Genomic DNA, 85,386 nt, shown 5'->3' with positions numbered 1-85,386 from the left:
GGGGGAGATGTCCGGCAGGACAGAGGGGGGTGTGAAGGATCACGGCGGAGCAGATTCTTTATTCACCCAACGCTCCCTCCAGCGCCGCCACGCCGCTCACAATCGCTGTCCGCTCCTCTGTGCTCAGCCTCTCCAGCAACTCCCGTTCAAACGCCTTCGCCAGCGGCACCATTTCGCCATAGGCCGCCAGCCCCGCCTTTGTCAGCGCCAGATGCTCCACGCGCCGATCATTCTCGTCAGTTGTGCGTACCAGCCAGCGCCTTCGCTCCAGTTCCCCCACCGCGCGCGACACCTTTGTCTTGTGCATGGCCGACTGCTCGCCAAGCGCTGTCGCCGTCATGGTGCCGCGCTGTCCGAGCCCTGACAGCGTGCGCCATTCCGGCCGCGTCAGGCCGTGGCGGTCGCGGTAGATTTTTGAAAATTCGCGGCTGACGGCGTCGGCCAGCCGGTAGAGCCGATAGGGCAGGAAATTTTCGAGTTCGAGGGTTTCCATATGCGCACCGTGGATGCGGCATCAGCCGTTGATAGTTACATTTTCGATGGTTACAAATGAAACCAGTTTGGTCAACATCGCCGGCAGGCCGCGCTTCGCGGCGGTCGGGATCAGGGAGGATCGGATGGAATTTTCCTACATGCCGGGCTTCGGCAATGATTTTGAGACCGAAACGCTGCCCGGCTCGCTGCCGCAAGGGCGCAATTCCCCGCAGCGGCCGGCTTACGGACTTTATGCCGAGCAGCTCTCGGGCTCGCCCTTCACCGCCCCGCGCGGCACCAATGAGCGCTCCTGGCTCTACCGCATCCGGCCGAGCGTCAAACACACCGGCCGCTTCAAGGCGGCGAGCTATCCCCTGTGGAAGACCGCTCCCAATGTCGGCGACCACGAGCTGGCGCTCGGCCAGTACCGCTGGAACCCGGTGCCGATGCCGAAGGAGCCGACCGATTTCATTCAAGGGATGCGCACCATCACCACCGCCGGCGACGTGCTGGGCCAAAGCGGCATGGCGGCGCATGTCTATGTCGCCAACCGCTCGATGGTCGACGACCATTTCTTCAACGCCGACGGCGAGTTACTGATTGTCCCCCAGGTCGGTGCCTTGCGCTTTGTCACCGAGATGGGCGTCATCGAGCTTCGGCCCGGCGAGATCGCCGTGCTGCCGCGCGGTCTGGTGTTCAAGGTCGAGCTCGCCGACAAGGAAGTGCGCGGCTATGTCTGCGAGAATTACGGCGCCAAGCTGACGCTGCCCGACCGCGGCCCGATTGGCGCCAACTGCCTGGCCAACCCACGCGACTTCAAGACGCCCAGCGCCTGGTTCGAGGAGAAGGAGACGCCGTGCCGGCTGACGGTGAAATGGTGCGGCAATTTCAACGTCACCGAGATCGGCCATTCGCCGCTCGACGTCGTCGCCTGGCACGGCAACTATGCGCCCTACAAATATGATCTGGCGACGTTTTCGCCGGTCGGCGCCATCCTGTTCGACCATCCCGATCCGTCGATCTTCACCGTGCTGACGGCGCCGAGCGGCGAGGAAGGCACCGCCAACATCGACTTCGTCATCTTCCCGCCGCGCTGGCTGGTGGCGGAAGATACGTTCCGGCCGCCCTGGTACCACCGCAACATCATGAGCGAGTTCATGGGCCTGATCCAAGGCCAGTACGACGCCAAGGAGGAAGGTTTTGTCCCGGGCGGCATCAGCCTGCACAATCTGATGCTGGCCCACGGCCCCGACGCGCCTGGCTTCGAAAAGGCCTCGCGCTCCGAGCTGAAACCGGTCAAGCTCGACAATACGATGGCGTTCATGTTCGAGACCCGATTCCCGCAAATGCTGACCCGCTACGGCGCCGAGCTTGAAACAAGGCAGGACAATTACATCGACTGCTGGTCCGATCTGAAGAAGCGCTTCAACGGCACTGTGGAGGGCGACTGGTCTTGAGATCAGCCCGATGAGCGACCGGCTGCTGCTTCTCGGCTCGAAAGGCGGCCCGGCATTGCGGCCGGGCGGGCCGTGGCCGAGTTCGTCGCTGCTGGAACTGGGCGGGCGAACCATTGTCGTCGATTGCGGGCTCGGCGTCACGCGCGGTCTGGTCGATTCCGCCGTCAGCCTGAAGGCGCTCGACCTGGTCTTCATCACCCATCTGCATTCCGACCATGTGCTGGAACTGGGCCCGTTGCTCCACACCGCCTGGACCGCCGGGCTCGCCAGCCCGGTGACGCTGTTCGGACCGCCCGGCACCGACCAATACTGGCGCCGTTTCTGCCAGGCGATGGAGTTCGACATCGAAATTCGCATCGTCGATGAGGGCAGGCCGGACATTCGCGATCTGGTTTCGATCGTCGAATTCGGCGAGGGCGAGATTCTCTCGAAGGGCGGCCTGAAGGTCTCGGCACTGCGCGTCGACCATCCGCCGGTGACCGACTGTTTCGCGCTGCGCTTCGAGCATGGTGCGAATAGCGTCGTGTTCTCGGCCGACACAGCCTTCTTTCCGCCGCTCGCAGGCTTTGCCCGAAATGCCGACATTCTCGTCCATGAGGCCATGCTACAAGAAGGCATCGAGGGGCTGGTCGCCAGGACCGGCAATGGCGCGCGGCTGAAAGAGCATCTGCTTGCCAGCCACTCATTTGCCGAGCAGGCAGGTCGCATCGCCAGCGATGCCGGGGTGAAGAGGCTGGTGCTCAACCACCTCATTCCGGCCGACGATGCCGAGATCGGCGAGGCCGACTGGGAGGCCGCCGTCAGGAAATCGTGGGCGGGTGACTTGACGATTGCCCGCGACGGCCTTGTTGTGAACTTAGACGGCGCCAAAGCCGCATCAGGAGAGGAAACCGCATGAAGCTTGCCACATTGAGGGACGGGACGCGCGACGGAAAGCTTGTCGTCGTCTCGCGCGACCTGACGCGCTTCACCGACGCCTCGTTCCTGGCGCGAACGCTGCAGGCCGCGCTCGACGACTGGCAGCGGGTTTCGCCGCATCTGGCAACCATCGCGGAATCGCTGGAAAACAATGCGGTGCCGTCGGCGCGCTTCCATGAGCATGACGCCCATTCGCCGCTGCCGCGCGCCTATCAATGGGCCGACGGTTCGGCCTATGTGAACCATGTCGAACTGGTGCGCAAAGCGCGCGGGGCCGATATGCCGGCAAGTTTCTGGACCGATCCGCTGATCTATCAGGGCGGCTCGGATTCCTTCATCGCGCCGCGTGAGCCGATCCGCATGGCCGGGGAAGCCTATGGCATCGACATGGAGGCAGAGGTCGCCGTCATTGTCGACGACGTGCCGATGGGCGCCAGTATCGACCAGGCGCGCGCCGCCATCCGGCTGGTCATGCTGGTCAATGATGTGACGCTGCGCGCGCTCACCGGACCCGAGCTCGCCAAGGGGTTTGGCTTCTTCCAGTCGAAGCCGTCCTCGGCTTTTTCGCCGGTGGCGGTGACGCCGGACGAACTCGGCGACGCCTGGGATGGCGGCAAGGTCAACCTGCCTCTGCTCGCCGACGTCAACGGCAAGCCGTTCGGCCGTGCCAATGCCGGCGTCGACATGACCTTCGACTTCCCGGCGCTGATTGCCCATGCCGCAAAGACACGGCCGCTGGTTGCCGGCACCATCATCGGTTCCGGCACCGTCTCCAACAAGCTGGATGGCGGGCCGGGCAAACCGGTGGCGGCCGGCGGCGCCGGCTATTCCTGCATCGCTGAACTGCGCATGATCGAGACCATTGAGTCTGGCGAGCCCAAGACGCCGTTCCTGCGCTTTGGCGATACGGTGCGTATCGAGATGAAGAATAAAAGCGGAAACTCGATCTTCGGCGCCATCGAGCAGAAGGTCGAGAAGTCCCAGGCATAAGAGGGGGCAATAGTGACGGGAGAGGCGTTCTACCTGCTGGCCGGCGTCTGGGCGCTGGCCATTCTGGTGGTCTTCATCCAGGCGATCCGGCTGAGCTACCGCATCGAGGCGCGCTCGCCCGATCTGACCAACCGCAGTGGCTACCCGCGCAAGGCGATGATGTTCCACACCATCACCAACACCAATGTGGCGCGGGACGAGGAGACGCAGGCGATGCGGCGGCGCATGAACCGCCTGTTGCTGATCGTTGTCGCGGGCTTCGCGGTGATGGCGGCAGGCTTGTATCTGATGCGATCGACGGGAGCGTGAATGGCAGATGGCCTATACCGCTTCTTATCTTTGGTTTCTTGGGCTTTGCAGCGTCGCAACCGGCTGGCTTTTGATTTCCGCAATTCGGCTCTGCCGGCAGGTCGAGGATCGGTCTGAAAGGCTGCGTAATTTCAGCAGCGAGGCGCGCCTGCCGAGGCTTGTGTACGTCGCTTTGAACCGGGAAGTCGCAAGCGATGCAGGAACGCAAGAACTGCGCCGCGGTATGAACGCTCGTCTTCTGGGGATAGCTGCCATACTCGTCATTCTGAAGTTGGTGGACTTGGTCGGTTGGCCAAGCGCATAACATGGATATTCTCACCCACTTCAGCCGCATGGCCGGCAACAATCTCTGGTCGAATGACCGGCTCTACCGCGCTGTGCTTGCGCTGAAGCCCGGCGAATTCGAAGCCGAACGCACCAGCTTCTTCCCGTCGATCAAGGCAACGCTCAACCACATCCTTGCGGTCGATCATCTCTATCTCGATTTTCTCGAAGAAGGCGGCGTCGGTGCGGCCGCCTATGACGACTACGTGCCGTTCGATGTGCCGCAGGCGCTGTTTGCCGCCCAGGTCGCAGCAGATCGACGCCTGATCGCCTTTTGCGAGAAGCTGTCGGAGGCGGATCTCGACCGTCAGGTCATCACCGACCGGCGCGAGGATGGCATGATCCGCGAAAAAATCGGCGACATTCTCGCCCATGTCTTCCTGCACGACATCCACCATCGCGGCCAGGTTCACGCGATGCTCTCGGGCAGCTCGGTCGCGCCGCCGCAACTGGACGAGTTCTTGCTCGATTATGATTTGAAGGTGAGGAGGGAAGAGGTCGTGCGGCTGGGCCTCTGACCTTTATCTGGTGTACTCGTTCCATTCAGGGCCGAGTTTGTCGAAATCGTCAGAAATCCAAATCTTGCCCTTCAGGGCACCTATGCGCGACAACAAGTCTTCTCGAACTGGTGGCACGAGCCGCGCCGCGATCTTGCCGTGATGAGTGATGACTATCTCCTCGCCGGCCTCCGCGCGGCCGACGAGTTCCGTTAGTTTGGCCTTTGCTTCGGTTATGGAGACGTTCACGGTTCACGCCGCCTTGCCATCGACCTTGATCACGCCGCGCTTGATCTGGTCCTGCTCGATCGACTCGAACAGCGCGCGGAAATTGCCTTCGCCAAAACCTTCGTCGCCCTTCCTCTGGATGAATTCGAAGAAGATCGGGCCGATCACGGTTTTGGAGAATATCTGCAGCAGGATCTTGGTCATGCCGCCGTCGACCACGCCTTCGCCGTCGATCAGGATGCCGTGCTTCTTCATCCGCTCGATCGGCTCGTCATGCCCGTTCACCCTGTTGTACGACATGTCGTAGTAGGTCTCCGGCGGACCGGGCATGAACTTCAGCCCGTTGTCGGCAAGCTTGTCGGTGGCGGCGTAGATGTCGTCGGTGCCGACGGCGATATGCTGGATGCCTTCGCCATTGTACTTCTTCAGGTATTCGGCGATCTGGCTGGTGTCGTCCTTGGATTCATTTAGCGGAATGCGGATCTTGCCGCAGGGCGAGGTGATGGCGCGGCTGACCAGGCCGGTGATCTTGCCGTCGATGTCGAAGAAATGGATCTGCTTGAAGCCGAACAGCTCGCGATAAAAGTCCCACCATTTGTCCATCTGGCCGCGATAGACATTGTGGGTGAGGTGGTCGAGGAAATAGAAGCCGACGCCTTGCGGCCGCGGGTCGCGTTCGCCCAGCCACTCGAACTCGGCATCATAGGCCGAGCCCTTCTTGCCATAGGCTTCGATGAAATAGAGCAGCGAGCCGCCAATGCCGACAATGGCCGGCACGTCGAGCGCCTTGTCGTTGCCGTCGTAGGGCGTGGCGCCTTTCGATACCGCATGCTCGAATGCGTGCTTGGCATCGACAACACGCCAGGCCATCGAGGCGGCGCAAGGGCCGTGTTTGTCGACGAACTTCATCGCATGCGAGCCCGGTTCGGCATTGACGACATAGTTGATATCGCCCTGGCGCCAGACGGTGATGTCCTTCGTGCGGTGCTTGGCCACCGCGACATAGCCCATGCGGGTGAACAGTTCTGCTAGCTTCTGCGGCTCCGCATGCGCGAACTCGACGAACTCGAAACCGTCGGTGCCGGCGGGGTTTTCCTTGCTGATCTTTGCGGGCGGGGCGTCGTGCGGGAAGGGACCCATGGCATTCCTCCAAACGGATGGTGGCCGCATCGGACCACGAGATGACGCATGATAGTGCGAAGTGACCGCACGGTGCTTGCATTCAAACGCTTGAAATGATCATCTCGTGCGTAATTCATGCATGATTGGAGATGAATCGATGAATGAAGCGCGCATCGATCAATTTGACCGCAAGATAATGGCTCTCTTGCAGGGCGACGCGCGGCTCACCAACAACGATCTCTCGGAGCGCGTGAACCTGTCGGCATCGCAATGCTCACGCCGCCGCCAGCGGCTGGAGGAAGACGGCTACATCAAGGGCTATCGCGCCGTGCTCGACCGCGACAAGCTCGGCTTCTCGCTGGTCAACGTCATCTCGGTGACGCTCGCCACCCATAACCGCGACAATGCCAGGCGCTTCGGCGAGCTGCTGGCGCGGCTGCCGGAGGTGCAGGAGGCGCACGCGCTGACCGGCGAGATGGATTATATCTTGAAGGTGGTGACGCCCGATCTGAAATCATTGTCGGAATTCGTCAACGGTGTGCTCCTGCCGCACGAATCCGTGCAGCATGTGAAGACGGCGATCGTGTTGGAGACGCTGAAGGAGACCGGCGCGCTGCCGATCTAGTTTGAGAGAGTTTCAGTTGATACGTCTGCGGGACAGCACCCCTCTCTGGCCTGCCGGCCATCTCCCCCGCAAGGAGGAGATCAGCAGCTTTGTCGATAGCGCTCATCCTGCAACGTCGGCGATTGGCGAAGAGCGAAGGCGACATCCGATCTCCCCCCGGGGGAGATGTCCGGCAGGACAGAGGGGGGTGTGAGGGATCGCCAGCGCCTCAGGATGCTCACCCCTTGGACTGCTGAATCAGCCCGTAGAGATTGGTGCAGCGCGCGCCGGAGCGGCAATAAGCAAATACCGGGCCTTCGAGCGCGTCGAGCGCTTCGGCCTGATCTTCGACGTTCTCGGCTGTGATCTGGCCGCTGATTACCGGGATGTAGCGGAAGGCCAGCCCCGCGGCTTCGACCGCCGCCTTGACGCTGTCGGCCGAAGGCTGGTCGGGCTGCTCGTCATCCGGCCGGTTGCAGATCACGCTCTTGAAACCGGCTTCCTTGATGGCGGCGGCATCTTCGGGCTGGATCTGGCCCGAGACCGAATAGTCCTCGCTGATTTCGCGATATTCCATGGCTCTCATCCTCGCAATCTGGTTTGGCGCGAAGTCTTGCCACTCTCACACGAGGTCGGCAATCCGCGCCGGAAAGAAATCCCTCGGCGCAGATAGACATTTGCGGCCCAAGATCCAACCCAGGCTCAAGAGGTTTCGCGCTGTTGACCTTGCCCGGAGGCGGCAGCGACTCTAAACAGGCGCACCGACAAACGAAGGAACCATCCAATGAGCATTCGTCGCATCGATGTTGGCCCGCGCATGAGCCAGATCGTCATCCACGGCAACACCGTCTATCTCGCCGGCCAGGTCGGAACGCCCGGCGCCAGCGTTGGCGAACAGACCAGGTCGATCCTCGCATCTATCGACGAACTGCTGGCCAAGGCCGGCACCGACAAGACCAAGATCCTGCAGGCGATCATCTGGCTGGCCGATATGGGCACCTTCGCCGAGATGAACAAGGAATGGGACAAGTGGGTCCCGCAAGGCAACACGCCCGCCCGCGCCACGGGTGAGGCCAAGCTTGCAGGGCCGGAATACACCGTCGAGATTATCGTTACGGCGGCGATTTAAAGTGCAGCCTTCTACCTCCCCCTTGTGGGGAGGTCGGACCGAAGGTCCGGGCGGGGGGCTGGCGCCGACCCCCACCCCGCTGCTTCGCAGCGACCCTCCCCACAAGGGGGAGGGTAAAGGAGCTACCCCTGCGAAGGCTTGAACCTCGCCACCAACGTGTGGCTCTCCGCGGCGTAGGTGAACCTCACCTGCGTCACCGGGTGCTCGGCGCTCCAGGTTCGGCGCTCGACCACCAGGCAGGGCGCGCCGGTTGCGATGTCGAGCGCTTCGGCAATATGTCTGTCGGCCGCGACCGCGCGGATACGGTGCTCTGCCTCGCTCCATGGCACGCGGCCGATCAGCCAAGGGCCGGGGGCGATGTCGAGAAACTCCTCCTCGGCGGCTTCCGCGACGGCGGCGAGATTGATCAGCCGCTGTTCGTGCGCGAATGGCCGCTTGCCGGCGAAATGCCGGCATTCAAGCGCCAGCACCTGTCCGGCTGCGTCCAGTTCCAGCAAGGCGCGATCCTCGGCGCTGCTGCGCCTTTTCTGCCGCGCCAAGCGCTCGTAACGATAAGCTAGGCCAAGCGACTCAACCTCGATCCTGATGTCGTGGATTTCCAGCACCGCGGCCTGCGACTGCGGCTGGCGGACAAAGCTGCCCGAACGGCGGCGGCGCTCTATCAGCCCGGCCTTGGCCAGTTGCGACAGCGCCTTGTTCACTGTCATGCGCGAGCAATTGTATTCGGCCGTCAACTCGTGCTCGAACGGGATGCGGTGACCCGGCGCCCAGGCGCCGGACATTATTTTCTCGCTGATGTCGGACAGGATGCGCTGGTGCAGCGAACCGCCGCCTTCCACCGCCGCTGTCTCTGATATGCTCATGCCGAAAGCGCCGTCATCACATGGCGAAAGCGCTCGGCGATCGTCTCACGCGCTGCATGCCGGCCGCCGCTGACTTGTTTTTTTCCGTGCACCCAGACGCAATCGACCTTGCCGCCATTGGCAAAGATCCAGGCGTCGAGGATCGCATCGCCACTTTTTCCGGCCAGCGAAGGATGGTTTTCGTCGAGTGAGACGAAATCGGCTGCGGCACCGGCGGCGATCCGCGACGGGCCGGCGCCGAGTGCAGTGCTGCCGCCATCGCGGGCCGCGTCGAACAGAGCCCGCCCGGTCGAGCCGCCGGCCACCGCCAGCACATTGCGGGCGCGGTGTGCGAGGCGCTGCGAATATTCGAGCTGGCGCAATTCATCCGGCAGGCCGATCAGCACGTTGGAATCCGAGCCGACGCCGAAGCGGCCGCCATGTTCGATGAACAGAGGTGCTGAAAAGGTGCCGTCGCCGAGATTGGCCTCGGTGATCGGGCAAAGCCCGGCAATGGCGCCGCTTCTGGCCATGCCGGTTGTCTCATCCTCGGTCATGTGGGTGGCGTGGATCAGGCACCAACGCTTGTCGATCCCGGCATTGGCGAGCAGCCATTCGACCGGTCGCGCACCCGACCACGCCAGGCAATCCTCGACCTCCTTCACCTGCTCGGCGACGTGGATGTGGATCGGTCCGTCCGGCGCAATGGCGGCAACAGCGCTGAGTTCCTCCGGCGTCGCGGCGCGCAGGCTGTGCGGGGCGACGCCAACGACAGCCTGATTCAACGCACGAACCGATTCGCGGCTTTTCTCAAGCAAGCGTTCGAACCGATTCACATTATTGATGAATCGCCGCTGGCCTTCGTTGGGCGCAGCGCCGCTGAAGGACGAATGGGCATAAAACACCGGCAGCAGCGTCAGGCCGATCCCGGTTTCGCCGGCGGCCGCGGCAATACGTTCGGCCATCTCGGCAAGGTTGGCATAGGGTTTTCCGTCGCGATCGTGGTGGAGATAATGAAATTCGCCGACGCGCGAGAATCCCGCCTCCAGCATTTCGACATAAAGCTGGGCGGCGACCGCCTCGACCTGGTCCGGCGTCATCGACAGCGCGAAGCGGTACATCACCTCGCGCCAGCTCCAGAAGCTGTCGGCGGAGGGACCGCGCAGTTCGGCAAGCCCGGCCATGCCGCGCTGGAAGGCGTGGCTGTGCAGGTTCGGCATGCCGGGCACCAGAATGGCGTGGCGTTCGTCACCGCTCCGCGGTGAAGAACCTGGCTCCACCTTCGCGATCTGACCGCCGCTCAGCGAGATCCGCACCTTGTCATGCCAGCCATCGGCCAGCAGCACCTGTTCCGCAAAGATCGCCGTCACGTTTTTCTCCGCATTCCATCAACAATGCACTTGCAGCGCGTTTCAATATGTATATACATAATCGCCATCCAAGCAACGGAAAAAGATGATGGCGGCACAAGACAAAAGCCGGGCAGGGGGCCTTCAGCTTTGGCGTAATGCGCGCCTGGCGACCATGGCCGAAGGCGTTGCCGGACTGGGCATTGTCGACAAGGGCGCGATCATCGCCCGTGACGGCGTCATCGTCTATGCCGGTCCGGAAGCCGAGATGCCGTCAGCGTTGGCTCAGGGCGGCGAGACTACCGATTGCGAAGGCCGCTGGATTACGCCCGGCCTGATCGACTGCCACACCCATCTCATCCATGCCGGCAACCGTGCCAACGAGTTCGAGATGCGGCTGGCCGGCGCCAGCTATGAGGAAGTCGCCCGTGCCGGCGGCGGCATCGTCTCCTCGGTCAAATCCCTGCGTGCCGCGAGCGAAGACGAACTGGTTGCGCAGACTCTCCCGCGCCTTGACGCGCTGATGGCCGAGGGCGTCACCACGGTAGAGGTAAAGTCGGGTTACGGGCTCGATCTCGGAAATGAACGGAAGTCGCTTCGCGCCGCGCGGCAACTGGACAAGCAACGCCGGGTCACGGTCCGCACCACCTTCCTCGGCGCGCATGCGCTGCCGCCGGAAGCAAAAGGCGACAAGGACGCTTTTGTCGATCTCGTCGCCAACACCATCCTCCCCGCAATCGCCGCCGAGGGCCTGGCTGACGCCGTAGACGGCTTTTGCGAGGGCATTGCCTTTTCGCCGGAACAGATTGCCCGCGTCTTCGACAAGGCCAAGGCGCTTGGCCTGCCGGTCAAACTCCATGCCGACCAGCTGTCCAATTTGCATGGCGCCGAACTCGCCGCCCGTTATGGTGCGCTGTCGGCAGACCATCTCGAATACACCGATGAAGCAGGTGCCGCAGCCATGGCCAAGGCCGGCACCGTGGCGACGATCCTACCCGGCGCCTACTATTTCATCCGCGAAACCAGGAAGCCGCCGATCGGCCTGTTTCGCCAGCACGGCGTCAAGATGGCGGTCGCCACCGACAACAATCCCGGGACGTCGCCGCTGACCTCGCTGCTTCTGACCATGAACATGGCCGCGACGCTTTTCGACCTGACCGTCGAGGAGTGCCTGGCCGGCACCACTCGCGAGGCTGCCCGTGCGCTGGGATTGCTCGGCCAGACCGGCACGCTTGAAGCAGGGAAATCCGCCGACCTGGCGATCTGGGACATCGAGCGTCCGGCCGAACTCGTCTACCGCATGGGCTTCAACCCGCTCCATGCCCGCATCTGGAGAGGACAATGACCGAACTTAACCTGAAGCCCGGCAATGCATCGCTGGCCGACTGGCGCACCATCTATCGTGGCGCCGTGCCGAAGCTCGACGCTGCCTGCCGTCCGAAGATCAAGGCCAGCGCCGAGGCTGTCGCCCGTATTGTCGCCAAGGGTGAGCCGGTCTATGGCATCAACACCGGCTTCGGCAAACTGGCCAGCGTCCGCATTCCGGCCGCCGATTTGGAAACCCTGCAACGCAACATCGTTTTGTCGCATGCCGCCGGCGTCGGCGAGCCGATGCCGGTCGCTGTGGTTCGGTTGATGATGGCGCTGAAGCTGGCCAGCCTGGCGCAGGGCGCGTCGGGCGTGCGGCCGCAAACCATCGAATTGCTGGAAGCGATGCTGGTCAACGACGTCATCCCCGTCGTGCCGGCGCAGGGCTCGGTCGGCGCCTCCGGAGATCTCGCGCCGCTGTCGCACATGACGGCGGTGATGATCGGCGTCGGCGAATGCTTTACACCGCATGGCCGCTTCCCGGCCAAGGTCGCTTTCGTCTCGCACGGCCTGGAGCCGGTGACGCTTGGCGCCAAGGAAGGCCTGGCGCTGCTCAACGGCACGCAGTTCTCCACCGCCTATGCGTTGGCCGCTCTCTTCGAGGCCGAAGTGCTTTACCAGTCGGCGCTGGTCGCCGGGGCGCTGTCGACCGACGCCGCCAAGGGCTCGGATGCACCCTTCGATCCGCGCATCCATCTCCTCAGAAAACACCCGGGCCAGATCGAGACGGCGGCAGCGCTGCGCAATCTGATGTCCGGCAGCGCCATCCGTGAATCGCACCGCGTCGGCGATGAGCGCGTGCAGGATCCGTACTGCCTGCGCTGCCAGCCGCAGGTGATGGGTGCTGCACTCAGCGTGCTGCGCCAGGCTGCCGATACGCTCGGCACCGAGGCCAATGGCGTCACCGACAATCCGCTGATCTTCGCCGAGGACGATACTGCGCTTTCAGGCGGCAATTTCCACGCCGAGCCGGTGGCTTTCGCCGCCGACATGATCGCGCTCGCCGTCTGCGAGATCGGCTCGCTGTCGGAACGCCGCATCGCCATGCTGGTGGACCCGGCGCTGTCCGGCATGCCGGCATTCCTGACGCCGAAGCCCGGCCTGAACTCCGGCTTCATGATCCCGCAGGTGACGGCGGCGGCACTCGTTTCCGAAAACAAGCAGAAGGCCTATCCCGCGAGCGTCGATTCCATCCCGACCTCGGCCAACCAGGAAGACCACGTCTCGATGGCCGCACATGGCGCGCGCCGGCTGATCGGCATGGTCGAGAATGCGACAGCCGTCATCGGCATCGAACTCTTGGCCGCCGCGCAGGGCTGCGATTTCCATGCACCGCTGGCGTCGAGCGCGGCCCTTGAAGCCGTGCGCAAACTGGTCCGCGCAGAAGTGCCGCATCTCGACAACGACCGACATTTCCATCCCGATATGGAAAAGGCCATCGCCATGGTGCGCAGCGGCGCTGCCATCAAGGCTGCCGGCGCGGTGACACTGCCTTCGATTTCGGGAGTCTGACATGGCCGACTGGCTGACAGTGACGGAAGGCACGGCACCCCTGTTGGTGTCCATCCCGCACACGGGTATCGATCTCGCCGGCATCGACAATCGGCTGGTCTCGCCCTGGCTCGGCCGCCGCGATTGCGACTGGTGGATCGACAATCTCTACGATTTTGCCGCCGGCCTTGGCGCGACTGTCGTGCACACGTCGATCTCGCGCACCGTCATCGACGTCAACCGCGATCCTTCCGGCGCCTCGCTCTATCCCGGGCAGACGACAACGACGCTATGCCCGACCGAGACCTTCGACGGCGATCCGCTGTATTTGCCCGGCGCGGAACCGACGCCGTCGGAGATCGATCAACGCCGCATAGCGTATTTCGTGCCCTACCATGAAATGCTGGCGGCTCAGTCCGTCAGGCTGCGCGGCCTGCATGAGAAGGTCGTCATTTACGATTGCCACTCGATCCGGTCGGTGCTGCCGCGCCTGTTCTACGGCACGCTGCCGGTGTTCAATCTCGGCACCAATGACGGCCAGACCGCGGATCCTACGCTGCAGGCGCTGGTTGGCCAGATCATGGCCGAGAGCGGTGAAAGCAATGTCATCAACGGCCGTTTCAAGGGTGGCTGGATCACCCGCTATTTCGGCAATCCGCAAGGCGGCTACCATGCGCTGCAGATGGAACTTGCCGATCGCGGCTATTTGCGCGAGCCCGAGGGCAAGGGCGAACCGGACAATTGGCCGGTGCCTTATGATGCCGAGTTCGCCGCGCCGATGCGCGCCACACTGACGAAAATCCTCCAATCCGCCATTGACTGGGCCGGGCGCTGAGACGCCGCCTTACTCCAAAGGGACAATGATGAACAATCCTCGCCACAACATCCGCGAAGTGCGCGCGCCCCGCGGCGACAAGCTCAACGCCAAATACTGGACGACCGAAGCGCCGCTGCGCATGCTGATGAACAACCTCGATCCCGATGTCGCCGAAAACCCCAATGAGCTCGTTGTCTATGGCGGCATCGGCCGGGCCGCGCGCACCTGGAACGATTTCGACAGCATCGTCGCCTCGTTGAAGACCCTCAATGAAGACGAGACGCTGCTGGTCCAGTCCGGCAAGCCGGTCGGCGTCTTCCGGACGCACACCGATGCGCCGCGCGTGCTGATCGCCAACTCCAACATCGTGCCGCATTGGGCGACCTGGGATAAATTCAACGAGCTCGATAAAAAAGGCCTGATGATGTACGGCCAGATGACGGCCGGCTCCTGGATCTATATCGGCACGCAAGGCATCGTGCAGGGCACTTACGAGACCTTCGTCGAAGCCGGCCGCCAGCACTACAATGGCAACCTTACGGGCAAATGGATCCTGACCGGCGGCCTCGGCGGCATGGGCGGCGCCCAGCCGCTTGCCGCCGTCATGGCCGGCGCCTGCTGCCTCGCCATCGAATGCAATCCGGACTCGATCGATTTCCGGCTGCGCACCCGCTATGTCGACGAGAAGGCCGAGACGCTCGATGAAGCGATGGAAATGATCGGGCGCTGGACCAAGGCCGGCGAGGCGAAGTCGGTCGGCCTGCTCGGCAATGCGGCCGACATCGTGCCGGAAATGTTCAAGCGGGGCATCCGCCCCGACATGGTCACCGACCAGACCTCGGCGCATGACCCGATTAACGGCTATCTGCCCAAGGGCTGGACGATGGCTGAGTGGCGCGAGAAGCGCGTCTCCGATCCCAAGGCTGTCGAGAAGGCCGCCCGCGCCTCAATGCGCGAGCATGTCGAGGCGATGGTCGCGTTCTGGAATGCCGGCGTGCCGACGCTCGACTATGGCAACAACATCCGCCAGGTCGCCAAGGACGAAGGCTTCGAGAACGCCTTTGCTTTCCCGGGTTTCGTGCCGGCCTATATAAGGCCGCTGTTCTGCCGTGGCATCGGCCCGTTCCGCTGGGCTGCTCTTTCGGGCGATCCCGAGGATATCTACAAGACGGACGCCAAGGTGCGCGAACTCACCCCCGGCAACACCCATCTGCACAACTGGCTGGACATGGCACGTGAGCGCATCGCCTTCCAGGGCCTGCCGGCGCGCATCTGCTGGGTCGGCCTCGGCGACCGCCACAGGCTGGGCCTCGCCTTCAACGAGATGGTGGCCAGGGGCGAACTCAAGGCGCCCGTCGTCATCGGCCGCGACCACCTCGATTCCGGCTCGGTGGCTTCGCCCAACCGCGAGACGGAAGCGATGAAGGACGGCTCCGACGCCGTCTCCGACTGGCCGCTGCTCAATGCGTTGCTCAACACCGCGTCGGGCGCAACCTGGGTGTCGCTGCATCATGGCGGTGGCGTCGGCATGGGCTTCTCGCAGCATGCCGGCATGGTCATCGTCGCCGACGGCACGCCGGACGCCGCAAGGCGCCTGCAGCGCGTGTTGTGGAACGATCCGGCGACCGGCGTCATGCGCCACGCCGATGCTGGCTACGACATCGCCATCGAGTGCGCGAAGGAGCACCAGCTCAATCTGCCCGGTATTTTAGGCTGATTGGCTTAAATGATGCGCATCCTACGGGCCGCCGACTACCGCGTCATGCCGTGGAAGAATGGCGGCGGCACGACCACCGAGATCGCCGTCTCGCCGGACGGCGTCGGGCTGGACGATTTCGACTGGCGCGTTTCGATGGCGCGAGTCGAGGGCAGCGGCCCGTTCTCGGGCTTTGCCGGCGTCGACCGCACGCTTGCCGTGCTGGAAGGCGAGGGTATCGTGCTTGATATTGCCGGCCGTCCGCCGGCCGAAGTGACGGCGGCTTCCGCCCCGCTGTCCTTCCCGGCCGATGTGCCGACCACGGCCGCGCTGATCTCCGGTGCGATCACCGACCTCAACGTCATGACCCGCCGCGGGCGGGCAACGCACTCGGTCCAGCGTCTGATGGTTTCGGTTCCGACCGATATCCGGCCGACCAGCGCTATGACCCTGATCCTGCCGTTCGACGGTGAGGTCGGCGTGACCGGCGCGACATCGTCGCGCCTTGGACCTCGCGACACGCTGTTGCTCGGACCGCAGGCCGCGAAACTGCGGCTTGAACCGGTGCGGCCGACGACCGTGTTCGTCATCCGGATAGCCAGCCTGGGCTAGCCGCACCGCCAGCACAACGATTAACGCCTGTTGCCAAACATGATCGCACGCCGGAGAAATCTGGCGTAAGCTGTTGTCTGGATCACGAAAAAGCCCGAATCCTTCCGTCGTTCCAAGGCGGACGGAGGGCAGGGGTGCTCGTCCTTGAGTTGTCGAAAGCCCCGCTTAAAATGTCGAAGGGATAACGCCTCTGGCGTGGTGCGAAGCAAAACTTTCGGCCAGTGTAATCATGCAACCAATTGCATTTGAATCGGTTTTAGGGACATTGCCGTGGCGGTGGCGCCGCATCGCGTCCCCCATGCGGAATTTTCAATGAATATCCAGACAAATCCTGCCCAAATCGAAAAGTCCAGCGCCGGCTTCCCGGTCATCACCGAAGAGCCGATACGCTCCAATTTCCTGCCCGAAGAGCGGCTGCGCGCGCTGGGCGAAAGCCTCGCCAACGGCGACATCAAGGACCTGTTCGGCCTGACGCCGTTCGATTTCCAGGCCCGCATCCGCGACAGCGCCAAGAAAATCCTCGAAGTCTACCGCTCGACCAATGCCGCCCAGGCCAAGGGCGAAACCATCACGCCTGCCGCGCAATGGCTGCTCGACAACAATTATCTCGTCGAGGAGACCATTTTTCAGGTGAAGCGCGACCTGCCGCGCCGTTTCTACCGGCAGTTGCCGACCCTGGAAGTGGCCAACCGCGCCGCGGTGCCGCGCGCGCTGGCCCTGGCCTGGAGCTATGTCGCCCATTCCGACAGTTCGGTTTCGGCGACCATGTTCAAATCCATCGTCGAGGGTTTTCAGTCGGTCGAGCCGCTCAAGATCGGCGAATTGTGGGCGCTGCCGTCGCTGCTGCGCTTCGTTTTGATCGAGAATCTGCGCCGCATCGCCGTGCGCGTCGACCGCACCAGGCAGATGCGCCATATCGCCAACGAGGTCGCCGACCGCGTGCTGGCGACCGACGACAATGCAGACCGCCGGAAGATCCTGTCGGGCTACGGCGCGCATGCGCAGGACACCACCTTCGCCACCCAGTTGCTCTACCGCCTGCGCGACGGCTCGCAGAATGCCGGCAGGGCGCTGGAATGGCTGGAGGTCGAGCTCGAGAAAACCGGCTCCGACGCCGAGGAAATCATCATTTCCGAGCATCGCACGCTGTCCAGCGGCAATGTCACCACCGGCAACATCATCCGCGGCCTGCGCCTCATCAACGACGTCGACTGGACGGTGTGGTTCGAGGGCGTCAGCCGCATCGACACGCTGTTGCGCGAGCGCACCGATTTCGCCGCGCTCGATTTCTTTTCGCGCGACCAGTACCGCACGTCGATCGAGCAACTGGCGCGCCGCTCCGACCTGTCCGAATTCCGTGTCGCCGAAAAGGCCATCGATCTGGCCAGCCATGTTCCCGGGGTCACCGATGCCTCCGGCGTGCCGGATGCATCAGCCGATCCGGCCATGCATACCGATGTCGGCTTCTTCCTGGTCGGCCCGCGCCGGCCGGATCTGGAAAAGGCGATCGGCTATCGGCCGCCCTTCCATGTGACCTTCAAGCGCGCCTTCACCGCCACGGGCTGGCTCGGCATCGTTGTGCCGGTCTTCCTGCTGACGGTGCTACTGCTGGTTGTCTCCGGCAATGCGCTTGCCCATCTCGGCCTGTCGGTGGAATCCATCACGCTGATGCTGGCGCTGTTTGCGGTGCCTGCCAGCGAAGGCGCGCTCGCCTTCTTCAACACCGTTGTTTCACTGTTCCTGAAGCCGACGCGGCTCGTCGGCTATGACTACAAGCACGGCATTCCGGCGGCATCACGCACCTTGGTCGTGGTGCCGTCGCTGATCGGCTCGCGCGATGATGTCGAGGAAAACATCCGCAACATCGAGGTGCATCACCTCGCCAACACGGCCGAAGAAATCCATTTCGCGCTGCTGTCCGACTGGCCGGATTCCAAGACCGAGATCGACGCCGCCGACATCGAGATCCTGCAATATGCGCGCGACGAGATCGCCAGGCTCAATGCCCGTTATCCCTCGGAAGGCGCGCCGCGTTTCTATATCCTGCATCGCCGCCGGCTCTACAACCAGGCGCAGGGCGCCTGGATGGGCTGGGAGCGCAAGCGCGGCAAGCTGCATGAGCTGAACCTTCTCTTGCGCGGCGACAGCGACACCACCTTCCTGCCGCTCGACGTGCCGCTGCCGGAAAAGGTCGTCTATGTCATGACGCTCGACGCCGACACGCGCACCACGCGCGACGCCGTGTCGTCACTGGTCGGCAAGCTCGCCCATCCGCTCAACCGCCCGCATTTCGACGCGACAAAGCGCGTCGTTACCGCCGGCTACACCATTCTGCAGCCGCGCATCACAGCCTCGCTCACCAGCGGCGACGACGCTTCTTTCTTCCAGCGCGTCTTCTCGTCCAACAGCGGTCTCGATCCTTACGTCTTTGCCGTCTCAGATCTCTACCAGGACGTCTTCAGCGACGGCTCCTTCACCGGCAAGGGCCTTTATCACGTCGACGCTTTCGAGGCGGCGCTGCAGGGCCGCATCGAGGAAAACACCGTCCTCAGCCACGATCTGCTCGAAGGTGCGTTGGCGCGCGCAGCACTTGTCACCGACGTCGAACTGGTCGAGGACTATCCTACCCGCTACTCGGTCGACGCCTCGCGCCACCACCGCTGGGCGCGCGGCGACTGGCAGCTGCTGCGCTTCATCTTCTCGCCGCGTTCCGGCGTGCCGGCGCTGTCGCGCTGGAAGATGGTCGACAATCTGCGCCGCTCGCTGACCCCGATCTTCTGGGTGATGGCGGCGATCGCCGGCTGGACGCTGCTGCCCTTCACACAGGCCGCGCAGTGGCAGGCGCTGCTGATCCTGTCGCTGTTCATGGCGCCGACCTTCGATGTCGTCAACGCGATCCTGCCCAAGAGCGGCGACCAGACGCCGCGCGGCCATTTCTCCGCACTGGCGCACGACACCGTCTTCGGCACGGCGCTTGTGGCGCTGAAAGTGCTGTTGATGGCGCACAATGCCTGGATGATGGGCGACGCCATCGTGCGCACGCTCTACCGCCTGTTCGTCAGCCGCCAGAACCTGCTGGAATGGCGCACCGCGTCGCAGGCGCACAAGGGCGGCGACAACGATATCGGCTCCTATTACAGCATGATGTATGGCGCCGTGATCATCGGCGCCGTCGGTCTCGCTATCCCTGTGCTGGCCGATTCCACCGGTGCCTTCGTCGCCTTCTTCTTCGCTCTGTTCTGGATCGGTTCGCCGGCGGTTGCCTGCTGGATCAGCCGCTCGGCCGAGACCGAGGACCGCCTGCGCATATCGCAGGCCGACATCCACGCGCTGCGCACCGTGGCGCGCCGCACCTGGCATTATTTCGAAACCTTCGTCACGGCCGAGCACCACAATCTGCCGCCCGACAATTTCCAGGAAAGCCCGGCGCCGGTTGTGGCGCCGCGGACGTCGCCGACCAATATCGGCGTCTACCTGCTGTCGGTGGTGTCGGCACGCGATTTCGGCTGGATTGCGCTCTCCGACGCCATCACCCGGATCGACGCCACGATGACGACCATCGAGAGCATGCCGCGCAACCGCGGCCACCTCTTCAACTGGTACGACACCACGACGCTCAAACCGCTCTATCCGCTCTACATCTCCGCCGTCGACAGCGGCAATCTCGCCGGACATCTGGTCGCGGTGGCGGCTGCCTGCGCCGAATGGGCGGAAGCCCCGTCCGTTCACCTGCAGGGCGATTTCGAAGGCGTCCTCGACACGGTGAGCATCCTCGACGAGAGCCTCGAGGAATTGCCTGACGACCGCCGGCAACTGCGGCCGTTGCGCCAGCGTCTGGCCGATCGCCTCGATGGCATGCGGCGCGCCGTCATGACCATCAAGGCGCAGCCGGAGATGGCCTCGATCCGCACCATTAACCTGGCCGTGCTTGCCGGTGAGATCCGCAAGCTCGCCACCGCCATCCACACCGAGGCCGGATCGCAGCGCAGCGACATTATCGCCGACTGGGCGGCACGGCTGGAAGCGACCTGCGAGGCGCATGTGCATGACTCGCACAGCGACGAAAACGCCGTCGAAGCCTTGCGCGCCAAGCTGCTGGCGCTGCGCGAACGCTGCCGCCGCTATGCCTTCGAGATGGATTTCTCTTTCCTGATGCGTCAGGAGCGCAAACTGCTCTCGATCGGCTACCGGGTCGAGGAGCACCAGCTCGATGAGAGCTGCTACGATCTGCTCGCCTCCGAGGCGCGGCTGACCAGCCTGTTCGCCATCGCCAAGGGTGACCTGCCGACGGAGCATTGGTTCCGGCTTGGAAGGCCGATCGTCGAGATCGGCTTCCAGGGTGCGCTGATGTCCTGGTCGGGCTCGATGTTCGAGTATCTGATGCCGCCTTTGGTGATGAAGGAGCCGCAGGGCTCGATCCTCAACCAGACCAGCAAGCTGATCATCAAGCGCCAGATCCAGTACGCGCGTTCGAAGAACGTGCCCTGGGGCATTTCGGAAGCGGCCTACAACGCCCGCGACCGCGAACTGACCTACCAGTATACCAATTTCGGCGTGCCCGGACTTGGTCTCAAGCGCGGCCTTGGCCAGAACACGGTGATCGCGCCTTACGCCACGATCCTCGCGGCGCAGTTCACACCGCGCGAATCCGTCCAGAATCTGGCCAGGCTGCGCTCCATCGGCGCTCTCGGCCGGCATGGCTTTTATGACGCCGTCGACTTCACGCCGCAGCGCGTGCCGGAAGGCACCGACCATGCCGTTGTCCTGAACTACATGGCGCATCACTCCGGCATGTCGATCGCCGCCGTTGCCGACGCCATCTTCGAGGGCAGGCTGCGCGACCGCTTCCACAGCGATCCGGTGATCGAGTCTGCCGAACTCCTGCTGCAGGAGAGGGCGCCGCGCGACATCCCGACCGCCACGGTCAGGACCGAAGCCGACGAGCGCTCGAAGGACGAGACCGAGGTCGAGAGCCCGGATTCGCGCATCGTCCTCGACCCGCTGAGGGCGTTGCGCGCCACCAGCGTCATGTCCAATGGCCGCTACTCCGTCATGGTCTCGGCCACCGGTTCCGGTTACAGCCGCTGGGGCGAACTCGCCGTCACCCGTTGGCAGCCCGATCCGACCGAAGACCGGCTCGGCTCCTACATCTTCCTGCGCGACGCCGGCAGCGGCGACTGGTGGTCGGCCACCGCAGAGCCGAAGCAGGCGACCGGCGAGAGAGTGCAGACGCTGTTTTCCGACGACAAGGCGAGCTTCGTCAAAACAGTGGGCTCGCTGCGTTCGGAGGTCGAATGCATCGTCATCTCGGAAGGCAATGGCGAGGGACGGCGCGTCACGCTCTACAACGACGGCGCCACTGACCGGCATATCGAGGTGACCTCCTTTGCCGAGCTGGTGCTGGGTAACGAAGCCTCCGACAATGCCCATCCTGCGTTCTCGAAAATGTTTATCGAGACCGAGATCGCTGCCAACAACGGTGCCATCTTTGCCACCAGGCACAAGCGCGACAAGCACGAGCCTGACGTCACCATGGTGCATTTCGTCACCGATCCGTCCGGGTCGGCGCGCGATGCCGAGGCCGAAACCGACCGCCGTGCCTTCATCGGCCGTGGCCGTACCATCGCGGAAGCGGCGGCCTTCGATCCCGGCGCCAAGCTTGGCGGTCACCACGGCTTCACCCTCGATCCGGTAGCGGCCCTGCGCCGCCAGGTGCGGGTGCCGGCCAACAAGAAGATATCGCTGACCTTCTGGACCGCCGTCGGCGCCAACCGCGCCGAACTTGACGAGGCCATCGCCAGGCTCGACCATCCCGAAAGTTTTGCCCGCCAGGCGATGCTTGCCTGGACGCGTTCGCAGGTGCAGACCCGCCATCTTGGTCTCAGCCTGACCGACGCCGCCAATGTGCAGAAGCTGGCGCGTTTCCTGATCTATCCCGATCCGTTCCTGCGCCTGCCCGGCGAATCCATCGCTTCGGGGCTGGGCAAGCAGTCCAGCCTGTGGCCGACCAGCATTTCGGGCGATTTCCCGATCTTCCTGGTCCGCATCGGCGACGTGGCCGACCTCGAAATTGTCGCCCAGGCGCTGCGCTTCCAGGAGTATATGCGCGCCCGCGGCATGATGATCGACTTCGTGGTCGTCAACGAGCAGGCATCGTCCTATGTCCAGGACCTGCAGCGCGCGGTCGAGACGCTGTGCGAAAACAGCCGCCTGCGCGGCAAGGAACTCGGGCCGCGCCAGCACATCTTCGCCGTGCGCCGCGACCTGATGGACGAGGCGACGTACAAGACGCTGCTGGCGGTTGCCCGCGTGGTTCTGCACACCCGCAACGGCACCATCTTCGACCAGATCGAACGCGCCGAGGCGGCAGCCTTGCAAGCACGCGATGCCCTGCAGCCGGTGGCCCCCGCGTCGCTGCGCGAGCCGTCTCTGCCGGTGCCGGCGGCGCCTGCATACCATGCCGCGTCCGACAGCAGCGCCGACGGCAGCGGCCTCAGCCAATGGAACGGCTTTGGCGGTTTCGAGGGCGACGGCCGCCACTATGTCACCCGCCTTGCCGGGCGGCGCTCGACGCCGCAGCCCTGGATCAACGTCGTCTCGAACGCCTCGTTCGGATTCCATGTCTCGGCCGAAGGCGCTGCCTTCACCTGGAGCCGCAACAGCCGCGATTACCAGCTGACGCCATGGTCGAATGATCCGGTCACCAACCGGCCGGGCGAGGGCATCTACATCTACGATCAGGCCAGCGGCAAGGCATTCTCGCCGCTGGCTGCCGTGGTCCGCGATCCCTCGATGACCTATGAGACATGGCACGGCCAGGGCTTCTCCACCTTCCGGTCCAAACGCGGCCCGCTGTCGATGGATCTGACGCACGTCGTCGATCCCGTCGATCCAGTGAAGATCACGCGGCTGCGCATCCAGAACTCAGGCTCGGGGCCGGCGCGGCTGCGCGTCTATGCCTATGCCGAATGGGTTCTCGGCAGCCATCGCTCGAGCACTGCTGCGACCATCATCCCGTCCAGGGATCCAGCGACCGGCGCGCTTCTGGCGCAAAACCCCTACGGTCTCGATTTCGGCGACCGGGTGGCCTTCCTGGCCGCCACCGGTCCGGTGCATTCGGTGACAGCCGATCGTGGCGAGTTCATCGGCAGGCACGGCACCAGCGCCTTCCCGCACACTGTCGTCAGCGGCGCCGGCCTGTCGGGCCGCGTCGAGGCCGGCGACGATCCGTGCGCAGCTGTCGCCAGCGACATCGACATCCCTGCCGGCGGCGACGTCACGCTGGTCTGGCTGCTTGGCGACGCCGCTACATCAGCCGAAGCGAGCGCGTTGGTGCAGACCCATTCGGGCAAGGATTTCGACCAGCGGCTGGCCGATAATGAACGCGTCTGGCGCGGCTTCCTCGACACCATCCAGGTCGAGACGCCCGACAAGGCGCTCGACGCCATGGTCAATCACTGGCTGCCCTATCAGAGCCTGGCCTGCCGCATCCGCGCCCGCTCGGCCTTTTATCAGGCAAGCGGCGCCTTCGGCTTCCGCGACCAGCTGCAGGACACGCTGGCCCTGCTTGCGCATGATCCGAAACTGGCGCGCGACCAGATCCTCAATGCGGCGCGCCGGCAGTTCCCCGAAGGCGACGTCCAGCATTGGTGGTTGCCGCGCACCGACGCCGGCGTGCGCACCATGATCTCCGACGATGTGGTCTGGCTGGCGCATGCCACCAATCGCTACATCGAGGTGACCGGCGATACAGGGATCCTGAAGGAGCAGCTGCCTTTCATCGACGGGCAGGTGTTGGGCGAGGGCGAGCACGACGCCTTCTTCACGCCGGAAATCTCCAAGACGAACGCTTCGCTTTACGACCATTGCGCGCGCGCGCTCGACCTTGCGATCAAGCGCAGCAGCCCGGCCGGGCTGCCGCTGATCCTCGGCGGCGACTGGAACGACGGCATGAACCGCGTCGGCGAAGCCGGCAAGGGGGAGAGTGTCTGGCTCGGCTGGTTCCTTTTGAAGACGCTGGGCGACTTTACCACCGTGGCCAAGGGGCAGGGCGACACCAAGCGGGCGCAGGCCTGGACAAAACACGCCGATGTGCTGAAGCGGGCGCTGGAAAGCACCGCCTGGGACGGCCAGTGGTATCGCCGCGGCAGCTACGATGACGGCACGCCGCTTGGCTCGCACAATTCGGACGAGTGCAAGATCGACTCCATCGCGCAGTCGTGGAGCGTGCTCTCCGGCGAGGGCGACCCCGCGCGCTCGACCACGGCGATGCAGCAGGCGACGAACCTGCTGGTCGACGACAAGCTCAAGATCGTCAAACTGTTTACCCCGGCCTTCCAGAACACGAGAAAGGACCCTGGTTACATCAAGAGTTATCCGCCGGGCGTGCGCGAGAACGGCGGCCAGTACACCCATGCGGCGACCTGGTTCGTGATCGCGCTCGCCGAAATGGGCCGCTCCGACGATGCCTATCGCTGCTTCTCGATGCTGAACCCGGTCAACCATGCGCTCGACGATGCATCGGCCGAGCATTATCGCGTCGAGCCGTACGTCGTCGCCGCCGACATCTATTCCGGTGAGGACAAGGGCGGTCGCGGCGGCTGGACCTGGTATACGGGCTCAGCGGGATGGCTCTACCGTGCTGCGGTCGAAGGAATTCTGGGCATTGAGCGGCGGGGCAAGCAGATCACGTTCCGGCCGAAACTGCCCAGCCATTGGGACGGCTATTCTGCCACGCTGAAGATGCTGGGGTCGGAGATCAAGGTTCGCGTCATCCGCGACAAAAAGGCCAAATCCATCTCGCTCGAAGTCAATGGAACCAAGACAAAGTCTTCCGGTTTTCAGCCGAAAGCCGGCGACAAGACCGAGGTGGTCGTCAAGATACCCGCGTAAAATCAAAGGCTTCAGGTTATTGACGCGCGCCTTTCGAGGCGCGCGTTTTCTACTTCGGCATGCTCCTGGCGAAGAACGGCGTGCCTTCCCGGATACCGGCGGTCCAAGCGTGCAGTGACTAAAAATGTGGCAGCGCCAGATGCTGCCATGATTTTGCCGCAAGACTGACATTTCACCTTTTATCTCAAACCGTTAGGTGATCACGGCAGATTTCGCAACGTCGTCATCTTTTGTTCGCAGAATGGGAACGGAAGAGGTAGACGGGCATTGTTTTGCGACCCGTTAACCGGTACGTGTCAAGAAATGGTGCGGTGCACAATAATGTTTTGGGCGGAGTAGCTGAAGTGTCACTTCTGCAAATCTACTGGAGAGCGCTGGGTTATCTCGCAGCCGACAGGAAGCGCGTTGCGTTTATCTGCGGTGCGAATGTCGCGCTCGCCATTATCGCCATCCTCGAGCCGATCATGTTCGGCCGGGTAATCGACGCCATCTCCGATAAGGGTTCGGTGTTTTCGACGCTGGCGCTGTGGGCCGGTCTCGGCGCCTTTAACATCGTCGCCTTCGTGCTGGTGGCGCGCGGCGCCGACCGTTTTGCCCACAAGCGGCGCAGCGAGGTGCTGTGCCAGTCGTTCGAGCGCGTGATCACCATGCCGCTCGCCTGGCACCACCAGCGCGGCACCTCCAACGCGCTGCACACGCTGCTGCGCGCCGTCGAGACGCTGTTCAGCCTGTGGCTTGAATTCATGCGCCAGCATCTGTCGACGGCGGTTGCGCTGGCTCTGCTGATTCCGACCGCGATAAGCATGGATCTTCGCATGTCGCTGGTGCTAATGGCGCTGGGCGTTCTCTATGTCGGCATCGGCCGGCTTGTGATGAAGCGCACCAAGGCGGGCCAGGCCGCGGTCGAGCGCCACTACCATCAGGTCTTCGCGCATGTGACCGACTCGGTCAGCAATGTCGCCGTGCTGCAGAGCTACAACCGTCTCGGCCACGAGGCCGATACGCTGCGCCGCTATGTCAAGAACCTGCTCGACGCGCAGAACCCGGTGCTCGACTGGTGGGCGATGGCCAATGCGTTGCACCGCCTGTCGTCGACCATATCGATGATGGTTGTGCTTTTGATCGGCGCCTATCTGGTCACCCATGGCCAGCTCAAGATCGGCGACGTCATCGCCTTCACCGGCTTTGCCACGCTGCTGATTGCCCGCCTCGACCAGATGTCGGCTTTCGCCAACCAGATTTCGGAAGCCCGCGCCAAGCTCGAGGACTTCTATCACCTCGAGGATTCGGCCGCCGACTCCGCCGAGCCGGACGGCTTGCGCGACCTCACCAACGTCACCGGCCACGTCCGCTTCGAGAATGTCGGCTTCGAGTTTGCCAATTCGAGGCAGGGCGTCGACGACGTCTCCTTCGAAGTCCAGGCCGGGCAGACGGTTGCCATCGTCGGCCCGACCGGCGCCGGCAAGACGACGCTGATCAACCTCTTGCAGCGCGTCTTCTCGCCGTCTCATGGCCGTATCCTGATCGACGGCATCGACACCCGCACGGTGACCCGCAAGTCGCTGCGTCATTCGATCGCCACCGTCTTCCAGGATGCCGGCCTGCTCAACCGCTCGATCGAGGACAACATCCGCGTCGGTCGTGCCGAGGCGACTTATGACGAGGTTCACGCCGCCGCCAATGCGGCTGCCGCGCAGGATTTCATCCTTGCCAAGAGCGCCGGCTATGACACCGTCGTTGGCGAGCGCGGCGGCCAGCTTTCAGGCGGCGAGCGTCAGCGCATCGCCATTGCCCGCGCCGTGCTCAAGGACGCACCGATCCTGGTGCTCGACGAGGCAACGAGCGCGCTCGATGTCGAGACCGAGGACCGCGTCAAGGAAGCCATCGACGAACTGAGGCGCAACCGCACCACCTTCATCATCGCCCACCGCCTGACCACCGTCCGCGACGCCGACCTGGTCGTGTTCATGGACAAGGGCAAGGTGGTCGAGATGGGCGGCTTCGCCGAACTGTCGCTGCGCAATGGCCGTTTCGCCAGCCTGCTGCGCGCCGGCGGCCTGCTCAACGACGAGGAAGTCCGCCGCCTCAGCCGCACCGTGAATATCGAAGCGGCGTAGCTTTTTTACCTCCCCCTTGTGGGGAGGTCGGACCCGTAGGGTCCGGGTGGGGGTAGTGCCCCCNCCCCCCCCCACCCCGCTGCTTCGCAGCGACCCTCCCCACGAGGGGGAGGGTAAATAAGACTGCGACACTCCCTCGATTGCCCCGAACGCGCCGCCGGTCTATCTAGACCTTATGAGCGATACCTCCTCACGCCTCGCCGGCTGGACCGACCTCGCCAACCCCACGCGCTTTGTCGGGCTGGCCGATAGGCTGGTGCCGTGGCTGGCGTCGATCGCCGCGATCCTGCTCGCCATCGGTCTCTATATGAGCTTTGCCGCGCCTGAGGATTTCCAGCAGGGCATCACGGTGCGCATCATGTATATCCACGTGCCTTTCGCCTGGCTCGCCATGATGTGCTACACGGTGATGGCCGTCGCCGCGCTCGGCACGCTGGTCTGGCGCCATCCCTTGGCCGATGTCGCGCTGAAGTCGGCAGCCCCGATCGGCGCCACCTTCACCGCGCTTGCGCTGGTCACCGGCTCGATCTGGGGCAAGCCGATGTGGGGCACCTGGTGGGTCTGGGACGCCCGCCTGACCTCGGTCTTCATCCTGTTCCTGATGTATCTCGGCATCATCGCGCTGACGCGTGCGCTGGATGACGCCAGCCGCGCCGCCTGGGCCGCCGCCATCATCACGCTCGTCGGCTTCATCAACATCCCGATCATCAAATTCTCGGTCGACTGGTGGAACACGCTGCACCAGCCGGCCTCGGTGTTCCGGCTCGGCGGACCGACGATCGATCCCAGCCTGCTATGGCCACTGCTGGTGATGGCGCTCGGCTTCACCGTGCTGTTCTTCGCGCTGCATTTGACGGCGATGCGCACCGAAATCCGCCGCCGGCGGGTGATCGCCATGCGCAGGGTGGCGGCACGGCAGGCCGACTAGCGCGATTTTCAAAACCGAAGCCATACGCCTGCCGCCAAACATTAGCCTGTGCTGTTATGTTGCGGTGCAGCAACAAGAATTCTCAAAAGATTGTTCCCGACTTCGCTTGGCTCCTTGATCTCGTTTGCTTTCTTGACAGCTCAGCCGCGAAGCAAGAGTGATACCAGTCACTAGTTGTAGCGAGGGAATCGGCGATGAAACTGCGCTTGTTGGCTGGCGTCTCGACATTTGCATTGGCGCTTGGTTGGAGTTCGGCCTACGCCGCCGACGCGATTGTCGACGTTCCGAGGGCGGAGGATCTCTGGTACGTCACGCTCTTCGGCGGCGCCAGTTTCCCGAACCATGTGAAAACGGACTACAATGGTACTGGCTATTCAGTCGATCTTGATACCGGGTTCGTAATCGGCGGCGCTGTCGGTCGGCACATCAACGATGTGTTTCGTGTCGAAGGCGAACTGTCCTACGCGCGCTACAAGGCAAGCGAATACAGCTACACGGGCGTCGGCAACTATCCGGCTTCCGGCAATCTGTCGGCCACCTATCTTCTCGCCAACGTCTGGGCCGATGTTGCGCATTTTGGTGATGCCAAACTCTATGTCGGCGGCGGTCTCGGCGCGGCCTATGTTACCGCCGATACTCACTTTGATGGCCACGCCTTTGGATACGGGCCTGGCGGCTGGGGTTTCGCCGGCCAAGTGGGCGCCGGTGTTACCTACGCGGTAACGCAGAATGTCGACCTCGATTTCGGTTACCGCTTTAAGGCCGTGACAAGCGTGGATCTAGACGACAATGATGGCGGCGGCACATACGAGAACGCCAAATTGTACTCCCACAATCTCCAGCTTGGCGTAACCCTGAAGTTCTGATTGGTTCGTCGCAGGCCGCGACCGGGATTTGACGGATGCCGCTCTTGCCACGCCGGCAACCCCTGGGTCCGCCGGCAATGATCCCAGCTTCGCTGCCGACCGCCGGTGAGTCGGCGGAAAAGACATTGCAGCGCGGCATCGACCTGCAACGGCGCAAGCGTTTTCGCGAGGCCGAGTTCTGCTACCAGACGGTGCTTCGCACGCAGCCCAAAAATGCCATGGCGCTGAACCTGATGGGCACGCTGGCCATCGAGGCCGAGCATCATGCCGCCGCCATTGCCTATATGGAAAGGGCGGTCAAGCTCGAACCGGACAACGCCATCTTCCGCAACAATCTCGGCAATGCCTACAATGTCACCGGCAACGTCGACAAGGCGCGCAGACATCTGAGAAAGGCGATCGAGCTCGACGGAGGGCTCATCGAAGCGCTGTGCAATCTCGGCCGCTCCTACCGCAGCCAGCTCGAGGGCGACATTGCCGAAGGGTTCTATCGCCAGGCGCTGGCTATCGACGGCCAGTCGGTGATGGCACTTGCCGGTATGGGCGATTTGCTCACCGACATTGGCCGGCCGGCCGAGGCGGTCGAATGCTTCAGCAAGGCCCTTGCCATCGACCCGGGCCATGTCGAGGCGCTGGCTGGAATGGCGCTTGCGCGCCAGGCGGTCAAGGACGATCCGACGTTGCCTTTGGTGCTGAAACGCCTGGAATTGCCGACAACCACCGATCGCGAGCGGGTAGTGCTGCACCACGCCGCCGGCAAGATGCTCAACGATCAGCGCGAGTATAGCCCGGCCATCCGCCATTTCGCGAGGGCCAAGGCGATTTCCGGCAATGATTTCGACATCGACCGGCACACCCAGCTTTACGACAGCTTCATCGAGACCTTCGACGCTGGCTTCTTCAAGACGCGAGCCAGTTTGGGAAATCCATCCAGGCGCCCGGTCTTCATCGTCGGCATGCCCCGGTCGGGAACGACGCTGACCGAGCAGATATGCGCCAGCCATCGCGATATCCATGGCGCCGGCGAGTTGTCGACCATTCGGTCACTTGCCGGCGAACTTGGGTTCGACAAGCTCGACCCAGCCATTTTCACCAAGGGCATGGCGGCGCTCACTGCGGCCAAGGCCAAGGAGCTTGGATCGAAGTATCTCGACGATCTCAACAGACGCAACAGCAAGGCGCGGCTTGTCGTCGACAAGATGCCGCATAATTTCGAGCTGCTGGCCTTCATCAGCCTGATCTTGCCGAATGCCCGCATCATCCATTGCCGGCGTGACCCGATGGACAATTGCGCGTCCTGTTTCATGCATAACTTTTCCGAGGCGCACGGCTATAATGCCGATCTGACCAAGCTTGGGCAGTATTACCGGCAGTATGACCGCCTAATGCGCCATTGGGCCAAGGTCATCCCGCTGGATATCCACGACATACCCTACGAAGAAACGGTCGCCGATTTCGAAAATCGCGCCCGTGTATTGATCGGATTCCTCGGCGTCGAGTGGGACGATGCCTGCCTGCGTTTCAACGAAACCGAGCGCACGGTGCGGACGCCGAGCCGCTGGCAGGTGCGCCAGCCGATCTATTCATCCTCGGTCGAGCGCTGGAAGCTGTATGGCGACGCGCTGGATCCGCTGAAGGCGGCGCTGGGTCCGGTTTATCAGTCCTGATTTCAGTTGGCCCGAACAACCTCGCGCTCGACGCGCGCTGGCGTAGATTAGACATGAGTTGCATCGTGCTTTGGGGCCAAATGAAAGCCGAATGCTTTCATGACCGCCAGTGTGGTTTCCAGCGTAGGATTGCCGTTTTCGCTGAGCGAGGTATAAAGATGCTCGCGAGCCAAGCCGGTCTTTCTGGCAATGTTGCTCATCCCCTTGGCGCGGGCAACGACACCGAGGGCGGACGCGACGAATTTGGCGTCTCCGGTTTCCATTGCCTCTGCCAGAAACGCCTCGATTGCCGTATCGGAATCGAGCATTTCGGCGGGATCGAAATCATAGATTTTTTCAACCATTGTCGTCACTCCATTCTACGGCCAGGCGCTTTGCTGTCCGTATGTCGGTTTCTTGTGAACTTTTATCCCCGCCGCACAGGAGCAGGATGACCGTTTCACCGCGCTTGTGAAATAAACGCGATAGCCGGGCCCATAGTGAATGCGCAATTCACTGATGCCTTCACCCACTGGGGCCACGTCGCCGGGATTTCCTACAATCAAACGTTGCAGCCGAACGGCAATTGCCGCCTTGGCTCTTCCGTCTTTCAGCTTTTGGTGCCACCTCCGAAAGGTGGCTGTCTGCTTCAGGATTGCCATGGTGATTAGTAAGTTATAAATTACAATTCGTCAATGTCGAAAGAGGGCGAGCCTCCAAAACGAAAAGCCTCACTCCATCCGCCCACGCGCTTCCACCTTCAGCGTTTCCAACACCTTGTCACCGTCGATCAGATGCACCTGGTCGAACAGGTTGGTCACGACGCAGCAATGATCAGGCACCACGCGAACGCGTTCGCCGATGCGCAGGCTCGCGCCATTCGCAAGCGTGACCGTGCCATGTTCCTCGCTCAAGCTGGTGACGCGGGCGCCGGGCATGCCGAGCAGCTCGCCAAAATCGGCGAGCCCCAGCGTGTCGCTGGACAGCGCCTTGCTGCCGCTGTCGAGGATGGCGCGGGCCGGCGTCGGATGGCTGACCACGGTGGCGAGCACCGTCAGCGCACAATCGTCGAGCGTGCCGACGCCTTTGGCGACCTGATACCGGTCGAGGTAGATGTAGGTGCCGGGGCGGTATTCGGTCACCACGCTGTCCTCGCCCGAGCGCCACATGTCAGGCGTGCCGCCGCTGGAGATGCGATCGCAGGCGAGACCCGAGGCCGCGAGCGTTTGTTTGGCGCCGGCCAGCCAGGATTCAGCCTCGGCGGCGCGGCCGGCCGCGGGGTAGGTCATCAGCCCGCCGAAGGTGAGCCCCTTGGCTTGGTCGATCAACTTCGCCAGTGCCAGCGCCTCGGCGGCGCTTTGCACACCACAACGGCCCATGCCGGTGTCGCATTCGACCAGGACGGGCAGGGGGTGCTCTGCATCGGTGAAGGTGGCGGCGAGCCCTTCCAGCGTTTCGCGGCTGTCGGCCGTCACTGACAGTGTCACACGGCCATGCAGCGCCTTGAGGCGCTCCAGCTTGGCGCGGCCAAGGATGTTGTAGGGCAGAAAAATATCGGTCAGCCCGGCATCGGCCATCACCTCGGCTTCGCCGATCTTCTGGCAGGTGATGCCGACCGCACCTGCCGCCACCTGCTTCTTCGCCCAATAGGTCAGCTTGTGCGTCTTGATGTGCGGCCTGAGTTCTAGCCCGCGGCGGTCGGCATGCGCCTGCGCTCGTGCGATGTTGGCTTCGGCGCGGGCCGCGTCGATGAGGATCGCCGGCGTGTCGAGGTCGTCTATGCCTTGCATGAATGTCACCCTTGGAAATCTGGCTGGACTTATGGCCCCGATCCGCACGGATGTCATGGGGCCAGCATGCAGTTTGCGTCGACACCGCAGCGCTGTTCGGCTATGCGCTTCAGATAACTCCAGGGAACGCGACGCGAAGGGATCACGATCATGAAACGCTCCACCGTCAACGACATCATCCGCGATGCAGACGCCTTCATCCGCTCGTTCGGCTACATCATGCCGCCCTTCGCCTACTGGAGCCCGGAAGAGATGAAGGCGCGCAGGGCCGACTCCGCCGCCATTTTCACCTCGCGGCTCGGTTGGGACATCACCGATTACGGCCAGGAAAAATTCGACGAACTCGGCCTGTTCCTGTTCACCGTTCGCAACGGCGTCTATGCCGACATGAAGAAGGGCATGGGCATGCTTTATGCCGAGAAGATCATGATCTCGCGCAAGGATCAGTTGTCGCCGATGCACCGCCACAACATCAAGGCCGAGGACATCATCAACCGCGGCGGCGGTAAGCTCGTGCTTGAACTGTTCATGCACGATCGCGACGGCGGCATCGATCCGAAGGCCGAAGTGACGGTGCCGGTCGACGGCACCATCCACAGGCTGCCGGCAGGCGGGCTGTTGAAGCTCGACCCGGGCCAGAGCGTGACCCTGCTGCCCGGCGTCTGGCACGCCTTCTGGGCCGAGGGCAAGGACGTGCTGATCGGCGAGGTTTCCACCGTCAATGACGATCTCACCGACAACGTCTTCCGCGAACCGATCGGCCGCTTCTCCAACATCCACGAGGACGTTGCGCCGGTGCACCTGCTGGTGTCCGACTATGAAAAGTGGGTGGGGTAGGCGGCCTCGCCGCTTTTACTTCGTTTGATTGAGAAGTGCGCCCAGCCTGCGCACTTCGGCGATCAGGCGAGGCATGTCCTGCCGCGCCGCAGCCATGAAATCCTGGTCTTCGGCCGTGGCGCTGGCCATTTCGATATCGTCGCCGCGATCCGCGCCTTCGTCGGTTTGAATGAAATTCGATCCGCTCAGACCCTCGACCCATGAACTCCATGGGCCGGGCTGAGCTGCGGCAGCACGCGCGCCTCCATTTCCTGGAGTTCGAGCTCGGATGGAGAGGTGTTCATGGTGACCGATTACTCGACGCTGTTAACGACAAAGCGAAATGCACTCTCGAACAGCACGCCCGAGATCCTCTGGCGTATCTGTTGAAGACAAGATCGTGTCCAGCGGCACGGCACTCTCTCTGTTGACTTTGGCATAGGGGGTAAGTGTGAATTTGTCGTCCCTTCCCTGGTCGACCGACATCTGACGGGATTTCCGAAGGAGGGAGTTGTACGACTTGAAGCCGAACCGCGAAGCCGAGCTGTCAAGAAGAACCGTGTGTACGATGTCGTCGGGCACATCGCTGGCATAAGCACCAAGCGCGTTGAGTGTTGCTAGACCGATCTCTTTGTCGGAGACCGAAGGTAGCTCGCCAATCAAAATGACGGGACCTGCGAACTTCTCCCAGCCGTCGCGGGTGGTAGCCATCGGAATTGCAAACACACTTTTATCAACTATGTTCAGGAAGCAATGTCTCATGTATCGACTCCCATCTGAGGCACAGCTCACCGCTGATACTTATCCGCCTTGCGGTTGCCCAACAGCAGCTTGCGTTCGAGCTGTGCCCGCAGCTCTCCGTAATAGGCGGTGAGGAAGGCCCCGGAATCGACGGCATCGACCATCATGCCGATCTTGCGCCCGATCGTCTCGGCCACCGCTTTCAGCGCGAAATAGTCGTCGCGGCGCAGCACCTCTTCCAGCTTGTGCAGTTCGGCAATGCCATAGGCGTCAAGCTGCGCCTGGGTGAAGCGGAAGGCGCGAGCGTTCTGGCGTTGCGACAGGTCCTCGACCAGCGCCAGTTTCGGCGCCTCGACCACCCAGGTTCCGGCCAGCAGGTCGCCGATCCGCATACGGTCGCGGTTGAACAGCGGGAAGAGCGCAAACAGCAGCGTCCAGACCAGCCCGAAGATCGTCGACAACGTGTCGGCGAGCCCCATCTCGCTGCGGCCGAGGATGATCGACAGCGGCAGGAAGATCTCGATCTCGCGCATCAGATTGCGGGCGATGACCTGATCGACCGATAGGCCGGCGCCGCTGCGCGATGCCACCCGGATGCCGAGCATCCGCTTGCCGGGCGTGGCGGCGCGGCGGCCGGCCTCGAAGACGATGAAATAGGCGTTGCGCAGGAAGAAGATCAGGATGATCCAGACGACAAACAGCGGCTGCGCTTCCTCGCCGCCGAGGCCGCCCACGCCCAGCAGCGCGACGATCGTGATCACGATTGCGGCGACGACGATGATGACAAAGTCGAGCAGGAAGGCGGCGGCGCGGGTGCCGGCATCGGCGAGCTTTATCCGGAGATCGACGCCTTCGGGCGTGATCAGCGGCCGTATCGTCGAGACGGCGGCGCGCCTAACGGTCGCCATGCCGCACCACCCTGAACAAATAGAAATAACAGAGCCACAGCGTCAGCATGCCGCCGCCAATGGCATAGCGTGTGACGTCGCTGGTGATCACCTGCCTGCCGATGCCTTCGAGCAGGCCGGCGAACAAAAGCATGATCGTCACCCCGACCATGGTGGTTGCCGCCACGCGCCCGGCATGGGCTGCGGCCGTCATCCGCGTCAGTTCACCGGGGAAGGCAATACGCGTGCCGATACGCATGCCAGCGGCGCCCGCCAAGGCGATCGCGAACATCTCGGTGGTGCCGTGGATGGACAGCCATCCGCCCAGTTCGATGCCAAGCCCCTTGGCGACATAGATTTGGAACATCGCGCCGAGCAGGCAGCCATTCATCAGGATCAGGAGCACGCTCGGCACCGCGAAGGCAAAGCCGAGCGCGAAGGCCAGGATCGCCACCTGGACATTGTGCGTGAACAGATAGGCGGCGAAGCCCGACAGGAAATTGCTGTCGGCGCCGTCATAAAGCACCTGCCGCAGCACTTCCGCCGATGCATCCGGGTTGCGCCCGCCGGCCAGGCTCGGCGGAATGATGGCGTCGAACCAGCCCTTGTCCTTCGCCACCAGCCAGTAGCCGGCGCCGAGACCGACAAACGTCAGGACGACCGACAGCAAGGTCTCGCGCCACAAATCGCGAATGGCATGCGGCCAGTCATGCAGGAAGAAATCGCCGATGCGCTGCCGCAACCCTCGGCGTGCGCCATAGAGGTAGAAATAGCCGCGCAGGCACAGCGCCTCGAGATAGCCGACCAAGGCATTGTCGAGCGAGGTCGCCCGCGCCACCGAGAGCGAGGACAGCGCCGAGCGGTAGAGCAGCGGCAGCGACAGCAACTCGTCTTCCGAGAGCGTGCGCGGCGCGCGTTTCTCGACCCGGGCGAGCAGCGCCTCGAACGCCTTCCAGTCGGCCTCTCGCTCCGAACGGAAGCTCGCCAGCGACTGGCGCACGGCATCCTTGCCGACCAGCGCGTTCACAACAGATCCTCCCGCTTGAACTCGAGATAGCGCTCGACCAGCGCCGGTCCGAGCCTCTGGTGGTCGGCTTCGATGACGTGCGCGCCGAGCAGCCTGAGCCTGCCGATGACGACCTGCCTTTCGCGCAGCAGCCCGCCGGCGACGACGGAGCGCGCCACATCCTCCGGCGTGTCCGGCGGCATGTCGGCCAGTGTCTCCAGCTCGACATCCTTCATCATCATGAACAGCACCAGATGCCGTTCGGTGAGCCGGCCTACGGTGCGCAGCATCAGTTCGGCGCTGATCGGATCGACAAAATCGGTGAAGATGATCACCAGCGAGCGCCGGTCGAGCCGCGCCGCCAGCGTCGTCAGCGCCAGGGTGAAATTGGTCTCTTCGGTAGAATAGTCGATCTCCGCCGCCCGCTTCTGGATCATGGCGAAGCTGGCCGAGCCGCGCACGGCGCCGCTGGAAACGCGCGGTCGCGCGTCGAAGCCGAACAGGCTGACCATGTCGCCGCCCTTCAGCGCAATGAACGCCGACAGCAAAGCGGCGGTGACGGCGCGGTCGACCTTCGGCACGCCGTCGACGGGCTCGCACATCAAGCGGCCGCTATCGATGGCCAGCACGATGTTGTTGTTCTCCTCGATGCGGAATTCGCGCGCCAGAAGCCTGCCGTGGCGGGCGCTGCGCTTCCAGTCGATCATGCGCCGGCCCATGCCGGGCTGGTAATCCTTGAGCGCCTCGAATTCGCGGCCCTGGCCGGCTCGGCGCTGCGCATGGCCGTCGGGCAGCGCCTGTCGCTGCAAAAGCGTGATCGCCTCGTCGCGGGCGCTGCTGACGTCGGGCAGCACCGCCACCTTGCTGTCCATCGGCAGCACGACCTGGTTCCAGACCAGCCCGAACGGCCCGCGCCAGCGCACCCACAGGCGGTCGAACCTGGCCATGCCGCGCCGCAGCGCCTGGAATTTGAGGTCGAGCGATGCGCTGCCGGCCTCAGCAGTCAATGCCCCGCCGGTGCCGCCCAGCGGCTCTAGCCGCGCATCATGGCCGAGACGCGCCTGCACCGCGCGCGGACGCCCGCCAAGCCTGGCCGTGACGTGGACGGTGAACTGGCTGCCGACGCTGACCTGCGGCGGTGCATGGATGCTGGCGTTCAGAGAAGCCCGACCGCGCCCGGCGGCCGCGTCCACGGCCAGGAAAGCAAGCAGCACGCAAATCCACAAAAGACCGAGATACCACAGAGACGGCAGCGCGAGCGCGATCAGGAAGGCCGGTATTGCACCGGCCGCACCTGCCCAGACTGCCCGGCCGCTCGGATAGATCAACGTGGCGCTTCCGTCTGGTCGACGAGGTCGGTGACGATCTGCTCGACCAGGCGGCCGTCGATCTGCGCCGCAGGCGACAGGATCACCCGGTGGCGCAGCGCCGGCACCGCAAGCGCCTTGACGTCGTCGGGGATGACATAGGCGCGTCCGTCGAGCGCCGCCCGGGCGCGCGCGGCTCTCGCCAGCATGGCGCCCGCGCGCGGGCTGGCGCCGACTTCCAGATCGGGGCTTTCGCGCGTAGCCCGCACCAGCCTTGCGATATAGTCGACGACATCGTCGACCAGCGTGACCTCGCCGACGGTCGCCAGCGCCTTTTCCAGCGTCTTGCGGTCGGCCTGGGCGGTGATGCCGTACTGCTTGATGTCGTGCGAGGCGGTGCCGCCGCCATGGTGGATGATGATCGCCTTTTCCTCTTCCGCGCCGGGGTAGCTCACCCGGTGCTTGAACAGGAAACGGTCGAGCTGCGCCTCGGGCAGAGGATAGACACCCTGATGTTCGATAGGGTTCTGCGTCGCCACCACCATGAAGTTCGGGCCGAGCGCATGAGTGGTGCCGTCGAAGGTGACGGCATGCTCCTGCATCGCCTCCAAAAGGGCAGCCTGGGTCTTGGGCGGCGTGCGGTTGATCTCGTCGGCGAGCAAAAGGTCGCAGAAGATCGGGCCGCGCGTCAGCGTGAATTGCCCGGTCTGGAAATTGTAGATGTTGGAACCGACGATATCGCCGGGCATCAGGTCGGGTGTGAACTGGATGCGGCCATAGGCGACGCCCAGCGCCTGGGCAAAGCAGCGCGCCGTCATCGTCTTGGCCGTGCCCGGCGGTCCTTCGAGCAATATATGCCCGCCGGCGAACAATGCCGTGAGCATCAGATCGACCGTATCGTGTTGCCCGGTGATGGCCTTGGCCACCTCTTCCCTGATCTGTGTCGCCAGGGCCTTCACATCATCGACGTTCACCGAGCCTCCTTGCCGTCCAGTCGTGCAGCTTTTCGGCTGCATCATGCATTTGTGTCAGGGTCTTTGCCGCGTTCGCAGCTTGCAGGCGGGTCGTGAAACCGCCGGCTTCGTCCTTGTCGCGGGAATCGAGCCAGCGGTCGAGCGCTTCGCCCTGCAAACCGTGCGGCGCGCCGAGCAGCGCGCCGGCGCGCACGCGTGCCAGTGCTCCATAGCGGTCGCCCAGTTCCTCCAGCCGGCCGGCGCGGCGCAACAGCATCGCCGTGGTGTCGACCAGCGCGCGTTTGCCGAAGGCGATGGCGCGCTGATCGGCCCGTGGCGGCCCGAACCGGCCAAGACCATGCAGGAAGGCAAGTGCCGCGGCCGCCAGGATGGTCAGCGTCAGCGCCAGGAAAGGCGGTTCGACCAGAAGCTTGGCGAGGTCGTATTTTCGCCCCGCGCCATGCAGCGTCAGGTCGAACATGACGGCACGCTCTTCGGGCTGCAGGAGCTCGATCAGCTTGAGCGCCGCCGCCGCCTTGTCGGGATCTTTCAAGCCAGCGTTATTGATGAGATCGGGGTCCGTCAGAATGTAGAACCGCTCGTCTTCGATCTCGGTCAGCANTTTCAAGCCAGCGTTATTGATGAGATCGGGGTCCGTCAGAATGTAGAACCGCTCGTCTTCGATCTCGGTCAGCACGGCCTTGCCGTTGCCGGCGGCAATCAGCGGGTGTTCGTCGGCCACCCATTGCAACTGGCCGGGAACGCTGACCATTTGCCCTGAGACGTCGAGTTGCTTGACCGTGGTCTCACCTTCGCCGAGCTTGGCCTTGGCGATGCGGCCGAGCCAGTCGTTGACCACCACATCCGGCAGCCGCTGGATCTTCATCTCCCAGCCTTCGTGCAAGGCCAGCGGCAAGGTCGCCCATTTGGGCAGCACGAACAGCGTATCCAGGCCCTTGCGAAGCTTGATGATGTTGGCAAGCGCATCCGGGTCGCTGTCGGGCGAAATGGTGACGATCAGGAGGTTCGTGTCGATCTGAAGATCGCTGTCGGACCGCGCCATGTCGGGCGCTTCGCCGGTCAGCTCCAGCCATTCCGCCAAGCCGGCATAGCCGATGCCGCTCTTCGACAGCGGGGTTGCGCCACCGACGCTCGGCTGGCGAAAGTCGGGCGCATAGGTGGACAACAGGAAGAAGCCTGCGGCCGCGAGCAGGCTGGCGAAAATGCCCCAGAACAGCGTCCTGCGGCTGAACGGCTCCTGCTGGGCGATGTCGGCTGTCGCGTCACTCACGTCCAGGCATCCCTGAAGACGAATCGCTCATAGGCGCTGCGCGCCTCCTGCCAGCCCTCGGGCCCGACCGGCCGGCGCGCGAACAACGCCGCCTCGACGATGCGCGCGATCTGGGTAAAGGCGCCACGCGCCCGCGTTGGCAGCGACGCCGCTCCCGCGATATCGCGCGCGGTCAGCGACGGGCGCAGGAAGTCGGGCAGGCGGCCGGCAATGTCGGCAACGCTGCGGCGCAGCAGGAGATGCACCGCCTCGTCATACTCGCCCCGGGCGGCGAGCGCATCGGCTTCCGACAGCAGGACCTGCGCGGCGCCAACGTCGGGGTGCCATGTCGCTTCCGCCTCGGTCACGCTCTTTTTGCGCCACCAGGGCAGGCGCCAGGCGACGCCTTTCACCTCAAGGAAAATCAGCATGAGGATGATGGCGGCACCTGTGATCACCGCTCCCCAGAACAGGTAGATCATATAGGGGCCGAGCCACTTGAGGAACTCGCCCAGCGGCTTCAGCCACTCCGGCGTCTCCGGCGGCCTGAAGGCCGGCAGGTCGAACTGGATCGAATCGTCCGACAGCAACTGCTTGTGCAGTTTGGCCAGCCATTCGGCTTGCGCAGCGTCCGGCTGTGCAGCAGTCACCTTCTCGCCCCCATGAACCTGCGGTTCCCGAGCCGACACTGGCAATGCAGCGTAACTTTTGCAAGTGGGCTAGACGCCAGTCGTTAATCTTGGCAAATTTACTACTGCGACTGCCGGACAATATTCGGCGGTGGAACAGGGGGCGCATCATGACTTCGGCAACATTTGCACGGCCTGAGAAATTTCAGATCGGCAGGGTCTTCAACAACAGCTTCTCCGTCATCGGCCGCAACGTCGTACTTTTCGTGGGGCTTTCGGTGCTGTTTGCGGGGGTGCCGGCAGTTATTCTTCGGCTATGGACCGAATCGCGCATGCAGGCGCTCCTGACGGCCAATCCCGGCGCTGCGGCCGACCCCGCCCTGGTGTTTAGCAACATTTGGGTGACGCTCCCGGCCAGTTTCATTGCCTCCCTTTTCGTACTGGTGCTGCAGTCGGCGCTCGTGCGAGCCACAATCGAGGATTTGAACGGCAAGCGGCCGACCTTGGGCGATTGCCTGCAGATAGCCATCCGATATTTTCTGCCGACATTGGCGATCGGCCTGCTCGTCGGCCTGGGCGCAGGCCTAGCCGCGCTTGCGTTGCTGGTGCCCGGCATCATCTTGTGGCTGGGCTGGTCGGTTGCGATACCGGTTCAGATCCAGGAGCGGCTCGGCGTGTTCGGCTCGATGTCGCGCAGCCGCGCCCTGACCAAGGGCAGCCGCTGGTCGCTCTTCGGCTTGTTCCTTGTCCTGATCATCATCGGCATGGTCATCCAGGGCGCGGTGGGCGTGTTTGTCTACCTGTTTCACGACATTGTCGCTACTGTCGTGGCGGCACTGGTGCAGAGCGTGATGTCGATGTTGCTGTCGGTCGCCGCCGCGGTCAGCTATGTCGAGCTGCGCCAGGTCAAGGAAGGCACCAGCGTCGACGAACTGGCCGAGATCTTCTCGTAAGCCGACGGGTTTGCACCGCCTTGACCCGGTCAGGTCAAGGCGGGTGCCAGGGCAGGAGGCATCGTGACGTCACTGGCGCAGGACCGACCGGAAAAATTCCGCATCGGCAGGGTTTTCAGCAACAGCTTCGCGGTCATCGGCCGCAATCTGGGTTTCCTTGCTGTGGTCGTCGGACTTTTCTCAACCCTGCCCGCACTGCTGTACAACCTCTGGAACCTGTCCCGGGTCGCTACATTGGTGAACGTCGACAGCGCCGGGAACGCCGCCGCTTTCGAAACGTCGGCCATGGGAGACTACTCGGGCTTATCGATAGTCGCTTCCTTGATCATTTTCGTTCTGGCCTTGCTGGTGCAAGCGGCGCTTGTCAGGGCGGCAATCGAGGATTTGAACGGCAAGCGGCCGGTCATCGGCGACTGCATCCAGATAGCATTGCGCAGCTTCTTGCCCACGCTGGGCATAGGCATTCTGATCATTGTCACTCTGGTGGTGGCTGTTTTTGTGATGGTTTTCATCGCCTGGGTCATTCCCCCTATCGGGTGGCTGATCGGGCTTGCCCTGGCGTTTATTCCCGCTTTCATGTGGCTGATTTCCGTATCGGTTTCCGTGCCCATTGCGGTTCAGGAGCGGCTTGGCGTGTTCGGCTCGATATCGCGCAGCCGTGCCCTGACCAAAGGCAGCCGCTGGTCGATATTCTGGCTGCTGCTGATCATTGGCGTGGCGGCGATGCTCATCCAGGCGGTGTTCTCGTTGTTTTTCGGACTGGCGCTCGCCACCGCCGGCGGCGTCACCGGTGTCGGTGTCCTGGTCGGAGCGATTGGCAGCACTCTGGTGTCGACGATCTTTTCGACGATGCTGTCGGTGACCATTGCCGTCACCTATGTCGAACTGCGCCAGGTCAAGGAAGGCACCAGCGTCGACGAACTGGCGCAGATTTTTTCGTAACGGCACATCGACCGGGGTAGGGCAATCGTGACGTCGATGACGCCGGAGCAGCCAGGCAAATTTCGCATCGGCAGGGTTCTCCGCGATACGTTCGCGATTATCCGGCGCAATCCGGTGCTGTGCTTGGGAGTGGCGTTGTTCGTATACGCCTTGCCGGAGTTTGGATTTTCCTACTGGTTCTGGGTATCCGTTGGGTCGGTAGAGCCCGAATACTCGATGCGACGGTTGACGATCACGGCAATCTTCATGTTGGGCTTTTTTGTGCTGGGGGCTTTCATGCAGGCGGCATTGACGCGAGCGGCCCTGATGGATCTGCGCGGCGAACGGCCGTCGGCACGCGATTGCATCAGAACAGCCTGTGCGCTTCTGCTACCGGCAAGCGCCGCCTCGATCCTGATCACATTCGCCTTCTGGCTGGGCCTGGTACTCATCATCGTTCCCGGACTGTTGCTGCTGGCGCGCTGGTCGGTCACGACGCCGGTAATTGTCGGTGAAGGGCGTGGCGTGTTCGCCAGCATGCAACGCAGCCGCGACCTGACCAAAGGCAGCCGCTGGCCGTTGCTGTGCATCTGGCTTGTCGTGCTCGTGCCTTCAATCACCGTGGATATTTGGGCGAACGCCTTCTTTTTCTCATTTGGTCTGACACTGGGCTTTTTGCTCAACGCCCTGGTCGATACAGCCCAAGGCTTGGTGGTATCGATCGCCATCGTCGTCATGTATGTGGAGTTGCGACAGCTCAAGGAAGGCACCAGCATCGACGATCTGGCTGAGATTTTCTCGTGAGCGAACGTCGCCGATTTCGGTCGGTTGGCTGCCCTCTCAACGACAGCAGCTACGGTCCGCCTGCGGTCTCGTCCGGCACAGGCATGACGACGTGATCGCCACATTAGCCTTGGCCAGTGCTACGTCGAGCTTCTCCTGCACCCCCGGCAGTTCCACGCTCTCGCCGCGCCGCTTCAGACATTCCACCAACCCGTGCAGCGACCAGACATTGTCGGGGTGCTGGGCGCAGCGCTGGACCTTGCCGCTCAGGCCGAGGTCGTCGCGATAGACCTGCTCGGCCTCGTCAGTGTGGCCCTGGTCGAGGACCAGTGCCGCCAGCGCATGGCGCGGCGGTGCATCCAGGCCCAGGGCTCGGTGTAGGACAGATTGTCGTCGAGTTCGACGGATTGGCGCAGATGGGCGTAAGAGTCGTCATGCTGCCCCTGGTGGTAGGCCAACTCGCCATCGAGCAAGGCGGCGCCGACGGCTAGCGAGGCCCGTGCCGGGTTGCTGAGGAAGCGCCGCTCGGGCGCAATGCTCTCGACATGCCTGCGGAAATTTTCGCGCTCACGCTCGGCTGCCGCGAATTGCTTGAGCGTCGCATGGGCGACGCCCTTGGCGTAGTGCTGCATGGCGGCGGCCAGCACATAAAGTGCCGGCTCGTCCACCATCGGCTCATCGATGATCTCCTGCCAGCGGCCGAAGCGCACCTGCACATGCGATTTTATCGCATGATAGCCCTCCACTGTTTGCGTCAGCTTTGGCCGGTCCTGGATGGCGACCACGTCGCGCGTGACCAGGCTGCGCACCTTGTCAGCCGCCCACAGTGCCGGCTGGTACTGGCCAAGGAACATGCAGGTGAACATCATCAGATGCAAATCGTGGCAGCAGCCGAGCAGATAGTAGGTCGTCTCACCGGCATAGGCGAGGTAGAGGTCGTTGGCGCGCACCGCCTTTTCGCTGGCCAGCTTTGCCTTCTCGTACTCGCCGCACAGCACATGGATATGGCCCGGCATATGGTTCATGTGGCCGGCATCGGGGCACATGGTGCCGAGCCGGTCCGCCGAGCGCATGCCGCGTTCCGGCTGCGTCGACATCTCGAGCAGATGGATATGCAGGTGCAGGATCGCCGGATGCGGCGCAGTGCCGGCTTCGTCCGACAGCCGGATCGATCGCTCGCAGACCTCCAGCGCCTCCAGCACATCTAGTTCGGCGCCGGCTTGCCGGTTTTCAAATCCCACAGCCGCCGCACGGTGCGCATCATCAGCGCCTCGACGGTGAGAGCCATCACGTCATGGTCGTCGGGAAAGTCACAATAGACCTACCGCATCGCGGCGGCAGCGTAAGCATTGTCCCATTGTTCGAATTCCGCCGGCGTCACGCCATGCGGCTGCTGGAAGCGTGCGGCCAGCGCCTCGATCAGCCGCTGCTCGACGGGGCTTGCGCCCGCAGAACCAGCCCGCGCAAGCTGGACATGATCAAAGCAGCGTCGCGCGGCGCGGTTAGCCTCGTCCTTGCCGTGCTCCTTCCAGGTGAGGTTGTAAAAAGGCTCGGCGGCATAGGCGATGCCCCAATACACGAAGGCGCAATCAGGATCGGTCTCCAGCGCCTTTTCGAAGCACTTTATGCCTTCCTCATGGTTGAAGCCGTAGCACCAGTTCAGCCCGATATCGAACCAGCGCTGTGTTTCAGCCGAAGAGGTGGAGATGGGGCGGCGGTAGGTGCCGAGGTCGAAATGATCCATGCGTACATTTCTCACACATTGAAGTGCCATGGGACTAGCTGATGCTGGATATCACCGACGAGTCGCCGATAGGTGCAACACGTCGAAGTGTGTATAACCTCAGGCGGAATGCCGAGCCGCCAACGACAGCGCTGCAGAATCGTGCTAGAAACCTTGCTTAATGTTCTCTATATGTTCTCATTCGTTCTGACCTTGGGGCATCTAAGCGAATGATCACTTTTCTTGAAAGCAGCGTATTTGAATCTCCCGCGCAGACGCTGGTGAACACCGTCAACACGGTGGGTGTCATGGGTAAGGGAATCGCCAGGGAGTTCAAAAGCAGGTACCCGCGAATGTTTCGGGAGTATCGCGATCTTTGCGAGGCGCGCGCCCTTCGGATTGGCAATCTCCATCTGTGGCGATCCGACACGCGGTGGGTGTTGAATTTTCCAACTAAAACCACTTGGAAACTGCCATCGAAGATAGAGTACATCGAGCACGGTCTGCAGAAGTTCGTCGCGGCTTATAAGGACTTAGGGATCACCTCGGTTTCTTTTCCGCCTCTGGGATGCGGCAACGGCAACTTGAATTGGGAAGACGTTCGTCCTTTGATGGAACGCTATCTGGCTCGAGTAAGTATCCCCGTTTACATCCACGACATACAGGTTCCTTCGGATTTTGTAGCAGAGCACAAAGAGCGAGTAAGAATCCCGGAAGATTTTGCGGAGTTCTCTGAGGATCTAAGGAAGCTTGCCAAAGGTCACGTGTTCGCAACTTCCAAAGAGTCTCAATTCACGGTGCAGATGCAAACAGACAACTCTCTTGTTGTGGAGCATCAGTCGGGGAAGAAAGAGCGAATTGATGGGGAGTTGCTCCAAGCCTCATGGGTCAGGCTGCGAGAGAGGATACTCTCAATAGATAGTTTCTCAGACGCAAAATCACAGCGCCTAAAGAGTTACCTTTTTCCGATCCTGTCCGAGCTTCCTTATATCTGTTCGGTGAAGTCTCGAACAGGTGCTTCAACCGCATCTCGGGCAGAAGCGCTTTTCTTAGATCGCGATCAATACACTCCCTACACTGTGGCGAAACCGACGCAAGGATGGCTATTTCAATAGCGAGGGCCGATCAGCATATCGCGACCTTGGGACCTCGCCTTGATCGTTTTGCATCAAGGACGGGTTGGGGTCGGTCTCTCTATCACGCATGCCAAATCGAAGTTGCCGCAGAAATCTTGCGGGGTGGCGAGATTATATGCCGCAATGGAGTGCCCGCTTTGCTATGTGACGTCGCCAATCAGGGTGCTTTGAACAACAATCCAGCCGCTCATAACTATGTACGGTTATATTTCAGGCCCAAGAACAGATTCCATTTAAAGACCGAAGGTATAAAGGCTCGGAGTGACCCCAATAGGGCGGATCCTCATATGTGCATTCCTGTGATGTTAGTGTTTGACCTAATATCGGTGCTCACCCTAGCGTCTAGCCGTTTTGTTGCCGGAAACTTTGCTAATTCTAATCAGATACCGAGAGACGGAGACAATCAATTTGACCAACTCAAATTTGAACATATATATCATGACTCAGCAGTCTCTCAGGACGAAATGCAACACATTCACAATATGAGAATGTCTGAGGTTGTCGTCCCCCAAAGACTGAGTCTCGCAACCCTGAATTACGTTGTGTGCAGGACGATCCATGAAGAGCGCTATCTGAAGCGGCTGCTTGGACCGGGAGCATGGAATTACAATTTCGCGGTAGAGAAAGGCGGATCAGTCTTTTTTCGTCGTGGTATGTTTATCAGTGAATTGTATACCGAAAACGGGGAATTGCATTTCGAGTTCAGATCACCTGTTTCTGCATCGAAACCCCAGTATGAGGTCAAGGTGACCTGCGGCGATCAGCATTTCCGATATGAGATAGCTCCAAGCAGATGGCGCATTCCGGCCATCGTAAATCCGAACCCCAATGCCATCTGGAAGATCGAGATAGAAGGGTGCACAGCATACGAAGGAGTAGTTCCAGCTGCTGGGCCAGTCGTCGCCTAGCTCTAATTCTGTCTTATCTACCCCGACCGGGCGACACCAATTGAATCAGCCCTCCAGCCACACCTTCTCGAAGTGCTGCTCCAGCGACTGGTGCTGTTCGCAGCCTTGCACGCCCTTGCGATAGGTGCGGTAGACCGAGCGCCAGTAGGGCTGGATGATGATGCCGGCATCGCGCAGATTCTGTTCGATCTTGGCCATGATCTCCTTGCGCTGGGCGGCGTCCGGCGTTGCCAGCGCCTTGTCGAGAAGCGTGTCGAATTCCTTGTCGGCATAGGCGCTTTCGTTCCAGGCGGCGCCCGATTTGTACGCGAGCGCCAGCACCTGGACGCCGAGCGGGCGGCCCAGCCATTCGGTTGTGGAGAAGGGGTATTTGCTCCAGTCGTTCCAGAAGGTCGCCGCCGGCAACACGGTGCGTTTGATCTTCAGGCCAGCCTCGCGCATCTGCGCGGCGATCGCGTCGCCGGTGCTCTTTTGCCATTCGATGTCGACCGAGATCAGCTCGAATTCGTGGTCGGCCTTGCCGGCTTCAGTGAGCAGTTTCTTGGCCTGATCCATGTCGCGCTTGGCCGGGCCGATATCGGCAAATTCCGGATGCATCGGGCCGACATGGTGGTTGTCGGCCGGCTTGCCGCGGCCGCCGAGGCCGAGCGCCAGCACGGCGGAATTGTCGACGGCAAGCTGGGCGGCGCGGCGCACCTTGACGTCGTCATAGGGTGCGTTGCCGACATTGAAACGGGCAACGATGGTCGATCCGGTGGCGATCTCGGAATTCAGCAAGCCCATCTGCTCGGTCTGCGACACGGCGTCGGACGCGGTTTCGTGGTCGGTGTCGATCTCACCGGATTCGAACGCCGACAGCATGGCGTTGGGGTCGGAGCCGTAATCGACCCATTTGATGCCATCGAGATGGAAGTCGCCTTTCCACCAGGGCTTGTCCTTGCGCTTCACCTCAGCACTTGTCTCGGCATTCCAGCTGACCAGTTCGCAGGGTCCGGTGGTGATCGCCAGCGCCTTCATCGGATCGTCGCCGCCCTCATAGGAGCGGTGCATGATCAAAGCCGGATAGTCGGCCATACCGGCGATCAGGGAAATGTCGGGCTTCGGCAGATTGAGTTTGACGGTGAAGTCGTCGACCTTCTCGATGCCGCCGTCGACCGGTTTCCTGGTGTCGGCATTAATCAGCGCACCCATGCGCGCGGCGACCGAGTTGCCGGCGACGGAAGCATCGCACCAGCGGGTGAGATTGTGGATGACGTCGTCGGCGTTGAAGGTGTCGCCATTCGACCAGGCGATGCCCTTGCGCACATGCAGCGTCAGCGTCCTGGCGTCGTCGCTGGTTTCCCAGCTTTCGAGCAGCCACGGCTCGAAGGTGAAGTCGCGGTTCCAGCGCACCAGATATTCGTTGCAATGGCGCGCCACATTGGACATCTCGACACCGTCGAAGGTGCGCGGATCCTTGAAACCCTTGACGTTCATGGCGACGCGCAAGGTGCCGCCGCGCTTCGGCTCTTCGGCCCGGGCAGGTGACGCGCTGAGGCCGCCCAGCGCCAGCGCGCCGGCAGCACTGACGCCAAAGCCGGCCATGATGGCGAGATATTCGCGCCGGTTGACGCCGCCTTTCCTGAAATCATCGGCAACGGGCTTCGCCTGCGGGTGCAAATTACGGTCGGTCAGCATGAATTTCATCGTCGTTCCCTTTTTTGTTGGGCGCCCCGACGGTCCGCTTCCGCTGGGGGCGGATGCGATCGCCGAGGCGCCGTTGCCTGAGCAGGTGATGATAAAGCGGGCCGACACCGGGAAATGTTCGCTTTTCCGCAATTCTTGTGCACTGCTCCGCAGTGGTAGATGGCCAATCTCCCCCCTTGTGGGGGAGATGTCCGGCAGGACAGAGGGGGGCGCTGTCCCGCCATCCCGTCTGCCGACTGGAGTATCTTCACAGATAATCGTTGCGTTGATTTAGGATACTGAAGGGCCGCGATCCTTCGCGCCCCCCTCTGGCCTGCCGGCTTTCGTCGTTCGGAAAGCCAAGCAATTGGCTTTCCATCCGCTACGCGGACCACTCCTCAACCCCCATGAGGGGGAGATCAGCGCTTCGCCGCCTCAATATGGCCAGTCGTTCTTGCCGAGCACGGCGACGGCGGCGATGGCTGCAAGCGTGCACACGAACGCCTCGCCGGCGCGCTGAAAACTTTTGCGGGCGCGCAGAAAACTGTGCACCAGCCGCGGCTCCTCATACCACCAGGCGCGGCCGCCGGCGGCAACGATGCGGTCGCGATAGGTCTCGCCGTCCGACGACAGCGGATCGCACTGGGCAGTGATGATGACAGTCGGCGGCAGGCCGGAGAAGTCGTTGTCTTTCAGCGGAGAAAAAGTCGGGTCGTCGGGCGACTGTGCCGGGGCAGCGCGAATGGTGCGGTAGAACGCGATGTCGCGCAGCGTCAGCAACGGTGCCTCGGCATGTTCGACATAGGAGCCGGCACTCTCGTCGCCGCCGAGGCCGGGATAGATCAGCACCTGGCCGGCCGCCCGGCGCAGGTGGCGGCGAGACGCGTGCGCGACCGCGGCGGCAAGGTTGCCGCCGGCGCTTTCGCCGACGAGCACGATCGGCAAGTCCGTTGTCACCGCCGCCCATTCGAACACGGTCAGCGCGTCGTCGAAGGCGGCCGGGTGGGGATGTTCCGGCGCCAACCGGTAGTCGGCCGAGACAACGTCGAAACCGGTGCCGGCGCAGATCTCGGCGCAGATGTCGTCATGGCTGTCGAGCCCGCCAAGCACAAAGCCGCCGCCATGATAGTAGACGATGACGGCGCGCACGGGCTTGCCCGCCATCCGATAGTAGCGGATCGGGATGGCGTGCCCTGCATCGGCGGCGATGATGCCGCCGCTGGCCGAAACCCCTTTGGGATAACCCTGATGGAAGGCGCGGCACATCGCATCATAGACCGACCTTTGCTCGGCGATCGGAAGTTCGGCGATTTCTGGCGGGAACCAGTCATTGACCAGGTCGATATACTCCCACAGCGCCGGATCGAGCAGGGTGGCGTATTTCCCCCGCCTGGCGGTCTTGAGCTTGTGGACCGTGCCCATCTCTCAGAGCTCGCCGTAGAGCCGTTCGGCGTTTTCAAACGTGAAGCGCAGCGGTACCGAGCCTTCGACCTGCCATGCATCGATGGTGTCGCCCGCCATCAGCCGGCACGCGTCTATCGTGTTGGTGACGGCGCCGCCATAGAGCCGGTTGGCAAGGTTGAGGATGGCGGTCTGGTGCATGGCGGCACTGCCGCTGCCGCAGGCATCCTTGACCAGAAGCACGCGAAAGCCGGATGCCACCGCGTCCTTCACGGTGGCGTCGATGCAGGCCTCGGTCCAGACGCCGGCGACGATCAGCCATTCGATGCCGCGCGCCTTGAGTTCGGTTGCGCCAGGTCCGGCGCCGAAGGCGCTGGCCTGCGTCTTGACCAGCATCGTCTCGCCGGCCGCGGGCGCCACCTCATGGCAAATCTCCGTCAGCGGATCGGTCTTGTCGGAAAAGGCGGACTTGCCGTCGGCGTCGAGCGGATGGAACGGACGCGCCTTGGCGGTATCGACGATATAGGCCCAGTGATACAGCGGCACGAAGTTGCGCCGCGCCGCCGCCTGCAGGCGCTGGACGTTGGCAAGCACCTCGCCAAAACCTTCGACCAGATAGCGCTTGTCCTGCCGATGCTCTTCCTGGAGGTCGATGAACGCCGCGGCGACCGTGCCGCGTTTGATCGAGATGGGGCTTTTCATGTGGACGGGCCTGGGTTCGCGACCGCCGCCGCCGTTCTTCTCGCAAGGGCAGCGCAAGCGATGAAGATTGGTCGGCGTCCTCCGAACTTCGTCATCCCAGGGCGAAGCAGCCGCGCAGCGGCGTCGCGGAGACCCGAGGATCCATGCCGTGACGCTGGTCGGAGAGTGCGGCGGAGCAGAACTTGCACCGTTGGGGCGCGGATGAGTCCCGGCATGGATCCTAGGGTCTGCGCCGCGTCGCTGCGCTCCTTGCTTCGCCCTAGGATGACGAAGGCATAGCTGCCGCGACTATTCCCGAAGGTTTGCGATACCGCGCTGACGTTAGTGAGGGACGCTGCGATCAAACCTGCTTCTCCAGAAATTCATCCTCGTAGGGAAAGCGCGACAGAAGCTCGGTGCCGGTGTCGGTTATCAGGATTTCGTCCTCTAGCTTGACGCCCTCGCGGCCGCCTTTCTCGCCGATATAGCTTTCCACGCTCACCACCATGCCGGGCACGACAACACCGTCGCGGCCATAGGTCTCATAGTCCATGGCATGCGCGATGAACGGCGTCTCGCCATGCATGCCCACGCCATGCATCACCGAGGTATAGCGCTGGTCGACGAAACGGTCCGGGATTTTCCACGCTCTTTCGGCGATCTCGCGAAACGCCATGCCAGGTTTGACAATCGAAATGTTGTGCTGAACCTGGTCGTGCGCCATGCGGTAGAGCGATTTCTGATAGTCGGTCGGCTTGCCAGGCCCGCAGCGGAAGGTGCGCGAAAAATCGGAATAATAGCCATAGCAGCCGATCGTGTCGGTATCGAGCGCCAGAAGCTCGCCCGGCCGGATCTTGCGGCCGCTGGCCTCGTTGAACCACGGATTGGTGCGCTGTCCCGAGGTGAGCAACCGCGTCTCGATAAACTCGCCGCCCTGGCGGATCACCTCGCCATACATGATGGCGAACAGCTCGTTTTCGGAGACGCCGGGCTTGATCGCCTCGCGCACGGCATAAACAGCGGCTTCCGCGCCAGCCATCGATACCTGCAGGCATTTGACTTCCTCGGGTGTTTTCACCGCGCGCACCGCCAGGATTTCGCCCTGACAATCCCTGACGTCGCAGCCGCGCTTTTCCAGCGCCAGCGCCTGCAAATGGCTGCAGCGGTCGAGCCCGAGCTTCATCGAGCCGCCGCCATGTTTCTTCAAAAGCTCGGCGATCTCGTCGGCGAAGGGGCCCGCGGTTTCGTCGTCGCGGCCCGACACCGAAGACCATACCAGCTTGGACGGGCGCGCCTCGTCGATCGTGTCGAGCACCATCGAGACATGGTAGCTCTGCGGGTATTCGAACAGAACGATCGGCCCGTCGGTCGGGATGAAGAAATACCGCGTCGAGTTGCGCAGGAAATAGCCGAACATGTTGCGCGAGCCGGTGGCATAGCGCTGGTTGTAGGGGTCGAACAAAACGACGCCCCCATAGCCCGCCTCGCGCATCCAGCCGCGCAGTTTCGCCAGCCGCCCTTTGCGCAAGGCGTCGGCATCGATGAAGGACGGCTCGGTGTCCGACAGCCACATGCCGCCGGCGGAGTCAGCCGCGACCGGGTGGCGCATGCGGTCCTTGAAATCCACATCCTCGGTGCTGTCGGGGTCGAAAACGACGATGCTCATGGTGCGCCTCCTGAAGGGCTAGACCATAGCCATGCGCCGAAAAATGTCTGTGCGAGAATCCGCAGATGTCGTGCGAAATGCCGCAAGAAGGGCATGGATACAAAGGGCAATGTTGCGATCCTTCGCGCCCCCTCTGTCCTGCCGGACATCTCCCCCACAAGGAGGGAGATTAGCAGCTTTCGCGTCCCGCTCGCCCTGCAACGTTGGTGATTGGCGAAAGCCGAGGCGACATCTGATCTCCCCCCGTGTGGGGGAGATGTCCGGCAGGACAGAGGGGGGCGCTGTCCCGCCAGCATCTCACCGCGTTAGCGCGCAGCGCCCTCTAATGCCGCCGCATCGCCTTCGGCGCGTGGCCATGCTCTTCGCGAAAAGCCCTGGCAAAACTCGACATCGACGCGAAGCCGCAGGCCAGCGCCACGTCTCGCACCATCAGCGTCGAATGGGCCAACAGGTCGGCGGCGCGCCGCAGCCGGAGCCGCCGGTAATATGCATTGGGCGAAATGCTGAGCTGGGCGCGGAAATTGCGCTCCAACTTGTCGGAGGAGACACCGAGCCTTGCCGCCAGCTCCGTCATGCCGAGCCNGCCGAGCCGCTCTTCCACCGCATCCTCCATGATGGCGATGGCCGACAGCACCAGTTCGTTCTGGACGCCGGTGCGCAGCCTGAGCGGCATCAGCTTGCGGTCGACGCTCGAACGCAAGGGGCTGTGCACGAACCATTCGGCAACGCCCGCCGCGAGCTCGCCGCCATAATCGTTGGTGATGATCTCCAGCATCATGTCGAGGCTGCCGACGCCACCGGCCGAGGTGAAGCGCTTGCGGTCGATGACGTAGAGATCTCGCCGGAGCTCGATATCCGGGAAGGCCTCGGTGAATGCCGCCTGGCTGGTCCAGTGCAAGGTGCAGGCATGGCCGTCGAGCAGGCCGGCCCTGGCGAGGAAGAAGGCGGCGTCGGCCACTGCGCCTATGTGAGCGCCGGCGCGCAGGCTCTTGCGCATCCAGGCAACCGCATCGTCGGCGACGACAAGGTCGGCATTGCCGCCCGAGCAGACGACGATCCGGTCGACCTTCGGTGCGCTGGAGGCTGCGAATCCCGGTTGTATGACAACCCCATTGGATGCCTCGACCGTGCCCTGGTCGGCGCCGACGATCACCCAGCGGTAACAATCGCGTTTGGCCAGCACGTTGGCGGCGCGCAATGGCTCGATCACCGAACTGAACGCCATCATCGGAAAGCCGGGAAAGACCAGCACGGCGAAGGTGAGGGGACCTTCGCTCGCTGCGGGTTGCGCCCGGTCGTGTGTTTGGCTGGCACGGTCGGTATTCACAATTGTGTATTTCCCGGGAGCGTCATTGGTGGCAGACAGGAAATGTAGCGGGCTTTTTGGCCCGCCGGCAATGGAGACGACGCCATGTTTGCGGCCCAGAGCATCGACAGCACCAACAAGCCAGCCTTCTACCGCGAACTGGCCACCCAGTTGAAGGCGCTGCTGGAAGGCGAGAGCGACTCCGTCGCCAACGCCGCCAACACATCGGCGCTGATCTTCCAGATGGTGCCCGATCTCAACTGGGCCGGCTTCTATTTCCTGGCGTCCGACGAGGAGCTGGTGCTTGGACCGTTCCAGGGCAAGCCGGCCTGCGTGCGCATCGCCGTCGGCAAGGGCGTGTGCGGCACCGCGATCGATCTCGAAATGTCGATGCTGGTCAAGGATGTGCACGAGTTTGCCGGCCACATCGCCTGCGACGCCGACTCGCGCTCGGAACTCGTCGTGCTGCTGAGGGACAGTGACGGCGTCTTCGGCCTGATCGACCTCGACAGCCCGACGCCCAGCCGCTTCGACAAGGACGACCAGGCCGGCATCGAGGCGCTTGCCGCGATCTATGTCGCGGCGAGTTCGTTCGAGGACTAAGCGAACTTCACCAGCATCAGACTGAAGCCGCCGATGAACAGGAAGGCGCAGAAGGCGAGCGCCAGCGGGCGAAGGCCGCGCGAGCGCAGTTGCGAAATGTTGGCCTGCAGACCCATGGCGGCGAGCCCCATGGTCAGCATGATGGTGGTGGCGAACGCCATGGCCGACTTCACTTCGGCCGGCACGGCAACCAGGCTGTTCAGCGCCACGACGGCGATGAAAGCGGCGACGAACCACGGCATCGGCGGCCGCGCACCGGATTGGTCGCTTGGGCGATCGCCATTGCTCTTGCGGCGCGCCATCAGGCCGAGCGCGACGACCATCGGCGCCAGCATGGCGACGCGGGTCAGCTTGGCGACGGTGGCAATCTCGCCGGACTGGGCGCCGTTCTGGAAGCCGGCGCCGATGACCTGCGCCACCTCATGGATCGAGGCGCCGGCCCACAGGCCGAATGCGTGCTGGTCGAGGCCGAGCACCGGCGCCAGCAGCGGAAAGCCGAGCATGGCGACGGTGACGAACAGCGTTATCGAGGCGACGGCATAAGTGACGTCCTCGTCGCGCGCATCGGTGACGATGTTGGTGGCAACGATCGCCGAAGCGCCGCAGATCGAGGTGCCTGCGGCAATCAGCTGCGCCAGCTTGGCGTCGACGCCGAGCAGCCGGCCAAGCGTGATGGTGAAGACGAAGGTGGCGCCAAGGGTGGCTGCCACGATGCCGACGCCGCCCGCGCCGATGGAGGCGACCTGGCCAAGCGTCAGCTGGAAGCCGAGCAGCACGACGGCAAAGCGCAGCAGGCGCTTCTGCGAGAAGGCAATGCCGGCCTTGGCGTGGGCGGGGGTGCCGAGCACGTTGGAATAGATCATGCCGGCGACGACGGCGAGGATCATCGGGCTGAACAGCGCGAAGCCGGAGACATTATGGGCCGAGACCCCGTGATCATCGCCACCAGCACGGTCCCGGGGATGACGCCATTCCACATGGAATCGAGCCGCTTCCGGCCCACGGCCAGGTCGGCGGAAATCATGCTGATCGGAATATCGTTCGCTAGCTGGGCGGCGGAAGACAATGCAATTCTCCAAGCAAGTACCTCAGGAGAATGTCATTCCAGAATCGATCTTTCCAACGAATTGTTCTTGTTGGAATGATCGATTTTTGCGAACAGTCGGCAATGCCTTCAATCTTGCCTGTGCCATGCAAACGTAATGACTGGCTCGGTTATGCAGCTTGACGCTCTGCGTCTTGCACTCCAGCGTGGCGTCATGTCCATTTTCTCGCTCGCCATCGCCCAGCGACGTCGCCTCTGCACAGTGCGGAGCGGCAAGGCGCGACGACAAAGACCGGCACACTAAATCGGTTCGTTCGTTCCAGCCCCGCCCGCGACGTCTGCCGGCGGGGTTTTCATGTCTGGAGCCTTTGCCATGTCCAATTCTTCCATCCTGTTTCGGCCGGCCCAACCGGCGGACGGTGCCGCCATCAGGGACATTGTGCGTGCCGCCTATGCCAAATGGGTGCCTCTGATCGGCCGCGAGCCGCTGCCGATGCGCGCCGACTATGACAAGGCGGTCGCCGAACATCCGTTCGATCTCGCCATCGAAAATGGCCGCATCGTCGGCATGATCGAGACCATCCTGGCCGACGATCATCTCTGGATCGAGAATGTCTGCGTCGCGCCACAGGCGCAGGGCAGGGGCATCGGCCGGCTGTTGCTGGAACGGGCGGAGCAGAAGGCGCTGGAGGCCAGCTGCTTCGAGCTGCGCCTGCTGACCAACGGCGCCTTCATGGCCAATGTGTTGTTGTACAAACGGCATGGCTATACGATCGACCGGGAGGAGCCGTTCATGAACGGCATGACGGTCTATATGAGCAAGAAACTGGGTGATGGCCGATAACAGGGAGGATCGGATGGCAGTCAGGGTCCGGTTGAAGCCGCTCACGGGGCGGTATGCGGTTTCGCGCCTCGAAGCAAAAGACAGCATTCCCGGCTGGGCGGACGGGCCGGGCTTCGTCAGCATCACCAGGACAGAGGACGAGCTTTCGGTCGTCTGCCTGCAGGATCGGGTGCCGGACGGGGTGAAGCATGACAGGGACTGGGTCGCCCTGAAACTCCAAGGTCCCTTTGCCTTCGACGAAACCGGCATCGTCCTGTCGGTGATAAAGCCATTGTCGGAAAGCGAACTCGGCATTTTTCTGGTATCCACCTTCGATGGTGACCATCTGCTCGTCAAAGCCAAGGATGAAGCCGCGGCAAGGGGGCTTCTGGTCGCGGCGGGGCACACGCTTCTGTAGCCGTAGGCTCAATCGCCCGCCCTTGCGTTTGACATCGCTCTTGCCCCATCGTTATCCCTGAACCGATACGACGATCTGGCGATCGCCCCCATCAATTCAGAATCCCCCGAGGAGAAGCCCGTGTCACACAATCTGCAGTTCTATATCGACGGCGTGTGGGTCGATCCTGTCGTGCCCAGCACACTCGACGTCATCGACCCGTCAAACGAAGATGCTTTCGCGCAGATTTCGCTCGGCTCAAAGGCCGATGTCGACAAGGCGGTTGCGGCCGCCAAGCGCGCCTTCGAGACATTCGGCTTCACTTCGGTCGAGGAGCGCCTCGATATCCTCAACCGCATAATCGAGGTCTACAAGAAGCGCAGCGCCGATCTGGCGCTGGCCGTATCGCGCGAGATGGGCGCGCCGCGCCAGATGGCACTCGACAGCCAGGTCGGCATTGGCCTGGCACATCTGCAGAAGATGGCCGAGGTGCTGAAGTCGTTCGAATTCCGCCACGTCAAGGGCTCGTCGCTCATCGTCAAGGAGCCGATCGGGGTCGTCGGCCTGATCACGCCGTGGAACTGGCCGCTGAACCAGATCACCTGCAAGGTCGGTCCTGCGCTCGCCGCCGGCTGCACCATGGTGCTGAAGCCCTCGGAAATCGCGCCGCTCGACGCCATCATCTTTGCCGAAATCATCGACGAGGCCGGCGTTCCCAAGGGCGTCTTCAACCTCGTCAATGGCGACGGCCCGGGCGTCGGCCAGGCGCTATCCAGCCATCCCGATGTCGACATGATGTCGTTCACCGGTTCGACCCGCGCCGGCATCCTGGTCGCCAAGGCGGCCGCCGACACGGTCAAGCGCGTGCATCAGGAGCTTGGCGGCAAGTCGGCCAACATCCTGTTTCCCGATGTCGATCTCGAAAAGGCCGTCAGCAAGGGCGTCGCCGGCTGCTTCAGCAACTCGGGCCAGTCCTGCAATGCGCCGACTCGTATGTTCGTGCCGCGCGACCGCCATGACGAGGCGACCGGCTACGCCAAGACGGCGGCCGAAAAATTGACCGTCGGCCCGGCCGATGCGGCCGGCACCAAGCTCGGCCCGGTGGTCAGCCAGATCCAGTTCGACAAGATCCAGGACCTGATCCAGGCCGGCATAGATGAAGGCGCCACGCTGGTCGCGGGTGGACCGGGCCGCCCGGCAGAACTCAACCGCGGCTACTATGTCCGCCCGACCGTGTTCGCCGACGTCACATCAGACATGCGCATCGCGCGCGAGGAAATCTTCGGGCCGGTGCTGGCGATCATGCCTTACGACACAGTGGAAGAGGCGATCGGCACCGCCAACGACACTGTCTATGGGCTGGCGTCCTACATCCAGGCCAAGGACATTCAGAAGGCCCGCGAAGTCGCCGCCCGCATGCGCACCGGCACTGTCTACATCAACTATCCGCAATGGGACGCCGGCCTGCCATTCGGCGGCTACAAGCAATCCGGCAACGGCCGCGAATACGCCGAATACGGGCTGGAGGATTTCCTCGAGATCAAGGGCATCGCGGGGTATAAGGCAGCGGAGTAGGGGCTACCCCTTGGGGACCGGCAACCAGCCGGTCCCGAGGCTTCAGCTCTCAAAGGTGCGGCTTCACTCCTCCCGGAAAGCTTTCTGGATCTGATCCGACAGCGGCTTCACCAGATAGGAAAGCATCGTCCGGTCGCCCGTCGGGAAGAACACTTCGGCCGGCATGCCTGGCGCCAGCGCCAGCCCGCGCAGCTTGGCGACCTCGGTTTTGGGCAGCGTCACCCGCGCCACATAGAAGGCTGCTCCGGTGCGCTCTTCGATGGTGAGATCCGCCGAGATCCGCGACAGCGTCCCGGTCAGCTCCGGCGTGGTTTGCCGATTGAAGGCCGACAGGCGCAAAATCGCATTCTGGCCCATCGTCACCTGGTCGATATCCTGCGGTGCGATATGCGCTTCAACGGTCAGGTCGTCCGTCACCGGTACGATCTGCATCACCTGTTCGCCGGGGGTGATGACCCCGCCGATCGTATGCACCGCCAACTGCAGCACCACGCCATCCTGCGGGCTGCGCAGATCGATGCGCTTCAACTGGTCCTCGGCCGCCACCTTGCGTTCGACGAACTCGGAGATCTTTCCCTGGGTATCGCGTAAGTCGGTCGCGACCTCGCTGCGAAGATCCTGGTCGATCTGGATGATCTGCAGTTCGATCTCGGACGCCTTGCCTTTCACCTGGGCAATTCCCGCGGTCAACTGGCCATGCTCGCCTTCGAGCCGCACCGCGTCCCGTTCCAGCGACGTCATGCGGTCGATTCCTATCAGCTTGCGATGCCAGAGCGACCGCACACCTTCCAGCTCGATCTGGATCAGCTCGATCTCGCGGCGTTTCGCCTGCAGCTGCTCGGTCAGGCCGGCACTCTCCTGCTTCAACTGCGCGATCCGTTCGCGCAATTGCGATCGCTGGCCAGACCGCGCCTGGTGCCGGAAATCGAACAGCGATTGTTCTCCGGCCATCGATGCGGCGACACCGGCTTCGTCGCGCCGCGATGTCAAAACGTCCGGAAAGCTGATCGTGTCCTTGCCGTCACGCTCCGCCTCCAGGCGCGCCAACCGTGCATAAAACTCATCCAGACCTTTTGAGACGATCGCCAGATTGGCGCGTGTTGTCGTTTCATCCAGCCGCACCAGAATATCGCCCGCCTTGACCCGGTCGCCTTCACGCACCCTGATCTCGCCGACCACGCCGCCCGTCGGATGCTGAACTTTCTTTACATTGGAATCGACCACCAGCCGGCCAGCTGCGATCACCGCACCCGACATCTTGGTCACTGCCGCCAGGCCGCCAACACCTCCGACAAGCAGCAGACAGGTAGCAACGCCAGCCACGAGATAGCGGCGGACCTGCCGATGATGCAAAGCGGATCTGTCCTCGCTCATGCAGGAACGCCTCTCTCCGTGGCGGCAACGACCTTGAGCGGTGCCGCCGATCGGAAGACCTTGTTCAGCACCTCATCCTTCGGACCGAAGGCCTGCACATGGCCATTGGCCATCACCAGCACGGTGTCGACATTGGCCAGCACACTGGATCGGTGCGCGACGACGATAACGATGCCGCCGCGGTCCCTGATGCCCTGGATGGCGGCGGACAAGGCCACTTCACCCTCTGAGTCGAGATTGGAATTCGGCTCGTCCAGGATGACTAGGAAGGGATCGCCATAAAGAGAGCGGGCAAGGGCGACACGCTGGCGTTGCCCCGCCGACAGCGAGGCGCCGGCTTCGCCAACCTTTGTGTCGTAACCGTCGGCCAGATGCACGACGAGATCATGCACGCCGGCGGCCTTGGCTGCCGCAAGCACCATATCGGACGACGCATCCGGGTCGAAGCGGGCGATGTTCTGCGCAATCGTGCCGTCGAACAACTGCACATCCTGCGGCAGATAGCCGATATGTTTACCCAGCTCGTCGGCCGGCCACTGGTCAAGCGTCGCGCCGTCCAGCCGCACGGCGCCGCGCGCCGGAAGCCAGACACCTGCAAGCGTACGCACCAGCGATGATTTGCCGGAAGCACTCGGGCCGATGACCCCCAGGCCTGCTCCCCTGGCCAGTGAAAAACTTGCATCCCACACCACCGGCGTGCGTTCGCCCGGCGGGGCGACACTGACATTCTCGACCGCCAGCGCGCTGACAGGCGCGGGCAGGGTCACGCCGGTTGCGCCTTCCGGCAGCGCGGACAGAAGCTGCTTCAGGCGTGCCCAGCTTTGCCGCGCTGAAATGAAGCCCTTCCAATGCGCTATCGCCAGTTCGATCGGAGCCAGCGCCCTGCCCATCATGATCGAGCTTGCGATCATGATGCCGCCGGTCGCCTCTTGCTGGATGACCAGATAAGCGCCGATCGCCAGCATTGCCGATTGCAGCATCAACCGCAGGATCTTGGAAATCGTGCCAAGCGTTCCCGCGACATCGCTGGCCGCCGCATGGGCGTTCAGGTACTCGGCATTGACGGCAGACCACCGCTCGGCGATACGCCCGCCAAAACCCATGGCCTGCATGGCTTCGGCATTGCGCCTTGTCGCCTCGGCCAACGTGCTGCGAACGGCCGCGTGCTGTCCGGCGATCCTTGTCGGGCCGCGGGTCCGGAATTCGGCCAGAAGCGTCAGTGCAAACAGGACAACGGCGCCGGCAAGCGCGGTAACGCCGATCCAGAAATGAAAAATGAAACAGATGCCGATATAGAGCGGCATCCATGGCAGGTCGAACAAAGCGGTCGGTCCGGCACTGCCGATAAAGGAGCGGACCTGATCGAGATCCCGTAGGGGTTGCAGCCCGTCGCCGGAAGGCTTGGCGCGCAGCGGCAGGCGCATCAGCGCCGAATAGACCGACGGGCTCAGCTTTGCGTCCAACCCCTGTCCCAGCCGCACCATGAGGCGAGAGCGGATCAGCTCCAGCACTCCCTGAAACACGAACAATGTTCCCGCAAGCACCGCCAGGCCGACCAGCGTCGGCACGCTGCGACCCGGAACGACGCGGTCATAGACTTGCAACATGAAGAACGAGCCGGTCAGGGTCAGCACGTTGACGACCCCGCTCATCAGGACGATGCCCGAAAACGCACGTCGAAAGGACGCCAGGATTCCGACCAGCGTAAGCGGCGTCGATGGCGTCAGCTGCATGCAGGCTCGCAATCAGGATATGGCATCTCGTCCCTTCAATAGATAACTGCCTTGAGTGTGACATGGACGGGCAAGCCGGCCTGGAACTGCGCGCTGCCCCGCGCCACCAGCCAGCCGTCCGCACGCTCCAGGCGCGCAACGACCTGCAGCGTTGGTGAAGCGGTCGAGCTTGCGGGCAGGGGCAAGGAAAATTCTATGGTCTTTGAGCCGCCCTCGCTCTTGAGGCTGGTTTTGGCGGCGCGGCGTCGCCCACTGTCCTGAATGGCGGGATCCTCAAGATAGATCTCGAGATGACCTTCCGGGATAGCCTTGCCGCCCACAAAGGTGACGGCGCCGCGAATATCTGTTGCGCGAATATCTGGCGCGCGAATATCTGGCGATTGCGCTGCCGCTGCCCCGGTGGCCGCGGCGACTGCCGCAACTCCGGCGGCCATTAACACTGTGCGGCGGTCGGTCATCGCGTCCTCTCCCTTTTCACTGCGCTGGGGTATGCGGGAGGGGAGCCTGACGGCACCCCTCCCGGCAACGCGTTAGATGACGATGAAGTCTGCAGCCGAAAGATCCAGATTTGTGTTCAGGTGTGCAAACTGAACGGCTGCTCCCTGTCCGGAACCATCGGCGTCGTAAGACAATATTCCACTGTCGGTGTCGTAGATGATGCGGTCGTCGGCATCATGAGCAGCACCGGCTGCGCTCTTGTAGAATGAGCCCAAAGCGAGGGCGCCGTCGCCGCCAACGCTGGCAAAGATGAGGTTGTCCAGCAGGATCGTATCGTCGGCGACCTTGAAGTCCTTGATCCAGTCGATATTGCCGTTCCCGAGTTCTGTCGAGAAGCGGAAATAGTCGTCGCCGGCGCCGCCGGTCAGCGTATCGGCAGCCAGCCCGCCATCCAAAAGGTCGCTGCCGCCGCCGCCGTTGAGCGTATCGGCGCCCGCAACGCCCGGCTGAGCTGGTGCCGGCGGGAATTCGACCGACACGTTCAGCTTGTAAGTCGAGCCCTCCGGCACGGATTCGACCCAGCCATCGCCAGGAGCCGAGTCCGACCATTCGCCCTCCACAATATAGTAGGTTCCGGTTTCCTGAACGATGAAGCTGGTGCTCGAATCGCGGCCGTTGTTGGAGCCGGGGTCGTTGCCGCCATCGTCGTTCTGGGCGACGATATTGCCATCGCTGTCCAGCACCCTGACGATGCTGTCATGGACATTGGGGTCGGCAATGCCATCGATGTCGATGGTGATGATCGTGCCGGCCGCCAGGTTGATGCTGTAATATCCGCCCAAGCCGTTTCCGGTGGCATTGACGGTGGTGTGAAGGGTGGTCGTCGAATCGAAGATGTCGGGGTCGGCGGTCAGCGAGAAGTTGTTCGAGATGTCGAAGGCGGTCGAGACCGAATTGTTGGTCGCGTCCGGTCCGAGCGTGGCGTAGCCGGTGCCCATGCCCGGGCGTGGCGGAGCATCGCCCTGATAGGCGAAATCGCCGAGCAGGGTGTCATCGCCGCCGCCGCCGTCGATCTTGTCGGCGCCGCCCTGGCCGGTCAGCACATTGGCCGCGCCATCGCCGGTCAGGTGATCGTTGAAGCCCGAGCCAGCCAGATTTTCGATCGAGATATAGGTGTCGCCGCCGGATTTGCCGCCACCCAGTTTGAGGTTTTGCCCGCTGGCCGCGTCGGCGTAGTCCGCCGTGTCGCTGCCGGCGCCGCCATTCAATATATCGGCGCCGCCACCGCCGGTCAGCGTGTCGTTGCCGGCGCCGCCGGAAAGTTTGTTGGCCTGGGCGTTGCCGATGAGATGGTCGTCAAAGAACGACCCGACGGCGTTTTCGAAGCCGACCAGGATGTCGTGCCGGATAACGGTGCCGCGCCCGACGATCTGCACCGGGCCATCGCCGTCGCCGCCATTGGCCGTGCCATTGGCGAGGTCGATCGTCACGCCGGCGGAACTGCCTTCGTAGACGACCGTATCAATGCCGGCGCCGCCATCCAGATAGTCCTGGCCGGCGCCGCCGATGATCGTGTCGTTGCCGGCTTCACCGTACAGGATGTCGCCGTCATTGCCGCCATCCAGTATGTCGTTGCCGCCGCCGCCGTTGAAATAGTCGCCGCCGCCCCGGCCCCAGAAATGATTTGCCGCCGACGTACCGATGAAACGGTCGATGCGGTCATCGGAGCCGATCAGGTTTTCGATGCTGTAGAAGGTGTCGCCGGTGGCGGTGCCGCCATTGGCAACGTTCGTCTCGAGGTTGACGAGCAGTTGGAAGGGGCTCTCCTTGCTGAAGTCTACCGTGTCGACGCCGGCGCCGCCCCTGAATATATCGACGCCATCCTGGCCGCTCAGCGTATCGTCGCCGTCGCCGCCGTCGAGGATGTCGTTGCCTTGGCCGCCGAGGATCGTATCGTTGCCGCGGCCGCCATAGAGCGTGTCATTGCCGTCGTCGCTCTCGGTCTGGTCTGGAAGGTCGGCGACATCGATGGTGTTGTTGATGTCGCGGCTGGCGAGCGAGTCGCGGCCGCCGATGATGAGGTCATCGCCGCCCTGGCCGAAGATCGTGTCGTCGCCGGCGCCGCCGTCGAGCGTATTGTTGCCATTGTCGCCGAAGATGACGCTGGTCATCGTGTTGTCGCCGATGGTCGGTGCGGTTTCGGTGCCGCCGTCTCCAGGCTGGAGTGTCGACTCGTCGGCGTAGATGATGTGTTCGACGTTGGCGATTTTCCGGATATTCAAGTTCCGGTTCAGCAGAACGACCGTGTCATTCCCGCCATTCGCTTCCTCGCGCACGATGTCGTCGAGGGAATCGACGAAGTAGGTGTCGTCGCCGCCATTGCCGGCCATGCGGTCGCCGCCGCCGCGGCCATCCAGCACGTTGGCTCCGTCATTGCCAATCAGGACGTCGTCATAGCTGCTGCCGATGCCGTTCTCGATGTAATAGTCGGTGCCATCGGCGTTGTGCCCGGCAAAGATCGACACATTGTTGCTGTGGCCGTTGACGCTGGAGAACTGTCCGGCGCGCAGATCGAGGATCGTGCCGGCCGTCGAGCCGGAGAAGTCGATCGTGTCGGTTCCGCCGGTGTCATGGATGACAAAACCGATATCGTGCTGCATGCCCGAGGAGGTCAGCCGGTAGCCGTCCACGGCACTGCCGAAGCCGTAGACGTTGTCGCCCATGTTGAGATCGATATGCTGATAGGTGCGCACGCCGTTCTCGTCGACGGTGGAGAAAAAGCGGCGGATGACAGCCTCGATGTCGGCCATCATCGGCGTTGACGCCGACCAGCGGCTGGTTTCACCGACATCGATCCCGTCGAAATAGGACATGACGCTGTATTGCTGACGGTCGTAGGTCCAGGTCGCATTGTTCAGATAATTGATCTGTACGCCGCCTGGGCCGCTGTAATTGTAGAGCCCGGGGTGGTTCAGCCCGAACTCATGACCGAATTCATGGATGAAGGAATCGAAGACATAGCCGCCAATATCCGTCTTGTTGACCTCGGTGTCGTGGAAACGCTGGCCGATGCTGACATAGCGGTCGTTGGAATAGGCGCTGCCGTCGTCCTCTTCGCCCAGTTCGGGGCTGACAACCTGCATCCAGTCCGTTGCGCTGTTGTATGGTGCATTGTCGACGATTTCGAACTTCAACGGGGTGACACTGGCCCACATCTGCAAGGCGCCGATCGCGGCGGCCTTGTATTCGGGATGGTCATTGAGCTCGGAGACATTTATCCTCAGCGTTCCCGCCGCGATCGCCGGCGTTATCGACCGGTCCAGCGCTCCAAGGTAGGTGAGGAAGGCCCCGTAATCTTCGCTTTTGCCGTACGGGTTGTCCGGCGTCTGGTCGTTGACCCACCATTGATCGCTGGTTTGGCTTGAGTTCGGCATCCTTGGGACTCCTTGGTCTCGCAGCCGTGGCAATTACGGCTGTACGGTTTAGCAGTTGCCAACCACCGACAAGCATCGTTTGCGTTTGCCGGTCGAGCCCCGTCCCAGTGCCAACAATGCTATTGGAATCTTCACTTGTCTAGCCTCAGTTCGCGCTCGGTACATATGAAGGTTCTTGGGCGCGCTTGTACCGGCGGGTTTTGAGATACTGGTTTGGTGTTAATTGAGCTATCGCTAATCTATGGTCGTACTCGCCCGTAGGCACGAGGGGCTGAATGCGCAAGCGTGCTTCAGGAACCCGTCCGGCGCGCGAAATGTTCATATGTCACGCGCCAGGGGTCGCTCTCCGCTCGTCTCTCCTCACCGATCCAGTGAAAGCTGCCGGCGGTGATCTCGGTGAACCGCCACCGAGCCTGCAGGCCGCGCGAGTCGGCGCCCATCTGGACGATGTCCTTGCCTTCGGCCCGCCCGATCTGGCGCGAGTAATCCTGGTTGAGCGGATCGCTCCAGATGATGTGCCAGCCACCCATCCCGGGATCGAAGACGCGCAAGGTCGTGCCATACATGGTGGACGGGGCAGGGCGCCTGGGCCTGATCCAGATGTCCTGAATGGCGCGGCCTTCGAGCACCCAGCCAAAGTGACACTCGCCATCCCATTTCTGAATTGTGCCGTCGTTGCGGTGGTGGAGCGTCTCCAAGTCCCAACTGCCGATCAACCATCCATACAGGTCCATGTCTTTCGCCCGGTCGGCTGGCGGACCTTCGGATGAAACGTCGCCATGATTGTCTCCAGGCAAGCCGCGCCGAAACGCTGGGCGTTCCAACCCTTGCACCGTTGCGGGTTCCTGGTCTTGGGAAAAATTGCGGTAATGCTGCTGTGAAGGCAGCCGGCCTTCCGCGTTCGCGCCATACCAAATCTATGCGTGAATGCTAATGTAGCGTCGGCGGGTACCCCAATGCCCGCCTGGCCGGCGCCTCCTCAGGCAATCTCTTGATGAGCGGCGCCGGCCGCTGGCTTCGGCGGCAAACTCCTGCCGGAGGATATCAGGCTTGGCACGCGGTTATTGCAGGGCAGTTTTGGCAGGCTTCCGATCTCGGTCTGTATCCCCAGAACGTCCGCTGCCCAATCGCAGTTCCGGAGAAGCATCGCTCGATTTCATGATCATTGGAACCCAATCAATTCTCGGGTGGCGCTTCATCTTCCCAGCCGGCCAGCTCCGGCAGGTCGTCAAGCCAGCTTTTCTCTGTGATCGAGGCTTCGCCGGCCTGCGGCACAGCCTCAGTCGCGTTTTGAATGAGCCAGTCCATCCACTTGCGATAGGCAGGCGGGGCCAATTCCGGCGGAAGCACCTTGGCCTTGGCCAGCATGCGTTTGCGGAAACTGAGTTGCCGGCGCAGTTTCGTCGTCGTGAATTTTATCGCCTTGCCCTGATATTCCACCGTCCAGCGCCCATCGCCGTGGCTGGTCAGCCTGTCGATGGCAAAACCGGCATCGACCGGCCTGTCGCGCCAGGGAAGCTCGATGGCATTCCGCCTGAGATCGAGTGCCCATCGCCGGTAATCGGCCCCGGCACGCTGCGGCGGCAGAACGCCAGCCTGTTCGAGGATTTTCCTGCGAAAGGTAGGCTGCTTCTTGATCTGGCCGGTTGTCAGCTCGATGCGATGCCCACGGAACTCGACATGCCAGCGGATTCTCCCGTTGCCGACATATTTTGCCAGCCTGTCGATGGCGAACTCGTCGTCGGACAACTCCACGCATCCCTGGCGGATGCGTTCGAGGATGTACTGGCTGTCAGTGGGCATGACGTGCCTTGGCTGGGGAACCTGGATTCGAACCAGGACTAACGGAGTCAGAGTCCGTGGGTCTACCGTTAACCTATTCCCCAGCAGGCGCTGTCGCGCTGGTGGGCCGCCGAAGCAGCCGCGCGTGCCTTGTAGCCGCCGCCGGAAAATAGTCAAGCCTAAGCTGCGTTTCAATCACAGCGTTTCATAGGGGCAATTACGCCCGGGTGGCGCGCCGCACCCAATCATCCTCAGCTCTCCGTCCGGCTGTATTGCGAATGCTCGAAGAACAGCACCACGCCGAGCGCGATCAGCAGCGGGATGATCAGGTAGAACAGGCGAAACACCAAAAGTGCCGCCAGCACGCCGACCGGGTCCATCTGCGACAGGCCGGCGAGGAACACGACCTCGAACACGCCAAGCCCGCCGGGCGCATGCGAGATCTGCGCAACCGAGAACGACACCAGGAACACGCCGAGGATAACGAAATAGCCGGGATTGCCGGCCACGGGCAGGGCAAAGAAGATGATCGCGGCTGCCGCCAGCAGCTCGATCGGGCCGATCAGCAATTGCCGTGCCACGATCGGCAGCGCCGGGTAATGCAACTGGAAACCGGCGATCTTGAGCGGCTTCAGATGCAGCCAGCTGCCGAAGATATAGGCGCCGACCAGAATGAGCAAAGCGATGCCGGCGGCGATCGCCAGCCCATGGTGGGGCGCGCCGGAGAAGCGGCCGATGATCTGCGGCTCGAACACCAGCACCAGGCCGCCGACCAGCAGGCTGGAGAGCACGAAAGTGATCCAGCAGATCGCCACCAATATGCCGACATCCTGGCCGGTGAGCCCCCTGGTGCCATAAGCGCGGTAGCGGATCACCGCGCCCGAAAGCACCGAGCCGCCAATGTTGTGCGACAGCGCATAGGTGGTGAAGGAGCAGAAGGTGACGAACAGCCACGACACCTTCTTGCCGATATGTAGAAGGGCAATGTGGTCGTAGCCGGCAAGCGAGGCGTAGGCGACCACCGAGCTCAGCGCCGCCAGCACCCAGCCGCGCGTCGGGATGGCTGATATGCCGTCCCAGACATCGTCGATCGAGATGCCGCGCAACTCATGCCACAGCAACAACAGCGACCCGATGACCGCCGCGACACCGATGACCGGCCACAGATAGCGCTTCCAATTCGTGCCCCCCCAATTCATGGAGTTGTCGTCATGTGTTGCTGCCCATCGCCCAGGCGGGCGTTAAAACGTCCGCGATTCACCAATTCCCCCTCATTTCAGAAATGCCTCATTGAAGCCGGCTATTCAACCGGCAAGGGTGAGCAGCCGGTTCGCCAACGGCGAATTCGTCGTGCCAGTGGCAAGATGAAAAGGCTAGCGAACGCCGGGACGCTGCAAAGCAGCGGGGACGTGGCAGGACGCAGCCGGCAAAATTTGGCCCCTTGCTCTTGGTGATCCGGTCCGGCGCTGCTACTCTGGCGGCAACTTAAAATTTTTAAGCGCCTGCTGCGTCCGGTTTTCCGGTTCGCGCGGCGCCGGAAGGAACTGAAGTGGAAGACCACGACACCGGCGCTGGCGCGCCGGAAGTGGGCGTGTCCAGGGCTTCGCCGCCGTCAGGCGGGCCAAGCCCATCCGCCGGGTGGCCCCGCCAGGCGGGGCCTCAGTCCGGCAACGGACAGGCCGGCGAAGCCCAGCATCAGCGAGGCAAGGCGAGAAAGCGGCGCAAGCGCCGGCGTGGGCGCAAGGTTTTTGCGCGCGACGACAGCCCTCTCGCAACGGCCGCAGCGGTTGGTGCGCCGGCCTCCGTCGGCCCGGCCGCTCCAGCGCCGGTGCCTTTGCCCTCGGCGCCACAATCCCGACCGGAACAGCCAATGCATCGTCCGCCGATGCAGGAACTGCCGGTGTTTGCCGCGCTCGATCTCGGCACCAACAATTGCCGGCTCTTGGTCGCGGTGCCGCAGCGCCATGGCCAGTTCCGCGTCATCGACGCCTTCTCGCGCATCGTCAGGCTGGGCGAGGGGCTGACGGCGAATGGGCACCTGAGCCAGGCGGCGATGGACCGCGCCGTCGAGGCGCTGAAGATCTGCGGCGACAAATTGCGCAACCGCAAGATCCGCAAGGCACGGCTGATCGCCACCGAGGCCTGCCGCACCGCCGACAATGGCGTGGAATTTTTGCAGCGCGTCGAACGAGAGGCGGGGTTGAAGCTGGAAATCATCGATCGCCAGACCGAGGCGCGTCTGGCTGTATCCGGCTGCGGCTCGCTGATCGAGCGCGACACGCAAGGCGTGGTGCTGTTCGACATTGGCGGTGGCTCGTCCGAAATCGCGCTGATCGACCTCACCGGCCAGCGCTCGCCGCGGCTGGCCAACCACATCGTGTCGTGGACCTCGCTGCCGGTCGGCGTCGTCTCTCTGGCCGAACGCTTTGGCGGCCGCACGGTGACGCGCGAGATCTTTGCCGCCATGGTCGACGACGTCGCGGTGCGGCTGAAAGCCTTCGACGGCCGCGACCGGCTGAGCCATGTGCTGGCCAGTCCGAAATTCCATCTGCTGGGCACATCCGGCACGGTGACGACGCTGGCCGGCGTCCATCTCGATCTCGAACGCTACGACCGCCGCCGCGTCGATGGGCTGTGGATGGACCGCGACAGCGTCGACCGCATGGTCGAAAAACTGGTCGGCTGGGACTTCCAGCAGCGCTGCGCCAACCCTTGCATCGGCGCCGACCGTGCCGATCTTGTGCTGGCCGGCTGTGCTATCCTGGAAGCCATCCGTGCGGTGTGGCCGTCGGAGCGGCTGCGCGTCGCCGACCGGGGCTTACGCGAAGGCATTTTGAGCGAGCTGATGGCCGATGACGGCGTCTGGCGCAACAGTGGGCGGGGCCGAGCATGATCCGCATTGCTTTGGTGAACGGTCGACCCCCACTCCGTCGAGCTTCGCTCGACACCTCTCCCCCGATCGACGGGGTAGAGGAAGGGCGCGAACTTATGCAGACCAGCGCCTTTCCTCTCCCTCCGGAGGGGGGAGAGGTGGCGCCGCGAAGCGGCGACGGAGTGGGGGAAGCCCTTCGCGAAACGCGAAGCCGCCGAAAAACGGCGGCAACTCGGCGAGTGCAAAAACTCAAACAAGAAAAAAAGTCATGACCAAGAAGCCGGAAAAGCCGGGCTCCGCCAGCATTCGTGTCCTCAAAACGCGGATCAAGAAGAAGAGCGGCCTGAAGGAATCGTCGCGCCGCTGGCTGCAGCGCCACATCAATGATCCCTATGTCCAGCGCTCCAAGGCCGACGGCTATCGCTCGCGCGCTGCCTACAAGCTGATCGAGATCGATGACAAGCATCATCTGCTGAAACCCGGCATGAAGGTCATCGATCTCGGTGCGGCCCCCGGCGGCTGGTGCCAGGTGGCGGCCGCGAGGACGAAATCGACGGCTGATAATCCACATGTCATCGGCATCGACTATCTCGAAATGGATGCGGTGCCGGGTGCGCCGGTGCTGCTGATGGATTTCCTCGACCCGGAAGCGCCGCAAAAGCTCGCCGAGGCGCTGGGCGGCGACCCCGATATCGTGTTGTCCGACATGGCCGCGCCGACCACCGGCCACAAGCGAACCGACCACATCCGCACCATGCATCTGTGCGAGGTGGCCGCCGATTTCGCGCTGTCGGTGCTGAAGCCGGGCGGGCACTTTTTGGCCAAGACGTTTCAAGGCGGCGCCGAAAACGAGCTGCTGTCGATGCTCAAGAAGAACTTCCGCTCGGTGCACCACGTGAAGCCGCCGGCGTCGCGGGATGAGTCGGTGGAGTTGTATTTGCTGGCGAAGGATTTTAAGGGCAGAGACGGCACGGCGTGAAAGACGCTTCGTAGCGCTCCGTCCCTCTGTCCTGCCGGACATCTCGCCCGCAAGGGGGGAGATTGGCAGCTGCGACCGCCTCGCCATTCCTTCAAAGTTGCAAGATTGGCGAAAGCCGCGTGATATCCGATCTCCCCCCTTGCGGGGGAGATGGCCGGCAGGCCAGAGGGGGGGTGTGAAGGATCGCCGACGTCGACGATTTTCGTCGCGCCGCCCCTTACTTCCCAGCCGTGCTCACCGGCTCCAGCGTCTTCGGCGTCGTCAGCCGGCCATGTCCCGATACGGCATTGCCGGCATCCGGCGCCAGCCGCATGAATGACACGGACGCTGCCGCCGACACCGCCGCCACGATGAAGAAGGCGATGTGGAAATCGCCGAGCGCCAGCGGTCCGCCACGGATCGAGGTCGAGACTTCCAGGATGCCGCCGGCCAGCGCCACGGCGAGCGCGATCGACAACTGCTGGAACACCGCCGTGATCGGCGTTGCCTTGCTGGTGTCTTCAGCCGTCACCTCGGCATAGGAGAGCGCGTTGACGCCGGTGAAGAACATCGAGCGGATAAACCCGCCGACCAGCAATATCGCCAGCATCAGCGCGTAAGGCGTCTCCGGCGTGAACAGGCCGTAGATGGCGATCGATGCGGCGGCGATCAGCGAGCCCCAGATCAGCACCCGGCGGAAGCCGGCGAGCCGGAAGATCAGCGCGGTGACGAACTTCATGCCAATGGCGCCGATGGCCGAGACGAAGGTGATCATGCCCGACTGGAACGGCGTCAGCCCGAAGCCGATCTGGAACATCAGGGGCAACAGGAACGGCACCGCGCCGATGCCGATGCGAAACAGCGAGCCGCCGAGCACCGAGGAGCGGAACACCTGGTTGCGGAACAGTTCCAGCGCCAGTAGGGGATTCTTGGCGCGCCGCGCATGCAGCAGATAGAGCACGCCGGAAATCAGCCCGACCGCCACGGTGATGAGGCCGGTCGCCGGCGGCAGATAGGGCAGGCTGACCACCGACAGGCCAAAGACGACGCCGGAGGCCGCCAGCCCGCTCAGCACGAAACCGACGAAATCGAGCGGCGGCGTCTCCATCGAGTCGGTTTGCGGCAGGAAGCGCGTCGCCAGCCAGATGCCGATCAGGCCGATCGGCACGTTGATCAGAAAGATCCAGTGCCAGGTGAAATAAGTGGTGATGAAGCCGCCGATCGGTGGTCCGACGAGCGGTCCGACCAGCGCCGGCACCGTCAGCCACGACATGGCGGCAACCAGCTCGCTCTTCGGCGTCGCGCGCACCAGGACCAGCCGGCCGACCGGCGTCATCATGGCGCCGCCTATGCCTTGCAGGAAGCGCGAGACGACAAAGGCCGGCAGCGAGTTGGAGACGGCGCAGCAGACCGAGCCGACGATGAACACGCCGATCGCGGCGCGAAAAATGGTCTTGGCGCCGAACCGGTCGGCCATCCAGCCGCTGATCGGAATGAAGATGGCCAGCGACACCAGATAGGCGGTCAGCGCCAGCTTGAGCGCGATCGGGCTGGTGTGGATGTCGACGGCGATCGCCGGCAGCGATGTCGCAATGACGGTCGAATCCATGTTTTCCATGAACAAGGCGACCGCCAGAATGAGCGGAATGATGCGGTTCAACGAACGCGTCCGAACTGGTCTAAATGTGCCTGCCGGCCAATCCAGGCAATGAAAAGGCGGGCAAGCCGATACAAACGGGCGGTTATCACGCCTCAGGCGCGATGTCGCATTAATTTGCTGTCATTTTTGTGCGACCGTGGGCGGACAAGAGGCATCGCTGCGTTTCGCCACATTGAATGAACTTGCGAAAATTGACCGGGTTCACTATGCTGTAGCGAATATAACTACTATCTGGACAATGTCATGGAAGAAGCCGTTTCCGCAGCCGACGCCAACCGCAAATTCTCGCTCCTCCTGCGCGGTGTCCGCGAAGGACAGAGCTATGTCGTGACCAGCCATGGGCGCCCCGTGGCGCGGATCGTGCCTGCAGGGCAGCCCGACCCTGCGGCGTCTCGTTCGCGCACAGCGCTGCTGTCGCGCCTCGAACGCCAGCCTGTTGTAGAAGCCGGGCGCTGGAGCCGCGACGAGCTTTACGAGGACGAGCGGTGAAGGTCGCGCTCGATACCAACATCCTTGTTTATGCCGAGGGGATCAACGGAGCCGAGAAGCGCGACATCGTTTTCGGCCTGCTGCACGACATTGCGCAAGAGGCAGCCGTCATTCCAGTCCAAGTGCTCGGCGAATTGTTCACCGTTCTCACACGCAAGGCCGGACGATCACGTGCACAAGCGCGCGACGCCCTGTTGAGCTGGCGCGACGCGTTTCCGGTTGTCGGCACGACGCCGGAGGTGATGACGGTCGCGGCTGATCTTGCGACCGATCACCATTTCGGCATCTGGGATGCGACCATCCTGTCTGTTGCCTCGCAAACCGGTTGCCGGCTGCTGCTGTCGGAAGATCTGCAGGACGGCTTCACCTGGGGCGGCGTAACGGTCGTCAATCCTTTCGCGTCACCGCGCCATGTCTTGCTCGATGCCCTGTTGGGCAAGTCCGCCGAATAGGCCACGACCGGCTTTTCATCGGCGCCGCGACGTGTTACCAGCCAGCGCCAATCCTGAAAGGGAAGAAACGAGTCGGCGCTGTCCATTTCGGTCCAGCGCTTTTTTGTATTCTCCCAGCGCTTTTCGTATCCGAGGACTGGCCATGGCAAAAATCATCGAAACGTCCACCGGCGCGCTGGCGCTGACCTTTGACGACGTGCTGTTGCAGCCCGGTCATTCCGAGGTCATGCCCGGTGAGACCGACATCCGCACCCGCATCGCCACCGACATCGACCTCAACGTGCCGATCCTGTCGGCCGCCATGGACACCGTCACCGAGGCGCGGCTCGCCATCGCCATGGCGCAGGCCGGCGGCATCGGCGTCATCCACCGCAATTTCTCGCCGGCCGAACAGGCCGAGCAGGTTCGCCAGGTCAAGAAGTTCGAATCGGGCATGGTCATCAATCCGGTCACCATCGGCCCCGACGCCACGCTCGCCGACGCGCTGGCGCTGATGCGCACCTATTCCATCTCGGGCATTCCGGTTGTCGAGAATGGCGGCACCGGCGGCCAGAAGATCGGCCGCCTGGTTGGTATCCTGACCAACCGCGACGTGCGCTTCGCCTCCGATCCGGGGCAGAAAGTCTACGAATTGATGACCCGTGAGAACCTGATCACGGTCAACGAGAATGTCGACCAGGACGAGGCCAAGCGGCTGCTGCACCAGCACCGCATCGAAAAGCTCGTCGTCGTGGACAAGCAAGGCAATTGCGTCGGCCTGATCACCGTCAAGGACATCGAGAAGTCGCAACTCAACCCGCACGCCACCAAGGATGCGCAGGGGCGCCTGCGGGCGGCGGCAGCCACCAGCGTCGGCGATGACGGCTTCGAGCGCGCCGAGCGGTTGATCGATGCCGGTGTCGACCTCCTGGTCATCGACACCGCGCATGGCCATTCGCAGCGCGTGCTCGATGCGGTGACGCGGGCCAAGAAGCTTTCCAATTCCGTCCGCATCCTGGCCGGCAACGTCGCCACCGCCGAAGGCACGCAGGCGCTGATCGACGCCGGCGCCGATGCCGTCAAGGTCGGCATCGGCCCGGGCTCGATCTGCACCACGCGCATCGTCGCCGGTGTCGGCGTGCCGCAGCTTTCGGCGATCATGTCGGCGGTGGAGACGGCGCATAGATCAGGCGTGTCGGTCATCGCCGACGGCGGCATCAAATATTCGGGCGATCTGGCCAAGGCGCTTGCCGCCGGCGCCAGTGCGGCCATGATCGGTTCGCTGCTGGCCGGCACCGACGAAAGCCCGGGCGAGGTCTATCTGCATCAGGGCCGCTCCTTCAAGGCCTATCGCGGCATGGGCTCTGTCGGCGCCATGGCGCGCGGCTCGGCCGATCGCTACTTCCAGGCCGAGGTTCGCGACACGCTGAAACTGGTCCCGGAAGGCATTGAAGGGCAGGTGCCCTACAAGGGACCTGTGTCTGGCGTGCTGCACCAGCTTGCGGGCGGGCTAAAAGCCGCTATGGGTTATGTCGGTGGCCGCGACCTTGCCGATTTTCGCGAACGCGCCACCTTTGTGCGCATATCCAACGCCGGACTTCGTGAAAGCCACGCCCATGACGTCACGATTACCCGCGAAAGCCCGAACTATCCTGGCGGAGCCTGACCGGCAGCCAGAGCGGTACATGCTCTGGCGCCACCAGGCGACGATCGTGCTGCGGCTGGCGCGCCATGCCGGCGCGCTGTGCTTTGCCGCCGCGGCGGTTTTCATCATCATGACGCTGCTGGAATTCTTCTATTTCCGCCGGCTGAGCGGTGGCCTGCCGTCGCTCGACGTGCGCCTTGGCGGGTTCACGCCCGACGAGGGCATGGCCTGGCTGACGGCACTCGGCCGACGCGGCAGCGAGATCATCCTGGTCTGGCACTATTTGACTTTCGACCTTCTCTTCCCGGCGCTGCTGTCGCTGACCATGGTCAGCCTGATCCTGGCAACCGGGCGGCGGCTGAAGAATTTTCGTGCCATGCCGGTGCAGCTTCAGGCGCTGTTCGCGCTGGTCATCGTGCTGCCCTACACGTGCGCCGACTACGCCCAGAACATTGCGGTGGCGCGGCTTCTGTCCGATGCGCTGTCGGCCAACCCGGATTCTCTGTCTTTCGCCTCGTCGCTGATCGTCACCAAATTCGCGCTGCTGGCGATCCCCGTCATCGTCATCGCGTTTTTGATCCTTGCCGCCCAGCGGCGTCCACAGGCATGAACGACAGAGCAGGGGCAACGCCATGAGCCAGACCGCGATTTTCTGGCCGATGCTGGCGCAGGTGTTGCTCGTCTATATCGTCTATGTCGTGATGGGCCGGCGCCGCTACGGCGCGGTCAAATCGGGCGAGGCCAAGGTCGGTCAATACAAGGTGCGCACGACCGAGCCCGGGTCGAGCGTCACGGTTGCCAACAATCTCATCAACCAGTTCGAACTGCCGGTGCTGTTCTATGTGCTGTGCCTGGCGCTGCACGCGACCAATGGCGTCAATTATCTGACCCTGGCGTTGATGTGGATTTTCGTGATTTCCCGCTATGGCCACGCCTGGGTCCACCTCACCAGCAACAATCTGCGGTTTCGCAGCCGCGCCTTCTACGTCGGCGCGATCATTCTCTTGTTGGCATGGATCTGGTTCGCGCTACACCTGCTCGGAGCGGTGTAGGGCAGTCGTTTACCCTCCCCCTTGTGGGGAGGGTCGCTCCGCGCAGCGGAGCGGGGTGGGGGTCTACAAATCGAACACCGCGATCTTGCGCTTGTCGAACTTGATGCCGATTTCGCCGCGCACCAGCTTCAGTGCGGCTTCGCCGAACACGGCGCGTCGCCAGCCCTGCAGGGCCGGCACGTCGGCATCCTCGCCCTCGGCGGCGATGCGGTCGATGTCGTCGCTGGACGCCAGCACTTTCGAGGCGACGCCTTCCTTCTCGGCGACGATCCGCAACAGCACTTTCAACAGCTCGGAGGCGGCATTGGAGCCCTCGGGCGGCTGAAAGCTCTTGGGCAGCTTCGGCATTTCTTCGCGGGGCAAAGCGAGCGCCGTGTTGACCGCGCCGAGCAGCGCCGTTGCCGTCGATGACCGTTCCCAGCCTTTCGGCGTGGTGCGCAGCTTGCCAAGTGCTGCCGCATCGCGCGGCGCCTGCTGGGCGACCTCGTATATGGCGTCGTCCTTGAGCACCCGGCCGCGCGGCACGTCACGCTCGCGCGCCTCGCGTTCGCGCCATGCCGCCACCGTCTGCACGATCGCCAGCTCCTGCGGCTTGCGCAGCCGCATCTTCAGCCGCTTCCAGGCGTCTTCGGGGTGCGGATCGTAGGTCTCGCGCGAAGTCAGCACCTCCATTTCCTCGTTTAGCCAATGGGCGCGGTTTTCCCGCTCCAGTTCGGCGCTGAGATGCTTGTAGACGTCGATCAGATGGGTGACGTCGGCCAAGGCATAGTCGAGCTGCTTGTCCGACAGCGGCCGGTGGCGCCAGTCGGTGAAACGCGAGGATTTGTCGAGCCGTGCGCCGGTGATGCGCTGCACCAGCTGATCGTAGGAGACGCTGTCGCCGAAGCCGCAGACCATGGCCGCGACCTGGGTGTCGAACACCGGATGCGGCACCAGATCGCCGAGATGGACGATGATTTCAATGTCCTGGCGCGCGGCATGGAAAACCTTGACCACCGCTTCATTGGCCATCAGCCGGAAGAATGGGGCGAGGTTGATGTCGGGCGCCAGCGGGTCGACCAGCGCGGTGACGCCTGGCGCCGCCATCTGGATCAGGCACAGAATCGGCCAGAATGTCGTTTCGCGGATGAATTCGGTGTCGACGGTGACGAAATCCGACTTTTCAAAAGCGGCGAGAACGGACTCGAGCTCATTTTGGGTGGTGATGACGTGCATCAAATCGCTTTTTAGTAACGGGTAAGGTTCTCTTTCAATTTCAGCCATGGGCGCTTTCGTCAAGCCGCCCTTCGGTCAAGTATCAGCCGATCCGTCGGAATCGCCATTCCTGCGCGCCAGCCGCGCGAAGACGNCGAAGACGGTTGATGTGCGCAGCAGCGCCGTGAAGCGGCTGCGCTTGCCCGCCGGCACGCTGCCGCGCACCTGCATGCGGTAGAGAATGACGGCGATGAGGGTGGCGTAGACGACTGCGCTGAAGACAAACAGGGCGCCCGGTCCGAAATGTTGCATCACTGCGGACGCCGCGAAGGGGCCACCAATGGCGCCGAAGGAATAGAACAGCATCAAGGCGGCGTTGATCAGCACGAACTCGCCCTTGTCGGCGCGGTCGTTGGAATGCGCCGCCGACAGCGAATAGAGCGGCATGGCGAAGCTGCCGAAGATGAAGACGATGATCAAATTGAGGGTCGGATCGGCGCCGGCGACGAAGACCAGCGCCAGCGCGGCGAACATGGCGCCGCATGTCGTGGCCAAAAGCACCGCGCGCCGATCCCAGCGGTCGGAGAGGTAGCCCAGCGGATACTGGATGAGGGCGCCGCCGAAGATGCCGACGCTGACGAAGGTGACGACATCGGCCACCGACATGCCGATCTGTTCGGCATAGACTGGCGACAGCGTGCGGAACGCGCTGTTGGTGACGCCGACGCAGATGCAGCCGAAGCAGCCGAGCGGCGAAATCCGCCAGACGCGGGCGAGATCGAGCTTGACGTCTTCCGGCGGCGTCGGGTTGGAGCGGTCGCCGAGCGACACCGGAACCAGCGACAGCGTGATCATCATCGACATGATGGCGAAGATGGCAAAGCCGCCGGGGCCGAAGATCGGGATCAGGAACTGTGCGCCGGTCACCGAGCCGATATCGACCATGCGGTAGATGGCCAGCACGCGCGCACGATCCTTGTTTTCGACGCCGGAGTTCAGCCAGGCTTCCATGACGGTGAACAGGCCGGCAAAGCAGAAACCGCCGGCAAAGCGCACCGCGCACCACATCACCGGATCGATCACCAGCACCAGGAGCAGCGTACTGGCCGCGGCGATGGCGGCCAGTGCTGAAAACGTCCGGACATGGCCGACTGCCTTGAGGATACGGGTGACGGCCAGGCACCCCAACAGGAAGCCGGCGAAATAGAACGTGCCCATCAGGCCGATGTCGGAGGCCGAAAATCCTTCCTGCGCGCCGCGCAGCGCGATCAGCGTGCCCTGCAGCCCGTTGCCGCCAAGCAGGATGCCGGCGGCGATGAGGAGCGGGATCAGCGGGCGGATGGAGGACATACGGAACCGTTGCTTAGGTGGCTCCACAGTTCTGAACCATCGGTGTGGCCAATGCCAGTGGCTTGTCCCGCCGCCAACAGGTGTGTGGCTTCAAGTGCGGCCGTTCAAGCTCCGTCGGCCCTCGCCAAAGCTTCGCTCGCCGGCGCAGGCTTGCCCCGGGCAGCCCTTCGGCCAAGCGAGCCGGCGGTCAGCAGGCTGAGCATGATGAACGGGATGCCGATACCGAAGGCCGAGCGGATGCCCCAATGGTCGGAGACGAAACCGAGCAGCGGCGGGCCGAGCAGGAAGGCGACGAAGGAAATCTGCGACAGCGCCGCGACATTGATCGTCGCGGAGCGGTCCGTCCGCTGGGCTGCCGCCGAGATCGCCAGCGGAAAGAGCACGCTGCTGCCAATGCCAAGTAGCGCAAAGCCCAGCATCGATACGAGCGGGGCAGGCGAGAAGAAGACGAGCAGCACGCCCACCGCCATCGTCGCCAGCAGCACCCGCGCCACGACGCTCGGCGAGTGGCGGTCGACAAAGGAGTCGGCAAAGAAGCGCGTGCTCGCTTGCGAGAATGCAAACAGCGCCACGGTGAAGCCGGCGACGAAAGGGCCCGCATCGAACACGGTGCGCATGTAGATTGCCGACCAGTCGATGCTGGCGCCTTCCATCAGCATCGCCGACAGTGTCACCGCGACGAGGACGAGGATCGGCAGCGTCGGCCGCGCCAGCCTTGGCGCCGTCTCGTCATTGCCGGCGAAGCGGCTCGGCGCCGGTTCGTAACCGCCGAGAAACAGCGCGATTCCTGTCGCCACCATCGGTACGACAATCGCCAGGTGCAGTTGCGGCGAAATGCCGAGATGCGCAAGCGCGGCGCCGAACAGGCCGGCGCCGAAAAAGCCGATGCTCCAGAACGAATGCGCCCGGTTCATGATCCGGCGCTTGAGCAGGAATTCGGTTCTATCGGCCTCGACATTGAGAATGATCTCGACGCTGCCGATCATCAGGCCGACCGGAAACAGCATCAGGAACAGCGCAAGCGGCCCAGGCGCATGCACGGCAATGGCAAAGACAACCGACAAAAGCGGCACCAGCCCGAGCAGCGCGCGGCGGAAGCCGATGCGCTCCAGGATCGGCGCCGCCAGCGTCAGCGCGGTCAAGGTGCCGATCGGCGTCCCGATCAGGCTTAGCCCGAGCGTGCCGTCCCCGATGCCCATGGCGTGCTTGATGTCGGGCAGCCGCGGGAAGATTTGGCCCATGGCGAACGAATAGATCGCAAAGCCGGCGTAGACCCGGTGTTGCGGAGCGAGGCGGAGGCCAAAGGTCATGACGATGCTTTCGGGGAAGAGAGTCGACGGTTGTCACTGTTTGATATGCCTACATCTTGCACAAACATGCAAATCGTGCAAGAACGTGCATGGAAAAAAACAGGATCATGCAATGCTGACCGATGAGCGGCATCAAATTATTCGCGATCGCCTGGCCGTCGAGGGAAGGGTGCTGGCCGGCGAGCTGGCAGGCCGCTTCGGCGTTTCGGAAGACACGGTTCGGCGCGACCTCAGGGAGTTGGCCAAGGCCGGGCAGTGCCGCCGCGTCTATGGCGGCGCGGTCGCGGCCGCACCCTTCGCGGCCACGCCGGTCGGCCTGCGCGCCGGCCATGCGGTCGAAGAAAAGACGCGGCTGGCCCGCGCGACCGTGGCACTGCTTTCGCGCGGACAGACCCTGTTCATCGACAGCGGCTCGACCAATGCCGCGATCGCCAGGGCCATCCCGCGCGACATCGATCTGACCGTCGCCACCAATTCGCTCGAAATTGCCTCCGTCCTGTCAGACCACGCTTTGGTCGAACTGATTGTGCTGGGCGGGCGGTTCGACCGCCATCTCGGCGCCTGCGTCGGCGCCGACACGCTTGCCGCTGTCGCGCAACTTGGCGCGGACCTGTTTGTTCTCGGCTCCTGCGGTCTCGATGCGTCGCGCGGCGTCACGGCCTTCGATTCGGCTGAGGCCGAGGTAAAGCGGGCCATGGCCAAGAACAGCGCAGGCATCGTCATCGCTGTAACCAACGACAAGCTGGCCACAGCCGCACCCTACCGGGTTGCCAGGCCAGAGGCGATCCGCCACCTCGTGGTCGAAAAGACCGCGCCGGCCGCAATCCTCGCCGACTTCGAACGCCAGGGCGCCGAAATCCATTTGGCTTAAACGGAGCTCGGCGCGCGGGCAGTCCGGGACGCAGCATGGGCGACGAACACTTCGACATCTTCCTTTGAATAGCCGAGAAGGGCTCCTTCAAGCCTCGCCAGATCATTCGATGTGAAGATGTCAAAGGCCTCTCCGCTGCGGCACATTCTGGAGATCAACAAGCTCAGTTTGCAGCGCCATTCTTCTGTCGGCAGGCAGTAGCAGCGCTCTTCCACTGAGGTTTTAGGAACAATCTGGGTGAACTTCAGGATGCGACCTTCGTCGACAAACGGTGCAAAACCTGCATCGCCAATATCGTCGGCGTCCATACCCGGTTCCGCCGCGAACAAGGCCATTGATTTGTCGCCCTGAAGCATCAGCTCCAATTCGCGGCCATTATGTGGCCCGACACCCGGCGGGACTGTGGGTTCTGGCATGAAGTATCTCCAGATCATTCGATGACTGCACTGTCGCGAGAAACACTTCTGGCGGCAATGCGCCAAGCCTGGCAAAGACTTCAACACTGACTAGCGGATAGAGAGACGACCCAAACCCGGCTTGCCTTGACAAATCGGGCCTCCCATGCGCTTTTCGCGCAAATTTTGGACCGGGCTTTGATGCTCGACCCACAACCCAGCACCCCGGAATTTTGACATGACAATGCATCGTTACCGCAGCCACACCTGTGCCCAGTTGAGAAAGAGCGATGTCGGCTCTTCGGTTCGCCTGTCGGGCTGGGTGCATCGCGTGCGCGACCATGGCGGCCTGCTGTTCATCGATCTGCGCGACCATTACGGCCTGACCCAGATCGTCGCCGATCCGGATTCGCCCGCCTTCAAGGTGGCCGAGACGCTGCGTGGCGAATGGGTGATCCGCGTCGACGGCGAGGTCAAGGCGCGCCTGCCGGACACCACCAACGCCAACCTGCCGACCGGCGAGATCGAGATCTTTGCCCGCGAGATCGAGGTGCTGTCGGCAGCCAAGGAATTGCCGCTGCCGGTGTTCGGCGAGCCCGACTATCCCGAAGACATCCGCCTGAAGTACCGTTTTCTCGACCTGCGCCGCGAGACGCTGCACAGGAACATCGTGGCGCGCACGAAAATCATCGCCGAGATGCGCAAGCGTATGACCGATGTCGGCTTCACCGAATTCTCGACGCCGATCCTGACGGCCTCGTCGCCGGAAGGCGCGCGCGACTTCCTGGTGCCGTCGCGCATCCATCCCGGCACCTTTTACGCGCTGCCGCAGGCGCCGCAGCAGTACAAGCAACTGATCATGGTTTCGGGCTTCGACCGCTATTTCCAGATCGCGCCCTGCTTCCGCGACGAGGACCCGCGCGCCGACCGTCTGCCCGGCGAATTCTACCAGCTCGACCTCGAAATGAGCTTCGTCGAGCAGGACGACGTGCTGTCGACCATGGAACCGGTGATGCGCGGCGTCTTCGAGACCTTCGCCAACGGCAAGCCGGTGACGCAGACATTCCAGCGCATTCCTTACGATGTCGCCATGCGCAAATATGGCTCCGACAAGCCGGACCTGCGCAACCCGATCGAGATGCAGGCCGTCTCCGACCATTTTCGCGATTCCGGCTTCAAGGTCTTCGCCAACATCCTGGCCAACGATCCGAAGGCCGAAGTGTGGGGCATTCCGGCCAAGACCGGCGGCAGCCGCGCCTTCTGCGACCGCATGAACTCGTGGGCGCAGGGCGAGGGCCAGCCGGGACTGGGTTACATCTTCTGGCGCAAGGAAGGCGACAAGCTTGAAGGCGCCGGTCCGCTGGCCAAGAACATCGGCGAGGAGCGCACCGAGGCGATCCGCCAGCAGCTCGGCCTTGCCGATGGCGACGCCGCCTTCTTCGTCGCCGGCGATCCGAAGAAGTTCGTTACCTTCGCCGGTGCCGCGCGTACGCGTGCCGGCGAAGAACTGAACCTTGTCGACCGCGAGCGCTTCGAATTGTGCTGGATCGTCGACTTCCCGTTCTTCGAATGGAGCGAGGAGGAGAAGAAGATCGACTTCGCCCACAACCCGTTCTCGATGCCGCAAGGCGGTATCGACGCGCTCAACGGCGACGACCTGCTCGGCATCAAGGCCTTCCAGTACGACATGGTCTGCAACGGCTTCGAGATCGCCTCTGGCGGTATCCGCAACCATTTGCCGGAAACCATGGTCAAGGCGTTCGAGACGGTTGGCCTCGACCGCGCCACGGTGGAAGAACGCTTTGGTGGCCTCTACCGCGCCTTCCAGTATGGCGCCCCGCCGCATGGCGGCATGGCGGCCGGCGTCGACCGTGTCGTCATGCTGCTGGTCGGCGCCAAGAACCTGCGAGAGATCACCATGTTCCCGATGAACCAGCAGGCCTACGATTTGTTGATGAACGCGCCTTCGGAAGCCTCGCCGCAGCAGTTGCGTGATCTGTCGCTGCGTGTCGCGGCAGTGAAGAAGGACTGACGGCAGCGTTGCAGCTGCCATTTCTCCCCGTCTCTATACGGGGAGAAATGTCCGGCAGGACAATGAGGGGCAGCACGCATGCAGGCGATTGGCGAACGGCCTTAGCAGTTGGCGCCTTCTGACAATCGGTTCAGCATCGAACTACAATTTGCACGCGTTGGCGCCGCCCCTCATCTGCCTGCCGGCACCTTCTCCCCGTATAGTGACGGGGAGAAGGGAGCGAACTTCGATCAGTCTTCGTTGGCCTTGACGTGGACGCCCAGCGTCTTGGTCAGGTCGGCCGGGTTGGACATGCCGCCGGCCATGATCAGCGCGAACGGCACCGCTGCCGGCGGCTCGGCCGAAATCTCGAGGCTCTTCGGATCGTCGAGGTACTTGCTCACCGCGGCCGTCACTTCGGCGGTCAGTTCGGGATTGTTGAGCTGCGCCATGCCGAACGGCACGATCGCCTTGGCCTGGTTGGCGATGTCCTTGCCCGACATGCCCTGCTGCTTGCCGACATATTCAAGCACCTTGCCGGTCAGCGAATCGTCGTCGAAGCGGATCGAGGCGCTGTTGAAGGAAAGCTGCTGCAAAAGGCCGAGCAGGGCCATGCCTTGCGCCGAATTGTCGGCGCCTTCGGGCTGCGCCGCCATCTTTTTCTGCATCTCCTGCAGCGACTTGACGAAGTCGACCGTGTAGCCGCCGAGGCCGAAGGTCATGCCGAGCGTGCCGGCATTCTCGACCGAGATATCGTATTTCGACAGGTCCATCTTGCCGTCGCTCGGCTGCCAGGTGCCGCCGATCTCGATATTGCCCGTTATGTTCTGGTAGCCGAGGGCCTCGATGGCTTCCTTGGACTTCGCATCGTCGACCAGGGTCAGGTCGGCGTTGAACTTTTCCGTGGTGGCGGAAAACTCCATCGCCTTGCCGTCGGCCGGCGGCGTGATCTGGACAGCAAGCCCATCCACCGAGAAGGCGGTCTTGTCGGCAACCTTGACCGTCAGGTTTTCGAGTTCGGCCGACTTGTAGATCATCATCGAGCCGAGCGGGCCTGTAGCGCCCTCGGCCGGGATGTTGGCGTCGTGGATGACGAAGGGGGTGAGGTTGAGCGTGACGCCGTCCTTGCTGTGCTCGAAGGCCGAAGTCGTGATGGTGGCGACATCGAAGCCGCCATTGGCTTCGGTCACGCCCTCGAGCTTGACGTCGCCGATCGGCAGCGCCTCCTTTTCGGCCGCCGGTTTGACCGACACGCCCTGCAGCACCATGCTGGAATTGTCGCCGGTAACGCCGGTCCAGGTGATATCGACGCCCTGGACGGCAAGTGCGGCCTTCAGTCGGTCGGCAACCGCCGTGTCTTGCGCAAAGGCGGCATTCAGCGGCAGCGTCAGCAAAAAGGTCGAAAAAGCAAGTTTCTTGAGTGTCGAACGTTGGATTGTCATCGCGAGTTCCCTGAGAGAGTCCTGAAAAAGTGTTTTCTCAATTCTACGCCATCACTATTCCGTGACGAACTGGACGGGAAAAAGGCGCTTTCCCGCAGAGTTGTCGAAAATCACGGCGAAAGGCAAATCGGAGCGGGAGCCTTCGCTCGATGCGGTGAATATGTCATGAAGGTCGGGCTCCCCTGCGTACCGTCTCCTGCCTTAGAGAGGGCGTGTAACAGATTGATGTTGGTTGGCAACAGCGCTGCTACCGGTGCTGTTGCACAGGGACGGCAAGCTGGAACATGAAGTTCGTCACATCCATCGTCGGACCTTGAGCCGCCCTCGTAAGCCAAAGGCTGCAAAGTGCGGATTTCCGCAGCCCCGCCTTGCCGCGAATCACCCGCTCGGCTAGTCCAGCCGCATGGGAAAAAGGATTTTGCCGCCTGAAAATGGCGGCGGTGACCACATCGAACCGGTGGATCTGAAGAAGGCGCTGGAAGAGCGCTATCTCGCCTATGCGCTGTCGACCATCATGCACCGGGCGCTGCCTGACGTGCGCGACGGGCTGAAGCCTGTGCATCGTCGCATCATGCATGCCATGCGACTGCTCAGGCTCAACCCCGACCAGGGCTTTGCCAAATGCGCCCGCATTGTCGGCGACGTGATGGGCAAGTTCCATCCGCACGGCGACCAGTCGATCTACGACGCGCTGGTGCGCCTGGCGCAGGATTTCTCCATGCGCTATCCCCTCGTCGACGGGCAGGGCAATTTCGGCAATATCGACGGCGATAACGCCGCCGCCATGCGCTATACCGAGGCGCGCATGACCGAGGTGGCGAGCGATTTGATTGCCGGCATCACCGAGGACGCCGTCGATTTCCGGCCAACCTACAATGAGGAGGACGAGGAGCCCGTAGTGCTTCCCGGCGCCTTCCCGAATCTGCTCGCCAACGGTTCCTCCGGCATTGCGGTCGGCATGGCCACGTCCATCCCGCCGCACAATGCCGCCGAGCTTTGCAACGCAGCGCTGCAGTTGATCGAGCAGCCGGACGCGCCGGTGACAAAGCTGATGGAGTTCGTCCAGGGGCCGGATTTCCCGACCGGCGGCATCATCGTCGACAGCCGCGCATCCATCCTGGAGGCCTATGAGACCGGCCGCGGCGGTTTTCGCGTGCGCGCCAAATGGGGCCAGGAGGATCAGGGCAGGGGCACCTGGAGCATCGTCGTCACCGAAATCCCCTACGGCATCCAGAAGGCCAGGCTGATCGAGAAGATCGCCGAGCTTTTGATCGCGCGCAAATT

General features: G+C 63.0%; 71 protein-coding genes, 1 tRNA gene and 3 pseudogenes (1 of these 75 only partly in view). 38 read left to right on the top strand and 37 right to left on the bottom strand.

Features of this window, described 5'->3' with window-relative positions; genetic code table 11:
• Nucleotides 1-58 precede the first annotated feature (58 nt).
• Nucleotides 59-493, bottom strand: coding sequence for a MarR family transcriptional regulator (locus tag X727_RS151040; protein WP_023834284.1), 435 nt, complete (start codon nucleotides 491-493; stop codon nucleotides 59-61).
• A gap of 124 nt (nucleotides 494-617) precedes the next feature.
• Between X727_RS151040 and hmgA the strand changes: the two genes are divergently transcribed.
• Genes hmgA through X727_RS151070 form a run of 6 tightly spaced genes read left to right on the top strand, consistent with a single transcriptional unit; the run spans nucleotide 618 to nucleotide 4,990 of the window.
• Nucleotides 618-1,931, top strand: coding sequence for a homogentisate 1,2-dioxygenase (gene hmgA / locus X727_RS151045; protein ID WP_023730502.1), 1,314 nt, complete (start codon nucleotides 618-620; stop codon nucleotides 1,929-1,931).
• 10 nt (nucleotides 1,932-1,941) lie between these two features.
• Nucleotides 1,942-2,829 carry an MBL fold metallo-hydrolase gene (locus X727_RS151050; protein WP_023743663.1) on the top strand — a complete coding sequence of 296 codons (888 nt, stop codon included), beginning with the start codon at nucleotides 1,942-1,944 and terminating at the stop codon, nucleotides 2,827-2,829.
• Complete coding sequence (locus X727_RS151055) at nucleotides 2,826-3,839, top strand: fumarylacetoacetate hydrolase family protein (RefSeq protein WP_023743662.1); 1,014 nt, start codon at nucleotides 2,826-2,828, stop codon at nucleotides 3,837-3,839. The genes X727_RS151050 and X727_RS151055 overlap by 4 nt, the downstream gene beginning before the upstream one ends.
• Before the next feature lie 12 nt (nucleotides 3,840-3,851).
• Nucleotides 3,852-4,148, top strand: a complete 297-nt coding sequence (locus tag X727_RS151060; RefSeq protein ID WP_023743661.1) for a hypothetical protein — start codon at nucleotides 3,852-3,854, stop codon at nucleotides 4,146-4,148.
• Between the two features lie 7 nt (nucleotides 4,149-4,155).
• Entirely contained in the window at nucleotides 4,156-4,452 is a 297-nt protein-coding gene (locus X727_RS151065) for a hypothetical protein (RefSeq protein WP_023743660.1), read from the top strand.
• Between the two features lies 1 nt (nucleotide 4,453).
• Nucleotides 4,454-4,990 carry a DinB family protein gene (locus tag X727_RS151070; RefSeq protein WP_023743659.1) on the top strand — a complete coding sequence of 179 codons (537 nt, stop codon included), beginning with the start codon at nucleotides 4,454-4,456 and terminating at the stop codon, nucleotides 4,988-4,990.
• Nucleotides 4,991-4,993: 3 nt separating this feature from the next.
• On the opposite strand, the gene X727_RS151075 is transcribed toward X727_RS151070, so the two are convergent.
• Both X727_RS151075 and hppD read right to left on the bottom strand, forming a co-directional pair.
• Entirely contained in the window at nucleotides 4,994-5,218 is a 225-nt protein-coding gene (locus X727_RS151075; RefSeq protein ID WP_023743658.1) for a type II toxin-antitoxin system prevent-host-death family antitoxin, read from the bottom strand.
• 3 nt (nucleotides 5,219-5,221) lie between these two features.
• Nucleotides 5,222-6,337 carry a 4-hydroxyphenylpyruvate dioxygenase gene (hppD, locus tag X727_RS151080; RefSeq protein ID WP_023694412.1) on the bottom strand — a complete coding sequence of 372 codons (1,116 nt, stop codon included), beginning with the start codon at nucleotides 6,335-6,337 and terminating at the stop codon, nucleotides 5,222-5,224.
• 139 nt (nucleotides 6,338-6,476) lie between these two features.
• On the opposite strand from hppD, the gene X727_RS151085 reads away from it, so the two are divergent.
• Nucleotides 6,477-6,944 (top strand): Lrp/AsnC family transcriptional regulator, encoded by a 468-nt coding sequence (locus X727_RS151085; protein WP_023734215.1) that lies wholly within the window; start codon nucleotides 6,477-6,479, stop codon nucleotides 6,942-6,944.
• Between the two features lie 217 nt (nucleotides 6,945-7,161).
• Here the strand turns inward: X727_RS151085 and X727_RS151090 are convergent, their stop codons facing one another.
• Nucleotides 7,162-7,500, bottom strand: a complete 339-nt coding sequence (locus X727_RS151090; RefSeq protein WP_023672907.1) for a TIGR01244 family sulfur transferase — start codon at nucleotides 7,498-7,500, stop codon at nucleotides 7,162-7,164.
• A 207-nt stretch (nucleotides 7,501-7,707) separates the two neighbouring features.
• Between X727_RS151090 and X727_RS151095 the strand changes: the two genes are divergently transcribed.
• Nucleotides 7,708-8,052, top strand: coding sequence for a RidA family protein (locus X727_RS151095; RefSeq protein WP_023672906.1), 345 nt, complete (start codon nucleotides 7,708-7,710; stop codon nucleotides 8,050-8,052).
• Between the two features lie 122 nt (nucleotides 8,053-8,174).
• On the opposite strand, the gene hutC is transcribed toward X727_RS151095, so the two are convergent.
• Nucleotides 8,175-8,915: a histidine utilization repressor gene (hutC, locus tag X727_RS151100; RefSeq protein ID WP_023743657.1), complete on the bottom strand. Its 741-nt coding sequence runs from the start codon at nucleotides 8,913-8,915 to the stop codon at nucleotides 8,175-8,177.
• On the bottom strand, nucleotides 8,912-10,264 hold the full coding sequence (locus X727_RS151105; protein ID WP_023734214.1) for a formimidoylglutamate deiminase: 1,353 nt from the start codon (nucleotides 10,262-10,264) through the stop codon (nucleotides 8,912-8,914). The genes hutC and X727_RS151105 overlap by 4 nt, the downstream gene beginning before the upstream one ends.
• Before the next feature lie 88 nt (nucleotides 10,265-10,352).
• Here X727_RS151105 and hutI point away from each other — a divergent pair, with 88 nt between their 5' ends.
• The 10 genes from hutI (at nucleotide 10,353) to X727_RS151155 (ending at nucleotide 30,697) form a co-directional block, all read left to right on the top strand.
• Nucleotides 10,353-11,588 (top strand): imidazolonepropionase, encoded by a 1,236-nt coding sequence (gene hutI, locus X727_RS151110; RefSeq protein ID WP_023834283.1) that lies wholly within the window; start codon nucleotides 10,353-10,355, stop codon nucleotides 11,586-11,588.
• Entirely contained in the window at nucleotides 11,585-13,123 is a 1,539-nt protein-coding gene (hutH, locus tag X727_RS151115) for a histidine ammonia-lyase (RefSeq protein ID WP_023739266.1), read from the top strand. The genes hutI and hutH overlap by 4 nt, the downstream gene beginning before the upstream one ends.
• Nucleotide 13,124: 1 nt before the next feature.
• The gene (gene hutG / locus X727_RS151120) at nucleotides 13,125-13,937 is read left to right on the top strand and encodes an N-formylglutamate deformylase (protein ID WP_023739267.1); all 813 of its coding nucleotides are present in this window, start codon (nucleotides 13,125-13,127) and stop codon (nucleotides 13,935-13,937) included.
• A 25-nt stretch (nucleotides 13,938-13,962) separates the two neighbouring features.
• Entirely contained in the window at nucleotides 13,963-15,636 is a 1,674-nt protein-coding gene (gene hutU, locus X727_RS151125) for a urocanate hydratase (RefSeq protein ID WP_196814993.1), read from the top strand.
• 12 nt (nucleotides 15,637-15,648) lie between these two features.
• Complete coding sequence (locus tag X727_RS151130) at nucleotides 15,649-16,227, top strand: HutD family protein (protein WP_023739269.1); 579 nt, start codon at nucleotides 15,649-15,651, stop codon at nucleotides 16,225-16,227.
• A 312-nt stretch (nucleotides 16,228-16,539) separates the two neighbouring features.
• Entirely contained in the window at nucleotides 16,540-25,119 is an 8,580-nt protein-coding gene (locus X727_RS151135; RefSeq protein WP_023834282.1) for a glucoamylase family protein, read from the top strand.
• A 344-nt stretch (nucleotides 25,120-25,463) separates the two neighbouring features.
• On the top strand, nucleotides 25,464-27,236 hold the full coding sequence (locus X727_RS151140) for a glucan ABC transporter ATP-binding protein/ permease (RefSeq protein ID WP_023672897.1): 1,773 nt from the start codon (nucleotides 25,464-25,466) through the stop codon (nucleotides 27,234-27,236).
• Between the two features lie 175 nt (nucleotides 27,237-27,411).
• Nucleotides 27,412-28,164, top strand: a complete 753-nt coding sequence (locus X727_RS151145; protein ID WP_023682911.1) for a heme ABC transporter permease — start codon at nucleotides 27,412-27,414, stop codon at nucleotides 28,162-28,164.
• Between the two features lie 194 nt (nucleotides 28,165-28,358).
• A complete protein-coding gene (locus X727_RS151150) occupies nucleotides 28,359-29,030 on the top strand; it encodes an outer membrane beta-barrel protein (RefSeq protein WP_023834281.1) in 672 nt (223 codons plus the stop codon).
• Nucleotides 29,031-29,107: 77 nt separating this feature from the next.
• The gene (locus X727_RS151155) at nucleotides 29,108-30,697 is read left to right on the top strand and encodes a sulfotransferase (RefSeq protein WP_023834280.1); all 1,590 of its coding nucleotides are present in this window, start codon (nucleotides 29,108-29,110) and stop codon (nucleotides 30,695-30,697) included.
• A 47-nt stretch (nucleotides 30,698-30,744) separates the two neighbouring features.
• On the opposite strand, the gene X727_RS151160 is transcribed toward X727_RS151155, so the two are convergent.
• The 3 genes and pseudogenes from X727_RS151160 to X727_RS151165 all read right to left on the bottom strand — a co-directional run bounded on the left by X727_RS151160 (nucleotide 30,745) and on the right by X727_RS151165 (nucleotide 32,466).
• The gene (locus tag X727_RS151160; protein ID WP_023824557.1) at nucleotides 30,745-31,041 is read right to left on the bottom strand and encodes an addiction module antidote protein; all 297 of its coding nucleotides are present in this window, start codon (nucleotides 31,039-31,041) and stop codon (nucleotides 30,745-30,747) included.
• Nucleotides 31,034-31,338: pseudogene (locus tag X727_RS1000000166470) on the bottom strand (type II toxin-antitoxin system RelE/ParE family toxin). Before X727_RS1000000166470 ends, X727_RS151160 begins: the two are co-directional and overlap by 8 nt.
• A gap of 69 nt (nucleotides 31,339-31,407) precedes the next feature.
• A complete protein-coding gene (locus tag X727_RS151165) occupies nucleotides 31,408-32,466 on the bottom strand; it encodes a D-TA family PLP-dependent enzyme (RefSeq protein ID WP_023834279.1) in 1,059 nt (352 codons plus the stop codon).
• A gap of 150 nt (nucleotides 32,467-32,616) precedes the next feature.
• Here X727_RS151165 and X727_RS151170 point away from each other — a divergent pair, with 150 nt between their 5' ends.
• Entirely contained in the window at nucleotides 32,617-33,303 is a 687-nt protein-coding gene (locus tag X727_RS151170) for a D-lyxose/D-mannose family sugar isomerase (RefSeq protein WP_023834278.1), read from the top strand.
• A 306-nt stretch (nucleotides 33,304-33,609) separates the two neighbouring features.
• Here X727_RS151170 and X727_RS151175 read toward each other — a convergent pair whose 3' ends face one another.
• The 7 genes from X727_RS151175 to X727_RS151205 all read right to left on the bottom strand — a co-directional run bounded on the left by X727_RS151175 (nucleotide 33,610) and on the right by X727_RS151205 (nucleotide 40,096).
• Nucleotides 33,610-34,044, bottom strand: a complete 435-nt coding sequence (locus X727_RS151175; protein ID WP_155921574.1) for a hypothetical protein — start codon at nucleotides 34,042-34,044, stop codon at nucleotides 33,610-33,612.
• Nucleotides 34,045-34,070: 26 nt separating this feature from the next.
• Nucleotides 34,071-34,931, bottom strand: a complete 861-nt coding sequence (locus tag X727_RS151180; protein WP_023834276.1) for an RDD family protein — start codon at nucleotides 34,929-34,931, stop codon at nucleotides 34,071-34,073.
• A complete protein-coding gene (locus X727_RS151185; RefSeq protein WP_023834275.1) occupies nucleotides 34,918-35,937 on the bottom strand; it encodes a stage II sporulation protein M in 1,020 nt (339 codons plus the stop codon). Before X727_RS151185 ends, X727_RS151180 begins: the two co-directional genes overlap by 14 nt.
• Entirely contained in the window at nucleotides 35,934-37,244 is a 1,311-nt protein-coding gene (locus X727_RS151190; protein ID WP_023753709.1) for a DUF58 domain-containing protein, read from the bottom strand. Before X727_RS151190 ends, X727_RS151185 begins: the two co-directional genes overlap by 4 nt.
• Nucleotides 37,241-38,197: a MoxR family ATPase gene (locus X727_RS151195; RefSeq protein ID WP_023805069.1), complete on the bottom strand. Its 957-nt coding sequence runs from the start codon at nucleotides 38,195-38,197 to the stop codon at nucleotides 37,241-37,243. Before X727_RS151195 ends, X727_RS151190 begins: the two co-directional genes overlap by 4 nt.
• Entirely contained in the window at nucleotides 38,184-39,467 is a 1,284-nt protein-coding gene (locus X727_RS151200) for a hypothetical protein (protein WP_023834274.1), read from the bottom strand. The genes X727_RS151195 and X727_RS151200 overlap by 14 nt, the downstream gene beginning before the upstream one ends.
• Nucleotides 39,464-40,096 (bottom strand): DUF4129 domain-containing protein, encoded by a 633-nt coding sequence (locus tag X727_RS151205; protein WP_023711601.1) that lies wholly within the window; start codon nucleotides 40,094-40,096, stop codon nucleotides 39,464-39,466. Before X727_RS151205 ends, X727_RS151200 begins: the two co-directional genes overlap by 4 nt.
• A gap of 44 nt (nucleotides 40,097-40,140) precedes the next feature.
• On the opposite strand from X727_RS151205, the gene X727_RS151210 reads away from it, so the two are divergent.
• The 3 genes from X727_RS151210 to X727_RS151220 all read left to right on the top strand — a co-directional run bounded on the left by X727_RS151210 (nucleotide 40,141) and on the right by X727_RS151220 (nucleotide 42,753).
• Nucleotides 40,141-41,028 (top strand): hypothetical protein, encoded by an 888-nt coding sequence (locus X727_RS151210; RefSeq protein ID WP_245274164.1) that lies wholly within the window; start codon nucleotides 40,141-40,143, stop codon nucleotides 41,026-41,028.
• Between the two features lie 63 nt (nucleotides 41,029-41,091).
• Nucleotides 41,092-41,970 (top strand): hypothetical protein, encoded by an 879-nt coding sequence (locus tag X727_RS151215; RefSeq protein ID WP_023715255.1) that lies wholly within the window; start codon nucleotides 41,092-41,094, stop codon nucleotides 41,968-41,970.
• Between the two features lie 27 nt (nucleotides 41,971-41,997).
• Nucleotides 41,998-42,753, top strand: coding sequence for a hypothetical protein (locus tag X727_RS151220; protein WP_023715256.1), 756 nt, complete (start codon nucleotides 41,998-42,000; stop codon nucleotides 42,751-42,753).
• A 36-nt stretch (nucleotides 42,754-42,789) separates the two neighbouring features.
• Here the strand turns inward: X727_RS151220 and X727_RS01000000164715 are convergent.
• Nucleotides 42,790-44,476, bottom strand: a pseudogene (locus X727_RS01000000164715) (hypothetical protein).
• A gap of 209 nt (nucleotides 44,477-44,685) precedes the next feature.
• On the opposite strand from X727_RS01000000164715, the gene X727_RS1000000165605 reads away from it, so the two are divergent.
• A complete protein-coding gene (locus X727_RS1000000165605) occupies nucleotides 44,686-45,570 on the top strand; it encodes a macro domain-containing protein (protein WP_023702282.1) in 885 nt (294 codons plus the stop codon).
• Nucleotides 45,555-46,499 (top strand): DarT ssDNA thymidine ADP-ribosyltransferase family protein, encoded by a 945-nt coding sequence (locus X727_RS1000000166465; protein ID WP_081726112.1) that lies wholly within the window; start codon nucleotides 45,555-45,557, stop codon nucleotides 46,497-46,499. Before X727_RS1000000165605 ends, X727_RS1000000166465 begins: the two co-directional genes overlap by 16 nt.
• Before the next feature lie 45 nt (nucleotides 46,500-46,544).
• Here X727_RS1000000166465 and X727_RS151225 read toward each other — a convergent pair whose 3' ends face one another.
• The 5 genes from X727_RS151225 to X727_RS151245 all read right to left on the bottom strand — a co-directional run bounded on the left by X727_RS151225 (nucleotide 46,545) and on the right by X727_RS151245 (nucleotide 53,140).
• Complete coding sequence (locus X727_RS151225; RefSeq protein ID WP_023834272.1) at nucleotides 46,545-48,185, bottom strand: ABC transporter substrate-binding protein; 1,641 nt, start codon at nucleotides 48,183-48,185, stop codon at nucleotides 46,545-46,547.
• Between the two features lie 414 nt (nucleotides 48,186-48,599).
• Nucleotides 48,600-49,586: an alpha/beta hydrolase gene (locus X727_RS151230; protein WP_031204238.1), complete on the bottom strand. Its 987-nt coding sequence runs from the start codon at nucleotides 49,584-49,586 to the stop codon at nucleotides 48,600-48,602.
• Between the two features lie 3 nt (nucleotides 49,587-49,589).
• A complete protein-coding gene (locus X727_RS151235; RefSeq protein WP_023826099.1) occupies nucleotides 49,590-50,267 on the bottom strand; it encodes an isochorismatase family protein in 678 nt (225 codons plus the stop codon).
• A gap of 340 nt (nucleotides 50,268-50,607) precedes the next feature.
• Entirely contained in the window at nucleotides 50,608-51,912 is a 1,305-nt protein-coding gene (locus X727_RS151240) for a Xaa-Pro peptidase family protein (protein ID WP_023705794.1), read from the bottom strand.
• A 322-nt stretch (nucleotides 51,913-52,234) separates the two neighbouring features.
• The gene (locus X727_RS151245) at nucleotides 52,235-53,140 is read right to left on the bottom strand and encodes a GlxA family transcriptional regulator (protein ID WP_245274166.1); all 906 of its coding nucleotides are present in this window, start codon (nucleotides 53,138-53,140) and stop codon (nucleotides 52,235-52,237) included.
• Between the two features lie 183 nt (nucleotides 53,141-53,323).
• Here X727_RS151245 and X727_RS151250 point away from each other — a divergent pair, with 183 nt between their 5' ends.
• A complete protein-coding gene (locus X727_RS151250) occupies nucleotides 53,324-53,821 on the top strand; it encodes a GAF domain-containing protein (protein WP_023824573.1) in 498 nt (165 codons plus the stop codon).
• Here the strand turns inward: X727_RS151250 and X727_RS01000000164705 are convergent.
• A pseudogene (locus tag X727_RS01000000164705) lies at nucleotides 53,818-54,887 on the bottom strand (YeiH family protein). The gene X727_RS151250 and the pseudogene X727_RS01000000164705 overlap by 4 nt on opposite strands.
• A 352-nt stretch (nucleotides 54,888-55,239) precedes the next feature.
• On the opposite strand from X727_RS01000000164705, the gene X727_RS151255 reads away from it, so the two are divergent.
• From X727_RS151255 to X727_RS151265, 3 genes are all read left to right on the top strand, one after another.
• Nucleotides 55,240-55,710, top strand: a complete 471-nt coding sequence (locus X727_RS151255) for a GNAT family N-acetyltransferase (RefSeq protein ID WP_023834269.1) — start codon at nucleotides 55,240-55,242, stop codon at nucleotides 55,708-55,710.
• 13 nt (nucleotides 55,711-55,723) lie between these two features.
• The gene (locus tag X727_RS151260) at nucleotides 55,724-56,107 is read left to right on the top strand and encodes an ACT domain-containing protein (RefSeq protein WP_023705798.1); all 384 of its coding nucleotides are present in this window, start codon (nucleotides 55,724-55,726) and stop codon (nucleotides 56,105-56,107) included.
• Between the two features lie 120 nt (nucleotides 56,108-56,227).
• The gene (locus tag X727_RS151265; protein WP_023834268.1) at nucleotides 56,228-57,661 is read left to right on the top strand and encodes an aldehyde dehydrogenase family protein; all 1,434 of its coding nucleotides are present in this window, start codon (nucleotides 56,228-56,230) and stop codon (nucleotides 57,659-57,661) included.
• 63 nt (nucleotides 57,662-57,724) lie between these two features.
• Here the strand turns inward: X727_RS151265 and X727_RS151270 are convergent, their stop codons facing one another.
• The 8 genes from X727_RS151270 to X727_RS151300 all read right to left on the bottom strand — a co-directional run bounded on the left by X727_RS151270 (nucleotide 57,725) and on the right by X727_RS151300 (nucleotide 67,621).
• Nucleotides 57,725-59,035 (bottom strand): HlyD family type I secretion periplasmic adaptor subunit, encoded by a 1,311-nt coding sequence (locus tag X727_RS151270; protein WP_023689671.1) that lies wholly within the window; start codon nucleotides 59,033-59,035, stop codon nucleotides 57,725-57,727.
• The gene (locus X727_RS151275; RefSeq protein WP_023698050.1) at nucleotides 59,032-60,768 is read right to left on the bottom strand and encodes a type I secretion system permease/ATPase; all 1,737 of its coding nucleotides are present in this window, start codon (nucleotides 60,766-60,768) and stop codon (nucleotides 59,032-59,034) included. The genes X727_RS151270 and X727_RS151275 overlap by 4 nt, the downstream gene beginning before the upstream one ends.
• Nucleotides 60,769-60,803: 35 nt before the next feature.
• Nucleotides 60,804-61,226, bottom strand: a complete 423-nt coding sequence (locus X727_RS151280) for a hypothetical protein (protein ID WP_023682883.1) — start codon at nucleotides 61,224-61,226, stop codon at nucleotides 60,804-60,806.
• A 72-nt stretch (nucleotides 61,227-61,298) separates the two neighbouring features.
• Nucleotides 61,299-64,640 carry a M10 family metallopeptidase C-terminal domain-containing protein gene (locus X727_RS151285; RefSeq protein ID WP_023834267.1) on the bottom strand — a complete coding sequence of 1,114 codons (3,342 nt, stop codon included), beginning with the start codon at nucleotides 64,638-64,640 and terminating at the stop codon, nucleotides 61,299-61,301.
• A gap of 290 nt (nucleotides 64,641-64,930) precedes the next feature.
• Nucleotides 64,931-65,374, bottom strand: a complete 444-nt coding sequence (locus tag X727_RS151290) for a hypothetical protein (protein WP_245274163.1) — start codon at nucleotides 65,372-65,374, stop codon at nucleotides 64,931-64,933.
• Between the two features lie 442 nt (nucleotides 65,375-65,816).
• Nucleotides 65,817-66,443, bottom strand: a complete 627-nt coding sequence (locus X727_RS0133940) for a hypothetical protein (RefSeq protein ID WP_031204235.1) — start codon at nucleotides 66,441-66,443, stop codon at nucleotides 65,817-65,819.
• Between the two features lie 9 nt (nucleotides 66,444-66,452).
• Nucleotides 66,453-66,526 (bottom strand) — tRNA-Gln (locus X727_RS151295).
• 147 nt (nucleotides 66,527-66,673) lie between these two features.
• The gene (locus X727_RS151300; protein WP_023834265.1) at nucleotides 66,674-67,621 is read right to left on the bottom strand and encodes a lysylphosphatidylglycerol synthase domain-containing protein; all 948 of its coding nucleotides are present in this window, start codon (nucleotides 67,619-67,621) and stop codon (nucleotides 66,674-66,676) included.
• 350 nt (nucleotides 67,622-67,971) lie between these two features.
• Here X727_RS151300 and X727_RS151305 point away from each other — a divergent pair, with 350 nt between their 5' ends.
• Together X727_RS151305 and X727_RS151310 are read left to right on the top strand one after the other, a co-directional pair.
• On the top strand, nucleotides 67,972-69,315 hold the full coding sequence (locus tag X727_RS151305) for a Ppx/GppA phosphatase family protein (RefSeq protein ID WP_023834264.1): 1,344 nt from the start codon (nucleotides 67,972-67,974) through the stop codon (nucleotides 69,313-69,315).
• 247 nt (nucleotides 69,316-69,562) lie between these two features.
• Nucleotides 69,563-70,273, top strand: a complete 711-nt coding sequence (locus X727_RS151310; RefSeq protein WP_023694903.1) for an RlmE family RNA methyltransferase — start codon at nucleotides 69,563-69,565, stop codon at nucleotides 70,271-70,273.
• Between the two features lie 217 nt (nucleotides 70,274-70,490).
• Here the strand turns inward: X727_RS151310 and X727_RS151315 are convergent, their stop codons facing one another.
• The gene (locus X727_RS151315; protein WP_023805084.1) at nucleotides 70,491-71,912 is read right to left on the bottom strand and encodes an MFS transporter; all 1,422 of its coding nucleotides are present in this window, start codon (nucleotides 71,910-71,912) and stop codon (nucleotides 70,491-70,493) included.
• 243 nt (nucleotides 71,913-72,155) lie between these two features.
• Here X727_RS151315 and X727_RS151320 point away from each other — a divergent pair, with 243 nt between their 5' ends.
• The 5 genes from X727_RS151320 to X727_RS151340 all read left to right on the top strand — a co-directional run bounded on the left by X727_RS151320 (nucleotide 72,156) and on the right by X727_RS151340 (nucleotide 75,529).
• Complete coding sequence (locus X727_RS151320; RefSeq protein ID WP_023673036.1) at nucleotides 72,156-72,401, top strand: type II toxin-antitoxin system prevent-host-death family antitoxin; 246 nt, start codon at nucleotides 72,156-72,158, stop codon at nucleotides 72,399-72,401.
• Nucleotides 72,398-72,853, top strand: coding sequence for a PIN domain-containing protein (locus tag X727_RS151325; RefSeq protein ID WP_023673035.1), 456 nt, complete (start codon nucleotides 72,398-72,400; stop codon nucleotides 72,851-72,853). Before X727_RS151320 ends, X727_RS151325 begins: the two co-directional genes overlap by 4 nt.
• Before the next feature lie 142 nt (nucleotides 72,854-72,995).
• Complete coding sequence (guaB, locus tag X727_RS151330) at nucleotides 72,996-74,498, top strand: IMP dehydrogenase (protein WP_023834263.1); 1,503 nt, start codon at nucleotides 72,996-72,998, stop codon at nucleotides 74,496-74,498.
• Between the two features lie 19 nt (nucleotides 74,499-74,517).
• Complete coding sequence (locus tag X727_RS151335; RefSeq protein WP_023749016.1) at nucleotides 74,518-75,087, top strand: hypothetical protein; 570 nt, start codon at nucleotides 74,518-74,520, stop codon at nucleotides 75,085-75,087.
• 22 nt (nucleotides 75,088-75,109) lie between these two features.
• Nucleotides 75,110-75,529, top strand: coding sequence for an MAPEG family protein (locus X727_RS151340; RefSeq protein ID WP_023673032.1), 420 nt, complete (start codon nucleotides 75,110-75,112; stop codon nucleotides 75,527-75,529).
• 63 nt (nucleotides 75,530-75,592) lie between these two features.
• On the opposite strand, the gene rnd is transcribed toward X727_RS151340, so the two are convergent.
• From rnd to X727_RS151355, 3 genes are all read right to left on the bottom strand, one after another.
• Entirely contained in the window at nucleotides 75,593-76,744 is a 1,152-nt protein-coding gene (gene rnd / locus X727_RS151345; RefSeq protein WP_023705815.1) for a ribonuclease D, read from the bottom strand.
• A gap of 75 nt (nucleotides 76,745-76,819) precedes the next feature.
• On the bottom strand, nucleotides 76,820-78,073 hold the full coding sequence (locus X727_RS151350) for an MFS transporter (protein ID WP_023834262.1): 1,254 nt from the start codon (nucleotides 78,071-78,073) through the stop codon (nucleotides 76,820-76,822).
• A gap of 104 nt (nucleotides 78,074-78,177) precedes the next feature.
• Nucleotides 78,178-79,383, bottom strand: a complete 1,206-nt coding sequence (locus X727_RS151355; RefSeq protein ID WP_023734159.1) for an MFS transporter — start codon at nucleotides 79,381-79,383, stop codon at nucleotides 78,178-78,180.
• 112 nt (nucleotides 79,384-79,495) lie between these two features.
• Here X727_RS151355 and X727_RS151360 point away from each other — a divergent pair, with 112 nt between their 5' ends.
• Complete coding sequence (locus tag X727_RS151360; RefSeq protein WP_023734158.1) at nucleotides 79,496-80,254, top strand: DeoR/GlpR family DNA-binding transcription regulator; 759 nt, start codon at nucleotides 79,496-79,498, stop codon at nucleotides 80,252-80,254.
• Here the strand turns inward: X727_RS151360 and X727_RS151365 are convergent.
• Nucleotides 80,251-80,670, bottom strand: coding sequence for a hypothetical protein (locus X727_RS151365; RefSeq protein ID WP_023734157.1), 420 nt, complete (start codon nucleotides 80,668-80,670; stop codon nucleotides 80,251-80,253). The two genes, X727_RS151360 and X727_RS151365, sit on opposite strands and share 4 nt — an antisense overlap.
• Nucleotides 80,671-80,893: 223 nt before the next feature.
• On the opposite strand from X727_RS151365, the gene aspS reads away from it, so the two are divergent.
• Nucleotides 80,894-82,681: an aspartate--tRNA ligase gene (aspS, locus tag X727_RS151370; protein WP_023682421.1), complete on the top strand. Its 1,788-nt coding sequence runs from the start codon at nucleotides 80,894-80,896 to the stop codon at nucleotides 82,679-82,681.
• 230 nt (nucleotides 82,682-82,911) lie between these two features.
• Here the strand turns inward: aspS and X727_RS151375 are convergent, their stop codons facing one another.
• A complete protein-coding gene (locus tag X727_RS151375) occupies nucleotides 82,912-84,102 on the bottom strand; it encodes a hypothetical protein (RefSeq protein WP_023834261.1) in 1,191 nt (396 codons plus the stop codon).
• Nucleotides 84,103-84,505: 403 nt separating this feature from the next.
• On the opposite strand from X727_RS151375, the gene parC reads away from it, so the two are divergent.
• On the top strand, nucleotides 84,506-85,386 hold the start of the coding sequence (parC, locus tag X727_RS151380; RefSeq protein ID WP_023834260.1) for a DNA topoisomerase IV subunit A. It continues 1,372 nt past the right edge of the window; 881 of the gene's 2,253 nt are visible here — the first part of the coding sequence; the start codon lies at nucleotides 84,506-84,508; the stop codon falls past the right edge of the window.

The sequence above is a fragment of the Mesorhizobium sp. L103C105A0 genome (genome assembly GCF_000502215.1).
In the GTDB taxonomy this organism is placed as follows: Bacteria; Pseudomonadota; Alphaproteobacteria; order Rhizobiales; family Rhizobiaceae; genus Mesorhizobium.
This window is presented reverse-complemented; position numbering and strand designations above follow the sequence as displayed.

Bases quoted from the DNA above. Each gene is read 5' to 3' on its own strand.
- X727_RS151180 (WP_023834276.1), bottom strand. From the start codon at position 34,931: ATGGCGACCGTTAGGCGCGCCGCCGTCTCGACGATACGGCCGCTGATC.
- X727_RS151250 (WP_023824573.1), top strand. From the start codon at position 53,324: ATGTTTGCGGCCCAGAGCATCGACAGCACCAACAAGCCAGCCTTCTAC.
- hppD (WP_023694412.1), bottom strand. From the start codon at position 6,337: ATGGGTCCCTTCCCGCACGACGCCCCGCCCGCAAAGATCAGCAAGGAA.
- X727_RS151340 (WP_023673032.1), top strand. From the start codon at position 75,110: ATGAGCCAGACCGCGATTTTCTGGCCGATGCTGGCGCAGGTGTTGCTC.
- hutH (WP_023739266.1), top strand. From the start codon at position 11,585: ATGACCGAACTTAACCTGAAGCCCGGCAATGCATCGCTGGCCGACTGG.
- X727_RS151150 (WP_023834281.1), top strand. From the start codon at position 28,359: ATGAAACTGCGCTTGTTGGCTGGCGTCTCGACATTTGCATTGGCGCTT.
- X727_RS151130 (WP_023739269.1), top strand. From the start codon at position 15,649: ATGCGCATCCTACGGGCCGCCGACTACCGCGTCATGCCGTGGAAGAAT.
- X727_RS151225 (WP_023834272.1), bottom strand. From the start codon at position 48,185: ATGAAATTCATGCTGACCGACCGTAATTTGCACCCGCAGGCGAAGCCC.
- X727_RS151175 (WP_155921574.1), bottom strand. From the start codon at position 34,044: ATGAGACATTGCTTCCTGAACATAGTTGATAAAAGTGTGTTTGCAATT.
- X727_RS151260 (WP_023705798.1), top strand. From the start codon at position 55,724: ATGGCAGTCAGGGTCCGGTTGAAGCCGCTCACGGGGCGGTATGCGGTT.
- X727_RS151210 (WP_245274164.1), top strand. From the start codon at position 40,141: ATGCAGCGTAACTTTTGCAAGTGGGCTAGACGCCAGTCGTTAATCTTG.
- X727_RS151165 (WP_023834279.1), bottom strand. From the start codon at position 32,466: ATGCAAGGCATAGACGACCTCGACACGCCGGCGATCCTCATCGACGCG.
- hutI (WP_023834283.1), top strand. From the start codon at position 10,353: ATGGCGGCACAAGACAAAAGCCGGGCAGGGGGCCTTCAGCTTTGGCGT.
- X727_RS151285 (WP_023834267.1), bottom strand. From the start codon at position 64,640: ATGCCGAACTCAAGCCAAACCAGCGATCAATGGTGGGTCAACGACCAG.
- X727_RS151095 (WP_023672906.1), top strand. From the start codon at position 7,708: ATGAGCATTCGTCGCATCGATGTTGGCCCGCGCATGAGCCAGATCGTC.
- rnd (WP_023705815.1), bottom strand. From the start codon at position 76,744: ATGCACGTCATCACCACCCAAAATGAGCTCGAGTCCGTTCTCGCCGCT.
- X727_RS151310 (WP_023694903.1), top strand. From the start codon at position 69,563: ATGACCAAGAAGCCGGAAAAGCCGGGCTCCGCCAGCATTCGTGTCCTC.
- X727_RS151145 (WP_023682911.1), top strand. From the start codon at position 27,412: ATGAGCGATACCTCCTCACGCCTCGCCGGCTGGACCGACCTCGCCAAC.
- hmgA (WP_023730502.1), top strand. From the start codon at position 618: ATGGAATTTTCCTACATGCCGGGCTTCGGCAATGATTTTGAGACCGAA.
- aspS (WP_023682421.1), top strand. From the start codon at position 80,894: ATGCATCGTTACCGCAGCCACACCTGTGCCCAGTTGAGAAAGAGCGAT.
- X727_RS151335 (WP_023749016.1), top strand. From the start codon at position 74,518: ATGCTCTGGCGCCACCAGGCGACGATCGTGCTGCGGCTGGCGCGCCAT.
- guaB (WP_023834263.1), top strand. From the start codon at position 72,996: ATGGCAAAAATCATCGAAACGTCCACCGGCGCGCTGGCGCTGACCTTT.
- X727_RS151230 (WP_031204238.1), bottom strand. From the start codon at position 49,586: ATGGGCACGGTCCACAAGCTCAAGACCGCCAGGCGGGGGAAATACGCC.
- X727_RS151065 (WP_023743660.1), top strand. From the start codon at position 4,156: ATGGCCTATACCGCTTCTTATCTTTGGTTTCTTGGGCTTTGCAGCGTC.
- X727_RS151160 (WP_023824557.1), bottom strand. From the start codon at position 31,041: ATGGTTGAAAAAATCTATGATTTCGATCCCGCCGAAATGCTCGATTCC.
- X727_RS151365 (WP_023734157.1), bottom strand. From the start codon at position 80,670: ATGCCAGAACCCACAGTCCCGCCGGGTGTCGGGCCACATAATGGCCGC.
- X727_RS0133940 (WP_031204235.1), bottom strand. From the start codon at position 66,443: ATGCCCACTGACAGCCAGTACATCCTCGAACGCATCCGCCAGGGATGC.
- X727_RS151300 (WP_023834265.1), bottom strand. From the start codon at position 67,621: ATGAATTGGGGGGGCACGAATTGGAAGCGCTATCTGTGGCCGGTCATC.
- X727_RS1000000165605 (WP_023702282.1), top strand. From the start codon at position 44,686: ATGATCACTTTTCTTGAAAGCAGCGTATTTGAATCTCCCGCGCAGACG.
- X727_RS151280 (WP_023682883.1), bottom strand. From the start codon at position 61,226: ATGACCGACCGCCGCACAGTGTTAATGGCCGCCGGAGTTGCGGCAGTC.
- X727_RS151320 (WP_023673036.1), top strand. From the start codon at position 72,156: ATGGAAGAAGCCGTTTCCGCAGCCGACGCCAACCGCAAATTCTCGCTC.
- X727_RS151375 (WP_023834261.1), bottom strand. From the start codon at position 84,102: ATGACAATCCAACGTTCGACACTCAAGAAACTTGCTTTTTCGACCTTT.
- X727_RS151235 (WP_023826099.1), bottom strand. From the start codon at position 50,267: ATGAAAAGCCCCATCTCGATCAAACGCGGCACGGTCGCCGCGGCGTTC.
- X727_RS151055 (WP_023743662.1), top strand. From the start codon at position 2,826: ATGAAGCTTGCCACATTGAGGGACGGGACGCGCGACGGAAAGCTTGTC.
- X727_RS151170 (WP_023834278.1), top strand. From the start codon at position 32,617: ATGAAACGCTCCACCGTCAACGACATCATCCGCGATGCAGACGCCTTC.
- hutU (WP_196814993.1), top strand. From the start codon at position 13,963: ATGATGAACAATCCTCGCCACAACATCCGCGAAGTGCGCGCGCCCCGC.
- X727_RS151040 (WP_023834284.1), bottom strand. From the start codon at position 493: ATGGAAACCCTCGAACTCGAAAATTTCCTGCCCTATCGGCTCTACCGG.
- X727_RS151070 (WP_023743659.1), top strand. From the start codon at position 4,454: ATGGATATTCTCACCCACTTCAGCCGCATGGCCGGCAACAATCTCTGG.
- X727_RS1000000166465 (WP_081726112.1), top strand. From the start codon at position 45,555: ATGGCTATTTCAATAGCGAGGGCCGATCAGCATATCGCGACCTTGGGA.
- X727_RS151240 (WP_023705794.1), bottom strand. From the start codon at position 51,912: ATGAGCATCGTCGTTTTCGACCCCGACAGCACCGAGGATGTGGATTTC.
- X727_RS151050 (WP_023743663.1), top strand. From the start codon at position 1,942: ATGAGCGACCGGCTGCTGCTTCTCGGCTCGAAAGGCGGCCCGGCATTG.
- X727_RS151090 (WP_023672907.1), bottom strand. From the start codon at position 7,500: ATGGAATATCGCGAAATCAGCGAGGACTATTCGGTCTCGGGCCAGATC.
- X727_RS151355 (WP_023734159.1), bottom strand. From the start codon at position 79,383: ATGACCTTTGGCCTCCGCCTCGCTCCGCAACACCGGGTCTACGCCGGC.
- X727_RS151270 (WP_023689671.1), bottom strand. From the start codon at position 59,035: ATGAGCGAGGACAGATCCGCTTTGCATCATCGGCAGGTCCGCCGCTAT.
- X727_RS151275 (WP_023698050.1), bottom strand. From the start codon at position 60,768: ATGCAGCTGACGCCATCGACGCCGCTTACGCTGGTCGGAATCCTGGCG.
- X727_RS151155 (WP_023834280.1), top strand. From the start codon at position 29,108: ATGATCCCAGCTTCGCTGCCGACCGCCGGTGAGTCGGCGGAAAAGACA.
- X727_RS151085 (WP_023734215.1), top strand. From the start codon at position 6,477: ATGAATGAAGCGCGCATCGATCAATTTGACCGCAAGATAATGGCTCTC.
- X727_RS151255 (WP_023834269.1), top strand. From the start codon at position 55,240: ATGTCCAATTCTTCCATCCTGTTTCGGCCGGCCCAACCGGCGGACGGT.
- hutG (WP_023739267.1), top strand. From the start codon at position 13,125: ATGGCCGACTGGCTGACAGTGACGGAAGGCACGGCACCCCTGTTGGTG.
- X727_RS151360 (WP_023734158.1), top strand. From the start codon at position 79,496: ATGCTGACCGATGAGCGGCATCAAATTATTCGCGATCGCCTGGCCGTC.
- X727_RS151135 (WP_023834282.1), top strand. From the start codon at position 16,540: ATGAATATCCAGACAAATCCTGCCCAAATCGAAAAGTCCAGCGCCGGC.
- X727_RS151290 (WP_245274163.1), bottom strand. From the start codon at position 65,374: ATGGACCTGTATGGATGGTTGATCGGCAGTTGGGACTTGGAGACGCTC.
- hutC (WP_023743657.1), bottom strand. From the start codon at position 8,915: ATGAGCATATCAGAGACAGCGGCGGTGGAAGGCGGCGGTTCGCTGCAC.